The organism is uncultured Sunxiuqinia sp., assembly GCF_947495665.1.
Lineage (GTDB): Bacteria > Bacteroidota > Bacteroidia > Bacteroidales > Prolixibacteraceae > Sunxiuqinia > Sunxiuqinia rutila.
Genome location: NZ_CANLZV010000005.1, coordinates 115344 through 230686, shown reverse-complemented (window position 1 = coordinate 230686; position 115343 = coordinate 115344). Strand labels below are relative to the sequence as shown.

Here is a 115343-nt window from a genome sequence, read left to right as displayed (position 1 = left end):
CAGCCGCCGGCGATAACATGCGATTAGTGTATTTCTCCCGCTTCCAGATCAGCTTCCCAGTCAGGGCATCCAAGGCATAGAAAGTGTTACCCCAGGAGCCAAAATAAACCCGGTTTTGATCAACCAGCGGACGGCACTCCACAAAGTTTCTCACTTGGTCAAACTGCCAGTTCAGTTCACCTGTCATCAGATCGATCGACCGAAAAACTCCTTCGGAAGAGCCAATAAAAACAGCCTTACCGTCAATGGCCGGAGAGGCCACAATTCCTTTGCCCGTAGGAAATACCCATTCCTGTTTCCCCGTTTTCAGGTTTAAACAGTAAATCTTCTGGTCGGTGGAAGCACACACAACCCGGTTTTGTGCAATGGCTGGAGTCGAATATACCTTACCTCCGGTAGAAAAGCTCCAGATAAGCTTCCCGTTTCGAATGTCACGCGCTACAATTTTACCGGATGTTGTGCCATACACGGCATAATTCTCTGATCGGCTAAGCCCCGTCCCTATGTCGCTGTCATCCTGAATTTCCCAACGGCTTTTCACCCTTGAGAATTGCTGATTAGACGTATAATCCGGCCGCGGGTAAGAAGTCGTATCTTGACTGAAATGATGATTTTGAAGAGGCACCCGACACCATACTGGATGCGTTTTGCCTCCCGGCGTACGTTCGGCATAAAACAGGGTATCGCGCGCAATGGTTGCGATATTATAGCCGCCGGTATCGCTTTTGGCGCGCAAATTCGAGCGGCTCATCACTCCCGGAATTCCTTCAAAATTGTACAATTTATTCTGATGCCCGTGCCCCAAAAGTGTTGCCTGAATATTGTGGGTTTTGAATTTATCGATTAAAATATGCCAATTGGAAAGCGATTCGTTGAGTGGGTAATGATTAATCGAAATAATGGGCTGATCCGGCCTGGCCATATTCGTCAAAACTGAATCCAGAAACACCACTTGCTCGCGCGGCACCAAACCGGGTGCCATGCGCATGTTTGGGCCACTGGCTGTACCGATAAACAAATATCCTCCTTGTTCAAAAGCAAACTCTTCGCAGCCAAACACCTCCACAAAGCTGTTGTTCCCACTTTCCGACCATTTCGAGTCGTGATTGCCCGGCACGATGTACCAGGGTTTAGTCAGCTTATCCAAAATACGCTTAGCCAGCTCCAGTTCGTCATCAGATCCAAACTCGGTAATATCACCGGATAGAATCACAAAATCAAGGCTATCCTGCCGGTTAATGTCGTCCACTGTTCGTTCCAGGTCTTCTGCAGCGTTGGTTCCTCCAATATGCGTATCCGTAATATGCGCAAAATGCAGTGCTTGCGCCCAGCTAAAAACCGTAGTCAGACAGAGCAGCAACAGAAAATAAATTCGCTTCATCATTTCAATTGGCTTTATCAAAAGAAAGACCCACCGGATGAAAAATCCAGTGAGTCTTTCAAAGTTCTTTTAATCGCTTATTCCCAACCCGGAGTTTGACTCAGGGTGTATCCTTTATCCATATACTCACTGATCTGGGCATTGCCCACAGGAGCCAGGTAAACCCGGTCAGTAAAAGGATCGCGGTCTGAAACATTCTCAGGAACATAGTAGCCAACAATCTCGGCCGCGTTGGAGCCATTGTAGGTTACAACAGTTCCATCAGCTGTTTCAACACGCAGAACACCTTCTTTTTCTTCAACCAGCCACTCAGGGAAATCGGTTTCAAAATCAATCCAAGGTCCACGAAGAATATCCGGATTATCGGCACCACTCATATAGTCGATCTTATTCCAGCGCTTAATATCCAGCAGGCGCGAATGCTCATAGACAAACTCCATGCGGCGTTCGCGGCGAATTTCCCAAATCAGTGCTGACACATCAGCATCTCTTGCCGGGTCATCAGGCAACTCGGCCAGAAGTAACGGAACAGTTTGCTGAATGCCCTTCTCAATGGCTACTGCGTCCAATGGACGACTGCGAATTGCATTAATCGACACATCCAAGTCGGCTTGAGTAACCGCTGCTCCTCCCATGGTTGCAAGCTCTGCCTTGGCTTCAATCCAGTTTAAAACCACTTCACCCAAACGCATCACCGGCGCATCATTGGTGTTGGTGTTTGATCCATACATCGAAGGATAAGTTGATCCATAATAAGTAACCCCTACCCGATCAATAAACTTGCAAGCATACAGCAAGGTGCTCGACTCTTTTTTTGGCGCATCCCAAAAAGTAGCTTCAAAACGGGGATCTCGAGTGGCTGCCAGATTTTGAATGCTGAGCTCATCGGCATTGGGAACTGCCGACAACTGATACGGCTTGCCATCGGTACAGATAAATGCTTTGGCCAAAGAAAGGTTAGGCGCATTATACTGTCCTTCTGTTAGGTTGGAATAGGATGCAACATGGTGAGTAATCCCAATTGAAGCATCGTAATGCCGGAACAGGATCACTTCTTTATTCCCGGCCAAATCCTGAGACCCAAACAAAGAACGGAAATCGCTTGTAAAAGAATACATACCGGAAGACATGACAAAGTCGGCAGCATCAGCAGCCAGTTCCAGGTATTTGCTTGCTTTTTCCGTATTGTTCAGGTGGTATTTCTGCCAGGTTCCTTCAAACAACATCAGGCGCGAAATGAAACTCGCCGCAATGTAACGGTTCAGGTATTGTGCATTACCGTCCGAAGTACGCATATTCTCCATCACATACACAAAATCATCATACACCTGATCCATCACAAAGGTCCGGTCGTCCCGGTCCTTATAAAGTGCGTCCAGGTTCGAATCATCAATCACTTCGCCATAGTACGGCACATCGCCAAACACGCTCACCAGGCGGCTGTATTCAAATCCCCGGAAGAAACGGGCCACAGCCGTCCAGTGCTGGAAAGTTTCTTCGCTCAGCTCAACTCCGGCTTCCTGCATCGCTGCAATGCGCTCCATGAATATATTGGCTTTGCGCACCCAGGCAAAGTTCCAGGTAGGCCCGGCGTAGCTATTCATCATCGATACTACCTCGTCATCATCAGCCCGGGAAGAAGGCGCCTGAGTTTCAAAGCTCCCCAGCTTGCCGGTGGATGAGAAATCATCTGAAAAATAGTAACCACGTAATGGCGCATAGGCACTTCCCCATCCCGAGTTGTACCCCACAAAATAGTTGGAGTAAAAGCCATTGGAGAATAATCGGAGGTTGTTCTCTGTTGTCCAGTAGGTATCATCGTTCATCTCGGTTAAGGAAGACCTATCCAGGAAATCATCACAGGCTCCCAGCACAAGTATAACCAAGGGTAAAATAAGTAATATCTGTTTTTTCATAACTGTTTCGTTTTAGAAGTTCAACTGAACGCCAACCGACGCACTTTTAAAGGTAGGCGTACCCACTCCGGTACGGCCCAAATTGTAGTTCGAACTGTTCCACATGGAATAACCGGCAATTTCTTCCGGATCAATCGGCAGATCACGCAAGTTATCCTTGGTGAAGAAGTTTTCCAGCGCCACATAAACGCGCAGGCTTTTCAGATACATTTTGCTCACCAGGTTCTCCGGAAGGCTGTAACCAACCGTAATATTTTTCACCCTTAGGTAAGACATGTCAAGCAAGTAGCGGCTTTGCGGAACCATGTTTAAAGAAGTGCTGCTCCCAGCCAGGTTATAGGGAGCCGGGTAGAACGCATCGGTCCGGTCTTCTCTCCAGAAATCGCCGGCAATGGCCTGCGGCATAGCACCGTCAGAGGCTTGAAATCCGGGGATAGCCAGGAAGCCACTTCCCCATACATCGCGTTTGCCTACTCCCTGAATAAATACAGACAAGTCGAATCCTTTATAGTCAGCGCCCAAGCGCAAACCATATTCGTAGCGAGGAGTGCTGTTTCCAATCACTTTCAGATCTCCGTGATCATCTGTTAAGCGATTTCCTGCATTAATTTCACCATCACCATTCAGGTCTTTAAATTTCACATCGCCAGGGCCAAACCGGAAGTTACCCGATTGGATATAGCCTTGCGTTGCCGCTTCTGAGTCCGACAGCTGATTAATCGTATAACCATCTTCTGTTACCGTAGTGACCAGGTCTCCGTTGCTATCATACACAAAGTCATCTTTCTGGTACAGCCGGTCGGTCTCGTAGCCCCAAATTTCGCCGTAGGTTTTTCCAACATACCAAGAGTTGATACTGGTAGTTGATCCATACTTGGTAATTTTCGTTTTGGCATCGGCCAGAGTTGCAACTACGTTAATGCCCAGGCCATTTTTAAACCGGTGGTTGTAATCCAGCTGGACTTCGAAACCATTGGTTCGGAGTGAACCAAAATTGCCTTTAGGAGCACTGGTTCCGTAAGTTACCGGCAAACCTTCCTGAGGCACAATCATGTTTTCCGTATCGCGACGATACCAGTCGAAGGTAAGGCCAAGTTTATTGTCAACAAAACGAGCATCGAAGCCCAGGTCGAGTGTTGTAATATCCTGCCAGGTAATGGAAGAAGACACCGATGTTGGGGTGCCGAATTCATAAAGCCGTGCGCCACTAATTACCCAACTGTTGTAACCGCCACTCATCGTTGGAATGTACAAGGAGTTGCTGACCGACTGGTCACCGATTGATCCCCAGGATCCCCTAAATTTCAACGAGCTAAGCGCTGGCTGCAGGGCCTCCATCCAAGGTTCTTCACTTACACGCCATCCGGCAGAAAATGAAGGGAACCACTGCCATTGCAGGTAAGAAGGAAATTTGGAAGTTCCGTCGTAGCGAAGGTTAGCTTCAAACAAATATTTTTCCTTGAAATTATAGTTTACACGCCCGAAAAATCCGAGTTGAGACTCCCAATATTCACTTCCGCCTGCCGTTTGTGTCCCGGTTGCCAAATCAAACTGCGGATTCTCATAATCCACCAGTTCCAGGCGTTGCGAGTAGTTTGACCCCAATTCATAGCCCACACGGTTCAAACCCAACATGAAGTTGAAGGCATGGATCTCATTAATATCCAAATCATAAGTGGTACTTAAATTGATGGTATTCCATTTCCGGTTTCGGGCATAGCGGTAAACCCGGTCAGGGTTTGAGCCCACACCTGTATAGGTCATCATATTCAATTCGTAGGCGGCCATAGCTCCCGGAGCAGTTGAAGAAACGGGTTGCCCGGCATCATTCACATAAATCCGGTTTCCGCTTTCATCATACTTAGGAATTCCTGCCGACCAGCTGTTGCGGGCCGTATAGCGTGTTCCCGGATTTTTGTTGATGTATTCCTCATTGGCATGTGTGTAATCGAAATTGATATTCCAATCTTCAAGCGGAGTTAAAACAAAACCTCCGTTTAAGCTGGTATAATTGGTTTCCTGGAAAGCCGTATTGGCCTGTTGCACTTCTGAAACCGGGCTCCGGATGGGATCTCCGTCTTCCGTAGAGAGCGGATAGATTGGGCTCCAACGGTAAAGATACAACCAAGGGTCAGCAGTTGTTGAAGCTGTGGCAAACGGATAACGCTTAACCCGCTTGGAAAAGATTGTTCCTCCATGGACCTTCAGAAAGCTATTCACTTGCGTACCAACACGCACCGAGCCATTGTAACGTTTAAAATCATCCTCTTTGGCTGGCTTCAGCATACCTGTTTGATCCAGGTAACCAAAACCAATGTTGTAATCCGTAGCTCCTGATTTACCACTCACCGACAAGTTATGTTGCTGCGTAGGTGTCCACTCCTTAATCATGTAGTCGTACGGATCATAGGTACGAAGTCCCAATTTGCGGTTATCCGCATCAACATACCAATCGCGTCCATATAGCATCGGATCACCTGTTCCTACTTGATCTCCCCACGTTTCTTCCCAAGCTTTGGCCTTTTCATAACTATCTCTGGTTACTTTCCAGAAAGCTCCTATTGAAGTGGCACCAACACGCTCCATGGCCAGCACCGAGTACTCCAAAGCATCAACTCCGGCCATTTCTATTTTCTTCGAAATATTCTGGAAGGACAGGTTGCCGGAATATGAAACATTAACGCTTTCCGTTTTGGCTCCCTTTTTGGTGTTAATAAGAATAACTCCAAAAGCCCCTTTTGATCCGTAAATTGAAGCTGAAGCGGCATCTTTCAAAATAGAAATCGATTCAATATCATCAGGATTAACCAATTGAATGGAAGGAATTTCTACGTTATCCAGCAAAATCAAAGGGGATGAACCTCCTTCTAAAGAACCAAGTTGTCCACGAATTTTCAAAATCGGGTCAGAACCAACCTCTCCACTGGGAACAACCACGTTCAACCCAGGAGTCGATCCCTGCAATCCACGCCCGACATCGGCAATGGGTCTTGCTTCCAACACCTTGGTATCCACCGAAGCAACAGCACCGGTAAGGTTCGCTTTCTTTTGTGTGCCATAGCCCACTACCACAACTTCAGTCAAATCCTCAACTGAAGCTTCTAATTCAATATTGATCGTTGAAGCATTGCCAACCGTAACTTCCTGCGGTTGCATTCCAATAAAGCTAACTTGAAGAACTGCACCTTGCTGCACAGAAAGGCTATACCGACCATCAACGTCAGTCACCGTACCCTGGGTGGTTCCTTTTACCACCAACGATACGCCGGGAAGAGGTTCGTTGGTCGATTTGCTGCGGACTTCTCCACTAATCGACCGGGTTTGTGCCTGGGTGAGCTGTATCACCAAACACAGAAGAAAGATAAGTAATAAGCTTTTTTTCATAATACAAGAGATTTTGAAAAGTTAATGTAATCAGAAGAATAATTCCTAAGATTAATAGTTTAGTAGAGTACATAAGACAAGGATCATATAGTGAGCACTTTAAATAAAGATGCTAATCAGTCAGGACGACACAAAATCAACTTCACCATCTTTTAATTGCCAACTAAGTTATGAAATATTATTCAATTGGTAAGATGTAATACATGTTATTGAGCAAGTTCATCGTAAAAAATCTGAAGGAGGCCTGTTCGAACATTCATTCGACCTAATAAATTGCCTTCGCGGCTGGGGTAAACCCTGTTGCTCAAAAAGATATAAACCAGTTGACTTTCGGGGTCGGCCCAAACAAAAGTGCCGGTAAACCCAGAGTGTCCAAAGCTTGCAGGGCTGGCTCCGATACAAGGATAAGCGGCATCGGGCGTTAACTCCCGGTTGTTGAGTAAGGGCTTATCAAAGCCCAGCCCCCGTCGGTTGTCATTTTCCGGAAATTGCACACGGGTAAACTCCTGCATTGTTTGAGACTGCAGATATTGGTATCCGCCGTATGTGCCCATCTGCAAATACATCTGCATCAGCTTGGCCAGGTCGTTGGCCGTGCCAAACAAACCGGCATTTCCGGATACGCCACCCAGCACAGCCGCTGCTTCATCATGCACCGTGCCGTGTATCTGACGTTTGCGGTAGTACTGATCGTATTCTGCAGGCACAATTTCGTTTACTGAAAACTTTTCAAGCGGGTTGTAGGTCAAGCGGCCAGCCCCCAGACGCTGATAATAGTTTTGATCCAGAAAATCGACGTAATTCTGGCCGGTTAGCCGCTGAGTCAATTTTGGTATGACCAAAAACGAAAGTCCGCTATACACATACTTGCCTGGCTCATTCAGGCTGGACTTCCGAATGGTGCGATACATTTTCTTTGTAAACTTTTCATTCAGAAACAAGCCCGGAGCCACCTCCAGAGTATAATCCTTCTGCTTCTGAAAGGAATACCAACGCGGTTTCAAGCTGCCATCGTCCACGGTTTCAGTCCAAAAGTTCAGGTAGGGTATCAATCCTGCCTGATGCGCCAGAATTTCCCGCCAACTCAGTGCTTCTTTATTGGAACGATGGAACAAACGTTTTTGCCAGTCGGGCCAGGCCTTTGAGAACGGCTCATCCAAATCAATCAGTCCATCATCGGTCATTTTCAAGACAGCGGCCAGCGCGCCGGTAATTTTGGTCACCGAAGCCAAATCATACAGGTCATTTTCCCGCACAGGCACCAGTTGTTCATAGGTGTGGTACCCATAGGTTTTATTGAAAATTACTTTCCCGTCCTTGGCAGCCAACACGCTGCAGCCCGGAGTGGCCTTCTTGACGATGGCTTCTCTCACCAAAGAATCAATGCGCCTATTCAGCCGGCTGCTGTTAAAACCCACTTCCTCCGGAATGGTATACTTCAGACGAATCGGTTCAAGAATGGTCAAACCATCGCCTGCCGCGTAATAGTCTCCCAGGCTGACCGGCAACTTCCCGGACGAGCTAATGCCGCCAAAAATTAACTGAGCCGCGAGCTCCTGCACCAGTGAATCATTCTGATAAGCCATAATCAGGCCTTCGGGTGCCTGAAAGTTCTTCACTTCAGCCAAAGCATAAGGACTGGAGAAAAATACCTCAATGGACTTTTTATCATTGGCCAGGTAGTTCAGCAAAGCTTCTGTCTGCCCGCTTAATCCATAGGGACGTTCCGGTCTGGTGCGCTGCATGTTGCCCACCTGCATCGAACGCCTTGTTTTACTTTCATACAAGTGAAGGCCTGCCACCACCAGATTAAAGTCCTGCAACTGCTCCTTTACGGCTTCCAGCTCCTCTTTTGAAAAATTCTCCGGAAGAAAAAAATCGTGGATCTCCGTGTATTTCGCCAACATCTTCAGGAAAGGCGTCACCGGGGTACTTCCTACCGTCAGGCAGGCTATGCGAAGGGTATCGAGCCGCATCAGCGGAATCAGCTCCTGGCTGTTTTCAAGCAAAGTAAGCGACGACTCAATCACTTTCCGCTTTACCAATTCGGTTTGCGGGGCATTCAGGTCCTCAAGCAAACCATGCGGATCAACCGGCTCCAGTTGATCAAGTCCGGCCCAACGCTTAGCTGCCAAAACACGCCGGCATTTGCTGTTCACTTCGTCCCAACTAAGATTCCCCTGCTCAATTGCCCGTTTAATGCCTGCTATCGCCTGCTCGATGTCTTTCGGAAACTCCACCACATCATTGCCTGCTTTTAGTGCCAGTGCTTCTATCTCGCCCGGCGCACCATAGGTATTTGCCCCGGCCATGTTCATGGCATCAGTAACAACTAAGCCATCGTATTGCCATTCATCACGCAAAACTCCTTGAATAATGCGGGCAGACAAGCTTGAAGGAATTCCCTTCAACGCCAGTTGCGGAACATTCAGGTGAGCCGTCATCACGCCTGCAATCCCTGCATCGGCCAACCGACGAAAAGGAAATAGCTCAACAGAGTCGAGTCGTTCACGTGAATAAGGAACCAGCGGAAGGCTGTAGTGCGAGTCAGTTTGGGTGTCGCCATGCCCAGGGAAATGCTTGGCTACTGCCAAAATACCATTCTCCTGCAAGCCCTGCATATACGCCAAACTGAAGTCGGCCACACGTTGCGGAGATTCACCAAAAGAACGCATCCCAATAATCGGATTCAACGGCTGCGTGTTGCTGTCGGCAACAGGCCCGAAGCTCATTTGCACACCCAGCCGTTTCATCTGCCGGGCCATCTCTTTCCCGACTTCCCTTATCAATTCAGGATCATCCGATGCCCCCAACATCATATTGTATGGGAAAGCAATAACTCCTGGAAGCCGCATTCCTACCCCCCACTCTGCATCCATGGCAATCATCAGAGGCGTTTGAGCAACCGATTGGTACAAGTTGGTTAAACGAGCTTGCTTAACCGGGTCGCCGGTGAAAAAAATAGCTCCGCCGAGGTTATATTTTTCAATCAGTTCTGCAACTTCAAATTGTTTCTCCAGGTCTGCATTGGCTGCCGTGTTAATCCAAACCAGCTGTCCGATGCGCTGTTCGGGTGTCAGCGATTGAAACACAGAATCAACCCAATGGTCCTGCAGCAAGACATTCATCACAAACTGAGCCTGCGTTTTTGCCGCAAGAAGAATGAAAAGCAAGCTAAAAAAGAGAATCCGTTTCATACCGAAAGCTGTTTTGGTTTCCGCAATTTAATCATTAAACCTTGATGAATATTTTCTTCTTGTAAAGCACATAGCCTATAAACCAGAAGAAAACAATGTGGGTAAGGGCAAACAGGAGCGACCCGTTCAAAGGACCGGCCAATGGTACAAAAACCTCTTGGTAAAGCCAGCTGTAAGCATTTTGCATTTCGCCATTCCGGCCTTCCCAACGAATAATCCGGCTGATGGTAATGGCCCACAAGCCAGACAGCGCGAAGATAAACAAGGGGTTCATGCCGAATACCACAAAAAAGGAGGTCCACTTCTGATAATGCTTCAAGTCGATAATCCAGACCAACACACCCAGGAAAATACTGGCCAGCCCTCCCGTATAAAGCACATACGAGCTTGTCCAAAGGGCCTTGTTGATTGGGAAAAACTGTCCCCAGACCAATCCGCCGATCACCCCTGCAATGCCCCAAAGCACCAATTGTTTGGGTACTTGCAGTTTCTCATGCTGCTTGATTAGCGAACCGGCCAAGTAACCCAGTATTGCCGTTACAATAGCCGGCAATGTACTCAACAAACCCTCCGGATCGAAAGGAATACCAAAGCCCCGGTACAGGTGTTGCTCACCCAGAATCATTCGGTCAAACGGGATGGTGGCATTGCTCTCCAGGCTGTATGGGTCACCCGTTCCCATAAAATATATTATTCCCCAATAAACCAACAAAATACCTCCACCTATGTATGGCAGATACTTCTTTTGAACCGATAAGACAATCAAGGAGGCGAACCCATAAACCAGTGCAATCCGCTGCAGCACGCCCATAATCCGCAACTGAGAAAAATCCTTACTCCACTGCGGAAAAGAATTCAGAAACAAGCCGATGGCAAAGATCAACACCGTTCGCCGACTCAGGCGCACCAGCGACTCCCTGTTCAGCTGATTGCCGTATTTTGAAAAAGAGAAAAACATGGATACCCCAACCACAAACAGAAAAAATGGAAAGACCAAATCGGTGGGCGTACATCCATGCCAGGCTGCATGGCGCAAAGGAGCATAGATATGCGACCAGCTGCCGGGAGTATTCACGGTTATCATCGCAGCAATCGTAATGCCGCGGAGCACATCAAGTGCGAGGTAGCGTTGCGTTGTTTTCATTTGTATGTTTTTTTGTCAACAAGAGTAAGCCAATAAACGTAAGTAAGCCATTCAGCAGCAAAAGTTCAAATCCAAATTGGTAGCCACCCAGCCAGCTTTCCGAATTGCGGTCAATCACCAAAGATAACACAGGCGACAGCAAGCCTACAATAGGAACATAGCGATCCTTCACCTGTCGTTTGGTCAGAATTCCGAAAGTAAACAAACCCAGCAAGGGACCATAGGTGTACCCAGCCACCCGAAACACAGCAGTCACCACACTTTCGTCGTTAATGATACGGAAGAGGACTATAACCAGGAAAACCAGCAATGAAAAGGCAATGTGCACCTTAAAACGAGTGGCTTTGCTATTATTCGCCTCAGCATCAATATTTAGAAAATCAATGCAAAACGAAGTTGTCAGCGCCGTCAGGGCGGAGTCGGCACTAGAGTAGGCTGCAGCCAGAATACCAAGCAAAAACAGTGCTCCGGCCAATGGCCCAAAATATTGCATCGCCAACATCGGAAAAAGGTCATCGCTACGCTCGGGTATAGCCAGCCCTTTTTGCTGCACGAAAAAATAGAGCATTACACCGAGGCACAGAAAAAGCAGGTTGGCAATGATAAAAGCCAGGCTAAACCAATAAATATTCTTCTGAGCATCCTGCTGCGTTTTGCAGGTCAGGTTTTTCTGCATCATATTCTGATCCAATCCATTGATCGTGATCACGATCCCCAAACCAGCCAGAAATTGCTTGAAAAAGTTGGTTTTCGACTGCCAATCCCAATCGAAGATCCGGCTGTACGGATGATTGGCCACTGTTTCCACCAAACCCCCGGCACTCAGATCCAGTTGTTCCGAAATAACCCAAATGGTCATCCCTACCGCCCCTAGAATAAAAAGTGTCTGCAGGGAGTCAGTCCACACAACCGTCTTAATTCCGGCCCGGTGCGTATAAATCCAGATTAATAGCAGGGTGAGCAAAACCGTCAACCAGAAAGGAATACCCAGCGCATCGAAAAAAGCCAGTTGAAGCACACCAGCCGCCAGGTAAAGCCGAAAAGAGGCTCCAATGGTTTGAGAAAGCAGGAAAAAGAAAGCTCCTGTTTTGTATGAACGAAGGCCAAAACGCTGATCGAGATAAGTATAGATGGAAACGAGCCGAAGCTTGTAATACAGAGGAATTAAAACCAATGCAATGATCCAGTAACCGACAAAGTTGCCTAGCAAAAACTGCAAATACGTCCAGCCCGTGTTGCCCACCTCGCCCGGCACCGAAATAAAAGTCACCCCCGAAATGGTAGAACCAATCATGCCAAAGGCCACCAAGTACCACGGAGACCGGCGATTTCCCGTAAAAAAAGTATCGTTGCTGGCATTTCTTGAGGTCAGGTAAGAAATCACCATCAACAAGCCAAAAAACAAAAGAATAACAGTCAGAATCAGCGAATTAGTCATAGTATAAATTCAGCATAAAAAATTTCAACCCTACATCCTCATCACAAACGGCTTGGCTGGTAGCCTTTATTGGTCAGGAAATCCAAAAGTTCATCCAGATGATGATAAAACTTATCGGTTCGTTCAGCAGCTGTTCCCAGATGAATCAAAATAACAGCCCCATTAAGTCCGGCCGGTTGATCGTTTTCAAAGCTTTTCAGGCCATTTAGAATCCTTTCTGATGATCGGTAGTTTTTCATGTCAGGGGTTGTATAATCTGCGTTGGTGCGTATCCCCGTTGTAAAATTAACCACTTGCAAACCCAGCTGCTTACTCCAGTTGACAATGGCTTCATTGTACCATTCGTAAGGCGCCAAAAAGTAAGGTGCTTCGGATGGATCAATGCCCAGCTCGGCCATTTTATGATAGTTGGCTACCAGATCCTTTTCAAACACTTCGCGCGTTACCAGCAGTGAGTCGCGTTTCTCCCAGTCAGCGTAAAGCAAATGCTTATCTGAATGGGCCCCCAGATAATGGCCATCCTTCATCAACCGGGCAATTAATTTCTGGTTATCCTGATTTTCATAAAAGTCTCCGGTAAAGAAGAAGGAAGCCTTCTGGTTGTGTTTCTTCAAGGTTTTAGCAATCAGCTCGCCGCCATCGTTGTAGTCATGTGCTGAAAAGATCAGGTAAACCTTCCGGCTCGTGGTATCCATCCGCACCAGTGCCCCCTGACTGTCTTTTACCACTCGGCTCATGTTTTGGTCTTTTTGCCCCTCAACTTCCAGCGAGGAAAATAAAAAGCTCAAGCTCGCCGTGCCATCCATGGTCGGTTCATTCGATGAGTAATCGCCAATATCATCATGATAAACGGCTTTCCCGTTCTGGAAATCGGCATATTCATCCGGTTCCAAAAGCAGAATCCCACGCAGACTTTCGTAAATCGATCGGTAAACCGGTCCATCCACCAGCCCGCCAGTGGTGGTTTCATGCATCAGAACCGTGATGGAAGAATGCGGTTTTTCCGGGTATTCACCTCCCTCAGGAAGTCCGCAGATCATACTTGTTCCCCAGGGATTACAGCCTAAAAGCCAGTCAACCAGGGCCGCTTCAAGCGTTGCGAAAGTCTCATCACCGCTTAGCTGACGGTACAGCCGGGCCTGAGTAGCTGCCCCGGCTACAAAATTGTTGGAACACCACTGAAAAGGAATTCCAAGCTGAAAAGGATCATTGCCTGCAAAGTGCTTTAAATGGCTCAGTCCTTGTTTCATCAGGGCCAGAAATTGCTCGGAAGTGGATTCATTGGCGGATTGTGCCAGCAAAGCATGTCCCAAGTTAACAAACGGGTAGTACTGGTAATGCCTTGCCCGATGCAAAGCCATCCAGGGGGTAACCGGTTCCAGCGCACCCCAGTAACGCGCCTGTTGCTGATAGTCATCCTTACCAGACAATTGGTAAAGCGAAGCTGCTGCCAACTCCATATCATCGATGTAATTTTCCTCTTCATAGAAATAAGGAGAAACCATGCAGGCTGTTTGAAAAACCCCGGGATCAGAAAGTGCAAAAGTCCAGGCGTCTTCAGCCTTTTGGTGCATCACCTCAGCCAACTGAGGGTCTATATCATCAAACAACTGAGCGCCCAATGCAAACGCCGAGGCATACTTGGCAGCCGTAGAAGCCACCCCGGTACTCCGGTTTTTATGTTTTCCCAGACCTTGTGGTTTTCCGGTAACAAAATACACCGGACGTGCTTTCCCCAGCCCATAGCTAACTGTATCCTTGTTAGGCAGACGATACCCTCTATGATCGCGATCATCAGCAATTTGGTTGTACATCTCATCTTTTGCCGGATTCATTTTCAAAAGCCACTCCAGTCCCCAGCGCGCTTCGTCCAAAATATCAGGTATTCCATTAGCTCCGGCTAAGCCATTGGCCTGGTATTTATCGCCAAAAGCCTCCGGATTTTGCTGGTAGGCAAATAGCATCTGGTAGGTTGCATTGGCTGAAGTCGTTAAATATTGCAGGTAATCAGAGGCATCATGCCAGCCACCGGTCACGTCAATCTGCTCGCCGGAACGGGTCGGATGATCGACAATAACACCATCGTGTAAGTGGCAAGAGTCATTTAAAAACGGGTTGAAACCACAACGTTGCTGACGCATGTAGTTCAGCACAAAGTCGGCCGTTCCATCGTAAACATCGTTTCCAATGTGAAAGGAGGGCGACTGCGTTGCTCCTGCCTGAATAAAGAAACCACCGGCCTCCTGGAAAGCTGAAAAATCAAGCCGGTAGGCAGACTGCATCCCCCAAAGCGAGGCATCTGCAATTTCAGCCGAAGCTTCATAAACTTTTTCTCCGGAAATTTTGTCATACAACTCAAACTTATCGATTATAAGCTCCTCAGGGCTCAACAAAACAGCTGTTTTAAATGCCTTGGGAAGATAGCCCAGTTGATTGATACGAATAACAGGCTGTGCCAAAAGCCTTAAAGCCCCGCAAAACACAAAGAATACAAGGAACGTAATTAGCTTATAGTTCATATGTCAGGTTTTTAAAGAAAACTTTTGACCCTTGGACGGCTCAAAAACTCCTGTTAGGTTTCTCCTTCAAAAATAAGTTTTTAATCACACAAAAGCAAAATCTGTAATACATCTTATAACTTTCTTTATTATGAACCAAAATTCCTTATATTTGCTTCATGATTCGATTAATTGCTGATAGTGGATCAACCAAGACCGATTGGTTGCTGACAGGTAAGGTTTCCAAAGAGCTGGCCTTTCAAACGAAAGGAATTAATCCGTTCTTCAGAACCAGTGAAGATATCTATGAAGAACTTCGCGAAAAATTGCTTCTTCCCGCCGGAACCAGTGTAGACAAAATCGAGTTCTACGGGGCAGGCATTATCAACCAGGAACGAGGCGATGTTATCAAAAAAGCCCTTGAACGGCTATTCCCCAATGTTTCAATAGAAACAGCCAGCGATGCTTTGGGTGCAGCCCGGGCATTATTTGGCACCGAAGCCGGAATCGCCTGCATTGTGGGCACGGGCTCCAACAGCTGCCTGTACGATGGTCAGAAAACCGTTAGCGGCATTCCTCCGCTAGGCTTCATTCTTGGAGATGAATTTAGCGGGGCGGTACTCGGAAAAAAACTGTTGGGCGACTATTTCAAAAACATCATGCCTACCGATTGTAAAAAACTGTTTGAAAGCGAATTTTCACTCGATCAGGCAGAAGTATTGACACGAGTCTATCGGACCGAACGGCCAAACAAGTACCTGGCTGGCTTTGCTCCTTTCCTATCCAGGCACCTGGCAGTCCCCTACTGCCACAGGCTGGTGACAACGAGCGCCAAAGAGTTTTTTGAACGCAATATCCTTCAGCTGCCCGAAGCCGGAAATTATCCACTTGGCTTTGTGGGCTCTGTGGCCTGGCACTTCAAGCCAATCATTGATGAATTGGCTCAAGCTTATGGGTTTCCGACACCAATCATTCTGAAGGGGCCCATCGATAAGTTGAAAGAGTATCATGAACATACCGAAGAATAAACTTGAAAAGATGACAATAGAAAGTGTAACTGAAGCCGATTCGCATTACAACAACCTCGAAGAAATGGATGTCAGGCAACTGCTTGATAATATTCATCAAGAAGACCAAAAGGTACTTCCTGCCGTGCAAAAAACCATTCCTCAAATTGAGAAGCTGGTGAAACAAACCGTGGAACGGATGACCAAAGGAGGACGTCTTTTTTATGTTGGCGCCGGCACCAGCGGACGTTTAGGCATTCTGGATGCATCAGAAATTCCACCAACTTATGGCGTTGGCTATGACTTGGTTATTGGAATGATTGCCGGTGGAGACCAGGCCATTCGAAAAGCGGTTGAAGCTGCTGAGGACAATGAAGAACTGGGCTGGCAGGAGCTTCAAAATTACAAGGTTACCCCGCTGGACACGGTGATTGGCATTGCTGCGTCGGGCCGTACACCTTATGTCATCGGAGCGGTGAAGCAAGCACGCAAACATGGATTGCTGACTGGCTGTGTTACCAACAATCCCAACAGCGAACTGGCCAAACAAGTAGATATTCCCATTGAAGCTATTGTTGGACCAGAGTTTGTTACGGGTAGCACACGCATGAAATCAGGCACTTCGCAAAAGCTGATTCTGAATATGATTACCACTACCCTCATGATCAAACTGGGCCGTGTAAAAGGAAATAAAATGGTAAACATGCAGCTGACCAACCAAAAACTCATTGCACGGGGCACCCGCATGATCATGGACGAGCTGGGCTACGACGAAGCCAAGGCCAGACGCTTATTGCTCTTGCATGGTTCGGTCAACAAAGCACTGGAGGCCAGCAAAAAACACTAATCCTGTTCGGGAATTTTCATGAACTTATTATAAACCTGCATATTCCGATCCAGGTGGGCTTGCATTTTTTCGTAAGCCCGCTCGGCATCGCGCTCGCGTATGGCGTTTACAATTTCTTTGTGATAACCCAAGGTAATTTCCTTTTCCCCCTCAATGTTGGCATAAATAAAATTCCGCATGCGAGGCAGCAGGTTGTGTACCGGTTCCATGGTTACAATCACAAACGGGTTTCCGGTAGCCCGGGCCACATTTAAATGAAACTTGTTGTCCATGTCCGATTCCAGCTGGGTATTGTCCGGATCGCAAGCTGCAAAATCAATCAGGTTTTGCTCCAGATTAGCCAGGTCCTCATCTTTCCGGTTCAAAGCAGCCATTTTTGCAATTTCCGGTTCAAAAGCCAGACGCAACTCGATGATCTGACTAATCAGGTTCATGTCAAATTTCAAGTCGTAATACAGGTTCAGCGAGTCAATGGCATCTTTCATGTTGATCTTTTTCACGACCATGCCACTCCCCTTTCTGATTTCGATCAACCCCCGGGCACTTAAGCGCCGCAAGGCTTCGCGAAGCGCTGTTCGACTCACGGCAAACATCTCACAAAGCTCCCTCTCTGAAGGCAACTTAGAACCAATCGGAAGTTTCTTTTCCCGAATAGCCCGTTCGATATTCCGCTCAATTTTTTGACTTAAAGTTTGTGTCGTACCAATCTTTTTAAAAATATCATTCATGGCGTTTTGCATTTCCAAAGCATTGTGCAAGATAGCACAAATAAGCGAGTATCAGACCTGATTTTTTTCACCTATGGTTCTTTTGACTTTCAAGTTTATGAAGCAGAAAAGCCCGGTTCAGGCCCTGAAAAAGGCCAAATACACATTCGGAATTAAAAAAGTGCAGGCCGATTTCAGCAATTGGTCACACCAATAAGAAGCGGTATTCGCAAGCCAAGTGGTTCTCCCGGTTGCATTCTGCAGGCAGTCAATCTCCGTCAAAGTCAGGCTTTCCATTTCTGGAATTCCATCGAATTCGGTAACTTCGCAGGATAAAAAATTGAAGTACTATGTTTTCAGGAATCGTTGAAGAATACGGCGTAGTTAAAGCCATTGAAAAAGAGCAGGAAAATTATCATTTTACACTGACCTGTTCATTTGTTGACGAATTGAAAGTCGATCAAAGTGTATCGCACAACGGTGTTTGTCTGACTGTTGTGAAAGTGGACAATGAGGCGAAAACCTACACGGTAACAGCCATCAAGGAAACCCTGTTAAAAACCAATCTGGGCTATTGGGAAGTCGGATCAAAAGTTAACCTGGAACGTAGCATGATGATGAACGGACGACTGGACGGACACATTGTTCAGGGGCACGTTGACCAGACTGCAACCTGCACCAAGGTGGAAGAAGCCGATGGCAGCTGGTATTTCACATTCGAATACGAATTCGACAAGCAAAAAGCACAGCAAGGTTACATGACGGTGGAAAAAGGGTCGGTAACAGTGAATGGCGTAAGTCTTACGGTAGTCAATTCGAAAGACAACTCCTTCCAGGTGGCAATCATTCCCTACACCTACGCAGAAACCAATTTTCACACCTTCAATCCCGGCACTGTTATCAACCTGGAATTCGATATTATTGGCAAGTACCTGGCTAAATTGGCCAGTTTCAACTAGCCAACATCAGGCCTTAAAAAAAAAACAGGAAGTTATGTTGAAGCGAACTTCACGATAACTTCCTGTTTTCTTTCCTTTAAAACCAGAAAATCACTAGGCATGAAATACCAGCAAGGGGGTTTTCAGGTGAAACACCATTTTTCGGGCAATACTCGGGTTAAAAATCCGTGTAATCATGTTTCGTTTATGAGTCGTTAAGGACAAAATATCAATGCCCTTTTCCTGAATGTATTTTTCCAGGTCAACCAACACGTCATTGCCAGTCATAATCTGACAGGTCAGCGAATCATCCGGATACTTTTTCTTCAACACTTTCCGCATACTTTTCATCCGGGCTTCGCTCAGCTCCTTGTATTCCTCATTGCCAATGTGCAGGCAGGTTACTTCGGTGTTAAAGGGTTTTAGCAGCCCCAGCAACTTATCAATGGCATGGAAGTCCTTATCATCAAAATTGGTGGCATAAACCACTTTTTTAACCGACGATAAATTCAACAAAGGCGCCTTTTCGGGAATTACCAAAACAGGAACCTTCGCCTTGTAAATCACCCCTGCCGTTGTACTTCCCATCACGGCATCCAGCTCATTCGAGGGTCCCTTAATACCCATAACAATCATCCGTGGCGGATGAAGTTCCGTGTAAGCCAGGATGTCTTCTTCCGGATAGCCCATCTTGATAATTTGTTCCATTTTTAATGCATCCCAGACTTCCTGCCCAACCTGTTCCAGCAGCTTTTTCTGAAACCGCGCAAACTCCTCGTGCACATATTCTTCCCGCTCCTTCAGGTGATCGTAAAGACCGGCATCGAAAGCCATTACATCGGAATACGGAATGGTAAAATAATCAGGCTGAGGAATGACATGGTAAAACACCACCCCTGAGTTCAGTTTTCGGGCAATTTCAAAAGCCATTGCCGCCGCCTTTAAAGAGTAGCTGGAAAAATCAACAGGAATGAGGATAAAATCTTCCGGCTTTTTATAGTCTTCATCAATCTTACCCAACACTTTATCCAAAACCGGATACGCCTTACTCGCATCTTTGGCATTAATACGCACTTTTACCCCGGAAGCCACCGCCCCCTGAATCAAATTCACATTCTCCAGAGAACATTCAATTCCTTTGGCTTCGAGCATCGACCGCAAAACCTCTGCGGTAGCGTAAGGCAACATGGCAATAGTGATAATTTTTTCTTCCATAATAAATCTCTTTTATGAACATTAGCCCTGTTTTATTTTTCGGAATTTGCGACGTTTTAGTTTCAAAAATTTATCAGAATCTTACGAAAGCTATTCTTAAACATCAAGTAGAGGGAGGTGCCGGAATCTGGAATGGGCTACAAACAAATTCCGTGTTCTCCTGTTGTCTTTATTGACATAAAACAATACCTTTAATCAGTTAATTCTGCGGTTTAATAGAATTGAGATTCAAGTTTTACCTGCCGCAAATTAAACGTCAAACGGATGAGAAAAACAGCACTGATCACAGGAGCATCAAAACGTATTGGCAAGGCCTTGGCCCAGCATCTGGCATCCCGCGGCTGGAATATCGCGCTTCATTACAATACTTCGGCTGACGCTGCCCAAAAGCTTCAACAGGAATTAAACCAACAGTTTAGCGAAGCTTGCTTCCGTATTTTCAAGGCCGACCTATCCAATGAAGAAGAAGTTCAACAGCTCATTCCTGCCGTGCTCGCTGAATTTTCAACGCTTGATTTATTAATCAACAATGCTTCTGTTTTTGAACCTTCGAGCATCAAGTCCACATCGATGGATTTGTTTCATCGTCAGCTGGCGGTCAATTTCCAAGCTCCTTTTATCCTGAGCCGCGATTTGGCAAACAAGGGTCAGCAAGCTTTGATCATCAACTTTGTTGACACCCGAATAACAAGTAACAAATCCAATTTTGCGGCCTACTCCCTGTCCAAAAAAGCCCTTTGGGAACTGACCAAGATGACAGCACTGGAATTTGCGCCACACATCCGCGTCAACGCGATTGCACCGGGCGTAAGCTTAGCTCCGGAAGACAAGGATGAGGATTACTTGTGGAAGCTGGCTCAAGCCATCCCCATGCAAAAGCCCGGCGGACTGGCTCCTATTTTGCAAAGCCTCGACTTTATTATAGAAAACAAGCATTTAACCGGCCAACTGCTTTTTGCTGATGGCGGTGAGAACCTGGGAAAAAACGAATAAAACTATGGCACGAATACGCGTAAAAGACCTCTTAATACGAACCTATATTGGGTTTAACCCCGAAGAACTGGTCAACAAGCAAGATGTAGTAATCAACCTCGAAATTGAGGTGGACATTCCGGCAGAAGCGCTGGAGTCGGACGAGCCGGATGGCATTTACGACTACAAGCTGATTACCAAGCGAATCATTGCTTTTGTGCAGGAAGGACGTTTCAAGCTGCTGGAAGCCTTGACCAAAAATCTGCTGCAATTAATTATGGAAGACGAACGTGTTCGCCACGCCAAAGTAGAAGTAGATAAACCTCATGCCCTGCGGTTTGCCGAATCGGTCTCTTTTGAAATGGAAGCCCAGCGATGAACACCTGCATAATTGGCATCGGATCGAATATTGACGCGGAAAGAAACATTGCAGAAGCCCTGCAGCTGATCGGGAAATCCTGTACCATTTTACAAACATCGACCATGCTAAAAACCAAGCCCATTGGCTACACCGCACAGAGTGATTTTACAAATGGAGCCGTTAAAATTGAAACCAACTTGTCGCAAGAGGAGTTAAACCTATACCTGAAGGACGTTGAAGATCAACTTGGACGCGATCGGACTCAACACAAATACGGTCCCCGAACCATTGATTTGGATCTTATGGTGTGGAACGGCCAGCTCATTGACCAGGATTATTACACGCGTGACTTCCTGCGCCAATCGGCTGCTGAACTGGGATTTCATGCATCAAACAAAGAATAAACTTAAATTAAACGATCAACGATGAATCAAAAATATTACCGTTTCCTATTCGTCCTTTTTCTGGCACTTCTCCTTATTTCCTGTGGAAAAAACGACGATCCTACACCTACTGAAACTTCCTTTGTCTTCCTCGAATCAGAAAAACAGCTTGGCACCATTACCCAAAATTCAGCCCAGCTTCTGTTTAATTTGCTGGCCGCACAGTTCGATGATGACGGCACCATGGACAATGAAGTCAGCTCGGGCGCGCAAGTGTACAAGGTAACTTACAACACCACTTTCGAGGACGATCCGCTGCTAGTTTCCGGCTTAATTTCCGTTCCGGACAAGCCGGGCAACTACCCGGTAATTAGTTTCCAAAACGGCACGAATGTGGAATACAGCAAAGCCCCGACGGTGGATCAGTCCAACGAGCTTTTTCTGGTTCTCAAAAATTTTGCTGCGCTGGGGTTTATTGTGGTTATCCCCGACTACCCCGGCTTTGGTGAGTCCACCCAGGTTTTTCACCCCTACCTTGAAAAAGACAACACCTTGCCCAGCTTGGTTGACTTGCTAAAGGCAACCCGCGAATTTGTCAGTCAGGAGCATATTTCGGCCTCACTTAACGAAGATTTATACCTGATGGGCTACTCGCAAGGCGGATGGTCAACCATGCAGCTGAAACACGAAATTGAGCAAAACGGCCTGGAAGATTACCAGCTGAAAGCCACTACTTGTGGTGCCGGCCCGTATAATTTAAACCTGTTGAATGAACTGATTGTGGAACAAGACAGCTACCCCATGCCCTATTTTTTGGCTTACCTCATGAAAGCCTACCACGTTCATAACAAATACCCCAATCCGCTGAATGAGATCTTTGCTGATCAATATGCGGCCAAAATTCCGGAACTTTTCAACGGAGTTACCCCCGGAAATGCAATCAATGACGAGCTTACCACCCAGGTTGAAGACTTGTTTCAAGCCGGTTTTCGCACAGGCTATGCCACCAACACCCAATACCAGCCGATCCAAACGGCCCTGGCGCAAAACAGCGTACAACCGTGGAAAACAACAAGCCCTACCCGACTTTTCCATGGCGAAGCCGACACCTACGTGCCTCTTCAACTTTCGGTTCAGATGCATGAGGGATTTAAAGCTTTAAATGTGAGTGACGATCTGATTAAGCTGGTTAAACTTCCCGGAGCCGATCATCAATCTGCCATTTTACCTTTTGGCGTTGCTTCCATCAATTGGTTTATCGACCTCAAAAACAAATAAGCAAAACTGACATTTTTAATACTTTTTGACGGGTCAAAATCCTATTTTTGCTTGTATGTCAACACCTGATGTACAAGCAAAAACAGACCAATTCAAAAACATCAAAAACCGTGATGCTTTTCATTTCCAGTTCATTTAACTGATTTTAATGTAATCTTTAACTTCAAATGAATTGAGAAATGGATTTACCTTTTGCTGAAAACTATAAAATAAAAATGGTAGAGCCCATCTACCGAAGCACCCGTGAAGAACGGGAACAATGGATTCATCAGGCACATTACAATTTATTCAACCTAAAAAGTGACCAGGTTTTTATTGACCTGCTGACCGACAGTGGCACCGGCGCCATGAGCGACCGTCAATGGGGTGCCTTGATGACCGGAGACGAAAGTTACGCCGGATCATCATCCTACTTTCACCTCAAAGAAAAAGTCAAAACAATCTTTGGATTCGACTACTTTTTACCTGTCCACCAGGGAAGAGCGGCCGAAAATGTGCTGTTTTCGGTTCTGGTGAAAGAAGGCCAGCTGGTGCCGGGAAACTCCCACTTTGATACGACCAAAGGACACATTGAATTTCGAAAGGCCAAAGCCATAGACTGCACCATTGATGAAGCTTTTGACACCAACGGAACCCATCCTTTCAAAGGCAATATTTCAATTGACAAACTGACTCACGTGTTGGAAGAACATCCACGCGAGCAGATTCCCATGATCATTGTTACCCTGACGTGCAACAGCTCAGGCGGGCAACCCGTGTCCATGGAAAACCTCCGCCAAATCCGTGAGCTTGCTGATCAATACCAGGTTCCGGTGATTTTCGACTCTGCCCGTTTTGCTGAAAATGCCTGGTTTATTCAGAACCGGGAGGCGGGTTACCAAAACAAAAGCATTCGCGAGATTGTAAGCGAAATGTATCAATATGCCGATGGGATGACCATGAGCAGTAAAAAGGATGGGATTGTAAATATCGGCGGTATTTTGGCGATGCGCCGCAAAGATTGGCACCAGCAAGCTACGGTTTACAACATCATGTACGAAGGTTTTATCACCTACGGAGGGATGGCCGGACGCGACATGAATGCACTGGCCATCGGGCTGGAAGAAGTCACCAACGGAGATTACCTCGAAAACCGCATTCGCCAGGTTCATTACCTGGGTAACCAACTGATTAAAATGGGCATTCCGGTTCAGAAACCACTGGGCGGGCACGCTGTTTTTGTGGATGCCAAGCGCTTCCTGCAACAGGTTCCGAAGGAAGAGTACATTGCACAAACCCTTGCGGTTGAGCTGTATTTGGAAGCCGGAGTGAGAGGTGTGGAAGTGGGCACTTTGCTGGCCGACCGTGATCCGGTAACCAAAGAAAACCGATATCCAAAGCTGGAATTCTTGCGACTGGCCATTCCGCGTCGGACGTATACCAACAACCATATGGATGTTGTAGCAGCCGGATTGAAAAACATTTTGGATCGACGGGACCAAATCACCAAAGGCTTCCGGATTGCGGAAGAAGCCCCCATTATGCGCCATTTTACGGTAAAACTGGAACGAAGCTAAGAACACTTTGATAACTGCCTTTTCCAAAGCAAAAACCACTAAAACAAATAGCCTGGTTGGGAGGAAAGTCCTGATCAGGCTTATTTTTTCAGAAGTTTAAACGCGTGTCTCCATTCATTGTGCTGAAAACCCGGAATACACCAAAGCATACAAAGTGGTTCAATCGCTCGGGCAGCCTCAGCTTTTCCCATATCAGCAATCTCCCAGCCAAAAAGGTCAAGCACTTCTTTTACCTGATTTTTAGAGTCTTCATTGTTTCCACAAATGAACATGGTCGGTTTGCCACCCTCAAACTCCGGGTTCACCATGAACTCATTCCCCACACAACTGAATGCTTTGACAAAGTGAATCCGTGAGTACTTCTCCTGCAGGTGCTCCATCAGCGAAAAATTCATCTTGGTGAAGAAATGCAAAACGCCATGAACCGGCTGATCATCACTAATCGGATTGCAGGTATCAATCACTGTTTTTCCATGCAAAGTAGCCGCTCCGGCCAGGTCGAGCACAAACTCCACCGCACTGCCTTTAACGGCCAAAACAACCAGGTCGCCAAAGTGAGCTGCATCTGAAAAGGAACCAACGGAGGCTTTTTCTCCGGCTTGTTTTAACCAATGGGCTAGCCGAAGTCTGTCGCGCGTTCCCACTTTTACCTCATAACCATATTTTAAAAAGCCGTCAGCCAATGTCCGGCCCACGCTTCCTGATCCTAAAATACCGACTTGTTTTCTCATGGCACTTCACCTAAACAATTAATACTGATTACGTTATTACTGATACGCTATATTTCTGAATTTGGTTTTCACCATTACAGGAAGATTTGTACCTTCAAATGAAATTTAGAACCCCATGTTGAGACCCGAATATTTGCAGCCGGGAGACCGGATCCGAATTGTAGCCCCTGCAGGAAAAGTAGTGAAAGAAAAAATACTGGACGGCGTGAATTTACTCCGCCAGCAAGGTTTTGAGGTAATCCCGGGCGATCATGTTTTTGATGCTCATTTTCAGTTTGCCGCAACCGACCAAAACCGCCTGAATGACTTGCAGCAAGCCTTGGACGACCCGCATTGCAAAGCGATCATCTGTGCCCGCGGAGGCTATGGCACCATACGCCTGATTGACCAGATCGACCTGTCTGCTTTTCGCAAGCACCCGAAATGGCTGGTAGGCTTTAGTGACATTACCACCCTGCACGCCCGGCTTCAACAGGAAGGCTTTTGCAGCATACACGGGGCCATGCCCGCCTTTTATCTAAAAGATAATCAGCCGACTGAGAGCTTTAACGAACTGATGAAAACCCTGACAGGTACACTTCCGGCGACAACCGTTGCCAGCCATCCTTTTAACCGGACTGGGCAAACCTCCGGAACACTTATTGGCGGCAACCTGTCCATTCTTTACAGTCTGCTGGGCACTCCGCTCGAACCTCAAACCGAGGGCCGCATTTTATTTATTGAAGACTTGTCGGAATACCTCTATCACCTTGACCGGATGATGCACAGCCTTAAGCTGGCAGGAAAACTAAGCAAGCTGAACGGCCTAATCGTAGGCGGTTTCACCGAAATGAAAGACAATGATTCCCCCTTTGGGCAAACAGCCGGGGAGATCATTCGCGATGTGCTGAAAGACGAGCATTTCCCTGTATGTTTTGATTTTCCGGCCGGTCATATTGAACGCAATTTACCTCTTGTTTTTGGCGCCAACTACCAGTTAAGTGTTGACACAGAAAAGGCCGTACTGACCACCACATAAAAAAGAGGCTGTCCAAAAGGTCGCTTTAGCATGTAAAACCGTCATTGCGAGTGAAACAAAGCAATCTTATGAATAAGAGATTGCTTCAGTCGTTCCTCCTTCGCAATGACGAAGAATTATACTTTTTAGACACCTTCTTTGATCTAGGTCGTCAATGGGTTCGCTTCAGGTTTGTCCTCCGGCTTGTTTCGTCGTTTTTCCACCCACAAATAAATCGTTGGAAGCACCAGCAGGGTCAGCAAGGTGGAGGTGATTAAACCGCCGATAACCACCGTTGCCAAGGGCCGCTGAACTTCTGATCCCGGCCCCGAGTTAAAGGCCATGGGAATAAAGCCCAAACTGGCCACCAGAGCAGTCATTAAAACCGGTCGCAAGCGGTCTACCGCCCCGGTAATGACCGTTTCCTTAAGCGATTTTTTAGTCTCCTTACGCACTTCATTGATGTGATCAAGCAGCACAATGCCATTGAGCACCGCCACGCCAAACAGCGCAACAAATCCAATACTTGCTGAAACCGACAGATACAGGCCTCTCACCCACAAAAGAAAAACTCCACCAGACAAGGCAAATGGCAGGTTCAGCAAGATGATCATGGCATAACGCATGTTGCCAAAATTAAGGTACAACAAACCAATAATGATAAACAAAGAAAGCGGCACAACCAGCAAGAGGTGGTTCATGGCCCGGCGCTGATTTTCAAAGGTTCCACCGTATTCGATAAAATAGCCCGGCGAAACAACAGCCTTTTCACGAATGGCTTCCTGCAACTGGCCTACGTAACTTCCGATGTCCATGTTTTTTATATTAACACCCACAATCAGACGACGCCAGCCATTCTCACGCTGAATCTCGCGTGGTCCTTCCTGTGCAATGATCTGACTGACCCGTTTCAACGGTATCGACTGACCATTGGCCAGATAAACAGGAATTTCCTGAATCTGCTGCAATTGCTGACGGATGTCTTCCGGGTAACGAACCAGAATATCAAAGCGCCGCTGGCCTTCATATACTTGACCGGCCACTTGTCCGCCAATCCCGGCCTCAATAACTTGCTGCACTTCATCAACATTCAAACCAAATGAAGCCACGGCTTCGCGGTCAATAGCAATGGTTAAGTAAGGTTGTCCAATGGCCTGCTCCACAAAAAAGTTATCTGTGCCATCCAGGCCAGCCACCACCTGCGAAATCGACTCACCAATACGATTCAGCTCTTCCAGGTCTTCACCATAAATCTTCACGGCCAGGTCCGATTTCACCCCACTGGTCAGCTCATCCACCCGCATGGCTATGGGTTGAGTAAAGTTGTAAGCCAGCCCGGGTTCTGTTTTCAGGTAAGGCTCAATTTCAGCAATAATGTCCTGTTTGGTAATTCCACTGCGCCACTCATCAGGGCTTTTCAACACCACCCAAACATCGGTTTGATGAACGCCCATCCAATCGTTGGCTAAATCGGAACGTCCGGTTTTGGGAACCACCGTTTGAATTTCCGGAATATTTTTCATGAGCTGACCACCCAGCCAGTTGGCATTTTCAATGGACTCTTCGAGCGTAACGGAAGGCATTCGCACTTGTTCCACCAAAATAGAACCTTCTTCGAGCTCAGGTAAAAACTCACTTCCCAGTCGTACCATCACCACCATGGAAAGGCCAAAAACTGCAAGCGCCACGCTTAGTACCAAAAAGCGCTTTTGAATGTTGCGCTCTAAGAACCGCTGATAAATAGGTTGTAACCAGTTAATCAGCCAGTTTTTTCGGGGCTTGACACCTCGTTTGAAAATCAAGGCTGAAACCGAGGGAATAAACACCAGTGCCAACAGCAACGATCCCAACACTGCGGCAGCCACCGTTATGGCCATCGGCCGGTATAAAATACCTTCCATTCCTCTGAAGGTCATGATGGGTACATACACCATCAGAATAATAAGTACGCCAAAAAATATGGGGCGAACCACTTGTCGGGCCGCCTTGATAATCACCTCATCGGTGTCTTTTCCGCCCTGCTTTTCGCGCAGCCTTTTGATGATATTTTCCACCATCACCACAGAGCCATCCACCACCATCCCAAAGTCAATTGCTCCCAAGCTCATGAGGTTGGCAGCGAGCCCAAATTCGCGCATGCCGATGAAAGCGAACAACATGGAAAGCGGAATAACCATGGCTACGATGATAGCCCCGGAGAACTCACCCAACAACAGCAACAAAACCACAATAACCAAAAATCCTCCTTCAACCAGGTTGGTGGTGATGGTTCCGGTGGTTCGTTCAATCAAATCGGATTGATCGTAAAACTTCTCAATCGTCACACCCTCGGGCAGGTTTTCATTGACGGATGCAATTTTTTCTTCAATTTCAGCAATCACCTCCCGGCCATTTCCTCCGCGCAGCATCATCACAATACCGGTAACCACTTCGCCTTTCCCATCGCGCGTAACACCGCCTTGCCTAATCTGTGTTCCCAGCTCCACATCGGCCAAATCCTTGATAAAAACGGGTTTATTGTCGAGCTTGGTGACGACGATGTTGAGAATGTCCTCCTTCCGGTTAATCTGACCAAAACCACGAATAATGTATTGCTCCCGGTTATGCTCCAAAAAGTTACCTCCCGACACGCTGTTGTTTTGCTCAATGGCCGTGATGATTTCCTGAATGCCGACCCCGTAATTGCGCATTTTGCCCGGCTGAATGACTACATTGTACTGCTTGACAAAACCTCCAAATGAGTTGATCTCGGTAACTCCTTTAACGATTTTCAGTTGCGGGGCAATCAGCCAGTCCTGAATCTCCCGGAGCTCAGTCAGGGAATAATTCTCGCCCTTCACTTCATACTGATAGATTTCGCCCAGGGCCGTCGAAATTGGTCCCAACTGGGGAGTTGAAACATCAGGTGGCAGCTCATCGTTAATGGACTGCAAACGCTGACTAACCATTTGGCGCGCGAAATAAATATCGGTGTTCTCCTCAAATTCGACCGTCACTGCCGACAAGCCAAACTGAGAAATGGAGCGCACCTCTTTTACATCGGGTAAGCCGTTCATGGCTGTTTCGATGGGATAACTCACCAGCTTTTCCACATCGTAAGGCGAATACCGACCCGCCTTGGTAATCACCAATACCTGAACGGGAGTAACATCAGGCAGGGAGTTGATGGGCAGTCTCAGTAAAGAGAACACCCCGGCAGCCCCCATCAAAACAACTAAAGATAGTGCTACGAATTTTTGTCTGACTGAAAACTCTATAATTTGATTGAGCATAATCGTGGTGGTTAAATTATTCTTCCGCTATCATTTCAAAGCGTGAAAGGGCCTTCAAACTAAAAACCTGCGAAATGGCCACTTCCTCCTCCTCCTGCATGCCTTCATTCACAATGGCAAACTGATCCTGAATCTCCGTAATCTCAATCCCTCGCTTTTCGTAGGTGCTCTCATCCTTTTTGACAAAGACAACAGCCTGATTGCCATCGTAAGTCACCGCTTTTAATGGAACCGCAAACACTTCGCCCAGAGAGCGGGTTGCAATTTCCATACGCACGGTTTCCCCGGGCTTGGGCCAACCGTCCTCCGGATGAACTTCGACATTAACCACTACCGATCGGTTTTCTTCGTCCAGCCCCGGATTTACCGAGCTCACCACTGCAGCGATTCCCAATTGGTCATTGTCGCGTCGGCCAATCCGGACAGAGTCCCCCATTTGGATAGAACGAGCATCTTCCGGGCTCAGGTAACCTTTTATGAGCACTTTGTCGGTATCGATGATGCGACCGAGCTTTTCCAGTGCATTCACCGATTGCCCCAACTCCACCATTCGCTGATCAAACTTGCCGCCAATGGGAGCATGAATTTTCAAACTCGGATCGATGTTTTCTGCGCTTTTCAAGGCTTCAATTTCATGGTCGGGTACACCTATAGCTTTCAGCTTGGCAAAAGCGGCAATAGAGGCCGCAGAAGCCCGCTGGTAATCCGACATGGCCCGATCCAGTTCAGCCTTCGAACTAATGGTTTGCTCAACCAGTTGTTTCAGCCGTTCCAAACGGGTGGTTTGAAAACGCTCCTCAGCCAGTCCCTGTAAATATTCGGCCACGAGGTTACCAAACACCAGGCTTTCAATTTTAAACAGCTCCTGCCCTTTCCGAACCGGATCACCATCCCGAATCATGACTGCGCTCACCCGTCCGTCGAGCGGGGTACTGATGATGCTAACATAGCCCGATGCCGGAAAAACCACCCCGGGAACCTGTAAGCGATAATTCTGAATGTTGCTGCTTACCCTGGCAGTTTCAATCTGCAATTCATCTTTCTCTTTGTCCGACAGCTGGATAATTAACTTCCCTTCCGGCATTCCGGAAACTGATGGCGGTGATTCCTCAATCTGAACCGGGACTTCCTTGCTGGCCTTATCGTTGGAACACCCAACCCCAAGGGTCAGAAGAAGCAAAAGCATGTTTAAAGGATAAAAATGTTTCTTTAGTGTCATGATGTGTGTGTTTAATAGACTAGTTCCTGATCCAGAAATTTCTCCAACTGCGCCAGCTGAAGGTAGTAATCGCGTAAAGACAAGAGGTAGCGCTTTTGATTGAGCAGATAGGTTTGCTGCGCATTAAGCAGATTCAACAAATCAATTTCACCAAGCTGATAGGCTTTTAAACTCAATTGCTGCAGTTTTTGCGACTTCCCACTCATGGTTTCATTGTAGCGATCAATAATCTGTTTGCTGCTTTCATAGCTATGCCAGGCATGTTCAATTTGTTGTTTCATATCCAGTTCAATGGCCTTTTGCTGCCACTCCACTTCGGTTTGCCGCGCTTCAGCCATGCGTATTTTGCCTTTCTGCTCAAAAGGAAGCCAGATGGGAATACTTAAGCCCACTTCAAAACCATTGAAGTTGAAGCCATCGCCGTAATTCTGCTTGTAAAGATTGAACCGGATGTCGGGAAGAATATTACTTTTAGCCTCTTTTAGCTTGTTTTCAGAAGCCTGATAGTCATACAAGGCAGCCAAATAGCTTGGTTGCTCCTGCAAAACCGCCAGGGCCTGAATCTGGCTGATATCGACCACCCGGCTGTTCAAGGTGTCCGAAAAATGAATGTCATAGCTGATTTCAGCAATTTCAAGCCCAATCAGGTAGAACAAACTGTAACGAGCCTGGTGCAACAACCGATTGGATTCGCTCACCACATTCTGAGCTTCCGAAACCTGCAGCTCGGCATTTAACAGCTCCATCCCATTGCCCATACCAGTTTCAAAACGGGCATAGGCCGCTTTATACAGCTCTTCGGCCAGCTTGCTTTGTTGCTTGCCCAACGCCTGCAGGTGCAGAGCATAAAGAACTTCAATGTAGCGGGATTTCACCTGCGATTTGATCTCATTCTCCAAGGCCTTAATTCGAAAGCTTAAGGCTTTGGCTTCCTGTTTAACCGCTTTTAACCGATAGATGGTCGTCAGCGGAAAATCGACGGATTGCGAAATGGTCCATCGCCTTTCTTCAAAAGGTTTGGCCGCGCGGGAGTTCATTCCCTCTTCAAAATAGCTGATTTCAGGGGCCTCAATGCCTGTCAGGGTTCGCCATTCATTTTCCTTTTGGCTGAGCAACGCTTTGGCCTGATTGAGGTCGGGATTATTCAGTAAGGCTGAATCAACCGCTTGCTGAATCGACAAAACAGGGTTTTGCCCATGGGCAACAGCAGCACAAAAAACGAGTAAAATCGGGAGCAGTTTAAGCATAGTACGGCAGTTGAAATGAGAACAAATGTTTATTTTAAAAGACAATCCAGAGAGTAAATTGTTTGCCAACTAATTTACCAATTTTGCCAATCAAAACCATTCCCTTAACTTGCTTAAAATCTTTGGGTCATGAGTCGTCAAAAAGAAATCGGGAATAAGGGTGAAGAACTGGCGCAAGAACACCTGCGCACCTTGGGCTACCAAATACTGGAAACCAATTGGCGGCATCATTACTACGAGATTGATATTATCGCTCTCGACCGGGATGAGCTGGTGATTGTAGAAGTGAAAACCCGAAGCACTGACAGCTACGAACACCCCGCTGAAGCCATAAGCAACCAGAAAATCCGGTTTCTGGTCAATGCGGCCGAAGCCTATATTCTGGAAAAAGACAGCAACCGAGACACCCGGTTCGATGTCATTTCAATCATTTTCTACGGACAAAACTTTGAGCTGGAGCATTTTAAGGATGCCTTTTATCCAACCGCCTGAAATTGATCATTTAATCCTATTTTTGGCCCTTACAAAAGCAAGGTGATGAACATTGAAGAACTAAGAGATTACTGCCTTTCGAAACCAGGCGCAACAGAAGATTTCCCCTTTGACGAAACCACACTGGTTTTTAAAGTCATGGGTAAACTGTTTGCATTGACAGACCTGGAAGGAGATTTAAGCGTGAACCTGAAATGTACACCCGAAAAAGCCATTGAGCTTCGCGAACAACACAGCTGTGTTTTGCCGGGTTATCACATGAATAAGAAACACTGGAACACCGTTTTGGTGGATGGCACCGTCTCCGACCAACAAATCCGGGAATGGATCGACCACTCTTATGGGCTGGTTGTTGAAAAACTAAGCAAAAAACAGCAAAACGAATTATCAAAACTTTAAAAGCAAAGCATGATCGAATTTGAATTAAAAACAGACTATATTGAACTGATTAAACTCCTGAAGCTGATGCGGCTAGTAGAGTCAGGGGGCATGGCCAAACTGGTTGTTGAAGACGGACTGGTGAGCTTAAATGGCGAAGTTGAATACCGCAAACGGGCTAAAATACGGACTGGTGATCAAATTGAGTTTGAAGGACAGACGATTCTTGTTAAATGAACCGTATTACAATTACCCTCCATAAAGCAACTCTCTCGTCCATCCGCTAAGCCATGCTTAGCTCAATTCTCTGTAAAACCTATTCCAAAAGAAAGCCGGCGAGAATTCGCCGGCTTGAAATGCTTGTGTGCTTAAGAGAACAATTAAAGAGAGTAAGAAGAAAAGGTTTACGATTTTCCTCTCTTGAATCAATTCAAAATTACTTCAAGTACCACCATATTCCAAGTTTTTTCACCTAGATTATATGAACTGGCACTTTTGGGCCCGAAACAGGCCCTGTGGACTCATGAGTGAAATTATTTTGTAAAGCAGAAATTCTAAAAACACCTTCAAAAACCCTCTTTTTAGAATTTTACACTCAGTCCAACACCAAATAATTGCTTAAACTGGATCCGTGGGCCTGTTGAATCAATCACTCCATCATCATTGTTATCGACGGCAATGTTGACATCATCGTCATAAATCATGTTGGTGATTAAATTAGCCGAGAGGTAATCATTAATTTTCATATTCACCAAAACATCCCAATGAATGTCAATATTCTGCGGTGTATCCAGATAGTTGGAAAATAAGTCCAGCTTCGATTCCAGGCTAACGTTCTTTACCACCGTTGTTTTAAACTGGGTCTTAATAAAAGCACCAAGCTCCGATCGGCTTTTCTTGCCCGCATCAAGACCATAATTTTCAGCCAGTTCCTCATCCGACACGACCGTCATTTTACCGGTCAGTGGCGACACCAACAACGAGAACTTATCATTCGGCTTATAGTCGGCCCCCAAGGCCAATGTAAGGTATCCCGGCGCCATAAACGAAGAGATGACTTTTTCCGTATCCGGATATTTATAGCCATCGGTCATTTGTGTGCGAAAGTTAAACAAGGCCGAGTAGAAGATCTTGCTTTCAGGTGAGGGTTTCAAGCCGAACTTTGAGCTGAAATCAATTTTATCATCTGTTTTTACTGGCTTATCATCTTCTTCTTTTAAAAGCCCGTAACCTAAATCCAAGGCATTTTCCCAACTCAAATTATCCTTTCTATAATTGGCAAAAACATTGAAAAGTGCTGTTCCCGACGCCGAACTCTTACCTCCGGCTGCCCAGTTGGTGAGCGAAACCTGCGAAAAATTGATTGAAATGGTTCCGCCCTTGGTCCACACTTTTGTGGTATCGTTTGCCGATTGTGAGAACCCGATGAAAGGAATTAACAGCAAAATGCTTAGTAAATATTTCATTGAAAAAAATAGTTTCATAACCAGAGTAAGTCTTTATTTTTGAACATGTACATCCAGTTGGGGAAACGGAATGTTCAGTCCTGATTTTGGGAACTCTTTATACACCTTCTCCGTCAAATCAAACTTGATGCTCCAGTAGTCGGCAGCTTCAGCCCATACCCGAACAGTAATATTGACCGAACTGTCAGCCAACTCACTTAAAACAATAAACGGAGCAGGATCTTTCAGTATTCGCGTGTCCGCTTCAACCAAGCGTGTAATTAAGGCCTTCGCCTGATCGTAATCATCGCCATAGGCAATACCAAAAACAAAATCAACCCGGCGACGCGCCTCTGTTGAATAGTTTTTTACTGACCCCGTAGATAAGCCTCCATTAGGAATAACAATGGTAATGTTATCCGGCGTTTTCAGAACGGTATTGAAAATCTGAATCTCGCGAACAGTTCCGGCATACCCTTGGGCCTCAATATAATCGCCCACCTTAAAGGGTTTGATAATAAGAATAATAACTCCACCTGCAAAGTTTTGCAAAGTACCAGACAAAGCCATGCCAACTGCCAAACCGGCCGCACCGAGAATCGCAATAAACGAAGTCATCTCGACGCCCATCATTCCGATAACCGAAACGATCAATAAAACCTTCAGGATAATACTGAACATACTTTTCAGAAAGCCTCGAAGGGAAATGTCGACTTCCCTTTTGTCCATTAAGCGGGAGAAAGCATTCGAAATAATATTAATCACCCATAAACCAATCAGGAGGGTAACCACTGCTGCAATCAGCTTAACACCATAAAGAACAGCCATTTCAGTTAACCATTCTGTACCTTGCTGTAAAAATTCCATAATCTGATGAATTTAAAGTTTCCTAAATAACATTCAATTTACAACTCTTGCTTAAGATAAATTCAAAAAAAAACAAAAAAGACGACCTGGGGCCGTCTTCTGTAGATTGCTAACTAACATTTAGCATTATGCCATTGTTTCCATCATATTCAAAGTATCTTTCACTTGACGCATGCGGGAAACTTCTTCATCCTGTACATTGATTTTGAAACATTCTTCCAGATAAAAAAGGAATAACGCCCAATCGACGTGATCAAAATTTAGGTCTTCATCAAAGGCTGCGTCCAGTTCGATCTCCTTTCTAGGCACACCTGTTTTTCTTAAAACCCGGTATAAGGTTCTTCTAATTGTCTTGTTTTCCATCATGTTTAATTTTAATCTATGCCCAACTATTCATTGGCTCAAGGACATAAATTCATTGCAAATATAAAATAGTCGAACAAACCACTAAACGATTCAAAGATTAAAATAGTTTTGGGAAATCGAAAAAATTAGAAGGAAAATTTATGTGAATAAGTTTAAAAGTAACATTGGTAGCTTACAATCCATTAGCCCATTCTTTCCGAAGCAAGCTATACACTTCCAGATCAATGTACCTGCTCTGATGCTTTTCACCGTCCCGTTCAATGCCTTCCATTTGGAAACCAAGCCGTTTCGGAACCGCTGAACTCTTGTGATTCCCCACCCCACAACGAATCACGATCCGGTTCATCTTTAAATGCGAAAAAGCGAACTCAATTAAAGCCTTGGTTGACAATACAATGATTCCTTTTCCGGTCATCGATTCAATCAACCAGTAGCCAATTTCAGTTTTCCGGTTCACCCGGTCACTATCTTTAAAACCAATTAAACCAGCAAACCGATCATTATACCAAATCACAAATACCTCGTCGCGGTCTTTGGCAGCAACAGATGTAACCGACTGAATAAAGGATTCAGTATCTTCCTGAGTCTCGGTGTCCTGCACAAAAGGAAGCCAGGGTGATAAAAACCTGCGGTTTTGATCAATCGCCTGAAACATTTGAAATGCATGCGAAAATTTCAGTGGTTCCAAGGCAATTTTGGAGTTTACAATCAGCTTTTCCATGAGGCCGTCAAGATACTTATTTTTAAGAGACGTCCTGATTTTCGCAATTACAATCTTCGTTTCGTGACACTCCCAAGTTTAATTATATTTGTGCAAACGCTAAAGCAACAGCATCTTAAAATGATCTCAATAATTAAAGCAAATTCTATGAAAAAGCTCCTGATAACCTGCCTTGCCGGATTCTTGTTTTTCCAGGTTTCATGTGTAAACTCGAAAAGTAACAAAGAAAACGGCAGTGTGGTAAAGATAGAGACCTCCTATGGCGACATCACCCTCCGTTTGTTTGATGAAACGCCTATTCACCGCGATAATTTTATCAAACTGGCCAATGAAGGTTTTTATGACGGATTGCTCTTTCATCGGATCATTGAGAATTTTATGATTCAGGGAGGCGATCCGGATTCGAAGAATGCGACACCAGGCCAGCGGCTGGGTGGAGGCGATCCGGGCTACACGCTGCCAGCTGAGATTAACGATCAGTTTTTCCACAAAAAGGGCGTGCTTGCTGCTGCCCGGCGGGGAGGCCCTGACAACCCGGAAAAGCGTTCATCGGGTTCCCAGTTTTATATTTTGCAGGGAACGGTATTCACGCCAGGTGCCTTAGACACGCTGGAACAAAAGATGAATCAGCAACAACAACGAGCCATCATGAAAAAACATTTGGATCAGGCTCAACAAGAACTGAACGAGCTTCGGAAAGCCGGCGATCAGGATCAATTCAATATTCGTGTCGTTGAAATCAGAGAAGAAGCCAACGCAGAAGCCAGCCAGCTGCCTGCGAAAAAACTGTCAGCCGAGCGCCGTGAGGCTTACACCACTGTTGGAGGCTATCCCTCACTGGATCAGGAATACACCATCTTTGGCGAAGTGATTGATGGACTGGATGTGCTGGACAAAATTGCTGCCGTTGAAACAGACCGGTATGACCGTCCGGTAGAAGATATTCAAATGAAAGTGAAAGTACTGGATTAATGAAGCAACTAACACTGATCATACTCTTTTTACTGAGCCTGCACAACGTGAGTCAGGCGCAAGACCGGGTGGTTGAAATTAAAACCAACCTGGGCACCATGAAGTTTGAACTGTACAACGACACGCCCAAACACCGCAATGCCTTCATCAAGCTGGCCAGCGAGGGCTACTACGATGGAACCTTATTCTACCGTGTCATTCAAAACTTCTTGATCCAGGGAGGCTCCAAGTCATCGCGCAACGCACCTCCCGGCAAGCGCATTGGTTATGGCGATCCGGAACATACGGTAGATGATGAAATTCTGAAACACTATTACCATCAAAAAGGTGCCTTGTGTGCTCCCCGTCAACCCGATGAGGTTAACCCCTTCAAGCAGTCCGATATTTCGCAATTCTACATCGTAAAAGGCCAGGTTTTTACAGAAGGACAGCTGGATACGCTGGAAATGGCTGTTAACCGTCCCATTCGTAAAAAGATTACGAAACAGATTTACACCCCCGCTATCCGGGAGGAGCTAAAACAGTTGAAAGCCGAGAAGAAAGTGGATGAGTTTCGGGCCATTGCCGAACGAGTTAAAAGAGACATTGAATCGGCCTATCAACTCAATCCAAATGTACTGGAGTTCTCCGAGGCTCAGCGCAAAGCATACACCACCGTGGGCGGTTATCCTGATCTGGATGGCAAGTACACCATTTTTGGCCAGTGCATCAGCGGTTTTGAGGTGATTGATAAAATTGCTGCGCTGGAAACCGATGAAAACAACCGCCCCCTGAAAGATGTAACCATTGAAGTGAATCTGATCGAATGAAATACCTAAAGTACGCCTTGTTTTTTCTGCTCATTTGCGGACACCTGATTAGCTGCACATCGTCTTCTCAAAAAGAGAAAAACACTTCGCCTGAGGCGAAACAAGCAAAAGCGAAACCAGCTGATTCGGCTCAAAACTATGCTCAAGTCGTTCCATCGCTGGTTAAAATTGAAAGCTTCAACAAGGGGCGTTTTTTAGAAAGCGAAACGGCATTCTTTGTTGGCAAACAGGAGATTGTATGCCGGCTATCCATGCTCAAGAATGCCACAGATGTCCGCATCACTCCATTTGATGAAGAGAAGACCTATGCCATTTCAGGGTTTCTGGCCGTTGACCGGATCAACAATCTGGTGCTGCTAAAGGTAGAAGGCATTGAACGCACCCCCATTCCGCTTTATCCGGGCATTGTTCCCAAAACCGCCAAAAGCATCTACCTGACCAAACCTCAAAGCAACACCCTCCCCCTGCATCGCGGCCAGGTGCTCAATTACGGCAAGGTTGCCGGGGTTAACCAATACCGCGTTGACAACCTCTTCCGATCAAAATCTTACGGAACTCCGGTCTTTGTTTCCAACCTTCAGTGCATTGGCCTGGGTTATGCGGAAGTTGTTACCTACGAAAACCAAAATTTGGTTATTCCGTCAACCTACATTGCAGCCCTACTGGAGAAGCAATCAGCAACCGTGCAAAAACTGGAAAACTTGCGCACCCAGGCGAGCGAGGCCATGAGCAAAGCCAACAGCAAAGTTAAAGGCTTGCGCATGGAAACCGACTATGGCACGATTCAGATCCGGCTGTTCAACGAAACGCCCGAATACCGTGATAATTTTATCCGGCTGGTGCGTGAAAACTACTACGACAGCCTACTGATTCACCGTGTAATCAAAGGCTTTGGCATTCAAAGCGGTGCTGCGGACACCCGCTACGCCGGCCCCAATGACATTGTAGGCTGGAAAGGTCCCGGTTACACCCTGCCGGCTCATATTGTTCCAGGCTTCTTCCATCGGCGGGGCATGATAGGCTCCCCCCGAAAGCCCGATCGCGGCAACAGCAAACGTCGTTCCGATGGCTCCCAGTTTTACATTGTCACCGGCCGGGTGTACTCCGACAGTGAACTGGATGCCATTGAAGAAGAGAATGGACAACGGTTTACGCCCGAACAACGGCGGATTTACAAAATTGAGGGCGGTGCTCCTCACCTGGACGGAACCTACACCATTTTTGGTGAAGTGGTCGATGGGTTGCAGGTAGCCGATGAAATAGTAAAGCTTCAAACAGATGAAGATTTCAGGCCCTTAAACGATATTCGGGTGAAAAAAATCACCATTATCGACTAGGCTTTTGGTATTTCCTTCCATCCAATTTACGTTTTCCCCCTTGAATGATTATCTTTGCCGATCTATTTCAACAGGACAGACGATGTTAGACAAAATTAAGCAGTTACAAGAGGAAATTGAAGCCTTGAGTGCTTCAGGTAAAGACGAAGTGGAAGAACTCCGCATCAAGTATATCAGTAAAAAAGGATTGGTTAGCCAATTGTTTGCTGATTTTAAAACGGTACCTGCCGAGCAGAAAAAAGCTGTTGGACAAGCCATCAATGTTTTAAAGAATAAGGCCCTCGATAAGATTAACGAGCTAAAAGAAAGCTTTGAGAATGCTGATCAGGGAGATGGAAGCACTGACTTGAGCCGCCCGGGTGAACCCATGCGACTGGGAACGCGTCACCCACTGGCCATTGTTCGTAATGAAATTGTTGAAATATTTGCCCGTCTTGGATTTACCGTGGCTGAAGGCCCCGAAATTGAAGACGACTGGCATGTGTTCTCGGCCTTGAATTTCCCACCGGAGCACCCCGCACGCGACATGCAGGATACTTTCTTCATTGAAAAAGATCCGGATGTGCTGCTACGTACCCACACGTCCAGTGTGCAGGCCCGTGTGATGCAGAAAACACAACCTCCCATCCGCGCAATTTTCCCCGGACGCGTTTTCCGCAACGAAGCCATTTCAGCTCGTGCCCACTGTATTTTCCACCAAATTGAAGGACTGTATGTGGATGAAAACGTATCGTTTGCCGATTTGAAGCAGACGCTGCTGTACTTCTCACGCGAACTGTTTGGCGAAAAAACCGAGATTCGTCTGCGCCCATCTTACTTCCCATTTACCGAGCCATCGGCTGAAATGGATGTGAGCTGCTCCATTTGTGGCGGAAAGGGCTGTAACGTTTGTAAATACACCGGATGGCTTGAGATTTTGGGTTGCGGAATGATTGATCCAAACGTTTTGGATTCCTGCGGTATTGACTCGAAAAAATACACCGGATTTGCCTTCGGAATGGGAATTGAACGAATTACCATGTTGAAATACGGAATCAAAGACATCCGCCATTTCTTCGAAAACGACGTTCGTTTCCTACGTCAATTTGAATCAGCATATTAGAATAAAAATAAATTCACACAAAGAAATCCTGGACTCCGGTTCGGGATTTTTTTTGACCACCATTTGAAAACCAATTCCAGAGAACCTCTGCTTTTGTCTCCAAAGTGAATGGCAGGTAGTAAATGAAAAACTGGCCGATGGTCGTGGTAGTTGGCTAAAAGTTAAACTTCATCAAGCCAATAAATCAAACAAGTCTTCGGCCTCTTCGACAAAATAGTCCGGATTTAGGCTTTTAAGATCCTCGTTGTTGCCAAACCCATAGCCCACTGCAATCGTGCTTATTTCATTGGCCTTTCCGCCTACAATATCGAATTTGGTATCGCCAACCATCACCACTTCTTGCGAAGGAAAAATTTGGTTTCGATCCATCACCCGGGTAATCAGCTCGGCCTTGGTATGTTTCTCGCCACTTCCCGCTCCTTCGGCATCTACCAGGTAACGATCCAGTTCGAAGTGGCGCAAAACCCGCTTCATAAACTCATCTTTCTTCGAAGTGGCCACATACAGCTTTCGCCCCTGCCCATCCAACTCCTGCAGCAATTCCAAGATACCGGGATACACTTCAGCCTCGTACATCCCACGCTCACTGTAGTACTCCCGAAAAAGCCTCATAGCCAGCTGACTTTGCTTCTCGTCAAAATTCAGAATATGCTTCAAGCCATCCTGAATCGGAGGTCCAATTAATTGATCAATAACAGCCTCACTATCCAGGTCGAGCGACATGGCATCCAACACATAGTTTAACGCATTATGCAAGCCAAGCTTCGAGTTTACCAGCGTTCCGTCCAAGTCGAAAATAAGGTGCGAGAAATGGGTCATATCGTCTGTTTTAACAACAAAGTAAGTGGAAAATATCGAAAGCTTAAAAAGCTTCATTCGGGTTTTACCGAATCAGGCTGCAAAGTACTTGCGACTGATGAGATTATGTTTTAATTTCACTGGTAATTTAACCAAATACAAAACCTTATGGAACTTCTCTCACCCTCACCAAAACCTGTAATTCCGTGGCAAGGAACCGTATTGGGGCTCATCGGCGTCGCTCAAATTCTATTCTCCATCCTGTTTTTCTTTGTCATCATGTTAGGCCTCACCGTAGGGGGTTTATTCTCCGCCTTTGCGCTTCCCGATGTAGAGTCTCTTCTCCCCTCACTAGCTATCGGTTCCATTGGCGTTCTGGTCGTTATATTCGGCCTTCCTTTCTTCATTCTGAAGGTATTGGTAACAATCGGTTTATTCAGAGGTAAACGCTGGACGGTTATCGTTACCATTGTGTTTGCAGCCCTCGGCCTGATGATGCATCTGGGATCATTCAATCTTTTTTGGCTCACCTTTACGGCCATCGAATTGGGTCTGGCCATTGTCTGCCTGCGCGATCCGTTTTACAACCAGAACAATCCCGCTTACCGGCCTCACACCTGATTGAATTAACGTCCCGTTTGCTGGCTGCTCTTCCGGGGAATTCGCTTAACACACCTGAATCATTATCTTTGCGCCTTATTTCAGGGAAAAGCAAGCGTTGACACTATGAATGAGTACTTTTTGCAAATCATCCGGGAAGCAACCGGAGCCAGTAAACTGACCAACAAAGAACACATCCAAAGCCTGTGGAGCGGCTATGGCAGCATTGATCGTTATCAGCTACAGGGATCGTCCTACAGGAGCGTGGTGGTCAAGCATGTTCGCCTGCCCAACCAGGACCATCACCCACGTGGCTGGAACACCGACCTCTCGCATCAGCGCAAACTGCATTCGTACCAGGTTGAAACCAACTGGTATAAAAACTGGAGCAAGCAATGCGATGAAACCTGCCGCATTCCGCATTGCCTGGCACTGGAAAGCCAGGGCGACGAAGTGCTGATGGTGATGGAAGATTTAGACGAAGCCGGATACCCGAAGCGAAAATCCTCCGTTAGCTGGAATGAATTGGCTACCTGCCTGCAATGGCTGGCTAATTTCCATGCCACTTTCATGCATGAAAAACCAAACGGACTTTGGGAAGTAGGTACTTACTGGCACCTGGATACCCGCCCTGATGAGTTGAAAGTACTGGATGATCTTCCGCTGAAAAAAGCGGCCCGAGCCATTGACCAACAACTACGCGAAAGCCCGTTTCAAACTTTTGTACATGGCGATGCCAAGCTGGCCAACTTCTGCTTTTCACCCGACGGGAAAAACGTCGCAGCCGTCGATTTTCAATATGTAGGCGGCGGATGCGGCATGAAAGATGTGGCCTATTTTATTGGCAGCTGTTTGTACGAAGAGGATTGTGAACGCCTGGAAAGTCAGCTGCTGGACACCTACTTTCAGGCTTTGCGGCAAGCGCTGACCCCCCAAAAGCCAGCCATCGATCAGGATGCATTGGAAGCCAACTGGCGCGAACTTTTCCCGGTAGCCTGGACCGATTTTCACCGCTTTCTGAAAGGCTGGAGCCCCGGCCATTGGAAAATAAACAGTTACAGTGAACGACTGGCCCGTCGCGTTGTTAAACACATTAATTCGTAAGCCCATTACCATGAAACTAAATCAACAGGATCTTCAAATACTCAGCAAGGCTGCTATTCATGCTGCTCAGCAAGCCGGCCAATTAATATCAAGCTACAGCCAGCAAAAGATGGCTGTGAAGAATAAAGGCGTGGGCGACAGTCTGGCTTCGCAAGTAGTAACTGAAGTTGATCTGATGGCTCAGGAAATGATTCTGAATTCCTTGGCTGCAGTCACCAAACAATATGATTTAGGCACTTTGGGCGAAGAAAGTCCGGACAACCACGAACGCTTCGAAAAGGATTATTTTTGGTGCATCGACCCCATGGATGGCACGCTGGCCTTTATTAAGCAACGGCATGGCTACGCCGTGTCCATCGGCTTGGTTTCGCAAGCCGGAGAGCCGGTTATCGGGGTTATTTACGACCCACTGACCCAAACCCTGTATAAAGCGGCAAAAGGGCAAGGAGCTTATCGCAACGGTCAAAAATGGCAAGTGTCAATTCCCGAGGAAGCCCCCCTACACCTGATTAGCGATACCAGTTTTCAAGATTTGCCGCAATTTGAACAAAGCCTTCAAGAGCTGGAAATTATTAGCCAAAAAATGGGTTATCAGGGACTTCAAACACGCTTTCAGGGGGGTGCCGCACTGAATGCCTGCTGGGTGCTGGAACAAGCCCCGGCCTGCTATTTCAAATATGCCAAAAAAGAACTGGGGGGAGGTAGCCTATGGGATTACGCTGCCAGCGCCTGCATCTACCAGGAAGCCGGAGCCTGGGTTAGCGACATGCATGGCAATCCGCTGGATTTGAACCGCCCGGATTCCACTTATCTCAACCATCGGGGAATTCTTTACGCCACCAGCGAAAAGCTTGCGCGGGAAATTATTGCATTAGGCGAAAGAATGTGTCAAGAAAATGGAGACCAGTAGCCTGAAAAGCAAACTATTCATGCAGTTTAACTTTTGATTTCTTCCCGACAATCACCTGCAGTTGTTGTGGTAAAATTTCCAGCTCGAACTGATGGTTTCCCAGGTTTTCGCCGTCCGCTTCACCTTCAATCTGGTTTTCAGAAGCTACGACCACCTTGCTGGCCTGAAAGACAGATACCCGCTCATCGTTCACAAACTGGCCATTGAATAGGCCCGGCAAGTTTTTTAGAATACCGCCCAAGCCAATTTCACGAATGACAGTCACCTGAAAAACCCCGTTATTGGGAATGGCTCCCGGCGCCTGCATCATGCCTCCACCATTGTATTTTCCAATGCCAATACTGGTCGAAAAGATCAGATCTTCCACCTTTTCACCATCCAAACGAAGGCTCACTTTTCGGGTTTGGTAATTCAGGTAACCGGTAACCAGGCTTTGCAAGTAAATCCGCCAGCCAGTATGTCCCTTTTCCTTCAGTCGATTGGCTTTTTGGGCAACTAAAGCATCAAAGCCAAAACCGGCCATATTCGTAAAAAATCGCTGTTTTTGCTGTTCTCCTTCCTGGTAGTTGATCAAGCCGACATCCTGCAAAATGGTTTTGCCTTTTCGAATCCGCTTGATCGCTTTTTTGTAGTTGTTGGGAATACCAAAAGTTTTGATCCAATCGTTGCCTGTTCCTACCGGAATCATCCCTACAATCACTTCCGATGGCGCACAAACCTGCTGCTGAAGCACACCGTTTGCCACCTCATTCATTGTTCCATCGCCCCCAGCCACAATCAGTTTCCGGTAGCCACGCTCAATCCCTTTCATCGTTAGATGGATGGCATGTTGCGGATAGTTCGAGATAAATAATTCAAACTGAAAACCTGCCTTATGCAGCCGTTTTCGTATTTTCTCCACGTCTTTGCGTCCCTGTCCGCTTCCGGCCTGCGGGTTCAGAATGACCATCCAATTTGTAAGTTTGGCTTTTCCCATGATTCAGTCTTTGATCAACCGACGGCAAGATACACAATATCCAAAGTTTAGGAGAAAAGCGAAACAATTCTTTTAGTCATGGAAAAACATCAGGCATTTAGCTTAAGTAACATCAAAAGCACAATTCCCCCGGCCATCAGCAACGCAGATGCAATATTGACAAGGGCCGTCAGCCAAAAGTCACGGTCTGCAATTGGTTTTTCATAATGTCCGATGAAGGGTTTGTCCACCAACCGCCCATGATAAACATTGGGGCCTCCAAAGCGGCATTTCAGAATTCCGGCTAAGGCAGCTTCCGGATACCCTGCGTTGGGGCTGGCATGTTGATGGCCATACCGAAAAACATGTATCAAACCACCCGGACTAAAACTCACCAGTACCATCAACAGGGCTGTTAAACGGGCGGGAACAAAATTAAGCAGGTCATCCAAGCGGGCGGCAAACCAGCCATAGGCCTTATAACGCACATTTTTGTAAGCAATCATCGAGTCGAGGGTACTGGCCATTTTAAAAGCAAAAAGCGCAGGAACACCGCCTAAAGCATAAAAAAACAGGGGTGCAATCACCCCGTCGCTCAGGTTTTCGGCCATGGTTTCCAACACAGCCGTGCGAATTTGCTGCTCATTCAGTTGGGAAGTATCGCGCCCCACAATGAAACTGAGTTGTTTGCGCCCGGCTTCCAGTCCTTCGGTTTTCAAGGCCCGGATCACCAGCCACGATTCAACAATCAGACTCCGGTTAGCCAACCCGAAAAAGACAGCGACTGATGCCACCACCCAATAAACCACTGGAAAAGCCTCCAGCCAACGAAACAACAAAAATAGGATTAGCCAGGTACCACCCACCAAAAAGCCGGACGTAAGCGCCCCTTTCAGCCTGCGATAATCTCCGCGGTTGAACCGCTTTTCGAACCAGCTGATCAGCCAGCCAAACAAACGAATGGGATGCGGCAACCACCGGGGATCACCCAACAGGCTATCGAGCGCGAAACCAATGAGCAGGGGAAGTATGATCAAGAAAAAATTATCCATAAAATAATAGCCATGTTTTTAATTACGAGTTATCCCGAACTCATTTCGGGACCTGCCTGCTAGTAATGCATATCCTGAAACAAGTTCAGGATGACGCTCATTTCTTTTTCATGTTATACTTCATCACTGAATACAGGTAATCCATATCGACACAAGCCCGCACATGATCGGCCAGCTTGTCGTACTGTTCCTCTTTGAAAGCAGCGTAATCAAACTCGGCCACATCGGCCTGCAGGCCATTCGCCTCGAGTAGGGCTTCTATCACCGTTTTGTTATCCAGAATTCCGTGTAAATAGGTTCCCCACAACTTAGGCGAAACCATACAACCATCCTCTGTTCCATCCTCCAGGCGACATAGCGACTCTGCTCCCATGCGCCGGGTTTGCCCCATGTGAATTTCGTAGCCCGAGCAAACTTCGGCCCGATTCTGAAAACGAAAGCGGGTTTGTTCGGTCCTTTTTTCTTTGCTCAGTGTGGTAATTACCGGCAACAATCCCAATCCAGGCATAGTTTCCACATCGCCTTCAACATGATCTGGATCACGAATTTCTTCGCCCAAAATTTGGTAGCCCCCACAAATGCCATACACGCCTTTGCCAGCTTCCGAGGCCTGGATGATTGCTTTGACCAGTCCCCGCTCGCGCAAGTGTATTAAATCGGAAATGGTATTTTTCGACCCGGGAACCAGCACGATATCCGCCTTGGCAATCTCGGCTGCATTGGCCGAATAGTACAAGTTGACATCCGGCATGCGCTCGAGCATGTGAAAATCGGTAAAGTTGCTCATGTGACGCAGTAATACCACGGCCACATTAATTTTTCCGGCTTCTGTGCTTCCGCGTTTATAGTCAATCACTACGCTGTCCTCCTGCTCCACATGAATATCGTTAAAGTAAGGAACCACACCGATCACCGGAACTCCGGTCAATTCCTCCAGCATGGTTCGTCCTTCGTCAAACAAACTGATATCTCCCCGGAATTTATTGATCAGAATACCTTTGATCAATTTCCGTTCGGCTTCGGGCAATAGCTTGATGGTACCATAAACACTTCCAAACACGCCTCCCCGATCAATGTCGGCAATCAGAATGGTTGGTGCCCCGGTTTCGAGCGCCACCCGCATATTGGTAATGTCTTTGTCCCAAAGGTTAACTTCCGAAATGCTTCCCGCCCCCTCCATCACAATGGGATTGTATTGTTCGTTTAAGGATTGCCAGGCTTTCATCGCTTCAGCAAAGAGAAAATCACGGTCGGTTTTCAGAAAATACTCCCGGGCCGACTGGTCACCCATCGGTTTCCCGTTTAAAACGATCTGTGCACTTTTAGCACTGGTGGGTTTCAGTAAGATGGGATTCATCGCACTCAGGCAGGGAATACCGCAGGCTTCGGCTTGTACGGCCTGCGCACGTCCCAGCTCCAGCCCTTCTTCGCTGGCGTAAGAGTTCAACGACATGTTTTGCGCTTTAAACGGCGCCGGAGCATAGCCGTCCTGCTTGAAGATACGGCAGAAGGCCGCATTAATTACCGATTTACCAACATCGGAACCCGTCCCGACAAACAGGATGGGCTTGAGCTTTTGTATGTGTTTCATTTGATTTCAAATTCATAAACACCACCATACGATGGTGCAAAGTTGGAAAAAACAGCCTCCATGGATTGGTTTTCCAGCATGGATTTTAACAGCCGAATAACCCCGGCGTGCGTTACAACAGCCACACGTTTGTGGGTTGATCGACTGAGTTCATGGACAAAATCAGCCACACGCTGATGCAATTCCGGTAAAGACTCACCTCCCGCTGTTGGCAATTCCTGATAATGATCCATCCAATGCCTGCCTTCCGGTGTGGTATAAATCGTATCCCAAGATTGCATTTCCCACTGTCCAAAGTTCATTTCTTTCAACCGATCGTCCTGGACAATGGGATGATGAGCAAATACCGCCTTGGCCAATGTCTGGCAACGGCTTAGCGGACTTGAAAACACCGCATCGACCTTTAGTCCGGCGGTAGCTGCCTGTACCTCGCTCAATTCTTCCCGGTACGAATCAGCCAAAGGCACATCGGTTTGTCCGTAGCAAATTCCAGCAGAAACAGCCACACGGGTATGTCGGATTGCAATGAGTTTCATCTCTAACAGCTTACAAAACAGCCAGCAGACACAGGTAAAAAACCACTTCAATCATCTGTTGAAGTGATCCCAGACAGTCGCCCGTATAACCTCCAACCTTACGTTCAATGTACTTTTTGAACTGAAAAGTAATCAGCAATGAAACCGGAAGAGCAACCGCCATGAGTTGCCACGGTAAAAAAGCAGCAGGCAACAAACCAAAAAGTACGGCCAAAATCAGGTCTGCATTCTTGCCCCGCTTGCCAATGGGCTTGGTTTTACTCAATTCATCTTCGCGCGAGTACCAGCTGGTAAAAATGATGATGACAGGCATCAGCCGGCTAAAAGCATGGCCAGCAACCAAGGCCAGCAAAATCATTTGGGCTGAAAGACATTGCAAGGCCAGAAACTTGGTTCCCAACATGCCAATCAGTCCCACTGTGCCATAGGTTCCGATGCGGCTGTCTTTCATGATGGTGAAAATCTTTTCGCGGGTATAACCGCCTCCAAAGCCGTCGCAAAAATCGGCAAAGCCATCTTCATGAAAAGCGCCCGTTGCAAAAATGGTCGCCAGCATACTCATAAAAACAGCCAGTTGAAATGGCAGGAACAAGCTTAACCCATAGCATACCGCAGCCCCAATGCCACCGATAATCCATCCAATCAGAGGGAAATAGCGGGTAGAGCGATTCAGCCGCTCATTGGAGAATGGCAGGTTTCGAGGCACCGGAATCCGGCTATAAAACATGACTGCTGTTAAAAACAGGTTGACTTGCTCTTTCATTATTCAAGACTTTGGATATTAGATTTTCAGACAACTTCGAGTTCCGTAAGAAAAGCCCTTAAGTTCAAGTTTCAACCTTCGGTCTGCGATCCCAACGCTATCCCCTGGCTCTCTGCTCTTCTGCTACGCTTTATTCGAAACTCCGGCATCCTCAAAGCTAGCCATTTCATTTAAGAAAGTAGCTGCCGCCCGAATAACCGGAAAGGCTACTGCTGCTCCCGATCCTTCGCCCAAGCGCATGCCCAGGCTCAACACCGGCCTGGCTTGCAGGAAGTTGAGAACCAACTGGTGACCTTGTTCTTCAGAAGCATGACAAAAAATACAGTTTTCACGAACCGACTCATCAAACTGAATGGCCGTTAAGGTGGCCGAAGTTGCAATAAATCCATCAATCAGGATGACCATACCAAGCTTGCGGGCTTCCAGAATGGCTCCCACCATCATGGCAATTTCCAGCCCGCCAAAAGTAGCCAGAGTTTCCAGGGCCGACTGAGGGTTATACTTTTCAGAAACCGCCTTCAAAATGGCTGTTTTATGGTCCAGTTTATCGCCGGTCATTCCTGCTCCTTTGCCGGTGCACTGCTCAATGGGAAGTTTCATAAAACGATGCATCAACAACGACGATGGCGAAGTATTGCCAATGCCCATTTCTCCAAATCCGATGGTATTGCATCCCGCTTCAGCCTCCTTTTTTACGAATTGAGCACCACGCTGCATAGCCAGCTTACATTCTTCCAGGCTCATGGCAGGTTCGTTCATCATGTTCCTGGATCCGCGAGCTATTTTAGCATTGGTAATCGGAAGTTCCGCAGGAAAATCATAATCCACCCCGGCATCAATCACCTTCAAATCAATGCCATTTTGCTTACAAAACACATTGATGGCTGCTCCGCCTCCACAAAAGTTCATCACCATTTGCCAGGTCACTTCCTTCGGATAAGGGCTCACGCCTTCATCGGCCAGTCCGTGGTCGGCAGCAAACACAAGCAAGCTTGGTTTTTCCAGTTTGGGTGAAAGGGTGTTCTGAATCAACCCCAGCTGTAAAGCAATGCTTTCCAACTGTCCTAAAGCACCATGTGGTTTGGTTTTCAGGTCGATTTTATGTTGTAATTGGTCTTTTAAATTTAGGGTCATTTGTTGCTAAAATTAGAGATTCTCATTCAGTAAACATATCTATTCGTCGCCAGTCAATGGTTCACACAAAGCGCCTTATGCGCCTTCCTTTATTTTGACTGGAATACCGGAAACCATCAGGTAAACCGTATCGGCTTGTTGGGCAATAAACTGGTTTATCCAGCCTTGCAGGTCGGCAAACTTGCGGGCCATTTCATTTTCAGGATGAACCCCCATGCCCAGCTCGTTGCTCACTACCAACAGGTTCATATCTTGCTTGACAAACTTGGTCCATTCCGCTTTAGCCGCTTCCATGGCCACTTCAAGCTGATAGTCATTGTCGTGGAAAAAGTTGGTCAGCCACAAGGTGATGCAATCCAATAAAACCGTTTTCCCCGTCAAGTCATGCCTTGACAAGAGCTTTTCCTCCTCCAGGGTCTGCCATCGGCCATCCCGGTCGCTTTGATGCCGCTTCACCCGCTGGGCAAAATCTTCGTCCCAAATGCGGGCTGTTGCCAGATAAACCGGCGATTCGGATTGCGCCTCCGCCAGCTGTTGGGCAAAACTGCTTTTTCCCGATCGGACACCTCCTGTTATCAATGTAATTGTTGCCATAGCCTATTCGTTTTTGAACTTAAAACGTTCTATTTGCCTGTTTGGTAAGATCAGTTTAAACAAAACAAGAGGCAGACTGCTGTTCCAGTCCCCTCTTGCTCAACACAACTACCTGATTTTCTTAACAAGTTGCATCTATCTATTCTAATCTAAAAAAAGCGCCATTGCCGGTGAAGCCCCTACAGTTTTAGTGCTTAACAGTTCGCCTGCAGTATTGTATATTTTCATCAATCCTGCACCCGTCACACTTTCTCCGGCAAACACATAAATTTTGCCGTCTACAGGGTTCACTGAAACTCCTTTCGCCCCCGAAATATTGCTTATAAATGGATCAGAGCCAAAAGTCTTTGTGGCCACATCAAATTCTGATAGCGATCCAGTCAGGTTCCATTCGCCCTCCCCATCCTGAACGTAAGAAGCAGCTGTAACGTAAATCTTCGTAAAATCGTTGTTTGCCGCCATAATCGAAGCGTACTCGGTGCTAACCCCGCTCAAGGGGTAAATCTCCTCCAGCTCATTGGTTACCGTATTGATATAACCCAAGCCGGTTTGATCGGAAGGATCAGAGTATGTATTCAACAAAGAAACATACAGGTTTCCTTTAGGATCTTTTATGAAATAAGAACTAACAGCAGGGGTAACAATATAAGAAATAGCCTGATCATCGAGATTCATTACCGCCACACTATCTTTAAAGTTTAATGCGGCATAAAGCTTTCCATTCACAATTTCAAGGCCTTCAGGACCGCCAGGAAGACTGATCGTTTCTTCTACTGTTCCTGTAGTCAAGTTGTATTTGGCAATGTACGAATCAGCCATCAAATCCCAATCAGCATTTTCACTCCAGCATGAAACATACAGATAATCGCCGCTGGCCACACAAGCACGAGGCTTTTCGATCTGCTCCGTCAGTCCGTTCACTGTTTGCTCAAACAGCGGGTTTACCGTAATTAATTGATCCGGCATATTTCCCAGTAAAAACACCTGATCATCATACTGATACATATACTGAATATTGGAAAGTAATTCCAGTTCATCATTCTGTTGCTGGTAGTAGAAATTAGTCAACTTGTCCGAATCATAATCATACTTGGAAATGCTGGCTCCACCCGAACCATAATCTCCATAATTCACAATATAAGCGCCCCTCACCAGTTCACTGGGAAACGGATCTTGTTTCGGCTCATCATCTTTAGAGCAAGAACTCAGAACAGCCAGTGCCAAAAACAGCACCGAAAAATAGCTCAACAATTTTTTCATAAAGTATAATTTTGGATTTTAAATAATATTCAGATTCGTAGACAAACTCAGGCGAAAACTTCGCCCAGGCATGGCGTAATAACGTTCGTTCTGGTAATCGACATCCAGCAAATTATCCACTGAAAACGACAGATTAAACCCTTGTTTTCCTAACTTGAGCTGACGCGACACCCCACAATTTGTCAGGAAATAGGGATCCATTTCACGTCCAAATTCATCCGAGTAACGCATACCCGTGTAAGCGCCATCAGCATAAACCAGCCAGGCCTTTCGTTTCAAACTTAAAAAGACATTGCCCATGTGTTTGGGTACGTAAATCAACTGTCGGTGCGTTACGCCGCTTTCCGACACATTTTCAACAGCTTCAACCGGATTGAAATTGTAGTTCAACCGAAAGTTCAAATGATTGTCTCCCAGCTGCCAATCGGTGTTGGATTGAAACTCGAACCCTTTGCTTACCACTTCCATCAGATTTTGCGCCTGCCAAACTCCAAAGTTGCGCCACTCAATCCAATTCTTGACATCCATATAGAAAGCATTCAGCTTCAGGTCCGATTGAAAATCATCCCGACAGTAGATGTAATTCAAGCCCAGCTCGTAATTCATGCCATCTTCAGCTTTAAGGTTGGGATTTCCTTGTGTTCCCCAATACCGGTCGTTGAAGGTTGGCACACGGTAACTCCGGGCAAGGGTGGATGTCAGTTTCAGAACCGACAAATCATTCGTAAACAGGCGATATTCCGCACCCAGTGAGGGGGTAAAAGGAGCATCAAAATCGGTAACAAACGACTGCCGCAGGTTAAGGGTCAATTTCAATCGGTGCCAAAAGGTGGCAAAAGCTGAAACATAAGCATCCAAATGCTGCTCGTTATCAACCACCTCATCCGAATAGGCATAGACATCGGGCACCATGTATTTGTACTTTAGCCCGGCCTTGTAACCCAGGTTCGAATTAATATCCTGCTTCACCTCCAACTCCGAAACCAACCGGTCGGTTCCAATGCGTTGCACATCGATGCTGTCATAAACCTGCATATCATGCACATAACCAACTCCCAAACGGTAATTTAAGCTTTGTTTGTTGTTTTCATACTGCGACCAAAACCGCACATGCTTGTTATCCAGCTGCTCCGTGGTTTTATAATGAAGGTTGCTTGGCATGTTGGGCTGAATTTCGTGCCAATCGTGTTCCAGCCAAACGGCTGATTTAATAAATTCTCTTGAATTGAACCGGTAATTCAGCTCCTGAACCAGCCCTTTATTTTCAATGGACGCCCCATTTTGCCGGTCAGCTACCGGCTCACGGTTCTCCACATCTCCGGTATACGGATTATCAAAGGGGAAATCATTCTTCTTTTTGTAGTAAAACAGGCGGGTAACAGACTCCCAACGCCCATTCCCAACAAATACTTTGGCTCCGTACAACTGCTCTCCAAATGAGCCTTGAGTAATGGTTGATTGCACTTTCATCCCATCCGTCCAGTTACTTTTTAGTCCGAGGTAAATGGCTCCTCCGATCGACCCTGACCCGTTCACCGCCGACGAGCTTCCGTATTGCAAATCCAGCCCGTCAAACAGGTACGAGGGCACCGACGACATGTTACTATGCCCCAGGGTTAAGGAATTGACGTTGAGCCCGCCAAAATTTATGGAAGTATGGTCGGGCGCTGTTCCACGCAACCGGATGGTGGATAAACCACCCGCATTGGATTTTACATAGATTGGGGTAAAACGCATCAACAACTGATCGAGACCACCACCTGAAGACAATTGCAATTGCTCGTTTGAAATGGATTCCAACTTAGCACCGGCCTGGTACTTTTTCACGGTGGCGTAGGTGTTTACCTCGTCCAGCAAAATGGTGTCCGAAAGACTGTGCTCCTGAGCATAAAGCCCACCAATAGCGAGCACCAGAAGTCCTGATAATAAAATAAACCGTCTCATTTCTAAATTAGTAGAATGAGCTTAGGATAAGATTGTGAAAAATACGCGATTATTATTCACTAGCTTTATTCCCGAAGCTTTTGTTCATATTCAAAACGGATTTTGGCAGGTCTTCTGGCTCACCTTGCTTTCTGACGCCTTCCCGTTCTGATAAAAGAACAGTGGCATGGGGTTCAGAAAGCTGTATTAAGGCTTACAGCTGCGGGTACAGCTCCGGATTCTAACCGGATTCCCTATTCATCCCGACCGCGGAACGATCGTTGGAACCAAATCCGTGGCAAATGTAGGAATAATTTCTGTTTGAAAAAGGCTTTTTCCACTTCTCCATTCAAAATCAGGAAAAATGAGGCTAATAGCTGAAATTGATTCTCAAGCCCAGCAACAGGTGCTCGTCCTGCTGAGGACCAGCCGTTTCTAGCCACTGGAGGTGAGGAGAAAGATAAACCCATTGGTTGAACTGATTGCTAATGTAAAGCTCAGCCAGCCGCTCATGCTGGTCGTCGCCAGTAAGTTTGGTATCGCCATAAGCCAAGCCAACATTAAACTCCCGGTTCAGCACCAATTGCTTGAACCCGATGCCGGCACTCCAGGCCCGTTCCACTCCATACCATTCGGCCAGCTTCGATTCATTTTTGGCATAACGCCCAAATATGGTAAAGGTTCCCGCAATCAGCTCATCCGCCGAAAAACCAAATCCCTGGCTATTTCCTGCTGCCGGATGCTCATAGCCATAAATCCGGAAATTGGCTTCCCACTTGCTGCCGGGAAACAGCATAAAGCCCGTTTCGGCAATTTTAAAGTGATGCCGCATCAGGTCATTGCCCGAATTGTCGAGACGATTTAAGCCAACCTGAAGGTAAAACCGATTCAGGAACGAGCTTCGCAGCCGGATGCCGGGAGAGTTTGGAGGTGCCGGCAGTGCCGTGCTATTCACAAAGGCTCCGCTTAAAAACTGGCTGGTTTCGTCGTTGGCATGCAGGTTATTATCGAAGTAGTTGGTCACATCAATCTTCCCAAGATTCACCGTCAGGATGTCTTTCAAAGCCCGAAATTCGGCCCAGGCTTCCAGCACCACCAAATGGTCAATTCCTTCAGCACTTTGGGAAGAACCGGCATCGGCATTCAAAACACTCCGGTTGGGAATAAGCTGATCCGGCCCGTCGCCACCCACGGCCTCCAGATCGAAGAACAAAATGGTATGCGGCCCAAAGCTGGTAAAGGCAAAAATATCAAATGAACCGACGCCCTGGTAATTGGCATCCGACCTTGGTTCTACCTGAACACTGGCGGTAGCCACTCCGTTAAACTGCAGTTTCCCATCGCGTTGGCTAAGGGCCTTCAGCAACTCGTCCACCTGTTTGCGCTTGGAGCGCTGAGCCTCGGGAATATCAGCTCCTTCCTGGGTTTCAAACAAGCCCAAAAACTGATTGATTAGTGTAGTATCGCGCTGGTCGGTTCGTGGTTCAAAAACAGGTAAGGCCAGTCCTTGCAGGCTGAGGATCACCAACAGCACCGCCCCAAAAATAAGTCGTATTGGTCGCATAGAACTTGCTTTTGCTCAAGCAAGTTAAGTCAATTATGCGAATCTTTCATCATCTTCTCACTCACCAAAAAGATAACGGGTTTGTTGGAATACGGATTGGTGCGGGTAATAACCGGCGTTTTATAAACTTTTTCGATGGTATCGAAGGAAAGGACTTCCTCAGGTGTTCCCTGGGTAAACAGTCTCCCTTCGTTGAAAAGAATCAGCTGATCGCAATATTCCGAGGCCAGGTTCAGGTCATGAATTACCATCAAAACAGTCAGTTTCATCTCTTTATTGAGTCGGTACAAAAGGTCCAGGATCTTAACCTGGTGCGTAATGTCCAAATGCGAAGTCGGCTCATCGAGAAGCAGCAATTCCGGTTCCTGTGTCAAGGCCCGCGCAATGGCCGCCCGCTGCTGCTCTCCCCCACTCAGCTCAGTCATCAGCTTGTCTTTATGCTTCAAAACATCGGTCAACTGCATGTAATGGTGGGCTTTTTCATAATCCCCTTTCGACTCGAAAAACTGAAAGCGGTTGTGGTAAGGCATGCGCCCCATCAACACATAATCTTCCACCAAAATCTGATCGGTATCAACAAACTGACTAACAATGGCAATGTTTTGCGCCCGCTCTTTCAAGGAAAGTTGCTGAAGGTTTTTTCCTTTCAGAAAAACCGCTCCATCCAAGGTAGCAATGGAGTTGGTGATGCCACGAAACAAGGTTGTTTTTCCGGAGCCGTTGGGCCCGATAATCCCGTTGAAGGAGCCCTTCTCCAGGCTCAGGTTAATCCCGCTTAGTTTGAACCCGGGGTAGCCACAGGAGAAATTATCGATGTGAAAAAACGTGTCGCTCATGCTAATTCCCCTTTCTTTTTTGACTCATTAACAACAAAAACACGACTCCGCCAATGATGCCGGTAATCACCCCAATGGGTAGTTCGTTGGGCGAAATAATCGTTCGGGCCACCACGTCGGACAACACCAGGAAAATACCTCCCAACAAAAAAGAGCCGATCAGTAAAAACCGATAATCCGAGCCAAAAAGAAGCCGCAACACATGCGGAATAATCAGGCCCACAAAACCAATAACGCCGGCTACCGATACGCAAATTCCGGCCAGTAAGGAAGCCAGAATAAACATCACCCGGATCACCACATTGGTGTTGACCCCCAGGTGCATGGCTTTTTCTTCGCCCAATCGCAAGGCATTCAGCGGTTGCACAAACAGGTAGGCAATGACCAATACCACCAAACTCGAAATCAGGGTTAGTTTGATCAGCCCGGTATCCGGTTCATCCAGCGAACCCATGATCCAAAACACGATGCCATGCAGGTTATCCGAACTGGTGGTAGCCATCAGGAACATCATGGCAGACGAAGCAATGAAGCTGACCATTACCCCCGTAAGCAGCATGTTTTGAATGTTGATGCTTCCCTTTCGGCTACTTAGGGTATAAACCAAAAAGATGATTACAAAGGCCCCCGTAAAGCCCGATAAGGGCAACATAAAAGAGCCCAGGGAAACGTGTAAGCCCAACACAATGGTAAAGGCTACCCCGAGCGACGCACCGCCTGAAATTCCGAGGGTAAAAGGCTCAACCAGCGGGTTCCGGTAAATGCCCTGCAAAATGACACCGGCCAAGCTTAAGGCACCGCCAACAGCAATGCCCAGAATAACGCGTGGCAGGCGCACCCTTGAAATCAGCAAGTACTGGAGGTTGCTTTCATCGCCGCCGTGTAATAACATCCGCCAGACTTCGCCAACACTTAGTTTCAGCTCACCTACCGACAAACCAATGCCTGCCGAAAACAATAAGGCGGCGATTAAGGCCAGCACGGCCCCGATCCATTTGATGTATTTTCCTTGTCCGACCAATGTTTATTTCTTTAGTTCATAAGTTCCTGCGTTCATCATTCCGCCAATTCTATTACGAGTAACCGCAAAAACCGGTACATCTGCTTTTTTATTTCATGCTTAGAAGTAATCCGTTTTCCGGGTTTTTAAAGCACGCAATGAAAACCAATCCTTCTTATTCGTTCAAATCCAACTGTCCTGTAGCCGGACGGGCTCATTCTTTTCCATTCGATGAAAAGAATGCAAAAATCTTGTCAAACCGAACCCTCTGCCGGGCGCTTTGACGGCCCCCCACCCGTACCTGACAGGCATATGACTTTTTTCTAGCCTTTTGGACTTTTAAACTGAGCTAAATGTACCAGCAAAAAACCGGTACATCTGCTTTTTTATTTTATTCTTAGAAGTGATCCGTTTCCCGGGTTTTTAAAACACGCGATGAAAACCAATCCTTCTTATTCGTTCAAACTCAACTGTCCTGTAACCAGACGGGTTATTTAAAATTCAATGCCTTTCCGACTGGGAATTCCCTCATCGAAGGGATGCTTCACCTTGTTAATTTCTGATACATAATTGGCCTTGGCAATGAGTCCGGCTGTGGCACCACGCCCGGTTAGTACCAACTCCATTGTTTCGGGTTTCGATTCGATAAATTGAATCAGATCAGCTTCTTCCAGAAAACCATCGCGTACACAAATCACAATCTCGTCCAGAATCATCAAGTCGGGCGAAGCGGTTTGGCAGTAAGCCGACAAATACACCAGCGCCTCTGCCACCTGCTTGCGAAGGCTTTCCGGGCTCACCGATTTATTGAAATTCGGGTGTCCGTCGGTGAATCCCATAATGGTTGCTCCCAGCTTTTTCAGGCTGTCAATTTCATGATAGCCATACAACTCAGGCCGCTTCATAAAATGAGCATACACCACCTTCAACCCTTGTCCCAGAGCCCGGGTGGCCAAACCAACCGAAGCAGTCGTTTTTCCCTTGCCTGTTCCGGTATATACATGAACCAATCCTTGTTTCATCGTTGGTAAATTTTAGTGATTAAATCCTCCAGAGACTCTACAAACGACAAGGGGGTTGGGCTGCAGGCCTTATCGGCATCCATCATAAATATTTGATTTTTCTGCACCGCACTCAGGCTCGGATAGCTCATCCATTGGCTCTTTTCCTCTTCTCCAATCATGCCCATCAGCACCACCACGATGATGTCGGGATTACGGATCAGCACAGACTCGCGGGTAATGCTCCCCACCGTCAGGTCGGCCGCAATATTTTCCGTTTTTGAAAAACGGATGAAATCGTTCATAAACGTGTTGGGAACCACCGAAAACAGGGGATTAGCGCCAATCTGCAGTATAATTTTTTGTGACGGAGCATCTGCCGGAATCCGTTCAAGCGTTTGCTTCATCCGAGCTTTGGCATCGGCAATAAGCGTTTCAGCCTGTTGCTTTCTCCCTACCTGCTCGCCCAGGTCAATAAACTGGCTGCATATCTCCTCAAAGGAGCGCGGTGAATCATACACCAGCACTTCCACCCCCAATTTCCTGAAGGTGTCAATGGTTTTGGGTTTGGTGAGCGAAGTGGTAATCACCAAATCCGGCTGAAGCAGCACGGCTTTTTCGTAATTCACCTGAATAGCCGAGGCCACCACCTCGGCCTGCGTGTCACTTTGCAGGGTGCAATAACTGGTACATCCAACCAGCAAGTCGCCGGCACCCAGCAGGTACAGGTTTTTGGTCAGCGAAGGAGCCAGCGAAATGATTCGCCGGGGGGCTTGTGCGTGTGTTGCAACCACGGCAACAACCACAAAAACAAGCGTTAACAAATAACTCGAAATTTTCTTCATTCTACTTTTAGGGCTTTGCGCCTTGGAGAAATCGAATTGGCAGGAACCACGTTCCCGACGATCTTTTTTCCCGAAGATCCGGTTAAACAATCTGTTGTTGGCAGGTCTTCTGGCTCACCTTTCTTTTTTTGAGGCCTTCCCACCCCGGAAAACCGGGACAGTGGCTGGGGTTCAAAAAAGATTTTGCAAGGCTTACAGCAGCGGGGACTGCTCCGGATTTGCACCGGATTCCCTTATTAAGGCACTTTCTGATAAACAGAAAGCAGGCCACCACAACACCCGCAAAAGTAGAAAATAATTTTGGGAAAGGAGGAATTCCACGCAAGAGAGAATTTTTTGAGCCCCTGCCCCAAGTATCATTTCTGCTTCGCTGGCTCTTTTCTTTGGATAAGTAAAGGAAGTCTGCAAGGAATCAAATCATACACCAGTCCGATGCATCAGAGATTCACCACCTTATCGGCTACTTTCTGTAATTCAATAATGTCCATCATGGTGCCGGCCAGGCCAACTTCCATTTTGTCGATCAGCCCAAAATGATTTAAACAGGTTTTACAAGCCATGAGCCGGACGCCTTTTTGCTCCAGCGTTTGCAGGATTTCGATAACTGGTGAGCCACTGCAAATAAGCTGAACGCCCGCATTGTAAAAGACAATTACCCGGGGCAGGTGGGTTTCTTCGTTCAGCAGTTTCAGGTAGTTACTAACCAGCAAAAGGCCCAGCGATTCATCGCCGGCTCCCATGCCGTGCTGTGTAATTTGTATCAGAGTGTTTTTAAAGCTTCCCATTGTAAGTTTCGTTTGACTATGAAGTTTGACTTGCTCCTGCCCTTTCCGGGAAACCGCTCGTTCCTCAGCGCGCAGGATATCAGCAAAGGTAAATCTTCCTTCCTTTTATTCTCCCAAAAAAGAAGTCAACTTCGAACGAAACCGGGCTTACATGATTTTTTTGCGATCAGGCTTCAGGTTTTTCACCCACTGGTTGATGATGTAGTCATGCTTGCTAATCCACTCACGCACACCATCTTCGGGACTGGCTTCACCAGTCATGGCATCAATAAGGCTATTGATTTGTTTTTCAGAAAGCTGCATGCGCTCGAAAAAACGAACCACATCCGGCAGACGATCTTCCAGCCCACGGGTTCCCAAGGCATAGATATTTTCCTTTTCGCCAAACACCTTGAGCGGATCATCCAAAAACCGGATGTCGAAACGGGCAAACAAGCCATGCGGCTCCCACCCTGTTATGATCACCTCTTCGCGACGCTTGTAGGCTTCGGTAAACAGCCTCACCATTTCCTGCTCCGACAGGTTTTTCAGCTGAACCGTTTCAAGCATGTATTGCTGCATGGCATAGCGCGCCTGGTACATCACCCCGGCTTCGGCCTCAATACCAATTATGGTCACATCGGTTCCTTTCAAATCCTCCAGCGAGTGGTAACGGCTGTAGGCGGGCACCAGCAATCCTGTTCGCGCATCGGGATAGATGATTCCCAGTTGTTCAATCGAATCGGCATAAGCCTCCAGATAGTGACCGTGAGTTTCGGGCAACCAGGCATCGGCAAATACGTCTGCTTCTCCCCTCGCCACTTCGGCATAAGCCGACTCCACATCGCTCAGTTTGGTTTGCACGTCAAAATCCATCCGATCCTCAAGCAGTATTTGAGCCAGCGTGGTCAAGGCAACCGCTTCCGACCAATCGGTATAGACCAGCTTTACCATTCGCTCCTGCCGGGGCTCTTGGCTGGATGGCGCACTGCAGGCATTCAACAGAAAAACACTCAACAGGGAAAGCAATATGATTCGAAATTGAACTCTCATAGGATCTGAATTTTAAGCCATTAATTAATCAAAAAGCGCTTCTAAAAAGCCAAGGGTTTGTTTGCGGTCTTTCACAATCATTACCGGAATGTTTTTTTCAACTTCCGCCAAGTCTTCCGAAGTCCGGTCAAGAATGACATTCGCCAAATCAGACTTGATCTTGGACCCGATCATAATCAGGTCAGCTTGGTTCATCAGTCCGTAGTGGTATAGCAGCTGGGCTTCATCATAGTTTTTGTCATATTGAAAAGAGCAAGGAATGGCCTGAGGATCCAGGTTCAGTCGCTTCATAAATTTCACATACTCTTTTTCCCCATGCTTGCTCATCTTTACCTGCAAGCGCTTTTCATCTTCAGGGGCATAGTTCGGAAAATGACTAATTGGAATTTTATAGGCGTGAAGAGCCATGATCCGCGCTCCGGTATGTTTACTTAAACCAACTGCTGTCCGCATGGCAATTTCTGACATTTTCGAAAAATCGATGCGCACCAGGATGGTGTCTATTTTAGCAACCGCCGTTTCACTCACCAAAACAACCGACGAAGGTGTTAAGGGCATTACCCGGCGGGCCAAAGAGCCTCTTCCGAAATAGCCAACTTTCTTTCCAAACAGGGTCAGGTTAATCTTCTTGTCACGTGTAAATTGCAGCAAATTGTCCGACTTGATTCCTTCCAGCACCACCGCTTCTGTAATGATTTCGTTGTGGTGAGGAAAAGCAGTGGCCAGCTTCTCTTCCAACTCTTCCTGAATCACTTTACTTATCGGCTGTTTCAGATCCGGAAATTCACTTAAAATTTCGCGCGGCAAATCATAGCTCTGCAACAAATGAAGGAAATAGATTTTTTGAGCATTCGTTTGTTCCACCAGGTAACTGGCATAATTAATCAAAAAATCATCCATCTCCGTCAGGTCCATGCAAACCAATATGTTATCTAATTTTTCCATAATCTTTACTGGTTTAAAACAACTATTTCGACTCTCTCTTTTTCAGAATATCGACAATGATTCGCTGATAATCCTTCTGTTCCTTCTCCCGCAAGCGTTCCATCATCTCGACATGCTCACCCCGTAATCCTTTCATCAAACTCCAGGCAATAATAATCAGAATAACAGCAAACGGCAGCCCGGTAGTAGTTGCGGCTGTTTGCAGTGCCTGCAAACCACCACCAACCAAAAGTACCGCAGCAATCGCACCTTCTGTCAGTGCCCAGAAAATACGCTGAGCAACAGGTGCATCCAGCTTCCCGCCAGCCGTTAAGCTGTCAACCACCAGTGAACCGGAATCGGAGCTGGTGACAAAGAAACTGGCCACTAACACTACACCAACCATGGAAGTAATCGAGGAAATTGGAAACTGCTCCAGCAGCACATAAAGCGAAGTGGCCACATTGTCTTTTACCGCACCGGTGATATCGGCCAGGCCATTCAACTCAAGAAACATAGCACTGCCCCCAAAGGCCGACAGCCATAAAAAAGTCAGCAAGGAAGGAACAATCAGTACCCCTAAAACAAATTCTTTAAGCGTTCGTCCCCGCGAAATACGGGCAATGAACATGCCCACAAAAGGCGACCAGCTGACCCACCAGGCCCAATAAAATACCGTCCAGCTGTTTTGCCAATCCGATTGCTGATAAGTCTCTGTCCAGAAACTCAATTCAAAAAAGTTCTGCACATAACTTCCCAGGTTCTGCACAAAGGAGTCGACGATAAACAAGGTAGGCCCAACCAGAATGATGAACAGCAAAAAGAGACCGGCCAGCACGATGTTGATTTCACTCAGTCGTTTCACCCCCGCACTCAGCCCGGCCACAACCGAACCTGTTGCTGCAAGCGTAATCAGAATTATTAAAATAACCTGGGTGTTGATGTTGTTGGGCAGATCAAACAGGTGAGCGAGTCCGGCACTTACTTGCTGCACCCCCATTCCCAGTGAAGTTGCCAAACCAAAAAGCGTAGCAACCACCGCCAGTACATTGATAATCTTTCCAACAGGGCCATTGATGCGACGCCCCAAAATAGGGTAAAATATGGAACTGATGGTCAAGGGAAGTCCTCTGTTAAACGTAAAAAAGGCCAGTGCCATGCCTACCAAGGCGTATATTCCCCAGGCATGCAGCCCCCAGTGCAAAAAGGTGAGCTCCATGGCTACCCGGGCCGCTTCTACCGTTTGATCTTCAGAGATGGGCGAATTAACAAAGTGATTCATGGGCTCACCCACACTCCAAAACAAGATTCCAATTCCCATTCCTGCACTAAAAAGCATGGCAAACCAAGCGCCCTTCGAAAATTCGGGTTTGGCATTCCGCCCTCCCAGTCTGATTTCGCCATACTTGCTAAAGGCGATGTAAAGCACGAAAACAAGAAAGAAATTGACTGCCAAAACAAAGAACCAGCCTCCAGTATCAGAGATGGTATTCTGAATTTTACCGAACACCTCCTCCATGGGGTCGCCTACAATCAAGGTTATGGCAATAAACAAAATGACAACGATCGCTGCTGGCCAGAACACAGGAGCATCTACATCAAAGTATCTTTTCGTCGATTTTAATTCGGGATTAATTTCATAGTTTTCTTCTTGTTCTGCCATAGCTTTTCATATTAAGATTTACATTGTAAAGAGCTAGCAGGAAGTTACTTTAGGCTTTTGATGTAAGATAAGAAAACTGAAAGGCTAATGCAAACATACGGGGAAGCAATTGATTTGAATATAAGAACCATGCCCACAAACAGTGGTTCCAATCGATTAAAAAATCCGATCCTTTTTCAAAGATCGGATCCAATTAATGTCATCCGATAAAGGTGTTTCACCACACACTATCAGCTCGATAAACCATAGGCCTGTTTATGCTGCTTAAATGCTTCCATCACTTCCCGGGTGATGGGGCCCGGCTTACCGTCAGCCACCTGATGATCATCCAAGGTGGTAACCGGCATAATATGCTTGGTAGTGCTCGACAAAAAGACTTCATCGGCTGTTAGTAGTTCTTCCAGGCTCAGTTCAGCCTCTGCAAACGGCAGTTGTTTGGCTTTCAAAATCTCCAGCACTAAGCCCCGGGTAACACCTTCAAGCACATTTTCAGACGGAGTGATTACCTTCCCCGCTTTCACCACAAAAAGGTTGCCACGCGAAGTTTCCTGTACTGTTTTTCCATTGTGGAACAGCACATCCGTCACTCGTGGATCGCTTTGTTCGTTCATCCAATATTGTCCGGCCAGGTAGTTCGTCGATTTGGCTTTTGGCAGAAAGCGGTCAAAAGCTTGCAGAACCAAACGAACCCCATCGGCATAAAACGAAGCAGGATAGTCCGGCATTTGCGTAGGAAAAGCATACAATGATGCTTCATAATGCGCTTGAAAAACTGCCTCGTGTGGCAAGGCAAACAGCTTGATAAAGCCGTTCCAGAGCTCGTTTCTCTCTATTAATTCAGCGATGACTTCACCCAGACGATCATCAAAATTGGTTTTGACCTTTAAGAGTCGCATGCTTTTTAAAAACCGACTTACATGCCGATCGCCATAAAAAGGCTTTCCGTTAATCACCTCTAAAAACTCAAATGCACCGTAGCCCCGGTTAATCGAAAGACTCGTAATGGGAATACTTATTTCCGATAAATTCCGGTAAGAACCATTGTCAAATCCAATCATAGCGTAAATAGTTGTTGCAACGAAATTACAAAGGATTATTCAGTTTTCAGGCGATCTATTTCTGAAAGAAACGATGAGCCAGATTCTTTTTCCAACCCAGATTCAACACAAAGTCTACCAATCGTTGCTAACTATAGATCAATCAATCCCTTCCCTTTTAAGCAATCCTCCATTCTCCCCCACACCTAACCATCAAACTCAATCTTTCCACAGTTTATTATTACTTTTACAGCTCTAAATATTTAACTGTGAGTCAAAAAATACTATTCATCACGCCACCGTTCACGCAGCTCAATACGCCGTATCCTGCAACCGCCTATTTGAAGGGTTTTCTAAATACAAAATCCATTCCTTCCCATCAATGTGATTTGGGGATTGAAGTCATTTTAGCCTTGTTCTCCACCAACGGATTGAGCTCTCTTTTTCAAGATATTGAAAGCAGAAATCCTGAGTTGTCCGATAACGCCCGGCGTATTTTTAATTTACACGATGAATACATCCACACGATTGATCCGGTTATTGCTTTCCTGCAAAACAAAAACACCGCTTTGGCTCATGTGATTTGCGAAAGGAGTTACCTGCCCGAAGCTTCCCGTTTTGCCCATACCGACGACTTGGACTGGGCTTTTGGAACTATGGGCTTGCAGGACAAAGCCAAGCACCTGGCGACACTTTACCTGGAAGATCTTTCTGACCTGATTGTGGAAGCCGTCGATCCTCATTTCGGTTTTAGCCGTTATGCGGAGCGCTTAAGCAGTTCGGCCAATACGTTTGATGAAATCCACCAATCACTGCTTGAACCAGACAGTTTTATTGATCGGTTGACACTCACTTTACTGGAGCAAAAAATAGCCGACTATCAGCCAACAGTGGTTGCCTTTTCGGTTCCCTTTCCGGGAAATCTGTACAGTGCCCTGAAATGTGGTCAATGGTTAAAAGAACACCATCCAGCAATTCCAAGAGTCATGGGTGGCGGCTTTCCTAACACCGAGCTACGTTCACTTTCTGATCCTCGAGTGTTTGATTTCGTTGACTTTATTACCTTGGACGATGGCGAAGCAACGACTCTCCTGCTGCTTGAACACTTGGATGGCAAACGTGAAGCCGATTTGCTAAAACGTACATTCAGACGCGTTAACGGAGAAGTGATTTACAGTGATGGTGCCACTGAAAGAGATATTTCACAGGCCGATGTGGGCATTCCCGATTACTCCGATTTGCCGCTTCATCAGTACCTTTCAGTGATTGAAATTGCGAATCCCATGCACCGCCTTTGGAACGATGGGCGCTGGAATAAACTCACCCTGGCGCATGGCTGCTATTGGGGCCGTTGCACCTTTTGCGACACTTCGCTGGACTACATCAAACGCTACGAGCCTAGCAGCGTGCAGCTATTGGTCGATCGCATGGAACAGCTCATTAAGCAAACCGGGCAAATTGGCTTCCACTTTGTTGACGAAGCAGCCCCACCAGCCTTGATGCGCGCGCTTGCCCAGGAAATTATCCGCCGCAAACTCAGTGTCGTTTGGTGGACCAACATTCGTTTCGAAAAAAGTTTTTCCTACGACTTATGCCAGCTCCTGAGAACATCGGGCTGCATTGCAGTATCCGGCGGATTGGAAGTGGCCTCCGACCGCTTATTGGGCATGATCAACAAGGGCGTCAGTTTGACCAAAGTAGCCAAGGTAACTGATAATTTCACCCAGGCAGGAATCATGGTGCATGCCTACCTGATGTATGGCTTTCCCACGCAAACAGCCCAGGAAACCATCGACTCCCTGGAAGTGGTCCGCCAGCTGTTTGAAGCAGGAGTCATTCAATCCGGCTTTTGGCATCAGTTTGCGATGACAGCGCACAGCCCAGTCGGTCTTCATCCCGAAAAATTCAACGTCAAAATAGAAAATAAAACGGTGGGCACCTTTGCCAATAACGACCTGGTTCATAGCGATCCGAGTGGCTGCCAACATGAGCTGTTCAGCGAAGGACTAAAAGCATCGCTCTACAACTATATGCATGACATTGGCTTTGATCTTCCATTACAGGAGTGGTTTGATTTTAAGGTGCCACACACCAAAGTCAATCCGCACTTTATCGAACAGGCGATCGAATCGCAGGAATACCAACCCGTCAGCTCATCCGCATCCATTGTTTGGATCGGAGGAAAAGCCACCATTGATTACTTCAGTAAAAAGAAGAAAAAACGAAGCTACCCGATGGCGCAGCTAGCATTTTCGAATAAACATTCAGAAATCAGCATTCAACTGAAAGAACAGGAAGGAAAATGGCTCATGGAACAGCTTCCACGATTAGCTGTTGAAAACACTTCTCTGGCGACTTTTGACGAACTGCAAACGAGTTTTGAGGAGGAAACCGGCGAAGATTTTATCCTTTTTTGGAACAGCAAGCCCATGATGAGCTTGAGAAAAAACGGTTTGTTGATGCTTTAGCAAACGAAATAAGCATTTAAAATCAATCGTTTTTGCATTGGTAATCTATTCTTTCGGCTCAAAATTTCGTTTATCTTTGTAGCCCTTAAACAGAATTGGTTTTCACCATAATAAAAACACCTTGAGATGTCAAAATACAAACGTACCCTAATTACTTCTGCCCTGCCGTATGCCAATGGACCAGTGCATATTGGTCACCTGGCCGGTGTTTACGTTCCGGCTGATATTTACGCCCGCTACCTTCGTTTGAAAAATGAAGAAGTTGCCTTTATTGGAGGATCGGATGAACACGGTGTTCCGATCACCTTGAAAGCAAAAAACGAAGGAGTTACTCCGCAGGATATCGTGGATAAGTACCATGGCATGATCAAAGATTCATTTGCCCGCTTTGGTATTTCATTCGACGTGTATTCACGGACCAGTGCAGAAATTCATCATGAAACAGCCGCCGAGTTTTTCAAGAAGCTGTATGATGAAGGTAAGTTTGTAGAGCAAACCAGCGAGCAGTATTACGACGAAGAAAACAAGCAGTTTTTGGCCGACCGCTACATTGTTGGAACCTGCCCCAAGTGCTCGTTCGAAAAAGCGTATGGCGACCAGTGCGAAAGCTGCGGAACTTCGCTTAGCCCAACGGAGTTGATCAACCCAAAATCCATGATCAGTGGAAATACGCCGGTGCTGAAAGAAACCAAACACTGGTACTTACCACTTGACCAATACGAACCTTGGTTGAAAGAATGGATTCTGGAAGGACACAAAGAATGGAAATCAAATGTTTACGGGCAATGCAAAAGCTGGATTGACAGCGGCTTGAACCCAAGAGCAGTGACCCGCGACCTGAACTGGGGCGTTCCCGTACCGGTTGAAGGCGCCGAAGGGAAAGTGCTATACGTATGGTTTGACGCGCCTATTGGCTACATTTCAGCCACCAAGGAGCTGACTCCGGACTGGGAGAAATGGTGGAAAGATTCGGAAACCAAAATGCTGCACTTCATTGGAAAAGACAACATTGTCTTCCACTGCATCATTTTCCCAAGTATGTTGAAAGCCGAAGGAACTTACATTCTTCCTGAGAACGTTCCAGCCAACGAATTCCTGAACCTGGAAGGGGACAAAATCTCCACCTCACGAAACTGGGCAGTTTGGTTGCATGAATACCTCGATGAATTCCCCGGAAAAGAAGATGTACTAAAGTATGTATTGACCGCCAATGCTCCGGAAACCAAAGACAATGACTTTACCTGGAAAGATTACCAAGCCCGGAATAACAACGAGCTGGTTGCCGTGTTGGGTAACTTTGTCAATCGGGCGTTGGTGCTAACTCAAAAATATTACCAAGGCGAAGTGCCTGCTTTGGGTGAGCTAAACGAAGTAGACCAAGCGGCCTTAGCTGAAATTGGCCGCTTGAAAGGAGAAGTTGAGAAGAGTCTGGACAACTACCGTTTCCGTGAAGCGCTGAAATTAGCCATGGATTTAGCTCGTTTGGGCAATAAGTACCTGGCCGATGAAGAGCCTTGGAAAGTGGTAAAAACAGACCCGGAACGCGTTAAAACGGTCATGAATATCTGCTTGCAGATCACAGCCAACCTGACCATTATGCTGGAGCCATTCTTACCAATGAGCATGGATAAGCTTCGTGGTTTCCTTAACATGGAGAAATTGGAATGGAGCGAGCTGGGCCGCACGGATTTACTGGCTGCCGGACACCTGACCAACAAACCTGAATTGTTGTTCGAAAAGATTGAAGATGCCGTTATCGAAGCTCAGGTGCAAAAGCTGCTGGATACTAAAAAAGCCAACGAAGCGGCTGAAGCCGTGGCCAAACCAGCAAAAGAAAATTGTACGTTCGACGATTTCATGAAAATGGATATCCGCACCGGAACCATTTTGGAAGCAGAGTTGGTTCCAAAAACCAAGAAACTGTTGCAACTGAAAGTTGATACAGGAATTGATAAACGGACCGTTGTTTCAGGAATTGCCGAGCATTACAAACCCGAGGATATTATTGGAAAACAAGTTTCGATTTTAGTGAACCTGGAGCCACGCAAAATTCGTGGAATTGAGTCACAGGGCATGATTCTGATGGCTGAGGATGCCGATGGTACCCTACGCTTCGTTTCTCCGGAAGAAAAGGTGAAAAACGGCTCAGAAATACGTTAATAAAGACAGTCGTGCCAACACATGTTGGCGCGCTTCCGTAAGTTGCCGTACTGCCTTTGCGGATCGGCCACTTACTCTACATATAACAAGAACCGCTTTTGTACGCAAAGGCGGTTTTTTTATTGCCTAAACTTCATCACGAGTGGTATTGATCAAATGAAAAGCTTCAGTCCAAAGGGCATGTCGAAAATCTGATTACAAACTGTTTAATCCGAACAACGGTCAAACACCCGTAAAAACAGGCTTTCTATTTCTTATTTCAAACAAGAAACATGATTTTTGATCAGGTTATCTCATCTTCCAATCGTTTAATTTTGGCCCCTTCAAAAAATAATTACCATGAAAAAGTTATTGGGTGTTCTATTTTCAATCGTAATAGGCAGTAGCCTGTTTGCCCAACCAAGCGCGATTTACAATCCGGAAGCGAATGCTAAAGCTGTAATTCAACAAGCGGTCGAACAAGCCAAAGCAGAAGGCAAACATGTGTTTCTGCAAATTGGAGGGAACTGGTGCCCCTGGTGTATTAAATTCCACCGTTTTGTTGAAAACGACTCTGAAATCAAAGCTTTTGTTGATGCCAATTATGTGGTGGTCAAAGTGAACTACAGCAAGGAAAATAAAAACCTGGATGTACTGAAATCATTGGACTTTCCGCAACGGTTTGGCTTCCCTGTTTTTGTTGTTTTAGATGCCAGCGGAGAACGTATACACACGCAGAATTCAGCCTATCTGGAAAAAGAGGGTGCCTACGATCCCAAAGAAGTGCTCCTTTTCTACAAGCAATGGTCCCCCCTGGCTGTGGATCCAAACACTTATCATAAGTAATCAATAAAAAATATGATATTCATTCTTTCTTTTGGGCTGAAATAGCCTTAATTTGTTGAAGCAAAAATGTACTAATTTCATGAAAGCAATTGTAAAAAGTAAACCTGAACGTGGCTTATGGATGGAAGAAGTCCCCATGCCCAAAGTTGGACACAATGATGTCCTGATTAAGATAAAGAAAGCCGCCGTATGCGGTACTGACCTGCACATTTACAAATGGGATGAATGGGCCCAAAACACGATTAAAACGCCTGTAATCATCGGACACGAATACATGGGTGAGGTAGTTGAAGTAGGCTCTGAAGTGGATCGGGTACATGTGGGCGAACGCGTAACGGTTGAAGGCCATATTTCTTGTGGTTTTTGCCGAAACTGCCGGCGTGGACGTCAACACATTTGTGACCACACTGTAGGAATTGGCGTGCAGCGCGATGGTGGTTTTGCTGAGTATATTTCAGTTCCCGCCAAAAACGTATTAAAAGTAGATCCCCGTATTTCTGATGAAACAATGGCCATCATGGACCCTCTGGGAAATGCGACCCACACAGCCCTCTCCTTCCCGCTTTTAGGCGAAGATGTGCTGATTACCGGTATTGGTGGTCCCATTGGAGCCATGGCTGCTGCTGTCTGCAAATTTGCAGGTTCTCGCAACATTGTGGGAACCGACCTCAGTCCTTACCGACGTGAGTTAGCCCGCAAAATGGGTGCAACAAAAGTCATTGACCCTACCAAAGAAAGTGTTCGCGAAGCCATGGGAAGCCTGGGCATGGTTGCCGGATTTGACATTGGTCTGGAGTGCAGCGGATCTCCCATCGCTTTCAACGATATGGTGGAGAATATGTATAATGGCGGGAAAATTTCCTTACTCGGCCTATTGCCCAAAAACACACAAATCAACTGGAGCAAGCTCATTTTTAAGGGGCTAACCCTGAAAGGAATTTACGGCCGTGAAATGTACGAAACCTGGTACCACATGGAAATGATGCTTACATCAGGACTCGATATTTCACCGGTTATTACACATCGTATGAAGGCCGATAATTTCCAGGAAGCTTTTGACATTATGGAAGAAGGCAATTGCGGTAAAATTATTCTCGACTGGGAATAAAAGAATACGGTCTTGACTTTGAATGTGAAAAGACATAATTTTAGTATGAAATAATTATCACCTTATTCATCTAATTATGAGAAAAAAACTTGCTTCACTTATTGGCGGCACCTTGTTGTGTGTCTTCGCTTTATCTTCTTGTTACACGTACACCAGCGTTGTTGGAGATGGTGCTCAAGGAAATAAAGAAGTTACTGAATGGAACCATTATGTAATTTATGGTTTGGCTCCGGTTGGCGTTTCAGATTCAAAGGAGATGGCTGATGGCGCAGAAAATTATGAAGTAACAACACGACAAACGTTTGTTAACGGATTGGTTTCTGGTTTAACCTTTGGCATATACACGCCTACCACGACAACCGTGAAGAAGTAAAGAACAGGTTTAAGGAAGCCTAAAGTCTTAATGATCGAAAAAAAACATCCCTTCAGTTATTAGTTAACTGAAGGGATCTCTATTTTAAATTCCATGAAAAAAGCAGCGTTTGGTCTCGTTTCTATTGCTTTGATTTTTGTAATCATCCGGCTGATCAATCATCTCTTGCAAACAGATGGTTTTAACAGTTATGACTTCGGATACTTAACAGGCTTACTACTCATTGCCCTCTTACTTGTCACGTTCCTGTTTCTTTTAATCAGGCGAATCAAAAAATCATAGCCGTTTTTAGCACGCGCAACCTTTTGCTAATAAGCCACAGCGCTACGATCCTGTTTTTTCACGTGGAACAAGCCTTTTAAGCATCCAGCTCAACCCAAACAGGGCAATGGTCCGAATGAACCACATCGGCCAAAATACCAGCTCCTTTCACCTTTGATTTTAAGGGTTCAGTCACCATGTGATAATCAATTCGCCAGCCCTTGTTGCGTGCCCGCGAGCCAGCCCGGTAACTCCACCACGAATATTGGTCCGGCTCGGAAACAATCTCCCGAAAACTATCACAATACCCATCATCAACAAACTGCTGGAACCACTCCCGCTCTTCCGGCAAAAATCCCGAAGTATTTTGCTGCTTCTCCGGATTGTGAATATCAATCCATAAACGACAAATGTTATAATCGCCCGAAACCACCAAATTGGGTCGTTCTTTGCGCAGTTCATTCAAATAAGCCTGAAAATCGGCCAGAAAATCCATCTTATAGTCCTGTCTGGGGCCTCCGGTAGTTCCCGAAGGAAAATAAGCACTCAGCACGCTTAAATCACCAAAATCAGCGCGGATCACCCTTCCTTCAACATCATATTTCGGGTTATTCATCCCATACTCCACATGGTCAGGTTTTTCTTTACACAAAATAGCCACACCGCTGTATCCTTTCTTTACGGCCGAGTGGGCATAAATTTGATAGCCCAGAGATTGAAAAGTTTCTTCCTCCATTTGCCCGGGCTGTGCTTTCGTTTCCTGAAGACAAATAATATCAGGAGCCTCATTGACTAACCAATCCTGAAAACCCCTTTTTATGGCAGCCCGTATGCCATTCACATTATAGCTTAAAATCCGTTTCACTATTTTTCTTACTTTTGAATTAGAATAGAAATCGAAAGATATACATTCTTCACCACAAAAATTTAGAAGTTGAATAAAGGAATCGTTATAAAATCTACCGGAAGTTGGTATACCGTCAAGTCTGAGACTGGCGCCAAAGTCGAATGCAAAATCAAAGGAAAATTCCGTTTAAAAGGGATTAAAAGTACCAATCCCATTGCTGTGGGCGACCATGTCGAATTCAAGTTTGTTGAAGAAGAAAGCGAAGAAAATACCAACGTAAATAATGGATTGATTACGAAGATTATCGAACGAAAAAATTATATTATTCGTAAATCGCCAAACCTCTCAAAACAATCGCACATTATTGCCACCAATATTGATCAGGCTTTTTTGGTGGTAACCATCAACTACCCGGTCACCACAACAACTTTTATTGATCGCTTTTTAGTTTCGGCTGAAGCCTATCGTATTCCATGTACTTTAATCTTTAATAAGATTGATCGTTACAACAGCCAACAACACCAACAAATGGATGAGCTTATTGAACTGTATGAAAAAATAGGCTACCGCTGTTTAAAAACGTCAACCAAGACCAAAGAAGGGATGGATACCCTCAAAAGTTGGATGCAGGATAAAACGAATGTTTTTGCGGGTCACTCAGGCGTTGGAAAATCAACCCTCATCAATACCATCGAACCAGGCTTGCATTTAAGAACAAAAGAAATTTCGGATTACCACCAAACCGGAAAACACACCACCACCTTTTCCGAAATGTTTGAGTTGAAGTTTGGAGGCTACATTATTGACACTCCCGGAATAAAAGGTTTTGGTGTTTTGGAAATGGAGAAGGAAGAAATATCACACTACTTTCCTGAAATGTTTCAGCTTCTTGAAAAATGTCAGTACTACAATTGCACGCATACCCACGAACCCAACTGCGAGGTGAAAAGATATGTCAATGAAGGTGAAATCGCTGATAGTCGCTATTTTTCATACCTCGGCTTGCTTGATAACGATGTGAAGTACAGAAATTGAGCTAGATTGAATAAAAAAACGAACGAATAAAAACAGTTAATAATTCAATCTAAAAATCTATTTATCAGCGGCTTAATTTGTAAAAATCGAACACTTTAACTGCTTTAGAATCGCCTATTTCATCGGCAACCAACCGATAGGGTTGTTTTTTTAAATTCTCAACGCTCTTAAATCGCTTTAAAAGTGCCTGAATGGTCTTCTCCCCCACTCCGGGGATTTTTTCAAGCTCCGAGTGGATAAAATTTTTGGATCGTAATTTTCGGTGAAAGGTAATTCCAAACCGGTGAGCTTCATCCCGGGCAAATTGAATCAACTTCAAACTTTCAGAACTTTTATCCAGGTATAGCGGAACCGGATCACCCGGGAAAAATATTTCCTCCAGTTTTTTGGCAATTCCTATGATGGCAATTTTTCCACGAAGCTTTAAAACCCCCAGCGCGTTCAATGCCATTCCAAGTTGCCCCTTACCCCCATCGATGATGATTAATTGTGGAAGCGTTTTCCCTTCATCCAACAATCGCTTGTAGCGTCGGTAAACAATTTCTTCCATCGAAGCAAAATCGTTAGGCCCCTCCACCGTCTTAACATGATAATGGCGATATTCCTTTTTAGCAGGTTTGCCATTTTTAAAAACAACACAAGCGGCAACCGGATTTGTACCCTGCAAATTCGAATTATCAAAACACTCAATGTGGCTGGGTAACTCCTTTAACTGAAGATCGCGCTGCAGGGTTTCTAAAATCCGACGACTACCATCTTTCGGCTTAGCAAGAGTTTGCTGTTTCTCTTTTTCCAAACGAAAATACTTCGCATTTCGAAGAGACAAATCCAGGAGTTTCTTCTTATCTCCCCTAACCGGAACTTTAAACGTGACTTTGTCCAATTCAAATTCCGGTTCGAAAGGAACAATTAACTCTTTAGCATTTGAAAATATTTTTTGACGAATATCAACAATCGCATATTCTAAAAGCTCCTCCTTTGTTTCATCCAAGGCTTTTTTTATTTCCGTGGTGTAAGTTTGAACAATCGCTCCGTTGATTACTTTCAAGTAATTGACGAAGGCTGCTTTTTCAACCACATCAATTGAAAACACATCCACATCTGTAATGGTAGCACTAACAACCGTGGACCGGTTTTGAAATTTCTCCAGAATTTGCAATTTCTCTTTGACCGAATTGGCCTCTTCAAACTGAAAATTCTCAGAATAACGATGCATTAATTCGCGCAAATAATTAATGACAACAGAAATATTCCCCTTTAAAATATTCCGGATTTCAGCAATGTACTCGTTGTATTCTTCTTCCCGCTGAAACGCCTCACACGGTCCCAAACAATTTCCAATGTGGTATTCTAAACAAACTTTGAGTTTTCCAGTACTTATATTTTCGTGCGAAAGATTGTATTTACACGTTCGCAGTTTATACAATTTCCGGAAAAGCTCCAGCAAGGTACGCACCGTCATAACCGAAGTGTAAGGACCAAAATATTGGGAGCCGTCGCGTATTACATTTCTGGTTTGAAACACTCTCGGAAAACGTTCATTTTTGATGACAATCCACGGGTATGTTTTGTCATCTTTCAAACGAATATTGTAGCGGGGCTGATATTTTTTTATCAGGTTATTTTCGAGCAACAAGGCATCTTGTTCGGTCTCCACCACCAAATGTTTGATGTCTGCAATAGCTCGAACGAGCAAGGCCGTTTTTCGATTTTCATGATTCTTTGAAAAATAAGAGGCTACTCGCTTCTTCAGATTTTTGGCCTTCCCAACGTAAATAATCTTGCCGGTATTATCAAAATACTGATAAATCCCAGGCTGATCCGGCAAGACGGAAACCTGCTTTTTTAAGGCATCCATGTTTCTATTTACGGCAGAATATTTCAACGATAAAAAATGCTAATTAGTACTCAACCAAGGTGTGGGTTTCATATTTCGAAAGGGTCTCTTTTTTTCCGTTTTCAATAAATTTCAAATCGCAGATAAACGAAAAATAGACCTTCTTGACATTCATTTTTTCAACCAAATTCAGAGCTGCCAAAGCCGTTCCTCCGGTCGCCAAAAGATCATCATGAATCAACACAACGTCGTCTTGACACAGGGCATCTTTATGCATTTCAATCGTATCTGAACCGTATTCTAACTCGTAAGATTCGGCAACAGTTTCGGCTGGCAATTTCCCCTTTTTGCGGATTGGAACAAAGCCGGCATCCAACAAATAAGCTGCAGCTCCACCAACAATAAAACCTCGGGATTCGAGTGAAACAATTTTGGTGATTCCTTTATCCTTGAATGTTTCGTATACTTCATTGACCACTTGCTTAAAGGCAACCGGATCTTTCAGCATCGTTGTAATATCTTTAAAACTAATCCCCTTTTCGGGGTAATCCGGCACCTCCCGGATGATTTCTTTTAAATTCATAGTTGATTTCTTTTTTGTGTTCCACGTGGAACATTAGCGTCCTAACATCACTAAAAGCACGTTTATATCGGAAGGATTAACTCCCGAAATACGGCTGGCCTGCCCGATTGTTTTGGGTTGAATGCGCGTTAGTTTTTGCCGCGCTTCGGTGGAAATAGTATGGATTTTTTCGTAGTCAAACTTACCTTCAATATTGATATTCTCAAGCCGCTTAAACTTGTCCGCCATCAATTTTTCACGCTCTATATAGCCAGCATATTTGATCAAAATTTCGGCCGATTCTACAATCTCTTCAAAGCGATTTTTAGGTACAATCTCCAACATTCGTTTAAAAGGTGTAACCGGTTCGATGACATCAAAAATAGAAATTTGAGGACGAGAAATAACATCTTTTAGCTTTACTCCTTGTTTCAACGGAGAAGTATTTTTAGCTTCTAAAACGGCATTTATAAATTGCGGCTTGATCGAAAAATTGCTAACAAATTCAATAATTTGATCACGCAATTTTAACTTTTCCTCCAGTAAATCCATTCGTTCCTGAGAGGCCAATCCAAGCTCAAAAGACTTTGGCGTTAACCGTACATCGGCATCATCCTGGCGCAATAAAATACGATACTCGGCACGCGAAGTAAACATCCGGTAAGGCTCATCTACACCTTTCGTGACCAAATCATCGATTAAAACACCAATATAAGCCTCATCCCTACCCAAAGTAAATTCGTCCTGATTATGGGCTTTTAAATGGGCATTAATACCACAAATAATACCTTGCGCAGCTGCCTCCTCATAACCGGTCGTTCCGTTGATCTGTCCACCGAAATAAAGGTTGCGGATATGCTTTGTTTCTAACGTGTGGTAAAGCTGTGTTGGATCGAAATAGTCGTATTCAATGGCATAACCCGGACGGTAAATTTTGGCATTTTCCAAGCCAGGAACCAGGCGCATAGCTTTATACTGAACCTGCCATGGTAGGGAACTTGAGAAGCCATTCAGATAATATTCATTCGTCGTTTCGCCTTCCGGCTCCAGGAATAACTGGTGTTGCTTTTTCTCGGCAAATGTTACCAATTTTGATTCAATACTGGGGCAATAACGAGGACCCGCACTCTGAATCGTTCCATCGTACATGGGAGATTCCTCAAAACCTTCCTCCAAGGCTGCATGAACTTCAGGAGAAGTATAGGTAATCCAGCAACTCCTCCCCTTCAATTCGCTTTTCACATCGGGTAAATAGGAAAATTTATAATGTCCTTCATCGCCCTTTTGCTCCGTTAATTTCGAAAAATCAATAGAACGTCCATCAATCCGGACCGGAGTTCCGGTCTTCAAACGACCAGTTTTAAAGCCAGCTTCTGCTAATTGATCACTGATAAAATAAGAAGCCGACTCCCCTATCCTACCCCCTTCCATCTTGGATTGGCCAATATGCATCAATCCATTCAAGAAAGTACCATTGGTAAGAATGACGGTTTTGGATTCAAATTCGACTCCAATTCTTGTTTTAACTCCCTTCACTTTGCCATTTTTAAGGAGCAAATGAATGACCGCATCCTGCCACAAATCCAGATTGTCGGTATTCTCCAAAACCGTTCGCCAGTATTCCGAAAAGCGAAAGCGGTCACTCTGAACCCGAGGACTCCACATAGCAGGTCCCTTGGAGCGATTTAACATGCGGAACTGAATAGACGATCGATCAGCAATAATGCCGGTATATCCACCCAAAGCATCAATTTCGCGTACAATCTGTCCCTTGGCAATTCCACCGATCGCCGGATTGCAAGACATTTGAGCATATTTGCCCATATCCATGGTTATGAGTAAGGTTTTCGACCCCAAATTGGCTGCTGCCACGGCTGCTTCACAACCGGCATGCCCCCCTCCCACGACAATTACATCATAAATAGGTAACATCATAAAAAATTTAGATGGCAAAATTAATAGAAAAGCTTAGAAATGAATAGCTTAATACACACTCAGGTAATAATCTTCTTTGCTGGTCATAAGCTGCTTCTCATCTGCTTCCTTATCCTTGTAGCCCAACAGATGGAGAACACCGTGAATAACGATCCGGTTCAATTCGTTGGCAAAACTAACTTGATATTCATCCGCATTTTCCTTGACCCGGTCGACACTAATAAAAATATCACCTGAAACAATGCCATCTTCAACATAGTCAAAAGTGATAATATCAGTATAGTAATCATGGTTCAAATACTGCTTGTTAATCTCCAGCAAATAATCATCACTACACAAAATAAAACTAAGTTCACCAGGCTCCTGGCCTTCTTCGGTAATTGTACTATTAATCCAGCTAGTAATTTTTGGTAAGTCTAATTGAAATTCTTCAATATCCTCAAAGTAAAAGTTGATGTTCACGACTCAATTTAAATTTAATTTTTATCAACGATCCATTATTCACAAATTCAACATCATCCGCTAAATTCCGAATAATGAATATTCCTCTTCCACGCTCATTTTTAATATTTTTAGTATCGGTCGGGTCTGGAATATCGTGTAGGTCAAATCCGTTGCCTTCATCCTCAATTTCAATACAGATCATATTGTCCTGATATTCAGCGCGAATATCAACCAACTTATTAATATTATGTCTGTTTCCATGAGAAATAGCATTATTAACTGACTCACAAACAGTTAACATTACAGATCCAAATTGTGTTCCAGGTAGTCCAGCTTCTTGAAGAAACGAATGTATGAATTTTTCAACATCATACAAATAGGTTAAATGAGATGGTATGCTGAGCCGCTTTTTCAATTTTCCTTTCTTAGATTATTGATATACTCCCTATATTTCCGATCATAGAATTTCCGCAACTGATAGTTATTTCTTTCAATAACTTCCTCCAATTGTTTTTCATGCTTTTTATACTCAAAAAATTCAATTGGGTTACTGTAAAATTTATCCTCGGCAGTTTTAGAATCCCGCTGATCATCTACATCTCTCTCCATTTCAGCCTTTTCAGCCTTTAATAATTTATTAAGAATTAATTGCTGTCTGCTAATCATTTCACTCGTTAAGTTCTTGTGAGCCAAATCCGCCACGTTTTGCTCCAACAACTGGTTGATTTGTTTAAGCTGCTCCTCAGCAGCACTTCCAACTTCTGAATTCATGAGCAATTCACGAATCATTTGCTGCATCATCTCTTGTTGAGCAAGCGTTTTTCCAATCTGTTCACTCCCCTTCCCTGATTGACCCGATTTCAGTTGATCAATCATTTGCTGCAACTGTTCTTTCATGCCTTGCTGGGCTTGCTTTAAAAGATTCATGGTTTCACTAGAATCAGATCCCGGCTTGTCGCATTGCTGATCGCCCGGCATGGCATAAGCCATTTGCTTTTGCAAATTATCCAGGGCTTCATTCAAAAACAGAGCCATGTTATTGGCCGAAGTTATGGCATATTGCTGCTGATTCAAGGAAGCATGCAGCCGGCTTTCCTCCAGTTCGTCCAAAGCCTTGTCCATGGCCAACTCTAATTTAAAAAGCTCCTTGGTAACTACATTGGCGATGGCCGGTGTTCGTTTGGCAACGGCAAACAAGGAATCCTTCACAACCTGGCTTTGCTTTATTAGATGATCCTGCTCCAGTCGAACCTGATTTAGGCGCGGATCGTTCTGATCAAGCAGACGGATTTCATCATACAAGGCCTCTTGATTTAATGAAAGATATATCAAGTTATCCAAAATTTGCTGCAAATCCCGCATATTTTCCATTTGCTGTTGCTGCATATTCATGGCCATCATCTGATCCAAAATGAAGGAAGCATTGTCATAGTTTTCGGCATTGTGCTGAATTTGCTCAACAGCTTTTCGCTTCCGTTTGTTTTGAAGGCTCTCCCCTACTCCATCGTAAGTCGAATTAATTTCCTCAAACTCCTTGTCCAGCGATTGCAAATTCATCGGCTGCTCAAGGGTCTGATTAAGCTCCAAAGCATTTTTCAAATCATTCTGAATATCCTTCAATTTATTTTGATTCTCGATTTCTTTCGAATTGGTCTCATCAAAGTTTCGATGTTCGTCCAGTTCGTAGGCAATTTGCTTTTCTTCTTCACCAAGTACTTTTAATACATCAACAAGCTCTTCCAGTTCCTGCTCCACTTTCATCCGTTTTAGCATTTGAAGATTTCGCTCCAATTGGTTTTCCAAATCTGTCATGGACATTTCCGAACGACGCGACAATTCATCAAATTTGGCTTGATCAAACTCCTTAGCCAACTCATTAAACTCATCAAAAAGCTTCTTCAATTCCTCGTCAAAAACATCATCGAGCAATTCTTCAATCTGCCTTTGTTTTTCAACCAAGGCTGCTTTTTCTTCAGAAAACGAATTTTTGAGGGCATTCATTTCGGCATTCTGCTTCTGAACCTGGTTCAAAATTTCCTCCAGCTGCTTTTTCTTGTTCAGAATTTCGGTAACCAATTGCTGCTTTTCCCAATCCGAGGAATTTTCGCTCCGGCTTTTAAATTTCAACTCATCAATGGCCTGCTGAATATCATGCGTCAACTCAAAACTCTCCTCCATTAAAAGCTCCAAATCCTGAAAATTCTGATCATCTAACTGATCCAATTCCTCCAAAGAAGGAAAAACAAATTGGAACGTTTCGGAAACCGCTTCTTTATAGGAATGAAAATAATCGTTATCGCGCACTGAAAAATAATAATCAACGCGATCAGTCAACCCAACCAACTCTTTAAAATCGAAGGTGAAGTAAAAATCCTGTTCATGAAGATTCTTCAATAGCGGCAATGCAATCAAGCTATCCTGCTGTTTGATCATTAAATGATAATTCAGGTCATGAAAGCCATAGTCATCTGCAATACTTCCTTTAAAGTAAAAACGGGTATAAGTAACCGAATCGCGTAACTGAGCTACATCAATTTTGGGGTATAAATCCGGAATCACATCCAAGCGAAACCTTAGTAAATCGCGATAATCAAAATAGCTGTTTTTGATCGATACCGTATAATCCACATTTTCCTTGGCCATATATTCTACAGTAAACGTTTTCGAATCCGGATTAACAATTATAGGCACTCCATTAACTGCAAAAAACAGTGAATCGGTATCCATCGTTTTAAATACCCATTTGATCTTCGATCCAAAAGGAACTTCCAAATCCCCCAGCATACTTTGTTGTTTTGACTCATAACCGGTATAAGCGGGCGGTTTTATTTCAACCGAGTATTCCAAAATAGCCGGTGACGGTAAAACTTCAACCTGGTAATTCGACGACCGATATTCGAGATTGGTAAAATAGATGCCAAAGCTATTGTTGAGATGTTCGAGTGAATAACTAAAAAGAGTGTCCTTTTTTGTCATCAGGAAATTTGAACCAGCTATATTAATATAGAGAAGATCCGGAATCTTGCTTCCATCACATTTCACTTGAAGTTTTAACCCCGTCCCTTTTTTCACCTTCAAACTATCATTCAAAATTTCGAAAGTAAAAGGTGCTGGTTTTTGAAACGATTCCTTGTAAGCCAATAATCGTTTTCCAGTGTTAGAAAACAAACCTGGAAATGTCATCGCTAATAAAAACGAAAAACAAACTAAAAGAAGAAGCATTCCCAAACTTCCTCGTAATTTTCGATAAGAAACGGCTTCTGAAAAATTGAAAATCTTAAGCTGTTCAATTTTCTTATCGATGCTTGCCCATACCAATTCCTGATGGCTTTCCTGATCGATCTTTGAGAGTTCAATTATGTTTATAATCTGATCCTCGATTTCCGGAAAATGATCAGAAATAATTTCTGCCGCCTTTTTATACGACATGCTTTTTGTTAGGCCAAGCAAGTTAAAAAATGGCCTTACGAAATAAAAAATGACGACTCCAGCAAAAAACAGAACAGAGAAATAAAAGAGCAAACTGCGGTAAAACGACCCCAAATAGCTAAAATGCTCGATCAATAAAACAATCACCAGGTAACTAAGCAGTAGCAGAGTAGACACGATAATTCCCCTTAAAAACGCATAAAAACTGTGCTTTCTAATGTATAATTCCAGTTTATCAACAAGGTGTTTATATCCCTCAGTCATATATCTTATCTCTCTATTTTAAAGTATTTTGCAACTTTACAAAAATGTTAATATCTCCGTATTTCCTGTTAATTCGACACAAATAAATATCCAAAATTAAATTTTAAAATTTGGTTTCCGATTCTGCCTAGTAATTTAATCTTGGAATAACAAACATAAGTTTTTAAAAATCACCATGAAGATATCAACAGCTATTAACATATCTCACCGTTAAAAAACCACAAAAAGTAATCAAAAACAAGAGATATTAACAGATGTTGATTTCATCGCCATTCAATTTATTTTCAGAAATAAGCCCTGTTCATATTCGGTTAATAACTGCCCAATAACATCAGATTCTCCAGTAAAACAAAAAACAGAGCAAATTTTTATACATGAAATCAACAGGCTATTATAATATCCATTTTTAATTTTTATTAAAACTTATAAATAATAATTAGGTGTTGAATTCAATTTTTTGAAAAAAGAGGGTTTCCTTTTCACTGTTTAAAGGATTAACTTTACAGTGCTTAAATGTATGTGTGAATGGAGGACAAACTTTCAATATTGCTGGTAGAAGATAATGTGCTGAATCAAAGGATTGTAACATTTAGTTTGAAGAAATTCAACCACGATGTTACGATTGCGAACAATGGTTTAGAAGCCCTGGAACGCTTTCAGGAAGCCCAGTACGATGTTATTTTAATGGATATAATGATGCCCGAAATGGATGGTTTAGAGGCTACTGTGAAAATACGGGAAATCGAAAATCAAAATCCACAGAACTTGAGAACCCCCATTATTGCACTTACGGCAAATACCATGGACAATGATCGGGATAAATGTCTCTCTTATGGCATGGATGAGTTTATGGCCAAACCTTTTGATATTGATAAATTGAAACAGATCTTTGAAGAGCTGGAAATCGTAAAATAAATTCCGCTACCCGACACTTCATGAAATAAAGCTATATTTGTTCGGTTAGAAAAGTATAGTTTTATGACAGATCAAATCGATCTTCACGATGAATCTTTTTCCGAGAGAGATGTGGATTTGGACAAGCAATTGCGTCCACTTTCTTTTGATGATTTCAAAGGGCAAAAGCAGATTGTCGAAAACCTGAAAGTTTTTGTACAGGCTGCCAAAATGCGTGGTGAAGCTTTGGATCATGTTTTATTGCATGGACCACCGGGGCTCGGAAAAACCACCTTGTCGAATATTATTGCAAATGAATTGGGCGTAAGTTTGAAGTTAACCTCCGGTCCAGTTTTGGATAAACCCGGTGATTTAGCCGGCTTGTTAACCAACCTTGAGCCAAGCGATGTGCTTTTCATCGACGAGATCCATCGTTTAAGCCCCATAGTGGAAGAATATTTGTATTCGGCTATGGAGGACTATAAAATTGATATTTTGATCGACAAAGGCCCCAGTGCACGTTCAATTCAATTGGAGTTAAATCCGTTCACCTTGGTTGGAGCAACTACCCGGTCGGGTTTATTGACCAGTCCGCTGCGGGCACGTTTTGGAATCAATGCTCATTTCGAATACTACGATCTGAGTATTCTGACCGGAATTGTGAAGCGTTCAGCGAAAATTCTGAATGTGGAGATCAAAGACCAGGCGGCCCTGGAAATTGCTTCCAGAAGCCGTGGAACACCTCGAATTGTAAATGCGCTGCTTCGACGCGTACGTGACTTTGCCCAGGTGAAAGGCAATGGCAAAATTGATTTGGAGATTACGCGGTTTTCACTCGAAGCACTCAATATTGATCAGCACGGTTTGGATGAAATGGACAATAAAATTCTATCGACCATCATTGATAAATTCAATGGAGGACCTGTGGGAATTTCTACCATTTCAACGGCTGTTGGTGAAGATTCAGGAACCATTGAAGAGGTGTACGAGCCCTTTTTAATCAAGGAAGGTTTTATCAAGCGTACACCCCGCGGACGTGAAGTAACCGACCGGGCCTACAAGCACTTGGGAAGAATTAATTACAACGGCGGACAAACACCTAGTCTTTTTTAATCAGTTTGACCTCGTATAAATGGGGCCAAAGTTTTCCAGTGATGTACATCTTTCCGTTGTCGGGATGAATGGCAATACCGTTTAAAACGTCAATGGGTTTATCCGGATTATAAAGCACCGAAAGCAAGCCTTCAAAATTGATATGGCCCAGCACTTTTCCTGTGTTTGGATCAATCTTTACCGCATAGTTGGTGGTGTAAATGTTGGCATAAAGTTCGCCTTGGTAGTATTCCAGTTCGTTCAAATATTTTACCGGCCCGCGGTCGTCATAAACCTGAAGCTTTTTGACTTCCTCGTAGGTTTCCGGGTCAATAAAATGTAAGAATTCGGACCCGTCGGTTTTAATTAAATGCGTACCGTCGTGTGCCAACCCCCAGCCTTCGGGCGTGCTGAAAGTAAATGAATCAATACGGGCAAAAGTGTTCAGATCATAGACAAAGCCTTTTTGTGCTTTGTAGGTCAGCTGGTAAATTTTCTGGTCAAAAATGGTGATCCCTTCACCAAAATACTGGTCTTCCATCTTGAATGATTTCAAAACAGATCCGGAATTCAGGTCAAATTTGAAAATGCCCGATTTTCCGTATTCTCCTGTACTTTCATAGAATTCGTTGTTGTGAATTTCGAGACCCTGGGTGAAGTGTTCGGTATTGTGTGGGTACGTGTTGACCACTTCGTAGCCGTAATTGGCCGGTTTTAAATCCGAAACCACTTCAAATGACTGAAAAGTAATACCTTCTACCCCATCTGTTTTAGTGGCCAACAGCTTGATGCTGTGTTTACCGAGCTCATTAAGCCGGCCAACAGCAAAGTTAAACTCCAGCTCATCACTGGTTTGAATCAACTTATTGTCCACATATAGTTTTGAATCTTTGATTTGGCCATCGCTGTTTTTTACTCGGATTGAAATTGAAATGGAGTCCCCAAATTCATAGCGGTTTTTTTGAGGATGAAGGCTGATTTTTGCGACAGGTTTTCTGGACCTCTTGGGAGAATTGGAACAAGAAATAAAAGCAACAAAAAGCGATACCGACAGCAGTAAAAGTGAAAATTTCAATTTCATTTTGAATTCAGTTTATTTTGAATGACTAAAAATACACAAACTTAAAAGATCCGGAATCAAACAAAATCTTTTTGCCTGAAAAAAAACAGCTTGAATCCCTATCTTTGACAAAATTTTGACGCATTGAATTCATTTAAAAAGTTAGCCGGAGAAACAGCCATTTATGGTATGAGCAGTATTGTTGGACGCTTTATCAACTGGTGGCTGGTACCTTACTATTCCTTTATATTTCTGACGTCTGAATACGGCGTAGTGACCAACCTGTATTCCTACATGGCTTTTCTGTTGGTTTTTTTAAGCTATGGCATGGAAACTGGTTTTTTCCGGTTCGCTTCGCAGGCCGAAAATAAAGAACGCGCTTATTCAAGTGCTTTAATTTCCTTGTTTGGAACATCCATGGGCTTTTTGTTGGTGGTGTTGGCCTTTTCAAAAGACATTGCCGCCTGGATTGATTACCCCGATCATCCGGAATACATTCAATGGGTAGCCTTGATTGTGGTGTTGGACACCCTTACGGCCATTCCGTTTGCCAAATTACGGATTGAATCAAAAGCCGTGAAATTCGCCGTGCTGAAGTTCGTCAACATTTTTATCATCATATTTCTGAATATTTTCTTCTTCAGCATTTGTCCGTCTTTGCTAAAAAATAATCCTGAAAGTTGGGTGAAGTTGATTTATTCCCCGGAACTGGGCGTAGGCTATGTTTTCATTTCAAACCTGATTGCCTCGGTTATCAGCCTGATTTTGCTGGTACCGGAAATGATAGTCAAACTGCAACTTGATAGACGGTTGCTGAAGGAAATGGTGTGGTACTCCTTCCCCATTCTGATTGTTGGAGTTGGTGGAATAATGACTCAACATATCGACAAAATATTACTTCCAAAACTGTTACCCGAAAGTCAGGAGCCAATGTCGCAGCTGGGAATTTATGGCGCCAATGTTAAACTCGCTGTCATTCTAAACATGTTTATTCAGGCGTTTCGTTATGCGTTTGAGCCTTTTTTCTTTTCCCAGGTTAAGTCAGAAGATAACAAGCGCGGTTATGCCATTATCATGAAGTATTTTGTGCTTTTTGGCTTAAGCATCTTTTTGGGCATCTGTTTATACATCGATTTGGTGAAACTAATTGTGGATGCCAAATACCACTCGGGTTTAAATGTCGTTCCCATCATTTTAATGGCGAACCTCTTTTTAGGCATTTACTACACCCTTTCACTTTGGTATAAACTGACCGATAAAACCCGCTATGGCGCTTACTTTTCACTGGCCGGTGCCGGAATCAGCTTAATCCTGAATATCCTTTTCATCCCACAATTTGGATATATGGCCTCAGCTTGGGCCATGCTGATTTCCTTTGTGGCCATGGTGGTACTTTCCTACAGCTTCGGTCAAAAGTATTTTCCGGTCAACTACCCCTTAAAACGCATTGGCCTTTACTTTGCTGCTGCTTTGCTTATTTACTTTGCGGCAAGTTTGTTAAACCTCACCCCCTCGGTGTGGATGTACCTCATTCATACCTTGCTGATTAGTTTGTTTTTATTGTTAGCTTTTTTATTAGAGCGAAAAGAAATTTATCGGTTTCTTAAGTAAGAAACTCCGAATAAATACTTTTAAGTATTATTTTTGATTATTTTTAGTGAAAATGAATAAGATGAAGATTGCATTGGCTTCAGATCACGCTGGATTTGAAAAGAAACAGGTGATTATGAATTTTTTGAAAGAACAAGGGATCGAATTTAAAGATTTTGGCGCATATTCCGATGAGAGTTCCGACTATCCGGATTGGGCTCACCCCATGGCAAAAGCGGTAGAAGATGGAGATTTTGAGTTGGGAATTTCGCTTTGTGGAAGTGGCAACGGAATTAACATGACAGCCAATAAACATCAGCAAATTCGCTCAGCCATTTGCTGGACTCCTGAGATTGCAGAACTGGCCCGTTTGCACAACGATGCGAATGTTTGTGCCCTGCCTGCTCGTTTTATCAATGATGAAGAAGCCCTTCAAATTGTAAAAACGTTTCTTTCAACGGATTTTGAAGGGGGCCGTCATGTGCGACGAATCAATAAAATGCCTTTAAGCTAGTTATGTCACACGAGAAAAAACAATTTCTGGAGGAATCTGCGAAAATTGCGCCCGATAAACGACATCGGGCTACCATTAAATTCAATATTTCGAAATATGACGCAGCGGTGGATCGGGGACGAAAACGTTATTCTGATCTGGCTTTGGCCAAAGCGCGTGCATCATATATCAAAGGCGAAGCTATTGGTCAATTAGCGGATTACCTGCTGGAATTTGAAAAAAACAGCCAGGCGAACGGCGCCGAGGTCATTTGGGCCGAAGATGCGCACGAAGCCATTCAGGCTGTTCAGCAAATATTGAAAGAGAATAAGGCTAGTTTGTTGGTCAAAAGTAAGTCGATGACCACCGAAGAAATTGAGCTCAATCATCATGTTGAAGCGGTTGGTGTGGAGTCGCTTGAAACCGATTTGGGTGAATACATTGTACAAATAGCAGGTGAAAAACCTTACCACATTGTTACGCCGGCTATGCATAAATCGAAAGAAGATATTGCTGAGCTTTTTCATGAGAAATTCGACACGCCGGAAAAAAGTACACCCGAATATTTAACCAGCTTTGTGCGGGGTTTGCTTCGCGAAAAGTTTACCCAGGCCGAAGTTGGAGTTACTGGTGCTAACTTTTTGATTGCCGATAAAGGTGCCATTGCCTTGACCGAAAATGAAGGGAATGCCATGATGACTTTCTCTTTTCCGAAAATTCACATTGTTATAGGCGGAATTGAAAAAGTGATTCCACGATTGCAGGATTTGGGCTTAATGTGGCCCCTGCTGGCAGCTCATGGTACCGGACAGCAGGTTACGGTTTACAACTCCATTGTTTCCGGACCAAAACAAGCGGGCGAGACCGATGGGCCGGAGAAAATGTATGTGATTTTACTGGACAATAAGCGGAGTGAGTTGTACCAAAAGGATGATCAGTTTGAAGCACTGAAATGCATTCGTTGTGGTGCTTGCTTAAACGCCTGCCCGATTTATAAAAATGTAGGAGGCTACACTTACGATGCCACTTACAGCGGCCCTATTGGTTCTGTCATTACCCCTTTCCTAAAAGGCTTTTCAGAGTATAATCACTTGAGTTCGGCATGCTCCGTGTGTGGAAAATGTAGTGAAGTGTGCCCGGTAAAAATTCCGCTGCACAACATGTTGTTGTACAACCGGCGCGATGCTGTTGAGCGCGGCGATACGCCTGCCTTGTGGAACATGGGAATGAAAGCGTTTGAATTTGCTTTTATGAAGCGGAAACGTTTGGATTTGCTCAATGGAAAAACCAAAAATCAATTGGGTAAACTGCAACAAAATGCCTTGGGCGATCAAAAATCCCTGCCAACATTTGCTAAGGAATCATTTAGTCAACAATGGAAAAATAAACACTAAATTATGCTTTCAAATACATGTAAATATGCCATTAGGGCTTTAATCTATCTCGGTAAATTCAGCGATGGTGATGGAACCAAAATCGGTATCAAGAAAATTTCAAGCGATTTGGATATTCCCACTCCCTTTCTTGGTAAAATTCTTCAAAACCTGGTCAAGCAAAAAATTTTGGTTTCCACCAAAGGACCCAATGGCGGTTTTGGCTTAGGCAAGGCAGCCGAAGAAATTTCACTTTACGATATTGTGACGATTATTGATGGGGAAGATTTCTTTAAAAATTGCCTGATCAGCATGGAACCATGTTCTACCCATCACGAGAGTGGACAACCTTGTCCGGTGCATAAAAGCTTTTCAGAAGTTCGTCAGAAACTTTCAACCTTTTATTCCGAAACAACGTTGGCAACCATCATCGAAGACATGGCCGGGCACGAAGACCTGATTAAAATGTAAACCATATTCATTCCGGCAGGCCGTCGGAGCACGAAAAGAGGAGGATCGAATCATGGCCGGAATTTATATTCACATTCCATTTTGTAAGACCAAGTGTCACTATTGCGATTTTTATAAATCCACCGACTTTGGGGCAAAAACCGATTTTTTAGGCGCGCTGAAACAAGAAATAGCCGAGCGCAAGAACGAGCTTCAAAACGAAGCAATTGCCAGTATTTATTTTGGAGGAGGCACGCCTTCGGTATTGAAAATTGAAGAAATCAACGACATCCTGACCCTGGTGGGTGAACACTATCAGCTGGCCGAAGATGTGGAAATTACGCTGGAAGCTAATCCTGACGATTTATCAGAAGCCTTTTTAGAAGGGCTAAAAACAACGATCATCAACCGACTGAGTATCGGTACCCAGTCCTTCAACGATCACGACTTAAAAAGCATGAATCGCCGGCATAACAGCCGGCAAGCTTTAACATCCATCCGTGCGGCACAGGAAGCCGGCTTTCAAAACATCAGCATCGACTTAATCTACGGGTTGCCAAATCAAACGCTGGCTGACTGGGAAGCCAACATTGATCAGGCCCTGGCGCTGAATGTTCAGCACATTTCGGCTTACCACCTTACTTACCACGAAGGCACGGTTTTTTACGATTATCTGAAAAAGGGAAAAATCAAGGAATTGCCCGATGAATTAAGCTTAGAGCAGTTTAAGCACTTGTTGAGCCGGTTGGAAGAAGCCGGTTTTGAGCAATACGAAATTTCAAATTTTGCCCGCAATGCCGCTTATTCGCGGCACAATAAGGCCTATTGGGAACGGAAAAAGTACCTCGGATTTGGCCCCTCAGCGCATTCGTTTGATCATCAATCCAGACGATGGAATGTTTCCAGTTTACGAAAGTACCTGCAGGCAATGGAACAAAAGTTACCTTACTGGGAAACGGAAATCTTGTCGGAGCAGGACCAGTATAACGACTACATGATTACCTCGTTGCGAACCAAATGGGGCATTTCAACGGAGTATTTAACGCAGAATTTTGCAGCTAAATATGTTCAGCATTTTCAAAAAGAAGCTGAAAAATATGTCGCCAGCAAACACCTTAGTTGCGAAAATAAAGTCTACAAATTGTCCGTTGAAGGCTTGTTTATTTCGGACAAAATCATGGAAGAATTGTTCTACATTGAATAGGTTTAAATTTTGTTAATTGCGTGATCATAAGGCGCAGACTTGCAATATTTATCTATCTTTGCAGACTGAAAAAATGCAAGCTATGGAAGTGAAAATTGTTAACCAATCGAAGAATGAACTGCCGGCATACAGCACGGCCTTATCTGCAGGAATGGACTTACGTGCTGACCTGGAACAACCCATTGTTTTAAAACCACTGGAACGCACTTTGGTTCCAACGGGTTTGTTTATCGAATTACCAGCTGGTCATGAAGCACAAATCCGGCCGCGAAGTGGCTTGGCAATCAAAAAAGGAATTACGGTTTTAAATACGCCAGGAACAATTGATGCGGATTATCGTGGTGAAATTAAAGTGATTTTGGTTAACTTATCCAACGAAGAATTTGTTATCAATCATGGAGAACGAATCTGCCAGATGGTGATTGCCAAACACGAAACAGTGAGCTGGCAACCTGTTCAGATTTTGGAAGAAACTGAGCGCGGAGCTGGTGGCTTTGGACACACAGGCAAAAATTAATACAAAAAATGACCTTGAAAAGACTGACATATCTTTTAGTATTCGCCCTGATTTTTACGTCCTGTTCAACGGCACAGAAACAATTGGTGGCAGAACCTGTTGTGGAAGTCGAAAAAGGCGATCAGTTATCTGATGATCAGCGCAATGAATTTGAGTACTTGTTTATTGAAGGGCTTAAGCAAAAGAAATTAGGCAATATTCAAAATGCTGTTTCCATCTTTTCCCGCTGTTTGGAAATCGACCCGAATTCCTCGGTGGCCATGTACGAAATGGCAAGTATTCATTACGCCAACAAAGACCTGACCAGCGCCTCACTCCTGCTGGAAAAGGCCATCAGTATCAATTCTGAAAATAAATGGTACAAACTGATGTTGGCCGAAATCTATCGCCAGCGTCAGCAGTTTAACGAAGCAGCTGGCTTGTACACCGAATTGAGTACCCTGGAACCGGAAAACCTGGAATATCGGTATTATAAGGCGGTGCTGTTGAGCATGGCCGAAAATTATTCGGAAGCGCTGACAGCCTACGAAGAGCTGGAGAAAAAGACGGGTTTAAACGAACAAATATCGGTTGCCAAGCAACAAATTTACGTGTCGTTGGAGCAACCCGACAAAGCTGTTGAAGAAATCAACCGTCTGATTGAGTCCAACCCTGAAGAACCTCAATACTACGGGCTGATGGCGGAGCTTTATCAGCAGTTGGGCGACTCGGTGCAAGCCCTCAATTATTTCAACAAAATACTGGATATTGACCCGGAAAATGGCTTTGTTCATTTTTCATTGGCCAACTACTACATTGAGCAAGGCAATAAGGAAAAGGCGTTTGATCACATCAAAATGGCGTTTGCCAACGCCGACCTCGATGCTGAAAGTAAAATTCAGTATTACATGCTGCAAACGTCCAACGCCGAAAATTCGGATTGGAGCAATGAGCAAATTGATGAGTTGTTGGATATTCTGCACAAAACCCATCCGGATGACAACCGGATGTATACCATTTATGCCGAACATTTGATGCGGCAAAATAAAATAGAAGAAGCCCGCAATTATTTGAAACAATACCTGGAAACGGACAAGGAAAACTTCGTGATCTGGCAACAGCTGTTGTTTATGGATAATGATTTAATGGATTTTGAAAGCTTGTACACCAACAGCAAAGAAGCCATTGAATTGTTCCCCAATCAGGCCGTGCTTTATGCGCTTCATGCTGTTGGGGCATTACAGCTAAAAAAGTACGAAGAAGTGATTGCCGTGGTTGAAGAAGGAGAAACCTATGTGCTGGATAACCAGGCATTGAAAGTTCAGTTTGAACTTTATAAAGCAGAGGCCAACTACAACCTTGGCCGGGTGAAGGAAGCCTTCAAAGCGTTTGATGAGGTGATTAAACTGGATCCGAATAATTACATGGCCATCAACAACTATGCGTATTACCTGTCCTTACGCGGTCAGGAGCTTGAAAAAGCCGAGCGTTTAAGTGGAAGGGTGGTGCAGGCTAATCCGGAAAATCCAACCTACCTGGACACCTATGCCTGGGTGCTGTTCCAGCGCGAAAATTACCAACTGGCTAAGTTCTACATTGAATCGGCCATAAGCAATGGTGGCGCTGAAAATTCCGTTTTGCTTGAACATTACGGCGACATTCTTTACAAGCTTGGTGAAACCGACAAAGCACTTGAAAATTGGAAAAAAGCGCATGCGCTTGGCGAAGGCACCGAAGTGTTGGAACAGAAAATTAAAGAATCACGATTTATTGAAAATAAGATCCCTTGAAAACACGTTTTTACCGCCCGTATATCTACCTGATACTTGTTGTGTTGCTGGGTTTTTCTTCCTGCAAAACCAGTAAAATGGTGACCACCGAAAGCGTTCGGCCCATTAGCACCAACCGCCTAATTAAGAAAGTTCAGGAAAAAGCCTTTGACTATGATATGCTGGCTATTAAACGCATTATTTGTCAGTTTGAAGGACCTGATGAGAAGGCCTCCTTTCGGGCTAACCTGAAATCGGAAAAAGATAAGCAAATCCTGCTTACCATCAGTAAAATCAACATTCCGCTGGCGCGCCTGCATTTAACACCGGACAGTGTGAAAATGGTGAATTACCTGAAAAAGGAGTACCTGGAAGAAAATTATCACTTTTTAAGCAATCTCGTTCACATGGATCTGTCCTTTCAGGTGGTTCAATCCATCATTAGCAACGAAGCTTTTTCGTATTACGAAGGTCCGAAAAGCAGTGATTTCAAAGAGTTCGTTTCTTACACGGATTCGGGAATGTACGTTCTGCAATCGGTTAAAAACCGAAAACTGAATAAAATAGAGCGTAAGGGAAAAGACGATAAAATTGACCGGTACCTCAAAAAGATGAACGGTGAAGATTTTATTGTGCAACGCCTGTATATTGATCCGCAAACCTTTAAAATCCGGAAAATTATTCTGGATGATCAGTCTAACGAACGTAAAGTAACGGTTGATTTTTCAGAATTTGTGTCGGTAGGTCGCCAGCTTTATCCCGGTGATATTGACATTCGGTTTGAGAATGCGGAAAAAGATTTGTCGATGCAGATTAAACTGAGTAAATTTTCCACCGAAAAAGACCAATCGTTTAATTTTAACATTCCGGATAAGTATAGCCGGATGAACTAGCCCTATTTAAGCAATGAGAAGCCTTCTGTTGAGCTTTGTGTTCTTTCTTGTCTCTTTGTCCCTTTTGGGACAATCATTGACGGATTTGCGCGCTAAAAAGGTCAATACGTCACAGGTGATTAAATATACTTCGAGTTTACTGGAAAAAGCCCGGCAGAATGAAAAAGCCAGCCTTGGCAAGTTGCAATTGCTGAACTCTCAAATTCAAAACCGAAACCAGCTGATTCAGAATATCAATGATGAAATTTCGTTTCTGGATGGCTACATTGATGAAAATACGGCTGTTTCATCCATGCTCAACGGCGATTTGGAGCAGTTGAAAAAGGAATATGCTGCGATGATTCGTTTTGCCATGAAGAACAAGAACAGCTACGACATGCTGATTTTTCTTTTGTCTTCAGAAAACTTAAACCAGGCTTACAAGCGCATGCTCTACCTCAGGCGCTATGCCCAATACCGGAAATCTCAGGCTGAAGTGATTCAGGCCATAAGCAGTTTGCTGGAGGAAAAAGTTGCGGAACTGCAGGAACAAAAGGCGCAGAAAGCCCAGTTGCTGGCCAGTAAAAATGAGGAAACGCAACAGTTGTTAAGTGAGAAAAAGCAACAAAACCAGCAAGTACAAAGTCTTCAACAAAAACAGCGAACTCTTCGTAAAAAACTGCGCGACCAGCAGAAAGAACAGGAAAAACTGAATCAGGAAATTGAACGTCTGTTAGCCGAAGAAGCCCGCAAGGCACGCGAAAAGGGCTCTTTTGAAATGACCCCGGAACAAAAACTGTTAGCAGCTAGTTTTGAGGAAAATAAGGGACGTATGCCTTGGCCGGTTGAACGCGGTGTGATAACCGAACGTTTTGGCGTCCATGCTCATGCTGTTTTGAAAAACATCCAGATAAAAAGCAATGGCATTGACATCAGTACCGATGAGGGAGCGCAGGCTCGTTCCGTGTTCAATGGCGAGGTTAGCCGGGTGTTTGCCATTTCGGGTGGGAACATGGCCGTTATCATTCGGCACGGAAGCTTTTTAAGTGTTTATTCCAATTTGAAAGAAGTTTTTGTAACTGCCGGACAACAAGTTAAAACGAAGCAAACCATCGGAGCTGTTTTCACCGATTCTTCGGAAGGAAATAAAACGGTGCTGAAATTTCAGGTATGGCGCGAAAATCAAAAATTAAATCCGGAACATTGGATTAGCCGCTAAAAAAAAGAAGATGGAATCAACCTGTGATCCCATCCTTTATATGATTTGAAGGCGGTTTTCAATCGAAAACAAGTGCCCTCAAAATAGACCTTGAAGAATACATTTTATAAGGTTCCAATTTGACCTGCTTACAGATTAGCCACCCGACTCAAGGCTTTAATATCAAGCAGCTTAATCTTTCTTCCCTGTAAGTCAATCAGCTTGTCTTGTTTGAACTCAGACAGCAAGCGAATGACACTTTCCGTGGCTGTTCCTACAATGTTGGCCAGTTCTTCCCGTGTTAGCGAAATTTGCAGGGTGTTCGAATTGTCCAAGTCAAAAGCCTCTTTCAGCAAAAGCAATACTTCAGCCAACCGTTCGCGAACGGTTTTTTGAGCAATATCGGTAATGTAATCATTGGCTTCGCGTAATTCCTTGCAAACAATTTGAAGCATATGATGTGAAAATTGCCAGTTGCTTTGAATGAGAAACTGTAGGGTTTGGTAGGGAATATGGCATAAAACAGCCTCTTCGATTACCTTGGCGGTGGTGCAGGCCGACTCCTCACTTAAAAGTGAACGGTAAGCGATGATCTCCCCTTTTTTGGCAAAACGGATGATCTGTTCCTTGCCATCAATTCCGGTTTTCAAAATCTTGACAATGCCCTTGGTAACACAATAGAACCCGGTTAAACGGCTTCCTTCCCGATAAATGATACTTCCCTTTTTGAATAACGAACACGTCTTCTCATAATTAAGCTGAGCAAATTCCTGTTCGGTTAATTTTTTAAATAATTGAAAGCCTGAAAGTTCGCATTCTTCTTCTGTAGGTCTGTTAGTTGAACTTCTCATGAACCGTTATTTGTTAATATTGGATGAATAATGTTGATAATCGATTTTAAATATACAATGAACATTTATATTTGTAAAACTATTTAGTTATATATTTTAATACCTGAATTTTCAGGGTAAGTATAACGAGTTAATTGTTAAAACTGAAATTGTTATGAAACACATTGTTGACCTCGCCTGGAAAGAAAATATGGCTTTTGAAACGGAACAAGACGGACACCCACTAATCATTGATGCCGGGGTTGAAAGTGGCGGAAACAACTTGGGCTTTCGCCCCAAAAAATTGATGCTAACGGCCTTGGCTGGTTGCACTGGTCTGGATGTAATTTCCATTCTGAAAAAGATGAAAGTGGTACCGGAAGCTTTCCATGTGATTGTTGAAGGCGATGTGAGCGAAGAGCATCCCAAGAAATACGTTGAAATGAAGGTGATTTACCAGTTTAAAGGAAAGGATTTGCCGCTTGCAAAGTTGCAAAAGGCGGTGAATCTGTCCGAAGAAAAATACTGCGGCGTAAGCGCTGTTTATAAGGATGCCATGAAATTAACCAGCGAAATCAGGGTGATTGATTAAAGCAGAATGAACCGAACAAATCTTTTTACTGACGAGCACGAAGAGCGGATTTTTAGAATTCTGCCAATCTGCGATTTGAAGGAAGAGGAGCGAAGGCAAAATCAACTGCCTCACCTGCATAATTTTTACTCCATTTTCTGGATTCAGAGCGGACAGGCAGTGCATGCCACTGACTTTGTGGAATACGTCATTGAAAAAGACACCTTACTTTTTGTGCCGCCAGGCCTGAAACACCGTATGGTTTTGGATCAGATTGCAACCGGCTATTCCATTCTTTTTAACGAAGAATTTTTGCGTTATAACCGGAAGGAGTACACCCCGATAAAAGAGTACGACTTGTTTAACAACCCTGAATTCAAGACCTTGATAAAAGTGGAAGGCGACACCAAGGTGCAGCTCAACCTGTTGGTGAAAGCCATGATGGATGAAGTGCAGCAGCCGGATAAACATAGCCAGGATGTTGTCTTGAACTTGTTGCATCTGTTCTTGTTGCACTCCATTCGGATTTTTGAAACCCAATACCAACCAATTAGTGAGGAGGAATCGGACAGCTTGACCATTATCCGGTTTAAAAAGCTGATTGAAGAAAACTATACCCGCGAAAAGAGTGTGTCCGCTTATGCCGATATGCTTCAACTCAGTCCGACTTGTTTGAGCGAGGTTGCTAAAAAATCGTCGGGGATTACTGCCGGAGAAATGATTCGAAACCGCATTATTGATGAAGCTAAACAAAAATTGTTTGCCACGGATATGAGCGGAAAGGAAATTGCCTACACCCTGGGATTTGAAGACCCATCCTACTTTAGCCGCTTCTTTAAGAAGTATACAGGCTTAACAATCAAGGATTTTAGGGATAGGAGTAGAAAAAAGTACCAGTAAATCCGATTTTTGTCCATTTATTCAGACCTAAAGGTCCTTTATTTTTGTAGCTGAATATTAACACTCAAAAATGAAACAGTTATGAAAACACTTAAATTGAAAAAATGGGCCGTTTTAAGTTTGGCTATATTGGTAAGTTCAGCAGTTTTTGCAGGGAATTATGTAGTAGATGCTTCCAACAGCACCGTAAGCTGGAATGGCAAGAAAGTAACCGGTGAACATTATGGTTCGATTGATATAAAAGAAGGTTCGTTAGAAGTGATTGATGGCGAAGTTAAAGGTGGTACGGTTGTTATTGACATGCAATCGATTAAAAACGAAGACCTGACAAATGAGGAATACAACCAGAAACTGGTTGGACACCTGAAATCAGATGATTTCTTTTCCGTGGAAACCCATCCTATAGCCAGCCTGGTACTCACCGAAGTTAAAAAATCGGGCAACAGCTATACATTTACCGGCGATTTGACGATTAAGGGAACTACCAAACCAGTTAGTTTTCAGGCCACATCAACCACTCAAAGTGGCGGTGTTACTTTGGAAGGAAAGTTGGTAATTGATCGCTCAGACTATGACGTTAGGTATGGTTCCAAGTCGTTTTTCGACAACTTGGGCGATAAAATGATTTACGACGATTTCACTCTTGATTTCGTTGTTGTAGCAAAAAAATAAAGGAAGGAAGGAGGGAACAATGGCTATTGTTCTTTACAGATCAGAAAGCAGGGGGACAGCTGATCATGGCTGGCTCAAAAGCCGGCACACGTTTAGCTTTGCCAATTACTATTGCCCGTCGCGCTTAAATTTTGGGGCCTTGCGCGTGTTGAACGATGATTATGTGGAGCCTAAAATGGGCTTTGGAACGCATCCTCATGACAATATGGAAATCATTTCCATCGTGCTGGATGGCCAGCTGGAACATAAAGACAGCATGGGCACAGGATCCATCATTAAAAAGGGTGAAGTTCAGGTGATGTCAGCCGGTTCAGGCGTTACACATTCTGAATTTAACCCATCTTCGGAAGAGCCGGTTCGTTTTTTTCAAATTTGGCTGTTTCCGAATAAGAAAAATGTGACACCACGCTATGATCAGGCCTATTTTGATCCAGCGGATTTACAAAATAACTGGCAGCTGATTATTTCTCCGGATGGGGCAAATGATTCCATGTGGATTCACCAGGATGCTTGGTTGTTTCGCGGAAATTTCGAGGCTGGACAATTAATCAATTATCAGCCGAAAAACCCTGAAAACGGTGTTTTCCTCATGGTTATTGAAGGCGAAATTGAAGTAGCCGGTCACGTGCTTTCCCGGCGCGATGCAGTGGGCTTAACCGAACTGGACGGGAAGCTGCCAATTCAAATTGAAAAAGAGAGTCAATTGCTGTTGATGGAAGTCCCAATGGCAATTTAGCAATGAAGGAGAAAGAAACCTGGATGATGATTCATTCAGGTTTTTTAAGGCCAAATTTCAGCCATATTTGACGGCAGGGCATCCATGCGAATCAGGCGAATATTAAAGTCGGTCCGGTCTTCGCCCTTGACTTCAAAAACAGCCTTAAAATTGGATGATTTAAGCGCTTTCAGCTGCTTGTTGAATGGCTTCATTTTTAAAGGATCGGTAAAGTATTTGAGCAAGGCCATGTTGCCAATGTCATTGTCGCACAGGAAAAAAAGAACCTGGCGTTTATCCGGTAATTCAAATTGAGCCACCACAGCATGCTCATAGTTTAGGTAATCGGTTGACCGGTTATCAAAATGAAGGGTGGTATCTGCAGTGTGATATTCCAACATGGTTTCTTCTATTCGATAAGTTAAGCCGAGTTTCTCAACGGTACTTTTCAATTCATGCAAGGTTTTAAATGAGCCGACAAACAGCAGATTTTGATCGCGAAAATCATCAATTTTAATTCGAGATGAATAGTCCATTTTTAAACTGAAATGACCTCCGCCAAACACCTGCATGAGGTAGAATAAGCCAATTGGAGCTTGGTTGTTGATGTAGGTCAGGTTGGTTTTTTCCATGTGTCCAACCAATTCGGGGTGGCTTTGAAGGAAAGCATCAAAATCCTGGTCAGAGTTAATCCTGCTGTCCCGGATACTTCCTTTGTCGCTTGAAGGAATGGGGCCACGGTAGAAATAATGATCTCCTAAAATCAGCTTGGTGGGATGACCACCAGCGAAAAACGCTTTCCAGAAATCAATGGTCACCGGGTTGCTGGAAATAACCAGCTGGAAGAGCAGAATACCAATCAGAAGCAACAAGCTGGAGGCAGCCAGCCAAGGTGAAAACCGGTACACTTTTCGCTTCAGCGATTTAATGGGCGAGTGGTTGAAATGAATGGCATATTGTCCTTTGGGAAGTTCAAAGATCAACTCATCTTCTTGCCCTTCCTGAGCATAATATTCCTCCAGTTTTTTCCGAAGGTTATGCATGTAGACCCGCACGTTGACTTCTTTATCCGGATCATATTTTTTACCAAACACATCGGCGGCAATCTGAAACTCTTTGGGCTTTTCCCCTTTTAAAGAGCAGCTTACCAGATATTTCAACAGCTCGCGGTTAACCGGCGACTTGGAAAAAGTATGGCTTTCAATCAGGCGGCTGAGGGAGCGTTTGATATGGGAATGATCATTTTGCAAAGCGTTGATAGACAGTGTTGTAAAATTGATTTTTAACGTTGACTTTACGGCTTTAATCACGTATCTTTTTCAAAAGTAGCAAGAAGCCGGTATATTCCTTACAGAAATCATAATTAATTCCAAATAAATCTCTGCCCTTCAAAACCGACAGAGAAAAACTTAAACGTATGCAAAAATCGAAAAATCTGAATCGTCGCCATTTTTTAGGCACTGCCGGCACGCTGACTGCCGGTGCACTTTTGGCAAATCCCATGCAAACAATCGCCAAACCGGCAAGTGCTAAAACCAAACTGGCCTTAGTAGGCACCGGAATTCGCGGAACCAGCTTTTGGGGCAAAAACATTGTTGAGAACTATTCCAAAGAAACCACCTTTGTGGGTTTGTGTGATATAAACCCCGGCCGGCTTCAATTTGCTTTGAAATACATGGGTGTCAACTGTCCGGTATTTACTGATTTTGAGCAAATGATTCGGGAAACCAAGCCGGATGTAGTCATTGTAACCACTATGGACTCCACGCATGATGAGTTCATCATTAAAGCGCTGGAGATGGGCTGCGATGTGATAACAGAAAAGCCTATGACGACCGATGAGGATAAGTGCCAGGCCATTTTGGATGCCGAGCGCCGAACCGGACGCAAGGTGATTGTTGGCTTCAACTATCGCTACGGACACCAGTTTTCGAAACTGAAGGAATTGTTGGCTAAGCGCGAAGTTGGCCGGGTCACTTCGGTTGATTTTCACTGGTACCTGAATACCTATCACGGAGCCTCGTATTTCCGGCGCTGGCATGGGGAGTGCGACAAAGGCGGAAGCTTGTTGGTTCATAAGTCAACCCATCATTTTGACTTGCTGAACTGGTGGATTGACTCGGACCCGGTAGAAGTGACGGCTTATGGCGAACTGGAACATTACGGAAGTAACAATGAGTTTCGCGGAGCCAATTGCCGTTCGTGCGCTTACACCGACAAGTGTAAATTCTATTGGGACATAATGAAAGACAAGCGTGCGGTAGATCTGTATGTGAACAATGAAAAATACGACGGCTACATTCGCGATAATTGCTTGTGGCGCCATCGCATTGATATTTACGATAAGATGGCGGTGCAGATTAAATATGCCAATGACGTGCAGGTGAGCTATTCACTGACGACCTATTCGCCTTTTGAAGGGTGGCAAATTGCTTTTAACGGCATGGATGGCCGAATTGATTCGTGGGAAGGTATTCCTTGGCGTGCGGATGAGCGCGTAAACCAGGCGCAGCTTCATGCGCAGGAAATGAACCAAAACGCGAAAGAAAACGATTCAGCCTATGACGAAATTATGGTGATGAAAAATTGGAATCCGGACTATGAGCTGGTCAAAGTGTCCCGCATTCGCGGCGGACATGGAGGAGGCGATGTTCGTCTTCAGGATAAGATTTTCAAAGACCCGGACATGCCTGATCCGTATAAGCATTCGGCCGGAACGCGTGATGGCGCCATGTCAATCCTCATCGGTATTGCAGCGCGTAAAAGTATTGAAGAAGAGCGGCCGGTACAAATTGCCGAATTGACGGATATTGTTCCAAGTGCAGATCGGACTTAGACAATCCATATCGGACTAAAAAATTGAAAGGGCTTTTTTTGAAAGGCCCTTTTTTTATGCTTAATTTTAGGAGAGAAAAAATGAATAGTATGAGATCTGTCAATCCATTTAATAATCAGGTGATCCAATCGTATGCGGCTTATTCGGATGATGAAGCCAAACGGATCATTAAAGCTGTTGATTTGGCTTTTGTATCTTGGAAGGAAACTTCGTTTGAAGAGCGCAAAGCATACCTGCTGAAGCTGGAGAAACAACTGCTTGATCAGCAAGATAAACTGGCTGACTTGATTGTTGGTGAGATGGGGAAAGTGAAAAAGGAAGCCTTGGGCGAGCTGAAGAAATGCGCGTGGGTATGTCGTTATTACGCTGAAAACGGAGAACAGTTTTTGGCGCGGGAAACAATTCAGGCGGACGCTTCAGATTCCTTTGTTAGTTTTCAGCCCTTGGGAACCATTTTGGCTGTAATGCCCTGGAACTTTCCGTTTTGGCAGGTTTTTCGTTTTTTGGCACCAACCCTTATGGCTGGAAATACGGCGGTTTTAAAACATGCCAGCAATGTGCAGGGATGTTCGCTGGCCATTGAAAAACTGGTGAAGGATGCGGGTTTTCCGAAAGATGTTTTTCGAAGCTTGCTGATTGGAGGAAAGTCGGTCAGGCAAGTGATTGAAAACCCCCGAATAAGAGCGGTAACCCTAACCGGAAGCACACCGGCCGGGAAAGCGGTAGCTGCCGCAGCGGGTGCTGTTTTGAAAAAATCGGTTTTGGAGCTGGGAGGCAGCGATCCGTACTTGATTTTGGAGGATGCGGACATTGAGGAAGCTGCCGAACGATGTGTGGTCAGCCGGCTGCTTAATGCGGGCCAGAGTTGTATTGGCGCCAAGCGCTTCATTGTTATGGAATCGGTTTACGATGCCTTTCGCGATGCTTTTGTGCGGCGCATGGAGCAGGCTACGTTTGGTGATCCGATGAACGATAGCACAAGCATTGGGCCGATGGCAAGAACCGATTTGCGCAATGAGCTGCATGGGCAGGTGAGTGCTTCGGTGGCTAAAGGAGCCATAATTTTGTGTGGCGGCTATATTCCCGAACAGGAGGGGGCTTTTTACCCACCCACGGTGCTGGAGAACATTCAACCCGGCATGCCTGCTTACGAAGAGGAATTGTTTGGCCCGGTAGCTTCGCTGTTAAAAGCGCAGACCGAGGAAGAAGCTGTTCGTATTGCCAACGATACTGTTTTTGGCTTGGGAGCTGGTGTTTTTACCGCTGATTTGGACCGTGGAAAACGTCTGGCTGAAAAAGGGCTTGAGGCTGGCTGTGTTTTTGTCAACGATTTCGTGAAATCTGATCCGCGCCTGCCGTTTGGAGGCATTAAAGAAAGCGGCTATGGCCGGGAACTTTCGGTGTATGGAATCCGGGAGTTTGTAAATATCAAAACGGTGGTTGTCAAATAGCAATGACCGTTTAGGAAGCATTGATTTTTCGGGGACTCAGGTTTTGACAGCTGAATGGCGATTCTTATTCAGCCGACCAATCCAACAAGCGTTTTTCACCTTTGAGCTCGCGAATGGCACCAACTTCCTGGGTAACTTCAATTGTGCCTCTGTATTCGCCCAGTGCGTTACGTAAGGCAAAGTATTGAATCAGTATTTTTTCATCTTTAAAATTGATCCAGAAACTGGCTTGATCCTGCTTGCCGGTTTTAAATGCCGAAACAATTTCTTCCACCACATGGACACTTTCGGGTGGATGACAGTGGTGTACTTTGCGCCCGATAATGGCTTTGGTTCGTGGAAATATGCGTTTTTTAGGAGTTGAAAAGAACCGAACGGTATCGTGTTCATCCACAAAGGTAATATCCACAGGAAGGTGATTAAAAATCAATTGGATTTGTTCGGCACTCACTTGTCCGGTTCCCAGGTTGACATGAAGATCGTTGGAAAAGACAGCCTCAGTATCTGTTGAATCATAGGTTGGAATAACAAACGGAAATCCAATTTCACGACTGTCTTCCAACAAACTTTGAATGGTTTTCTCCGGAATTGTTTCCAGAATCTGAGGGAATAGAATGTGTTCTTCGCGAAAACGAATGGCCAGCAGGTTAAAAAACAGATCACCAACCAGTTTATTCATTTGTTGCAGATCCAGTTCAGGGGCGATTAATACCTGTTCCAAATCTTTCATTTGTTGGCGAATGTCGTCATGATAGGACCACATCAGTTGCACACAATGGAAATCAGACCAATGCTTTTCTAGTGACGGGAAAAGTACATTTTCTTTGATTTGGTAATGTTTATCAAACAGCTGAAGTTCTTTCAATTGCTCCAATAGCTGCTTCCGGGCTTCTTGGTCGGTTGGTGTTTTATTTAAGCTTTTAATGGCTTTTTTCATTGTTTTAAGCCGGTTCTCCATCGCTTGGTTGCTCTGGGCTAGCCAGTACAAAAAACTGTTTTTAGGGGGCTGAATGGCCGGATAAGCCAACAAGGGCTTATGGAACAGATGAAGCATTTTATTTGTGGCTCTCTTCAACTGATCATAGTCTTGTGTGGGGTGTTCCAAAACCAGGCAATCAAAGAGCGCAATTACCTCCGAAGGAACGATTTGACGAATCAACTTTTCATTGGTTTGAACAAGACGGGCTTTATCCTTGCTTATCATCATTTCTCGGGCAAATTGGAGTAATTGTTTCACCCGTTCATCTTTCTTATTGGTAAATTCAGACATGATACTCTGTATGTTTTATTTGCGTTTTTTACTCGATTTTGCCTTGGGATTGAAGGCCAGGCAACGATCAATCCATTTTTCCAGGTCTTCATCCATATCTATTCCTTCAGCGGTGACAGACAAATAGCCTTTCATGGGGCGTTTGGTAAAATCCATTTTTCGGGTACCGGTTTCATGCAGAAAGTCTTCTTCTTGTTGCGGATCAATTCGTGCCATAAGCTCTTGCTTAATGATTCCGATGCACATTTTGTCGTCTACCATAAAACAAACACCGCCAAACATTTCCTTCTCATTGAATGCGATTTTCCGATCTTTCAAACTTTGTCTGATCCGATCAGCGAGTAATTTGTCGTAAGCCATTTTTCCGTTTAAAATAAGAAAAAATAGGAAGTTTGTTTAATCATTATGATTGTCAGGCACGTATGTTGCCAAGCGATTAGGGAAAAATTGAGGCTGATTGAGAGCCGGTGACTGGATAATTTTTAGCTGATATTTGGATCCCAAATGAGCGGTAAGACAAAGGGAAAAGGCATCCAGCAAATCATCATCTTTCACCTTCGTTTTGGGATGAACCTTGCGGAACTTGAAAAAATAGTCCGGCAGGCTGGCATCGTAGCTGGATAGAATGCGTAACCTTTCGTCAATGCCTTGTTTGTTGGGGGCATTTTTTCGGTACTGGAGCAAGTTGCCCTTATTGAGATTTTTGAAGTTGATTTCAGGATGTGATTCAAAAATTCGGTGATGCAGAATTGAATTCTGGCGGATGAACTGATCAACTTCCCGCATTTTGGATACCAGGTTCCAGGATTGAATAGACAGACTTTTCCCCGTACTTTTTAGGTTGATCATTTTGGCTTCTTCGTAGCTTTTTGCTTCTAAAACTTTGGAGCAAGGTGGGGTAAAAACGCTTGAACTGTACCCTGGTGAAAGTTCCTGCCGTGCCAGTTGTTCCAGCACTCTTACTTCTCCCGTGGAGGCTAACCCCATCGGCATATCAATCAGAAAAAGGACGGCACTAGGATGCTGGGTGAAAATGGAATGAAAGTGGGGGTGTAGTTCAAGAAAATAGTTGCCGTTTTCGAAGCCAATCAGGCACCAACCTGCCCGGCAGCCATCAATACCGATTACTTGTTGCCTTGGATTCATTAAGGTAAAAATAGCACTTTGTGTTAGATTCGTACGAGCATGGGATGACGAGAGTTTAAGTGTTTTTACTTTTTGAATCGTTCAGTTAAGCAGATTTTTCGATGGTTGAAAATGTTTTGAAGTTGTTGACGAACAAACAAATGATGCGCGAAATGGCCAATCAAACCCAAAGGTAGTTTATAGCTCACTTTGTCCGTCATACGCACACCACCGTCAATGGCTTCAAAAAAATGTTCATGATGCCACATGGAGTAGGGGCCGAAGCGCTGTTCATCAACAAAAAAATGTCCGGTTTTGACCTGGGTGATTTCAGTTACCCAGTTGGTTTTGAAACCCGGAAAAGGAGAAACATGATAGGTAATTATTTGCCCGGCATACATGGGCTTATAGCTTCCCGAACTAATTTTGAACTGCATGCTTTTGGGCGTAATTTTTTCAAGATTACCCGGATTGGAGAAAAACTCCCAGGCCTCATCCAGGCTGATCGGTAGTTCCAGTTCAGCCTTGAGCGTATAAATTCCTGCGTGTTTGCTAATGCTTATCATCTCAATGGTTTTGATTTCAAATGCTAAACGCGGGCAGATTTAAAAACGTTTAATCATTTCAATGTTTAATTAAACGAAATGTAAGTGTATGATGGTTTTGATTGCTAACTGATCAATTAGTTTCGGGTATTTTCCCACCGGGCAAAATTCAGGGAGGAGAAAAAACCCATAAGCATGCCGTCAAAGATTCGGACAGCCTGAAGACGGGTCAGGGCATATTGAATTTTTTGCTTTTCGGCTTCCATATTTTCCTGGCGGTTACTCAGGAATCGCTGATAATCGGCCAGACTCTGTTCAATGTTGTTGATTCGTTCCTCGGCCGGATTGAAGGCCAGAAAAGAGCGAATACTGGTGTTTTCCCAATTAAAATCTTTGGCGTAAACCGTCAGCAATGATTCAGAATTACCGGGCAATGCTTCTTCCCAGCTGGTGAAAGGCTTAATTTGGCTTAACAGGTTTCTGCGCGTTAGCTTGTCGTCGGCCTTTGTTAAATTATTCAGCTTGATTTGATGTTCCTGAACCAGTTTTTCCAAATCGGACCAGGCGTTTGCCAGGCTTCGAAAATCATCGATGTCGCTAATGGCTTTATCACTGGGTAAACCAACAAAAAAGATGTCCGAATGCTTGGTTGGCTCGTTAGCCACCAGGTATTCAATCCGGCTTTCAAGCTGGCCGACGGTGCTTCGAAGTTGCTGGATTTCGCTCATCATTGAGGTAAATTCGAAGGTATTGAGCAAGCTTTCAATTTTGTTATAGGAATCCTGAATTGCCAGCAAATATTCCTTTACCTGCTTGTCTTCGGTACCGGCAGCCCGAATGTTGGGGCTTGCGAACCACACATTGGTATTTCCTTGAATATCCAAATGAATGAGGGCCTCAGCTGTGTTTTGTTCTGTTTTTGAAGTTGTGCCGTTGCTGTACTGCCAGGTGCTTGTTATTTTAACCTTGATGTATGTTTTTTCAACTTTATCCACCGGAATAAAAACATCGGTTTGTTTTTTATTCTCCAATTCATTGTTTGCCAAAAGCCTGATTTTGGTGTCCGTTTCCAGATCAATGTTCTCATCAATCATCTCCCATTTGTGAGTGACCCCGTTCTTTTCGTAAATCAGTTTGTTGTAATTCCGGGAGATGATTTTTGCACCATCACCCAAATCGGCATAGGTATCCGGAAGCTGGACAAAATCGGCCCGTCCTCCTTTGATTTGGGCAAACAGGGTAAATTGCTGCCCTTTGTTAACCTTAATTTCGGCACCATTCAGAATCCGCTCTCCTTCAATGAATAGTTCAACAAAAGGAGTTCGCACAGGTTGAGCTGCGTAGAGCTGTCCCCAAATAGCAAGCATAAATAGCGAGAAAACAACAACTTTCTTCATGTCACACAAATTTTAAGATCAACAGAGCCTGGTTTTTGATTTAAAATTAGTCAAATTGAAAGGCCTATCCAATAACCTGGCTCAGGGCTTGCCGGTTTCCGCTTATCTTTTAATTAGCTTGATCGTTTTTTTAGTTGATTCGGTTTTTATTTTCAAAATGTAAGTTCCTTTTTGTAAGTGAGATAGTTGCATCGTGTGAAAAGTTTCCTGACCAAAAAATTGGTGAAGTAAGCTTCCTTGAATAGAATATAAACTGGCTTGAACAAGGGGTGAAGGAGATTGGATAGTAACATAATCAGACACCGGGTTGGGGTAAACTTCGATTTCATTGGGAAGCACCAGCTCCGGATTTTCGGTTACAATATCGGGTTGCTCAAACTGCCGGGTCGAAAGCAGGCGATACTCTCCGGGAGCCAAGGTAAATGTCATGGTTGTTGAAGTCACCTCATAGGTTGTTTCATCAAAGTAGTTGTACCAGGTTCCTTTCGTTGGAAAGCTAACGGAAAACTGTTCTTGGGTAACGCCAAAATTCCCTACAGCAATCACGTAGTTTGCGCCTTGCTTGAGTTGGTACCACTTGGTGGTTCCTTCCAGGGAATGGACAATCTCTGGCGTTTGAAATTCCTCGTAGTTTTGTTTGAGGTAATTGAGTTTTGCAACTACCTGGAACAGGTCGGTTCGGTCTTTCACCTCGGTATAGTCCCATCGAATAGGTTTTTCACCCAAGCGTCCGCCATCGTCGATGGAGTAATCGTAGGCCAACTCACCAAATTGCCAAATCATTTTAGGGCCTGGAAGTGGAATGAAAAAGACATTGTTCAGTTCCAAACGGTCGGTGGCAATGGGGAGGTTTTTGGTGTTGTAAGTACCGGAATAGTTTCCATATTGAATGAGCTTGAAAGCTAAGCGTTCTTCATCGTGGCTTTCCATATAACTAACCAGGTTGGGCACACTCCAATCCCGTTCACTGTATATTCCCCAGCTTAAATCAGAGTTGGTATTTTGCGTATATCCCATGGCTGCTTCGCCATAATTGTGGTTGATATTTCCCCAAAGGAGGATGCCGTGTTCGGCCAGTTCCTTTTCTTCCGAATTATCAGAAAGGTGCTCAAAAATGATGAGGGCATCTTCGTTGCGGTTCCAAATTTCATCGGCCATTCGTTTTAGGTTGGCAATCCGGTCGGCATCGTAGGGGCTGCCCCAGCTTGATGGTCCATAGCTGGTGTTTGAGAAGCCTTTGGTAAAGTCGAAACGGAACCCATCAATTTGGTATTCACTCATCCAAAAGCTGTTGATGCTGTCTATCAACTGGCGGGTGTACTCACTTTCGTGATTGAAATCGTACCCCCATTGGGCATCTGGGTTTTGGAAGTTGCTGGTTTCGTTGTACCACGGGTTGTTGGCTGCGGGCCGATTCTGTTCGGTGTTCCAGTAGAGCTGAGCCAGGGGACTTTGCCCGTAACTGTGGTTAAGAACCATGTCAATCACAACAGCAATGCCTCGCTTGTGGCATTCATCAACCAGTTTTTTCAGATCGTTTTTAGGGCCGTAGTATTTATCCGGAGCAAAGTAAAATGATGGGTTGTATCCCCAGCTTGAATTGCCTTCAAATTCGTTGACAGGCATCAATTCGAGAACATTGATATTTAGATCTTCCAGGTAGTCAAGTCGGTCAATGACGGCTTGAAAACTGTGTCCTTCGTAAAAGTCGCGAACCAAGAGTTCGTAAATGACCAGTTCATCGGTCTCCGGAGCCTGAAAATCGGTTACCTCCCAGGTGTAAGCTGTTTGCCCGGTTCGAAGAACAGAGGCAATTCCTTCGGTTTTTCCGTCGGGATAGCTTGGTAGGTTTGGGTAAAGGCTATTGTCGATATATTGGTCGTTCCAGGGATCAGACACTTGTTCGGCATAAGGATCAGCAATTTTCAAATCGCCGTCAACCAGGTATTGAAACAGGTAATCCTGGCCGGCTTGCAGGTTTTCGATGGTCAGCCAAAAGTAATCCCCATCTTTTTTCATTTGGTAAGCTTCATTCACCTGCCAGTCGTTAAAATCTCCCAGCAAGTAAACAAATTCTTTTTCAGGAGCCCATAAAACCAGACCGGCCGTAGTTTGATCTTCCGGGTAGTTAATTCCTTTCCGGTAATTGGCTGGTTTTGCTTCCTGGGTAATGTCTTTTTTAATGTAAACAGAAACCGAATCATAGACGGTTTCTCCATTGGCTGTGAGTTTTGCAATAAGCCATTGGTCACCTTCTTCGGTGAATTGATAGGTGGTTGTGAGTGATGTTCCGGTGGTTTGAGCCAATAAGGTTTCATTCAGTAGAAGTTTGAGTTCACCTTCGGCCGAGGCTGTGGCAGAAATGCTTGTATCCTCGTTTTTGGGAAAGATGGTTTGTTGCGATGGGCTTGTCAAGTTGACAATCAAGCCTTCTTCATAAACATCGATAATGATGTCATTGGTTTGCTTTGATCCGTCGGCTGAGCGGAAAACGAAAGCCAGTTGTAAGACCTTTTCATTGGCCGGAACGCTGTAATAGGAATTAATATCCGGCGTGATTTCAAGCTTGTAGATTCCATCGCCCAAATGGGTTAATTTGGGTTGGGCAGCATTGTCGCCCCACGATCCAATAACATGTTGCCAGTCGTTGTTTCCTTCAATTTTAACACCGGTATGGGCATACAAATCCCCCGTGTATTTACCAAGCCTGCTGTCTTGCGATGAGTCGAATGTTACCACCACTTGTTTGGTTGCAGCCGGAAACTCAGGATCTGTGGTTATTTGCGCCAGCCCAAATTGACAAATAAACAGTAAGAGTGACAGAAAAATGAAACGGTTTCGCATGGCTTGTTGTGTTTAAGATGGATGAAGCGAGTTTCGGTTAAAATTAAAGAAAGGGGGTACTCAAAACCCAGTGAGTACCCCCTAAAAGCAGCAATTAGTTTGCTGTAATAGTATACGTAAATCCTGTTGCAGAATTTAAGATCAGTTCAATATGGTAGTTACCTGCTGTAACTGGAATATTAGTACCTCCATATTCAAGAGAACCATCGGCATCGGTGTCGCCAAAGTCGATGATCCAGTCACCATTGGCTCTGAATTTGATTTCACCATCAGTCAGGGTGATGTCGGTACTCCAGATATATTCACCTTTGGCTTCGGTGAAGCTCATGTTGGTATCGTTGTCCCATCCGCCTGGATTGGCCGTACCAACAACTCCCCAGGCGGTTTCATCCACTTGGTAGGTGAAATCATTCATGTTTACACGTACGCGGTAGAAGCCGTCAGCAGCAACTTCGAGGTTTTGCTCGTCATCCTGCTCCAACATTCCTGTTGTTACTTTGCTGGCACCTAAATCGCCAGCCCAGCCATCCGTTGTATTGACAAATTTGAAACCTCCACCATCAGCAGTGATGTATTGGTAAGTGTCAAAAACACCGTTTTCAACCATCTGCATGTTCATGGCCAAAGAAGGCTCCCAGCCGGCAATCACTGATCCTCCCAGGATTTTTGGGGCATCAGTTACCGTCAACGTTTTGCTGTTGGTATTTACAATGATCAGGTAGTTTCCGTCAGTGGCTGCATCATTCAGGATGTTGCCATTATCAAGGGCTGAACAGCCGATGAAATTGCTGAATGCCTCAGCGCCTACACCATTGGCCCAGCTTCCTTTCTCAGGGAAGAATTTAAATTCTTTTCCGGCTATCAATTCGAAGGTTCCGGTCCAGATTCCAGGAGCAATAATATTCATCTCCAGTGCATTATCAATAGTCCAGTCAACGGTTGTTGCATTACCAACAATGTACAGGTACGACTTGGCTTCCTTGATGGTGTAAGTTCCGGTATTCAGGTTAAGAGTCACCAGGTAGTTTTTATTGCCACCATCAAAAGTGATGTTGCCATTCTTTCCTTTTGGTCCCAGATTTCCGGTTGATCCGTCGGCTCCCAGGTTACCCCAGTCGAGGTCTCCCCAGCTTGGCTGACCAACAAATTTCAACATTGCACCGTCCTTAATTTCAGTTTCGATGGTATAAACTCCCTCTGACTTTTCAGTCATTGCCGGAGAATTTTCCGGGCTCCACTCCGGAACGCTGGCACTATAACTTCCGACCAGGTACACTTCTGTTGGATCGAAGGTGTAAGTGGTTGATCCCACCTGGAAAGGAGCAATGGTCAATTCACTGTTTGTAAAGTCAGCTTTTACTTCGTACCAACCGGTTTCGCCGGTAAATTTGAAGTTGCCATCATCGTCGTCTGCTTTAGTAATGTTTGACGAAACGGTGGCAAACTTGCCAAAGTTGTATTTGAAACCGTCGTCAGCTTGTTTATCAGTGAAGCGGAAGGCTCCGTCCGTTGTCAGCTTCAGGTATTTGTAGAAGACATCGCCATCTTTCAGGGCGGCCAGGGCATCGGCGCTGGTAAAACCAACGTCAGTTGCTGTTCCCATCATAAAGAATTCGGTCGGTACCGGAACATCCAGGTAGGGCGTTACTTTCAATGAAAATGGTTCGGTATATAGGTCGGCTAAATGTTCGTTTGAAACAGCGCGGATACGCATTTCAACTTCTACTTTCTCTGCTGGATTGTACCGCTTCATCAAGGCCGAGTTTAGCTGGCCAATCAAAAGCTCCATTTCGGTGGCCGAAATCCGGTCAAATTCAATGGGATCGGCAAAGTTGTTGCCCTTGGTATCCAATTGCAGGATGTAGCGAACACCAATATTATCCGCATAAACCGGGGCTGACCAACTTAGAGATAGCAAGGTATCTTTTTCGTTCCGTTTGAAAAGAACGGTGTCCAGGTCGGATGAAGGTTGATTCACCCAAACCGGCGCTGTGCCTTGAACAGGTGTTTTCACTGGCGGAGTCATAAAATCTTCTTCACAGGAGAATACAACAACTGCCAGAATCAGAATTAGAAAATATCGTAAGTTTTTCATTTCTATTTAATTTTACCAGTTTGATTAATGAAGTCAAGCTCAATGGTTTTTTCGCCTCCATCGATGTTAACTCTTTCCTGATCACCACCAGCTTCCCGGTATTCAATTTTACCATCCATAAAGATGAATTCAGCATGCCACCAGCCGTCAGCCGAAATGTACGGGTGTGTGACGTGAAGTCTTAATTCGCCACCCAGGAACGATTTAGTCAAATACATGGTTTTGTTTTCGGTATCCTGTTTAAACCGGTTTTCTTCAGTTACTGAGCTCGCAGGCCAAGCATCAACATTTGGTCCGGTGATATAAACATTGGCTGGTTCAATCATCAACTTTTTTGTAGCCATGTTGACACCCACGGTGTAGTAGCCTGCTGTTCCCGGAACCGGAATGTCTTCACCTCTGTTTTCCACTGTTCCCAAACTGTATTCGCCATTAACCGGATCGCCAACTTTTCCAATGACTCCTTTGTAGTTTACATCAGAACACAATTTGAAGGTCCCGGTTGCTTCCATCCACACAATGATCCATGAATCATCAGGTTCCTCGGCAACTTTGCGGAGCTTAAGCTTATTGTTTTGTGCAATGCGTCCCACGCCGTCACCAAACAGGTAGAAGGTATTTTCAGCAAAAAGAATATCCAAATAGGGGGTTGTGTTAAAGCTTACAACCGGTGAGTACAAGGTATCAACACCCTCCAGCGAATGGGTCATAATCCGTGCTGAAATGGTCGTTTCTTCATCAACGGGCAGTGCCAACGTTTCAGTCAGGAATTCATTTAAAGCACCCACGGTGAATGAAAATGAATTATCGGAGGCATCAACATCAAAGGTTTCCGGATTGGCAAAGTCCTCAGACGTGGCGAATTGAAGTTTGTGTGTTTTAACAATATTTACGCCGTAGGATGCAGGCGTATACGATACCGTGATCGTTTCGGCCTTTTGCGGTTTTGAGATCTCCAAAGTTGAACCAAACCCTGCGATATTCGATGCTGGAACATACTCTGAATCATTTAATTTTACTATATCATCGTCCTCACACGAAAACAAGGTAACCGCGAGGCATGCGATAAGCAGGTATTTAAATTTTTTCATGGTAATCTAATTAATAAAATTAATAACCAGTGGTTTGCGTTAAATTTGGATTGGCGTTTAGATCAGAGCTTGGGATTGGGAAAACGTTGTACTTATCATTGACTGCTTTTCCCTCAGCTACAGCTCCTTTCCAGGGCCAGGTATAGTCACCACCTGCCAACTGGCCAAAACGCCTTAAGTCGGTTCTTCGGTGGCACTCCCAGTACAATTCGCGTCCGCGCTCATCCAGCAAAAACTGAAGGGTCAAATCGGCATCTGTAATGTTGCCGGAATCATCGCCATAAGCTCTTTCCCGGATTTGGTTGATATAGCCAACAGCCGTTCCCTGGTCGCCACCTGAGCCACCGCGCACAACCGCTTCAGCATACATCAGCAGTGCATCAGCATATCTGAACAGCGGGAAGTCGGTATCGGGATGTGAAAGGTTTGAGCCCACTACACCGTTGGAAGTCACGTTGCGGAATTTGCGTAGCGCATAGCCATCACGGAAATTGAAAATATCTCCAATCTCCAGGTTTTGGCCTTCCGTCCAAATCAACGCACGGCTATCGGTTTCGCCGCTGATATCATCAAAAAGATTGACGAATGACTTGGTGGTTCGGTTTCCACCCCAACCTCCGTCAACACCCGATTCGCTGGCTGGCATGTCGCCACCAATGGTTGAGTGAATCAGGAAGGTCATTCCACCCCAGGTTTGTGTGTGTTCGCCATCGCAAACCAATGGGAAAATGATTTCATTGCTGCGTAGGTTATTATCAGCCAGGAACAGGTTTTCGTAATTGGATTCCAGGCTGTAACCTCCGTCAATGATTTTCTGTGTGTAAGTGATACATTCGGTGTATTTCGGAGTGCCAGTATAGGTTTCGGCATTCAGGTACAATTTGGACAGTACCATCCATGCTGCCCCCTGGTCAGCCCGTCCGTATTCGTTGGTGCGGGGTGCCGGCAATTCGTTTTCAATGGCTTTCAGTTCCGACTCAATGTAGTCAAACAATTGTTGGGCTGTTGCTTGTTCGGGGAAAAAGAATGAACCTACCGGATCTTCTTCCGTCACAAAAGGACCTGTTCCGAACATGTCAAGCAAGTGCCAGTAAGCCAAAGCTCTTAAGAAACGGGCTTCGGTATTGTATGCCTTGAATTCGTCTTGATCATTGGTCAACGCAATCAGGTTGTTACAATAAGCCACTTCGAGCGTAATGCGGTAGTACATGGCCGTTACAAACTCGTTGGATGCCGTCCAGTCCATGTCGTGTAAGTCACGCAGATTACCGTCGTTCCAGGCGCAAATAGCCTCGTCGGTCGTCAGTTCCTGGTGGTTCCAAAGCTGGCGTAGGTAAGAAGAGAATCCACCGTCGATACTACTAATGTCGGGTTCACCGTCCACTCCTGTTTGTCCGCCAACAACAAAGGCCGCATAACACTTAGCCAGCATTCCTTTGTAGGAAGCATCGTCTGTCAGCTTATCCGCCGTTAGTAAATCTTCGTCCAAAGGCAGGGTGTCCAAATCATTGACACATGAACCTAAGGCAAAGAGAAGCATCATCAATGCGATTGCGCGATATTTTATGCTGTATTTTGTATTCATGATTGTAAAGGTTTATGGATTAAAAGCTTGCACTAAGTCCAAACAAATAAACTCTTGGGCGAGGATAGATGTCATTATCAATTCCTTCATTTACTTCAGGATCCAGTCCGCTGTAGTCGGTAATGACAAATACATTTTGAACGGAAGAGTACAAGCGTAAGTTAAGGTCTAAGCCAACTGATTTTTTAAGCAGTTTCTTGAAATTATAGCCTAAAGTCACATTATCCATGCGCAGGAATGAGGCGTCTTCCAGGAAGTAATCCGAGTATTGCTGTGCAGTGGTGAATTTAGAATTATTGATTTCTGAAGGCAAGTTGGTCAGATATTCATTCACGGTAAGCTCCTGGTAACGGGCACCAACAATGACGTTGTTGTAAACCTGGCCTCCGATGGCTGCTCTGGCGTTAAAGCCAAAATCAAAATCTTTGTAATAAAGCGTTGATGAAAGTCCCATAAATACATCCGGAGCTGGTGATTCGGCATAGTATTTATCGTTTTCGTTCACTGTTCCGTCGTTGTTGCGGTCAACGTATAATCCTTCAATGGGTTTTCCGTTAGCATCGTATACTTGTTCGTAAACATAGAAGGTATTTAACGGGTAGCCAACAGCATGTTTTTGGATGGTGTTACCAACTCCAACCCCACTGATGTTTCCAACATCCACCCCTTTGTAGGTCGGGTCGTCGTAGTTGGTCAGTCGTGTAATTTTGTTTTTGTTGTGTGTCAGGTTAAAGCTAACTTCCCAGCTCAAATCCTTGGTGCTAACCGGTATGGCATTCACTGACAATTCAAAACCGATGTTTTCCAGGTCTCCCACGTTGGTCAGCAGGCGGTCTGTGAAGTTGGTTCCGGCAGGTACCGGAATGGTGTTCAGCAGGTCTTTGGTATCGCGCTTGTAAAAGTCAAAAGCTCCGCTTAAACGGTTTTCAAAGAAACCAAAGTCAACTCCCACGTTGTAGGTAGTTGTTTTCTCCCACTCCAGGCTTCTGTCGTACCCGTCAGGACGAATGAGTGTGTAATATTGGTCTCCCAGTTTGTATTGGGTACGCGAATCACTTAAACGGTAAATTCCCAGGTAAGGATAGTCGCCACTGTTTAGCTCTTGCTGACCGGTAAGTCCGTAGCCTAAACGAAGTTTCAGGTTGCTCACAACATCCTGGTTTTGCATGAATGATTCTTCAATAACCCGCCATCCTAAAGCAGTTGATGGGTAATAGCCCCAGCGGTTATCTTCGTGGAATCGGGATGATCCGTCTGCCCGAACCGTTGCTGTCAGCAGGTATTTGTCTTTGT

The 115343-nt window shown here is 44.9% G+C and carries 99 protein-coding genes and 2 riboswitches (2 of these 101 cut by a window edge); of the genes, 42 read left to right on the top strand and 57 right to left on the bottom strand.

All coding sequences use genetic code 11. The features are described 5' to 3' along the window. The 7 genes from Q1A18_RS08625 to Q1A18_RS08595 all read right to left on the bottom strand — a co-directional run. A protein-coding gene (locus Q1A18_RS08625; RefSeq protein ID WP_299578545.1) for a PQQ-binding-like beta-propeller repeat protein crosses the window boundary here: on the bottom strand, positions 1-1384 show its 5' portion. It extends 461 nt beyond the left edge of the window; the window shows 1384 of its 1845 coding nt (coding positions 1-1384); its start codon is at positions 1382-1384; its stop codon lies off the left edge, out of view. A 74-nt stretch (positions 1385-1458) separates the two neighbouring features. Then, entirely contained in the window at positions 1459-3297 is a 1839-nt protein-coding gene (locus tag Q1A18_RS08620; RefSeq protein WP_299578544.1) for a RagB/SusD family nutrient uptake outer membrane protein, read from the bottom strand. A 12-nt stretch (positions 3298-3309) separates the two neighbouring features. Continuing rightward, positions 3310-6681, bottom strand: coding sequence for a TonB-dependent receptor (locus Q1A18_RS08615; protein ID WP_299578543.1), 3372 nt, complete (start codon positions 6679-6681; stop codon positions 3310-3312). A gap of 206 nt (positions 6682-6887) precedes the next feature. Then, positions 6888-9878: a glycoside hydrolase family 3 N-terminal domain-containing protein gene (locus tag Q1A18_RS08610; RefSeq protein ID WP_299578542.1), complete on the bottom strand. Its 2991-nt coding sequence runs from the start codon at positions 9876-9878 to the stop codon at positions 6888-6890. Between the two features lie 34 nt (positions 9879-9912). Next, positions 9913-11022: a heparan-alpha-glucosaminide N-acetyltransferase domain-containing protein gene (locus tag Q1A18_RS08605; protein WP_299578541.1), complete on the bottom strand. Its 1110-nt coding sequence runs from the start codon at positions 11020-11022 to the stop codon at positions 9913-9915. Further along, positions 10991-12460 (bottom strand): sodium:solute symporter, encoded by a 1470-nt coding sequence (locus tag Q1A18_RS08600; protein WP_299578540.1) that lies wholly within the window; start codon positions 12458-12460, stop codon positions 10991-10993. The genes Q1A18_RS08605 and Q1A18_RS08600 overlap by 32 nt, the downstream gene beginning before the upstream one ends. A gap of 41 nt (positions 12461-12501) precedes the next feature. Beyond that, complete coding sequence (locus tag Q1A18_RS08595; RefSeq protein ID WP_299578539.1) at positions 12502-14979, bottom strand: glycoside hydrolase family 9 protein; 2478 nt, start codon at positions 14977-14979, stop codon at positions 12502-12504. A gap of 158 nt (positions 14980-15137) precedes the next feature. Here Q1A18_RS08595 and Q1A18_RS08590 point away from each other — a divergent pair, with 158 nt between their 5' ends. Further along, positions 15138-15986, top strand: coding sequence for an ATPase (locus tag Q1A18_RS08590; protein ID WP_299578538.1), 849 nt, complete (start codon positions 15138-15140; stop codon positions 15984-15986). A 10-nt stretch (positions 15987-15996) separates the two neighbouring features. After that, positions 15997-16812 (top strand): N-acetylmuramic acid 6-phosphate etherase, encoded by an 816-nt coding sequence (murQ, locus tag Q1A18_RS08585; RefSeq protein ID WP_299578537.1) that lies wholly within the window; start codon positions 15997-15999, stop codon positions 16810-16812. Here the strand turns inward: murQ and Q1A18_RS08580 are convergent. Continuing rightward, complete coding sequence (locus Q1A18_RS08580; RefSeq protein WP_299578536.1) at positions 16809-17540, bottom strand: FadR/GntR family transcriptional regulator; 732 nt, start codon at positions 17538-17540, stop codon at positions 16809-16811. The two genes, murQ and Q1A18_RS08580, sit on opposite strands and share 4 nt — an antisense overlap. Before the next feature lie 329 nt (positions 17541-17869). Between Q1A18_RS08580 and Q1A18_RS08575 the strand changes: the two genes are divergently transcribed. Then, on the top strand, positions 17870-18478 hold the full coding sequence (locus Q1A18_RS08575; protein WP_299578535.1) for a riboflavin synthase: 609 nt from the start codon (positions 17870-17872) through the stop codon (positions 18476-18478). A 93-nt stretch (positions 18479-18571) separates the two neighbouring features. On the opposite strand, the gene Q1A18_RS08570 is transcribed toward Q1A18_RS08575, so the two are convergent. Next, complete coding sequence (locus Q1A18_RS08570; RefSeq protein ID WP_299578534.1) at positions 18572-19672, bottom strand: universal stress protein; 1101 nt, start codon at positions 19670-19672, stop codon at positions 18572-18574. Positions 19673-19936: 264 nt separating this feature from the next. Between Q1A18_RS08570 and Q1A18_RS08565 the strand changes: the two genes are divergently transcribed. The 5 genes from Q1A18_RS08565 (at position 19937) to Q1A18_RS08545 (ending at position 24222) form a co-directional block, all read left to right on the top strand. Beyond that, the gene (locus tag Q1A18_RS08565; RefSeq protein ID WP_299578533.1) at positions 19937-20665 is read left to right on the top strand and encodes an SDR family NAD(P)-dependent oxidoreductase; all 729 of its coding nucleotides are present in this window, start codon (positions 19937-19939) and stop codon (positions 20663-20665) included. A gap of 4 nt (positions 20666-20669) precedes the next feature. Then, a complete protein-coding gene (locus tag Q1A18_RS08560) occupies positions 20670-21023 on the top strand; it encodes a dihydroneopterin aldolase (RefSeq protein ID WP_299578532.1) in 354 nt (117 codons plus the stop codon). Continuing rightward, a complete protein-coding gene (gene folK / locus Q1A18_RS08555; protein ID WP_299578531.1) occupies positions 21020-21409 on the top strand; it encodes a 2-amino-4-hydroxy-6-hydroxymethyldihydropteridine diphosphokinase in 390 nt (129 codons plus the stop codon). Before Q1A18_RS08560 ends, folK begins: the two co-directional genes overlap by 4 nt. Positions 21410-21430: 21 nt before the next feature. Then, a complete protein-coding gene (locus Q1A18_RS08550; RefSeq protein WP_299578530.1) occupies positions 21431-22666 on the top strand; it encodes an alpha/beta fold hydrolase in 1236 nt (411 codons plus the stop codon). Positions 22667-22845: 179 nt separating this feature from the next. After that, positions 22846-24222 (top strand): tryptophanase, encoded by a 1377-nt coding sequence (locus tag Q1A18_RS08545; protein WP_299578529.1) that lies wholly within the window; start codon positions 22846-22848, stop codon positions 24220-24222. A gap of 80 nt (positions 24223-24302) precedes the next feature. On the opposite strand, the gene Q1A18_RS08540 is transcribed toward Q1A18_RS08545, so the two are convergent. Next, the gene (locus Q1A18_RS08540) at positions 24303-24953 is read right to left on the bottom strand and encodes an NAD(P)-binding domain-containing protein (RefSeq protein WP_299578528.1); all 651 of its coding nucleotides are present in this window, start codon (positions 24951-24953) and stop codon (positions 24303-24305) included. 115 nt (positions 24954-25068) lie between these two features. On the opposite strand from Q1A18_RS08540, the gene Q1A18_RS08535 reads away from it, so the two are divergent. Beyond that, complete coding sequence (locus Q1A18_RS08535; protein ID WP_299578527.1) at positions 25069-25971, top strand: LD-carboxypeptidase; 903 nt, start codon at positions 25069-25071, stop codon at positions 25969-25971. A 143-nt stretch (positions 25972-26114) separates the two neighbouring features. On the opposite strand, the gene Q1A18_RS08530 is transcribed toward Q1A18_RS08535, so the two are convergent. Genes Q1A18_RS08530 through Q1A18_RS08520 form a run of 3 tightly spaced genes read right to left on the bottom strand, consistent with a single transcriptional unit; the run spans position 26115 to position 31688 of the window. After that, entirely contained in the window at positions 26115-29222 is a 3108-nt protein-coding gene (locus Q1A18_RS08530) for a CusA/CzcA family heavy metal efflux RND transporter (protein WP_299578526.1), read from the bottom strand. A 16-nt stretch (positions 29223-29238) separates the two neighbouring features. Beyond that, positions 29239-30441, bottom strand: a complete 1203-nt coding sequence (locus Q1A18_RS08525; protein WP_299578525.1) for an efflux RND transporter periplasmic adaptor subunit — start codon at positions 30439-30441, stop codon at positions 29239-29241. 11 nt (positions 30442-30452) lie between these two features. Further along, entirely contained in the window at positions 30453-31688 is a 1236-nt protein-coding gene (locus tag Q1A18_RS08520; RefSeq protein WP_299578524.1) for a TolC family protein, read from the bottom strand. A gap of 129 nt (positions 31689-31817) precedes the next feature. Here Q1A18_RS08520 and Q1A18_RS08515 point away from each other — a divergent pair, with 129 nt between their 5' ends. Genes Q1A18_RS08515 through Q1A18_RS08505 form a run of 3 tightly spaced genes read left to right on the top strand, consistent with a single transcriptional unit; the run spans position 31818 to position 32795 of the window. Further along, positions 31818-32180 carry a YraN family protein gene (locus Q1A18_RS08515; protein ID WP_299578523.1) on the top strand — a complete coding sequence of 121 codons (363 nt, stop codon included), beginning with the start codon at positions 31818-31820 and terminating at the stop codon, positions 32178-32180. A 45-nt stretch (positions 32181-32225) separates the two neighbouring features. Next, positions 32226-32579: an MmcQ/YjbR family DNA-binding protein gene (locus Q1A18_RS08510; protein WP_299578522.1), complete on the top strand. Its 354-nt coding sequence runs from the start codon at positions 32226-32228 to the stop codon at positions 32577-32579. Positions 32580-32588: 9 nt separating this feature from the next. After that, positions 32589-32795: an RNA-binding S4 domain-containing protein gene (locus Q1A18_RS08505; RefSeq protein WP_299578521.1), complete on the top strand. Its 207-nt coding sequence runs from the start codon at positions 32589-32591 to the stop codon at positions 32793-32795. A 344-nt stretch (positions 32796-33139) separates the two neighbouring features. Here the strand turns inward: Q1A18_RS08505 and Q1A18_RS08500 are convergent, their stop codons facing one another. From Q1A18_RS08500 to Q1A18_RS08485, 4 genes are all read right to left on the bottom strand, one after another. Continuing rightward, the gene (locus tag Q1A18_RS08500; RefSeq protein ID WP_299578520.1) at positions 33140-34024 is read right to left on the bottom strand and encodes a DUF3078 domain-containing protein; all 885 of its coding nucleotides are present in this window, start codon (positions 34022-34024) and stop codon (positions 33140-33142) included. Positions 34025-34057: 33 nt separating this feature from the next. Then, positions 34058-34870, bottom strand: coding sequence for a mechanosensitive ion channel domain-containing protein (locus tag Q1A18_RS08495; protein ID WP_299578519.1), 813 nt, complete (start codon positions 34868-34870; stop codon positions 34058-34060). A gap of 126 nt (positions 34871-34996) precedes the next feature. Then, positions 34997-35233, bottom strand: a complete 237-nt coding sequence (locus tag Q1A18_RS08490; protein ID WP_299578518.1) for an acyl carrier protein — start codon at positions 35231-35233, stop codon at positions 34997-34999. 175 nt (positions 35234-35408) lie between these two features. Further along, the gene (locus Q1A18_RS08485) at positions 35409-35957 is read right to left on the bottom strand and encodes a GNAT family protein (RefSeq protein WP_299578517.1); all 549 of its coding nucleotides are present in this window, start codon (positions 35955-35957) and stop codon (positions 35409-35411) included. 147 nt (positions 35958-36104) lie between these two features. Between Q1A18_RS08485 and Q1A18_RS08480 the strand changes: the two genes are divergently transcribed. The 4 genes from Q1A18_RS08480 to pheS all read left to right on the top strand — a co-directional run bounded on the left by Q1A18_RS08480 (position 36105) and on the right by pheS (position 40177). Next, positions 36105-36929 (top strand): peptidylprolyl isomerase, encoded by an 825-nt coding sequence (locus tag Q1A18_RS08480; RefSeq protein ID WP_299578516.1) that lies wholly within the window; start codon positions 36105-36107, stop codon positions 36927-36929. After that, positions 36929-37738 carry a peptidylprolyl isomerase gene (locus tag Q1A18_RS08475; protein WP_299578515.1) on the top strand — a complete coding sequence of 270 codons (810 nt, stop codon included), beginning with the start codon at positions 36929-36931 and terminating at the stop codon, positions 37736-37738. The genes Q1A18_RS08480 and Q1A18_RS08475 overlap by 1 nt, the downstream gene beginning before the upstream one ends. Further along, a complete protein-coding gene (locus Q1A18_RS08470; protein ID WP_299578514.1) occupies positions 37735-39075 on the top strand; it encodes a peptidylprolyl isomerase in 1341 nt (446 codons plus the stop codon). The genes Q1A18_RS08475 and Q1A18_RS08470 overlap by 4 nt, the downstream gene beginning before the upstream one ends. Positions 39076-39157: 82 nt before the next feature. Then, a complete protein-coding gene (gene pheS, locus Q1A18_RS08465; protein WP_299578513.1) occupies positions 39158-40177 on the top strand; it encodes a phenylalanine--tRNA ligase subunit alpha in 1020 nt (339 codons plus the stop codon). A gap of 171 nt (positions 40178-40348) precedes the next feature. Here pheS and Q1A18_RS08460 read toward each other — a convergent pair whose 3' ends face one another. Further along, complete coding sequence (locus Q1A18_RS08460) at positions 40349-40996, bottom strand: HAD-IA family hydrolase (RefSeq protein WP_299578512.1); 648 nt, start codon at positions 40994-40996, stop codon at positions 40349-40351. Positions 40997-41143: 147 nt separating this feature from the next. Here Q1A18_RS08460 and Q1A18_RS08455 point away from each other — a divergent pair, with 147 nt between their 5' ends. From Q1A18_RS08455 to Q1A18_RS08445, 3 genes are all read left to right on the top strand, one after another. Further along, complete coding sequence (locus tag Q1A18_RS08455) at positions 41144-41596, top strand: hypothetical protein (protein WP_299578511.1); 453 nt, start codon at positions 41144-41146, stop codon at positions 41594-41596. 105 nt (positions 41597-41701) lie between these two features. Further along, entirely contained in the window at positions 41702-42679 is a 978-nt protein-coding gene (locus Q1A18_RS08450) for an oxidoreductase family protein (RefSeq protein WP_299578510.1), read from the top strand. Positions 42680-42689: 10 nt separating this feature from the next. Next, a complete protein-coding gene (locus tag Q1A18_RS08445; RefSeq protein WP_299578509.1) occupies positions 42690-43589 on the top strand; it encodes an inositol monophosphatase family protein in 900 nt (299 codons plus the stop codon). 13 nt (positions 43590-43602) lie between these two features. Here Q1A18_RS08445 and Q1A18_RS08440 read toward each other — a convergent pair whose 3' ends face one another. The 19 genes from Q1A18_RS08440 to Q1A18_RS08350 form a co-directional block, all read right to left on the bottom strand. After that, a complete protein-coding gene (locus Q1A18_RS08440) occupies positions 43603-44565 on the bottom strand; it encodes a diacylglycerol kinase family protein (protein ID WP_299578508.1) in 963 nt (320 codons plus the stop codon). Positions 44566-44654: 89 nt separating this feature from the next. After that, positions 44655-45596 carry an adenosylcobinamide-phosphate synthase CbiB gene (gene cbiB, locus Q1A18_RS08435; protein WP_299578507.1) on the bottom strand — a complete coding sequence of 314 codons (942 nt, stop codon included), beginning with the start codon at positions 45594-45596 and terminating at the stop codon, positions 44655-44657. A gap of 97 nt (positions 45597-45693) precedes the next feature. Next, positions 45694-47187, bottom strand: coding sequence for a cobyric acid synthase (locus Q1A18_RS08430; RefSeq protein ID WP_299578506.1), 1494 nt, complete (start codon positions 47185-47187; stop codon positions 45694-45696). Beyond that, positions 47184-47723: an alpha-ribazole phosphatase gene (cobC, locus tag Q1A18_RS08425; protein WP_299578505.1), complete on the bottom strand. Its 540-nt coding sequence runs from the start codon at positions 47721-47723 to the stop codon at positions 47184-47186. Before cobC ends, Q1A18_RS08430 begins: the two co-directional genes overlap by 4 nt. 10 nt (positions 47724-47733) lie before the next feature. Further along, positions 47734-48486, bottom strand: coding sequence for an adenosylcobinamide-GDP ribazoletransferase (locus tag Q1A18_RS08420; protein WP_299578504.1), 753 nt, complete (start codon positions 48484-48486; stop codon positions 47734-47736). Positions 48487-48609: 123 nt separating this feature from the next. Continuing rightward, entirely contained in the window at positions 48610-49620 is a 1011-nt protein-coding gene (gene cobT, locus Q1A18_RS08415) for a nicotinate-nucleotide--dimethylbenzimidazole phosphoribosyltransferase (RefSeq protein WP_299578503.1), read from the bottom strand. 75 nt (positions 49621-49695) lie between these two features. Continuing rightward, positions 49696-50214, bottom strand: coding sequence for a bifunctional adenosylcobinamide kinase/adenosylcobinamide-phosphate guanylyltransferase (gene cobU / locus Q1A18_RS08410; RefSeq protein ID WP_299578502.1), 519 nt, complete (start codon positions 50212-50214; stop codon positions 49696-49698). A gap of 144 nt (positions 50215-50358) precedes the next feature. Beyond that, on the bottom strand, positions 50359-51474 hold the full coding sequence (locus Q1A18_RS08405; protein WP_299578501.1) for a DUF5074 domain-containing protein: 1116 nt from the start codon (positions 51472-51474) through the stop codon (positions 50359-50361). Between the two features lie 18 nt (positions 51475-51492). Beyond that, positions 51493-53418, bottom strand: coding sequence for a TonB-dependent receptor (locus Q1A18_RS08400; RefSeq protein WP_299578500.1), 1926 nt, complete (start codon positions 53416-53418; stop codon positions 51493-51495). Between the two features lie 86 nt (positions 53419-53504). After that, a riboswitch (cobalamin riboswitch) is annotated at positions 53505-53704 on the bottom strand. A 63-nt stretch (positions 53705-53767) separates the two neighbouring features. Beyond that, on the bottom strand, positions 53768-54961 hold the full coding sequence (locus tag Q1A18_RS08395) for a hypothetical protein (RefSeq protein ID WP_299578499.1): 1194 nt from the start codon (positions 54959-54961) through the stop codon (positions 53768-53770). 29 nt (positions 54962-54990) lie between these two features. Further along, positions 54991-55797, bottom strand: coding sequence for an ABC transporter ATP-binding protein (locus Q1A18_RS08390; protein ID WP_299578498.1), 807 nt, complete (start codon positions 55795-55797; stop codon positions 54991-54993). Position 55798: 1 nt separating this feature from the next. Beyond that, the gene (locus Q1A18_RS08385; protein ID WP_299578497.1) at positions 55799-56818 is read right to left on the bottom strand and encodes an iron ABC transporter permease; all 1020 of its coding nucleotides are present in this window, start codon (positions 56816-56818) and stop codon (positions 55799-55801) included. 473 nt (positions 56819-57291) lie between these two features. Beyond that, complete coding sequence (locus Q1A18_RS08380) at positions 57292-57819, bottom strand: cob(I)yrinic acid a,c-diamide adenosyltransferase (RefSeq protein WP_299578496.1); 528 nt, start codon at positions 57817-57819, stop codon at positions 57292-57294. Next, a complete protein-coding gene (locus tag Q1A18_RS08375) occupies positions 57816-58643 on the bottom strand; it encodes a helical backbone metal receptor (protein ID WP_299578495.1) in 828 nt (275 codons plus the stop codon). Before Q1A18_RS08375 ends, Q1A18_RS08380 begins: the two co-directional genes overlap by 4 nt. Before the next feature lie 81 nt (positions 58644-58724). Continuing rightward, a riboswitch (cobalamin riboswitch) is annotated at positions 58725-58933 on the bottom strand. Between the two features lie 147 nt (positions 58934-59080). Beyond that, a complete protein-coding gene (yedF, locus tag Q1A18_RS08370) occupies positions 59081-59503 on the bottom strand; it encodes a sulfurtransferase-like selenium metabolism protein YedF (protein WP_299578660.1) in 423 nt (140 codons plus the stop codon). Positions 59504-59575: 72 nt separating this feature from the next. Further along, entirely contained in the window at positions 59576-60460 is an 885-nt protein-coding gene (locus Q1A18_RS08365) for a glycine betaine ABC transporter substrate-binding protein (RefSeq protein WP_299578494.1), read from the bottom strand. Positions 60461-60484: 24 nt separating this feature from the next. After that, positions 60485-61405, bottom strand: a complete 921-nt coding sequence (locus Q1A18_RS08360) for a universal stress protein (RefSeq protein WP_299578493.1) — start codon at positions 61403-61405, stop codon at positions 60485-60487. A 22-nt stretch (positions 61406-61427) separates the two neighbouring features. Next, positions 61428-63047 carry a BCCT family transporter gene (locus tag Q1A18_RS08355; RefSeq protein ID WP_299578492.1) on the bottom strand — a complete coding sequence of 540 codons (1620 nt, stop codon included), beginning with the start codon at positions 63045-63047 and terminating at the stop codon, positions 61428-61430. A 230-nt stretch (positions 63048-63277) separates the two neighbouring features. After that, positions 63278-64105, bottom strand: a complete 828-nt coding sequence (locus Q1A18_RS08350) for an aminotransferase class IV (RefSeq protein ID WP_299578491.1) — start codon at positions 64103-64105, stop codon at positions 63278-63280. A gap of 248 nt (positions 64106-64353) precedes the next feature. Between Q1A18_RS08350 and Q1A18_RS08345 the strand changes: the two genes are divergently transcribed. The 5 genes from Q1A18_RS08345 to Q1A18_RS08325 all read left to right on the top strand — a co-directional run bounded on the left by Q1A18_RS08345 (position 64354) and on the right by Q1A18_RS08325 (position 71018). Then, complete coding sequence (locus Q1A18_RS08345) at positions 64354-66552, top strand: radical SAM protein (RefSeq protein WP_299578490.1); 2199 nt, start codon at positions 64354-64356, stop codon at positions 66550-66552. A gap of 126 nt (positions 66553-66678) precedes the next feature. Then, positions 66679-68712: a methionine--tRNA ligase gene (gene metG / locus Q1A18_RS08340; protein ID WP_299578489.1), complete on the top strand. Its 2034-nt coding sequence runs from the start codon at positions 66679-66681 to the stop codon at positions 68710-68712. Between the two features lie 339 nt (positions 68713-69051). Continuing rightward, positions 69052-69537: a thioredoxin family protein gene (locus tag Q1A18_RS08335; protein ID WP_299578488.1), complete on the top strand. Its 486-nt coding sequence runs from the start codon at positions 69052-69054 to the stop codon at positions 69535-69537. Positions 69538-69616: 79 nt separating this feature from the next. Further along, a complete protein-coding gene (tdh, locus tag Q1A18_RS08330) occupies positions 69617-70645 on the top strand; it encodes an L-threonine 3-dehydrogenase (RefSeq protein ID WP_299578487.1) in 1029 nt (342 codons plus the stop codon). A 76-nt stretch (positions 70646-70721) separates the two neighbouring features. Next, the gene (locus tag Q1A18_RS08325; RefSeq protein ID WP_299578486.1) at positions 70722-71018 is read left to right on the top strand and encodes a Bor family protein; all 297 of its coding nucleotides are present in this window, start codon (positions 70722-70724) and stop codon (positions 71016-71018) included. Positions 71019-71376: 358 nt separating this feature from the next. On the opposite strand, the gene Q1A18_RS08320 is transcribed toward Q1A18_RS08325, so the two are convergent. Beyond that, the gene (locus Q1A18_RS08320; protein WP_299578485.1) at positions 71377-72144 is read right to left on the bottom strand and encodes an exodeoxyribonuclease III; all 768 of its coding nucleotides are present in this window, start codon (positions 72142-72144) and stop codon (positions 71377-71379) included. Between the two features lie 69 nt (positions 72145-72213). On the opposite strand from Q1A18_RS08320, the gene rsgA reads away from it, so the two are divergent. Then, positions 72214-73161: a ribosome small subunit-dependent GTPase A gene (gene rsgA, locus Q1A18_RS08315; protein WP_299578484.1), complete on the top strand. Its 948-nt coding sequence runs from the start codon at positions 72214-72216 to the stop codon at positions 73159-73161. A 64-nt stretch (positions 73162-73225) separates the two neighbouring features. Here the strand turns inward: rsgA and uvrC are convergent, their stop codons facing one another. Genes uvrC through Q1A18_RS08285 form a run of 6 tightly spaced genes read right to left on the bottom strand, consistent with a single transcriptional unit; the run spans position 73226 to position 80915 of the window. Then, positions 73226-75019: an excinuclease ABC subunit UvrC gene (uvrC, locus tag Q1A18_RS08310; RefSeq protein WP_299578483.1), complete on the bottom strand. Its 1794-nt coding sequence runs from the start codon at positions 75017-75019 to the stop codon at positions 73226-73228. A 43-nt stretch (positions 75020-75062) separates the two neighbouring features. After that, the gene (locus Q1A18_RS08305; RefSeq protein WP_299578482.1) at positions 75063-75581 is read right to left on the bottom strand and encodes an adenine phosphoribosyltransferase; all 519 of its coding nucleotides are present in this window, start codon (positions 75579-75581) and stop codon (positions 75063-75065) included. A 33-nt stretch (positions 75582-75614) separates the two neighbouring features. After that, on the bottom strand, positions 75615-77495 hold the full coding sequence (gene mnmG, locus Q1A18_RS08300) for a tRNA uridine-5-carboxymethylaminomethyl(34) synthesis enzyme MnmG (RefSeq protein WP_299578481.1): 1881 nt from the start codon (positions 77493-77495) through the stop codon (positions 75615-75617). 48 nt (positions 77496-77543) lie between these two features. Next, positions 77544-77957 carry an rRNA maturation RNase YbeY gene (gene ybeY, locus Q1A18_RS08295; RefSeq protein ID WP_299578480.1) on the bottom strand — a complete coding sequence of 138 codons (414 nt, stop codon included), beginning with the start codon at positions 77955-77957 and terminating at the stop codon, positions 77544-77546. Continuing rightward, complete coding sequence (locus Q1A18_RS08290) at positions 77935-78354, bottom strand: ATP-binding protein (protein WP_299578479.1); 420 nt, start codon at positions 78352-78354, stop codon at positions 77935-77937. Before Q1A18_RS08290 ends, ybeY begins: the two co-directional genes overlap by 23 nt. Further along, the gene (locus Q1A18_RS08285) at positions 78351-80915 is read right to left on the bottom strand and encodes a DUF4175 family protein (protein WP_299578478.1); all 2565 of its coding nucleotides are present in this window, start codon (positions 80913-80915) and stop codon (positions 78351-78353) included. Before Q1A18_RS08285 ends, Q1A18_RS08290 begins: the two co-directional genes overlap by 4 nt. A gap of 1242 nt (positions 80916-82157) precedes the next feature. Between Q1A18_RS08285 and Q1A18_RS08280 the strand changes: the two genes are divergently transcribed. Together Q1A18_RS08280 and ruvB are read left to right on the top strand one after the other, a co-directional pair. Next, entirely contained in the window at positions 82158-82547 is a 390-nt protein-coding gene (locus tag Q1A18_RS08280) for a response regulator (RefSeq protein ID WP_299578477.1), read from the top strand. A gap of 63 nt (positions 82548-82610) precedes the next feature. Next, complete coding sequence (gene ruvB, locus Q1A18_RS08275) at positions 82611-83639, top strand: Holliday junction branch migration DNA helicase RuvB (RefSeq protein ID WP_299578476.1); 1029 nt, start codon at positions 82611-82613, stop codon at positions 83637-83639. Here ruvB and Q1A18_RS08270 read toward each other — a convergent pair. After that, the gene (locus tag Q1A18_RS08270; protein WP_299578475.1) at positions 83626-84699 is read right to left on the bottom strand and encodes a glutaminyl-peptide cyclotransferase; all 1074 of its coding nucleotides are present in this window, start codon (positions 84697-84699) and stop codon (positions 83626-83628) included. The genes ruvB and Q1A18_RS08270 overlap by 14 nt on opposite strands. 123 nt (positions 84700-84822) lie before the next feature. Here Q1A18_RS08270 and Q1A18_RS08265 point away from each other — a divergent pair, with 123 nt between their 5' ends. The 9 genes from Q1A18_RS08265 to Q1A18_RS08225 all read left to right on the top strand — a co-directional run bounded on the left by Q1A18_RS08265 (position 84823) and on the right by Q1A18_RS08225 (position 94144). Beyond that, positions 84823-86289, top strand: coding sequence for a polysaccharide biosynthesis C-terminal domain-containing protein (locus tag Q1A18_RS08265; RefSeq protein WP_299578474.1), 1467 nt, complete (start codon positions 84823-84825; stop codon positions 86287-86289). Between the two features lie 52 nt (positions 86290-86341). Further along, positions 86342-86782, top strand: coding sequence for a ribose 5-phosphate isomerase B (gene rpiB, locus Q1A18_RS08260; RefSeq protein ID WP_299578473.1), 441 nt, complete (start codon positions 86342-86344; stop codon positions 86780-86782). Positions 86783-86784: 2 nt separating this feature from the next. Then, the gene (locus Q1A18_RS08255; protein WP_299578472.1) at positions 86785-88155 is read left to right on the top strand and encodes a lactate utilization protein B; all 1371 of its coding nucleotides are present in this window, start codon (positions 86785-86787) and stop codon (positions 88153-88155) included. Positions 88156-88158: 3 nt separating this feature from the next. After that, positions 88159-88605: an Rrf2 family transcriptional regulator gene (locus Q1A18_RS08250; RefSeq protein WP_299578471.1), complete on the top strand. Its 447-nt coding sequence runs from the start codon at positions 88159-88161 to the stop codon at positions 88603-88605. 52 nt (positions 88606-88657) lie between these two features. Beyond that, positions 88658-89788 (top strand): radical SAM family heme chaperone HemW, encoded by a 1131-nt coding sequence (gene hemW, locus Q1A18_RS08245; protein WP_299578470.1) that lies wholly within the window; start codon positions 88658-88660, stop codon positions 89786-89788. Positions 89789-89870: 82 nt separating this feature from the next. After that, the gene (gene dut / locus Q1A18_RS08240; protein WP_299578469.1) at positions 89871-90305 is read left to right on the top strand and encodes a dUTP diphosphatase; all 435 of its coding nucleotides are present in this window, start codon (positions 89871-89873) and stop codon (positions 90303-90305) included. Positions 90306-90313: 8 nt separating this feature from the next. Then, on the top strand, positions 90314-92074 hold the full coding sequence (locus tag Q1A18_RS08235) for a tetratricopeptide repeat protein (RefSeq protein WP_299578468.1): 1761 nt from the start codon (positions 90314-90316) through the stop codon (positions 92072-92074). Continuing rightward, complete coding sequence (locus tag Q1A18_RS08230; RefSeq protein ID WP_299578467.1) at positions 92071-92946, top strand: DUF4292 domain-containing protein; 876 nt, start codon at positions 92071-92073, stop codon at positions 92944-92946. Before Q1A18_RS08235 ends, Q1A18_RS08230 begins: the two co-directional genes overlap by 4 nt. A 13-nt stretch (positions 92947-92959) precedes the next feature. Next, on the top strand, positions 92960-94144 hold the full coding sequence (locus Q1A18_RS08225; RefSeq protein ID WP_299578466.1) for a peptidoglycan DD-metalloendopeptidase family protein: 1185 nt from the start codon (positions 92960-92962) through the stop codon (positions 94142-94144). 128 nt (positions 94145-94272) lie between these two features. Here Q1A18_RS08225 and Q1A18_RS08220 read toward each other — a convergent pair whose 3' ends face one another. Then, positions 94273-94974 (bottom strand): Crp/Fnr family transcriptional regulator, encoded by a 702-nt coding sequence (locus Q1A18_RS08220; protein ID WP_299578465.1) that lies wholly within the window; start codon positions 94972-94974, stop codon positions 94273-94275. Between the two features lie 154 nt (positions 94975-95128). On the opposite strand from Q1A18_RS08220, the gene Q1A18_RS08215 reads away from it, so the two are divergent. The 4 genes from Q1A18_RS08215 to Q1A18_RS08200 all read left to right on the top strand — a co-directional run bounded on the left by Q1A18_RS08215 (position 95129) and on the right by Q1A18_RS08200 (position 97832). Next, the gene (locus Q1A18_RS08215) at positions 95129-95545 is read left to right on the top strand and encodes an OsmC family protein (RefSeq protein WP_299578464.1); all 417 of its coding nucleotides are present in this window, start codon (positions 95129-95131) and stop codon (positions 95543-95545) included. A 6-nt stretch (positions 95546-95551) separates the two neighbouring features. After that, a complete protein-coding gene (locus tag Q1A18_RS08210; RefSeq protein ID WP_299578463.1) occupies positions 95552-96424 on the top strand; it encodes a helix-turn-helix domain-containing protein in 873 nt (290 codons plus the stop codon). An 81-nt stretch (positions 96425-96505) separates the two neighbouring features. Next, a complete protein-coding gene (locus Q1A18_RS08205; protein WP_299578462.1) occupies positions 96506-97096 on the top strand; it encodes a YceI family protein in 591 nt (196 codons plus the stop codon). A 19-nt stretch (positions 97097-97115) separates the two neighbouring features. Next, on the top strand, positions 97116-97832 hold the full coding sequence (locus Q1A18_RS08200) for a pirin family protein (RefSeq protein ID WP_299578461.1): 717 nt from the start codon (positions 97116-97118) through the stop codon (positions 97830-97832). Positions 97833-97876: 44 nt separating this feature from the next. Here the strand turns inward: Q1A18_RS08200 and Q1A18_RS08195 are convergent, their stop codons facing one another. Then, a complete protein-coding gene (locus Q1A18_RS08195) occupies positions 97877-99121 on the bottom strand; it encodes a helix-turn-helix domain-containing protein (RefSeq protein WP_299578460.1) in 1245 nt (414 codons plus the stop codon). A gap of 107 nt (positions 99122-99228) precedes the next feature. Between Q1A18_RS08195 and Q1A18_RS08190 the strand changes: the two genes are divergently transcribed. Continuing rightward, positions 99229-100647, top strand: a complete 1419-nt coding sequence (locus Q1A18_RS08190) for a Gfo/Idh/MocA family oxidoreductase (protein WP_299578459.1) — start codon at positions 99229-99231, stop codon at positions 100645-100647. Between the two features lie 89 nt (positions 100648-100736). Continuing rightward, positions 100737-102098, top strand: a complete 1362-nt coding sequence (locus Q1A18_RS08185) for an NAD-dependent succinate-semialdehyde dehydrogenase (RefSeq protein WP_299578458.1) — start codon at positions 100737-100739, stop codon at positions 102096-102098. 64 nt (positions 102099-102162) lie between these two features. On the opposite strand, the gene Q1A18_RS08180 is transcribed toward Q1A18_RS08185, so the two are convergent. The 10 genes from Q1A18_RS08180 to Q1A18_RS08135 form a co-directional block, all read right to left on the bottom strand. Then, a complete protein-coding gene (locus Q1A18_RS08180; RefSeq protein ID WP_299578457.1) occupies positions 102163-103368 on the bottom strand; it encodes a PAS domain-containing protein in 1206 nt (401 codons plus the stop codon). Between the two features lie 15 nt (positions 103369-103383). Continuing rightward, positions 103384-103728, bottom strand: a complete 345-nt coding sequence (locus Q1A18_RS08175; RefSeq protein ID WP_299578456.1) for a TfoX/Sxy family protein — start codon at positions 103726-103728, stop codon at positions 103384-103386. A 36-nt stretch (positions 103729-103764) separates the two neighbouring features. Further along, complete coding sequence (locus tag Q1A18_RS08170; protein WP_299578455.1) at positions 103765-104514, bottom strand: DUF429 domain-containing protein; 750 nt, start codon at positions 104512-104514, stop codon at positions 103765-103767. Between the two features lie 65 nt (positions 104515-104579). Then, on the bottom strand, positions 104580-105059 hold the full coding sequence (locus Q1A18_RS08165; RefSeq protein WP_299578454.1) for an SRPBCC family protein: 480 nt from the start codon (positions 105057-105059) through the stop codon (positions 104580-104582). 116 nt (positions 105060-105175) lie between these two features. Next, complete coding sequence (locus Q1A18_RS08160; protein WP_299578453.1) at positions 105176-106435, bottom strand: hypothetical protein; 1260 nt, start codon at positions 106433-106435, stop codon at positions 105176-105178. A 102-nt stretch (positions 106436-106537) separates the two neighbouring features. Next, complete coding sequence (locus tag Q1A18_RS08155; RefSeq protein WP_299578452.1) at positions 106538-109279, bottom strand: alpha-amylase family glycosyl hydrolase; 2742 nt, start codon at positions 109277-109279, stop codon at positions 106538-106540. Between the two features lie 94 nt (positions 109280-109373). Further along, complete coding sequence (locus tag Q1A18_RS08150) at positions 109374-111374, bottom strand: SusF/SusE family outer membrane protein (RefSeq protein WP_299578451.1); 2001 nt, start codon at positions 111372-111374, stop codon at positions 109374-109376. Positions 111375-111376: 2 nt separating this feature from the next. Beyond that, positions 111377-112465 carry a SusE domain-containing protein gene (locus Q1A18_RS08145; protein WP_299578450.1) on the bottom strand — a complete coding sequence of 363 codons (1089 nt, stop codon included), beginning with the start codon at positions 112463-112465 and terminating at the stop codon, positions 111377-111379. 19 nt (positions 112466-112484) lie between these two features. Beyond that, positions 112485-114050, bottom strand: coding sequence for a RagB/SusD family nutrient uptake outer membrane protein (locus tag Q1A18_RS08140; RefSeq protein WP_299578449.1), 1566 nt, complete (start codon positions 114048-114050; stop codon positions 112485-112487). 19 nt (positions 114051-114069) lie between these two features. Beyond that, on the bottom strand, positions 114070-115343 hold the end of the coding sequence (locus Q1A18_RS08135; RefSeq protein ID WP_299578448.1) for a TonB-dependent receptor. It continues 1696 nt past the right edge of the window; only the last 1274 of its 2970 coding nucleotides appear in the window; the start codon falls outside the window, past its right edge — the gene reads right to left on this strand; its stop codon occupies positions 114070-114072.

Excerpts from the sequence above, each read along its gene's own strand:
- Q1A18_RS08190 (WP_299578459.1), top strand. The coding sequence starts at position 99,229 with ATGCAAAAATCGAAAAATCTGAATCGTCGCCATTTTTTAGGCACTGCC.
- Q1A18_RS08280 (WP_299578477.1), top strand. The coding sequence starts at position 82,158 with ATGGAGGACAAACTTTCAATATTGCTGGTAGAAGATAATGTGCTGAAT.
- Q1A18_RS08485 (WP_299578517.1), bottom strand. The coding sequence starts at position 35,957 with ATGGAAAAGCTGATTGTAAACTCCAAAATTGCCTTGGAACCACTGAAA.
- Q1A18_RS08605 (WP_299578541.1), bottom strand. The coding sequence starts at position 11,022 with ATGAAAACAACGCAACGCTACCTCGCACTTGATGTGCTCCGCGGCATT.
- Q1A18_RS08325 (WP_299578486.1), top strand. The coding sequence starts at position 70,722 with ATGAGAAAAAAACTTGCTTCACTTATTGGCGGCACCTTGTTGTGTGTC.
- Q1A18_RS08180 (WP_299578457.1), bottom strand. The coding sequence starts at position 103,368 with ATGTCTGAATTTACCAATAAGAAAGATGAACGGGTGAAACAATTACTC.
- Q1A18_RS08420 (WP_299578504.1), bottom strand. The coding sequence starts at position 48,486 with ATGAAAGAGCAAGTCAACCTGTTTTTAACAGCAGTCATGTTTTATAGC.
- Q1A18_RS08620 (WP_299578544.1), bottom strand. The coding sequence starts at position 3,297 with ATGAAAAAACAGATATTACTTATTTTACCCTTGGTTATACTTGTGCTG.
- Q1A18_RS08495 (WP_299578519.1), bottom strand. The coding sequence starts at position 34,870 with ATGGAATTTTTACAGCAAGGTACAGAATGGTTAACTGAAATGGCTGTT.
- murQ (WP_299578537.1), top strand. The coding sequence starts at position 15,997 with ATGACAATAGAAAGTGTAACTGAAGCCGATTCGCATTACAACAACCTC.
- Q1A18_RS08145 (WP_299578450.1), bottom strand. The coding sequence starts at position 112,465 with ATGAAAAAATTTAAATACCTGCTTATCGCATGCCTCGCGGTTACCTTG.
- Q1A18_RS08540 (WP_299578528.1), bottom strand. The coding sequence starts at position 24,953 with ATGAGAAAACAAGTCGGTATTTTAGGATCAGGAAGCGTGGGCCGGACA.
- cobU (WP_299578502.1), bottom strand. The coding sequence starts at position 50,214 with ATGGCAACAATTACATTGATAACAGGAGGTGTCCGATCGGGAAAAAGC.
- Q1A18_RS08255 (WP_299578472.1), top strand. The coding sequence starts at position 86,785 with ATGTCACACGAGAAAAAACAATTTCTGGAGGAATCTGCGAAAATTGCG.
- Q1A18_RS08215 (WP_299578464.1), top strand. The coding sequence starts at position 95,129 with ATGAAACACATTGTTGACCTCGCCTGGAAAGAAAATATGGCTTTTGAA.
- Q1A18_RS08520 (WP_299578524.1), bottom strand. The coding sequence starts at position 31,688 with ATGCTTAAACTGCTCCCGATTTTACTCGTTTTTTGTGCTGCTGTTGCC.
- Q1A18_RS08235 (WP_299578468.1), top strand. The coding sequence starts at position 90,314 with ATGACCTTGAAAAGACTGACATATCTTTTAGTATTCGCCCTGATTTTT.
- Q1A18_RS08395 (WP_299578499.1), bottom strand. The coding sequence starts at position 54,961 with ATGCGACCAATACGACTTATTTTTGGGGCGGTGCTGTTGGTGATCCTC.
- Q1A18_RS08535 (WP_299578527.1), top strand. The coding sequence starts at position 25,069 with ATGTTGAGACCCGAATATTTGCAGCCGGGAGACCGGATCCGAATTGTA.
- Q1A18_RS08210 (WP_299578463.1), top strand. The coding sequence starts at position 95,552 with ATGAACCGAACAAATCTTTTTACTGACGAGCACGAAGAGCGGATTTTT.
- Q1A18_RS08335 (WP_299578488.1), top strand. The coding sequence starts at position 69,052 with ATGAAAAAGTTATTGGGTGTTCTATTTTCAATCGTAATAGGCAGTAGC.
- Q1A18_RS08440 (WP_299578508.1), bottom strand. The coding sequence starts at position 44,565 with ATGGGAAAAGCCAAACTTACAAATTGGATGGTCATTCTGAACCCGCAG.
- cbiB (WP_299578507.1), bottom strand. The coding sequence starts at position 45,596 with ATGGATAATTTTTTCTTGATCATACTTCCCCTGCTCATTGGTTTCGCG.
- folK (WP_299578531.1), top strand. The coding sequence starts at position 21,020 with ATGAACACCTGCATAATTGGCATCGGATCGAATATTGACGCGGAAAGA.
- Q1A18_RS08350 (WP_299578491.1), bottom strand. The coding sequence starts at position 64,105 with ATGATTGGATTTGACAATGGTTCTTACCGGAATTTATCGGAAATAAGT.
- cobC (WP_299578505.1), bottom strand. The coding sequence starts at position 47,723 with ATGAAACTCATTGCAATCCGACATACCCGTGTGGCTGTTTCTGCTGGA.
- Q1A18_RS08450 (WP_299578510.1), top strand. The coding sequence starts at position 41,702 with ATGAATGAGTACTTTTTGCAAATCATCCGGGAAGCAACCGGAGCCAGT.
- dut (WP_299578469.1), top strand. The coding sequence starts at position 89,871 with ATGGAAGTGAAAATTGTTAACCAATCGAAGAATGAACTGCCGGCATAC.
- Q1A18_RS08160 (WP_299578453.1), bottom strand. The coding sequence starts at position 106,435 with ATGAAGAAAGTTGTTGTTTTCTCGCTATTTATGCTTGCTATTTGGGGA.
- Q1A18_RS08155 (WP_299578452.1), bottom strand. The coding sequence starts at position 109,279 with ATGCGAAACCGTTTCATTTTTCTGTCACTCTTACTGTTTATTTGTCAA.
- Q1A18_RS08460 (WP_299578512.1), bottom strand. The coding sequence starts at position 40,996 with ATGACCCATTTCTCGCACCTTATTTTCGACTTGGACGGAACGCTGGTA.
- Q1A18_RS08400 (WP_299578500.1), bottom strand. The coding sequence starts at position 53,418 with ATGAGACGGTTTATTTTATTATCAGGACTTCTGGTGCTCGCTATTGGT.
- Q1A18_RS08185 (WP_299578458.1), top strand. The coding sequence starts at position 100,737 with ATGAGATCTGTCAATCCATTTAATAATCAGGTGATCCAATCGTATGCG.
- Q1A18_RS08610 (WP_299578542.1), bottom strand. The coding sequence starts at position 9,878 with ATGAAACGGATTCTCTTTTTTAGCTTGCTTTTCATTCTTCTTGCGGCA.
- Q1A18_RS08205 (WP_299578462.1), top strand. The coding sequence starts at position 96,506 with ATGAAAACACTTAAATTGAAAAAATGGGCCGTTTTAAGTTTGGCTATA.
- Q1A18_RS08575 (WP_299578535.1), top strand. The coding sequence starts at position 17,870 with ATGTTTTCAGGAATCGTTGAAGAATACGGCGTAGTTAAAGCCATTGAA.
- Q1A18_RS08270 (WP_299578475.1), bottom strand. The coding sequence starts at position 84,699 with ATGAAATTGAAATTTTCACTTTTACTGCTGTCGGTATCGCTTTTTGTT.
- Q1A18_RS08590 (WP_299578538.1), top strand. The coding sequence starts at position 15,138 with ATGATTCGATTAATTGCTGATAGTGGATCAACCAAGACCGATTGGTTG.
- Q1A18_RS08140 (WP_299578449.1), bottom strand. The coding sequence starts at position 114,050 with ATGAATACAAAATACAGCATAAAATATCGCGCAATCGCATTGATGATG.
- uvrC (WP_299578483.1), bottom strand. The coding sequence starts at position 75,019 with ATGGATGCCTTAAAAAAGCAGGTTTCCGTCTTGCCGGATCAGCCTGGG.
- cobT (WP_299578503.1), bottom strand. The coding sequence starts at position 49,620 with ATGACCCTAAATTTAAAAGACCAATTACAACATAAAATCGACCTGAAA.
- Q1A18_RS08470 (WP_299578514.1), top strand. The coding sequence starts at position 37,735 with ATGAAATACCTAAAGTACGCCTTGTTTTTTCTGCTCATTTGCGGACAC.
- Q1A18_RS08220 (WP_299578465.1), bottom strand. The coding sequence starts at position 94,974 with ATGAGAAGTTCAACTAACAGACCTACAGAAGAAGAATGCGAACTTTCA.
- tdh (WP_299578487.1), top strand. The coding sequence starts at position 69,617 with ATGAAAGCAATTGTAAAAAGTAAACCTGAACGTGGCTTATGGATGGAA.
- Q1A18_RS08600 (WP_299578540.1), bottom strand. The coding sequence starts at position 12,460 with ATGACTAATTCGCTGATTCTGACTGTTATTCTTTTGTTTTTTGGCTTG.
- Q1A18_RS08365 (WP_299578494.1), bottom strand. The coding sequence starts at position 60,460 with ATGAGAGTTCAATTTCGAATCATATTGCTTTCCCTGTTGAGTGTTTTT.
- Q1A18_RS08455 (WP_299578511.1), top strand. The coding sequence starts at position 41,144 with ATGGAACTTCTCTCACCCTCACCAAAACCTGTAATTCCGTGGCAAGGA.
- Q1A18_RS08565 (WP_299578533.1), top strand. The coding sequence starts at position 19,937 with ATGAGAAAAACAGCACTGATCACAGGAGCATCAAAACGTATTGGCAAG.
- Q1A18_RS08405 (WP_299578501.1), bottom strand. The coding sequence starts at position 51,474 with ATGAAAAAATTGTTGAGCTATTTTTCGGTGCTGTTTTTGGCACTGGCT.
- Q1A18_RS08545 (WP_299578529.1), top strand. The coding sequence starts at position 22,846 with ATGGATTTACCTTTTGCTGAAAACTATAAAATAAAAATGGTAGAGCCC.
- Q1A18_RS08580 (WP_299578536.1), bottom strand. The coding sequence starts at position 17,540 with ATGAATGATATTTTTAAAAAGATTGGTACGACACAAACTTTAAGTCAA.
- Q1A18_RS08250 (WP_299578471.1), top strand. The coding sequence starts at position 88,159 with ATGCTTTCAAATACATGTAAATATGCCATTAGGGCTTTAATCTATCTC.
- Q1A18_RS08445 (WP_299578509.1), top strand. The coding sequence starts at position 42,690 with ATGAAACTAAATCAACAGGATCTTCAAATACTCAGCAAGGCTGCTATT.
- Q1A18_RS08285 (WP_299578478.1), bottom strand. The coding sequence starts at position 80,915 with ATGACAAAAAAGGACACTCTTTTTAGTTATTCACTCGAACATCTCAAC.
- Q1A18_RS08360 (WP_299578493.1), bottom strand. The coding sequence starts at position 61,405 with ATGGAAAAATTAGATAACATATTGGTTTGCATGGACCTGACGGAGATG.
- Q1A18_RS08225 (WP_299578466.1), top strand. The coding sequence starts at position 92,960 with ATGAGAAGCCTTCTGTTGAGCTTTGTGTTCTTTCTTGTCTCTTTGTCC.
- ruvB (WP_299578476.1), top strand. The coding sequence starts at position 82,611 with ATGACAGATCAAATCGATCTTCACGATGAATCTTTTTCCGAGAGAGAT.
- Q1A18_RS08570 (WP_299578534.1), bottom strand. The coding sequence starts at position 19,672 with ATGGAAGAAAAAATTATCACTATTGCCATGTTGCCTTACGCTACCGCA.
- Q1A18_RS08150 (WP_299578451.1), bottom strand. The coding sequence starts at position 111,374 with ATGAAAAACTTACGATATTTTCTAATTCTGATTCTGGCAGTTGTTGTA.
- Q1A18_RS08200 (WP_299578461.1), top strand. The coding sequence starts at position 97,116 with ATGGCTATTGTTCTTTACAGATCAGAAAGCAGGGGGACAGCTGATCAT.
- Q1A18_RS08505 (WP_299578521.1), top strand. The coding sequence starts at position 32,589 with ATGATCGAATTTGAATTAAAAACAGACTATATTGAACTGATTAAACTC.
- Q1A18_RS08480 (WP_299578516.1), top strand. The coding sequence starts at position 36,105 with ATGAAAAAGCTCCTGATAACCTGCCTTGCCGGATTCTTGTTTTTCCAG.
- Q1A18_RS08390 (WP_299578498.1), bottom strand. The coding sequence starts at position 55,797 with ATGAGCGACACGTTTTTTCACATCGATAATTTCTCCTGTGGCTACCCC.
- Q1A18_RS08500 (WP_299578520.1), bottom strand. The coding sequence starts at position 34,024 with ATGAAATATTTACTAAGCATTTTGCTGTTAATTCCTTTCATCGGGTTC.
- Q1A18_RS08375 (WP_299578495.1), bottom strand. The coding sequence starts at position 58,643 with ATGAAGAAAATTTCGAGTTATTTGTTAACGCTTGTTTTTGTGGTTGTT.
- Q1A18_RS08525 (WP_299578525.1), bottom strand. The coding sequence starts at position 30,441 with ATGACACTAAAGAAACATTTTTATCCTTTAAACATGCTTTTGCTTCTT.
- Q1A18_RS08615 (WP_299578543.1), bottom strand. The coding sequence starts at position 6,681 with ATGAAAAAAAGCTTATTACTTATCTTTCTTCTGTGTTTGGTGATACAG.
- Q1A18_RS08380 (WP_299578496.1), bottom strand. The coding sequence starts at position 57,819 with ATGAAACAAGGATTGGTTCATGTATATACCGGAACAGGCAAGGGAAAA.
- rpiB (WP_299578473.1), top strand. The coding sequence starts at position 86,342 with ATGAATAAGATGAAGATTGCATTGGCTTCAGATCACGCTGGATTTGAA.
- Q1A18_RS08515 (WP_299578523.1), top strand. The coding sequence starts at position 31,818 with ATGAGTCGTCAAAAAGAAATCGGGAATAAGGGTGAAGAACTGGCGCAA.
- Q1A18_RS08490 (WP_299578518.1), bottom strand. The coding sequence starts at position 35,233 with ATGGAAAACAAGACAATTAGAAGAACCTTATACCGGGTTTTAAGAAAA.
- Q1A18_RS08430 (WP_299578506.1), bottom strand. The coding sequence starts at position 47,187 with ATGAAACACATACAAAAGCTCAAGCCCATCCTGTTTGTCGGGACGGGT.
- Q1A18_RS08175 (WP_299578456.1), bottom strand. The coding sequence starts at position 103,728 with ATGGCTTACGACAAATTACTCGCTGATCGGATCAGACAAAGTTTGAAA.
- Q1A18_RS08595 (WP_299578539.1), bottom strand. The coding sequence starts at position 14,979 with ATGAACTATAAGCTAATTACGTTCCTTGTATTCTTTGTGTTTTGCGGG.
- Q1A18_RS08305 (WP_299578482.1), bottom strand. The coding sequence starts at position 75,581 with ATGAATTTAAAAGAAATCATCCGGGAGGTGCCGGATTACCCCGAAAAG.
- Q1A18_RS08165 (WP_299578454.1), bottom strand. The coding sequence starts at position 105,059 with ATGATAAGCATTAGCAAACACGCAGGAATTTATACGCTCAAGGCTGAA.
- metG (WP_299578489.1), top strand. The coding sequence starts at position 66,679 with ATGTCAAAATACAAACGTACCCTAATTACTTCTGCCCTGCCGTATGCC.
- Q1A18_RS08530 (WP_299578526.1), bottom strand. The coding sequence starts at position 29,222 with ATGCTCAATCAAATTATAGAGTTTTCAGTCAGACAAAAATTCGTAGCA.
- pheS (WP_299578513.1), top strand. The coding sequence starts at position 39,158 with ATGTTAGACAAAATTAAGCAGTTACAAGAGGAAATTGAAGCCTTGAGT.
- hemW (WP_299578470.1), top strand. The coding sequence starts at position 88,658 with ATGGCCGGAATTTATATTCACATTCCATTTTGTAAGACCAAGTGTCAC.
- Q1A18_RS08355 (WP_299578492.1), bottom strand. The coding sequence starts at position 63,047 with ATGGCAGAACAAGAAGAAAACTATGAAATTAATCCCGAATTAAAATCG.
- mnmG (WP_299578481.1), bottom strand. The coding sequence starts at position 77,495 with ATGATGTTACCTATTTATGATGTAATTGTCGTGGGAGGGGGGCATGCC.
- Q1A18_RS08560 (WP_299578532.1), top strand. The coding sequence starts at position 20,670 with ATGGCACGAATACGCGTAAAAGACCTCTTAATACGAACCTATATTGGG.
- Q1A18_RS08170 (WP_299578455.1), bottom strand. The coding sequence starts at position 104,514 with ATGAATCCAAGGCAACAAGTAATCGGTATTGATGGCTGCCGGGCAGGT.
- Q1A18_RS08475 (WP_299578515.1), top strand. The coding sequence starts at position 36,929 with ATGAAGCAACTAACACTGATCATACTCTTTTTACTGAGCCTGCACAAC.
- Q1A18_RS08510 (WP_299578522.1), top strand. The coding sequence starts at position 32,226 with ATGAACATTGAAGAACTAAGAGATTACTGCCTTTCGAAACCAGGCGCA.
- Q1A18_RS08550 (WP_299578530.1), top strand. The coding sequence starts at position 21,431 with ATGAATCAAAAATATTACCGTTTCCTATTCGTCCTTTTTCTGGCACTT.